This is a genomic window from Cloacibacillus evryensis DSM 19522 (genome assembly GCF_000585335.1).
Classification (GTDB): Bacteria; Synergistota; Synergistia; order Synergistales; family Synergistaceae; genus Cloacibacillus; species Cloacibacillus evryensis.
On the sequence record NZ_KK073872.1, the window covers coordinates 660,001 to 775,343 of the forward strand.

At 53.8% G+C, this 115,343-nt stretch carries 103 protein-coding genes, 1 tRNA gene, 2 rRNA genes, 1 pseudogene and 1 riboswitch (2 of these 108 only partly in view); of the genes and pseudogenes, 68 read left to right on the plus strand and 39 right to left on the minus strand.

Annotated elements, in window-relative coordinates; genetic code table 11:
* The 5 genes from CLOEV_RS02855 to CLOEV_RS02875 all read left to right on the plus strand — a co-directional run.
* Positions 1–2,709 (plus strand): 23S ribosomal RNA (locus CLOEV_RS02855) (it extends 263 nt beyond the left edge of the window).
* Positions 2,710–2,750: 41 nt separating this feature from the next.
* Positions 2,751–2,866: ribosomal RNA gene (gene rrf / locus CLOEV_RS02860) — 5S ribosomal RNA — on the plus strand.
* Positions 2,867–3,036: 170 nt separating this feature from the next.
* Positions 3,037–4,182 (plus strand): CdaR family transcriptional regulator, encoded by a 1,146-nt coding sequence (locus CLOEV_RS02865; RefSeq protein WP_034441821.1) that lies wholly within the window; start codon positions 3,037–3,039, stop codon positions 4,180–4,182.
* 132 nt (positions 4,183–4,314) lie between these two features.
* On the plus strand, positions 4,315–5,664 hold the full coding sequence (locus CLOEV_RS02870; RefSeq protein ID WP_034441823.1) for a GntP family permease: 1,350 nt from the start codon (positions 4,315–4,317) through the stop codon (positions 5,662–5,664).
* A 49-nt stretch (positions 5,665–5,713) separates the two neighbouring features.
* A complete protein-coding gene (locus tag CLOEV_RS02875) occupies positions 5,714–6,880 on the plus strand; it encodes a glycerate kinase family protein (protein ID WP_034441825.1) in 1,167 nt (388 codons plus the stop codon).
* Between the two features lie 104 nt (positions 6,881–6,984).
* Here the strand turns inward: CLOEV_RS02875 and CLOEV_RS02880 are convergent, their stop codons facing one another.
* Entirely contained in the window at positions 6,985–8,106 is a 1,122-nt protein-coding gene (locus CLOEV_RS02880) for an NAD(P)H-dependent flavin oxidoreductase (RefSeq protein ID WP_008710296.1), read from the minus strand.
* Between the two features lie 223 nt (positions 8,107–8,329).
* Here CLOEV_RS02880 and CLOEV_RS02885 point away from each other — a divergent pair, with 223 nt between their 5' ends.
* A complete protein-coding gene (locus CLOEV_RS02885) occupies positions 8,330–9,658 on the plus strand; it encodes a Y-family DNA polymerase (protein ID WP_051484843.1) in 1,329 nt (442 codons plus the stop codon).
* A gap of 101 nt (positions 9,659–9,759) precedes the next feature.
* Here the strand turns inward: CLOEV_RS02885 and CLOEV_RS02890 are convergent, their stop codons facing one another.
* From CLOEV_RS02890 to nudC, 3 genes are all read right to left on the minus strand, one after another.
* Complete coding sequence (locus CLOEV_RS02890) at positions 9,760–10,248, minus strand: rubrerythrin family protein (protein WP_008710299.1); 489 nt, start codon at positions 10,246–10,248, stop codon at positions 9,760–9,762.
* A gap of 131 nt (positions 10,249–10,379) precedes the next feature.
* Positions 10,380–10,907, minus strand: a complete 528-nt coding sequence (gene cobO, locus CLOEV_RS02895; RefSeq protein WP_008710300.1) for a cob(I)yrinic acid a,c-diamide adenosyltransferase — start codon at positions 10,905–10,907, stop codon at positions 10,380–10,382.
* 50 nt (positions 10,908–10,957) lie between these two features.
* Positions 10,958–11,890 (minus strand): NAD(+) diphosphatase, encoded by a 933-nt coding sequence (nudC, locus tag CLOEV_RS02900; RefSeq protein WP_051484844.1) that lies wholly within the window; start codon positions 11,888–11,890, stop codon positions 10,958–10,960.
* A gap of 237 nt (positions 11,891–12,127) precedes the next feature.
* On the opposite strand from nudC, the gene ppnP reads away from it, so the two are divergent.
* The gene (gene ppnP / locus CLOEV_RS02905; RefSeq protein WP_008710305.1) at positions 12,128–12,448 is read left to right on the plus strand and encodes a pyrimidine/purine nucleoside phosphorylase; all 321 of its coding nucleotides are present in this window, start codon (positions 12,128–12,130) and stop codon (positions 12,446–12,448) included.
* 126 nt (positions 12,449–12,574) lie between these two features.
* Here the strand turns inward: ppnP and CLOEV_RS02910 are convergent, their stop codons facing one another.
* From CLOEV_RS02910 to yfcC, 4 genes are all read right to left on the minus strand, one after another.
* Positions 12,575–13,213 carry a M48 family metallopeptidase gene (locus CLOEV_RS02910; RefSeq protein ID WP_034441827.1) on the minus strand — a complete coding sequence of 213 codons (639 nt, stop codon included), beginning with the start codon at positions 13,211–13,213 and terminating at the stop codon, positions 12,575–12,577.
* 119 nt (positions 13,214–13,332) lie between these two features.
* The gene (locus tag CLOEV_RS02915) at positions 13,333–13,932 is read right to left on the minus strand and encodes a nitroreductase family protein (protein ID WP_147564182.1); all 600 of its coding nucleotides are present in this window, start codon (positions 13,930–13,932) and stop codon (positions 13,333–13,335) included.
* Between the two features lie 205 nt (positions 13,933–14,137).
* Positions 14,138–15,610, minus strand: coding sequence for a carbon starvation CstA family protein (locus CLOEV_RS02920; RefSeq protein WP_034441829.1), 1,473 nt, complete (start codon positions 15,608–15,610; stop codon positions 14,138–14,140).
* Positions 15,611–15,855: 245 nt separating this feature from the next.
* Positions 15,856–17,361 carry a putative basic amino acid antiporter YfcC gene (gene yfcC / locus CLOEV_RS02925; protein ID WP_034441831.1) on the minus strand — a complete coding sequence of 502 codons (1,506 nt, stop codon included), beginning with the start codon at positions 17,359–17,361 and terminating at the stop codon, positions 15,856–15,858.
* Positions 17,362–17,465: 104 nt separating this feature from the next.
* On the opposite strand from yfcC, the gene iadA reads away from it, so the two are divergent.
* The 4 genes from iadA to CLOEV_RS02945 all read left to right on the plus strand — a co-directional run bounded on the left by iadA (position 17,466) and on the right by CLOEV_RS02945 (position 20,165).
* Entirely contained in the window at positions 17,466–18,638 is a 1,173-nt protein-coding gene (gene iadA / locus CLOEV_RS02930) for a beta-aspartyl-peptidase (protein ID WP_008710315.1), read from the plus strand.
* Positions 18,639–18,649: 11 nt separating this feature from the next.
* On the plus strand, positions 18,650–19,426 hold the full coding sequence (locus CLOEV_RS02935; protein ID WP_034441833.1) for an enoyl-CoA hydratase/isomerase family protein: 777 nt from the start codon (positions 18,650–18,652) through the stop codon (positions 19,424–19,426).
* 92 nt (positions 19,427–19,518) lie between these two features.
* A complete protein-coding gene (locus tag CLOEV_RS02940) occupies positions 19,519–19,758 on the plus strand; it encodes an AbrB/MazE/SpoVT family DNA-binding domain-containing protein (RefSeq protein ID WP_034441835.1) in 240 nt (79 codons plus the stop codon).
* Positions 19,758–20,165 carry a type II toxin-antitoxin system VapC family toxin gene (locus CLOEV_RS02945; RefSeq protein ID WP_051484845.1) on the plus strand — a complete coding sequence of 136 codons (408 nt, stop codon included), beginning with the start codon at positions 19,758–19,760 and terminating at the stop codon, positions 20,163–20,165. Before CLOEV_RS02940 ends, CLOEV_RS02945 begins: the two co-directional genes overlap by 1 nt.
* Before the next feature lie 78 nt (positions 20,166–20,243).
* Here the strand turns inward: CLOEV_RS02945 and CLOEV_RS02950 are convergent, their stop codons facing one another.
* From CLOEV_RS02950 to CLOEV_RS02960, 3 genes are read right to left on the minus strand one after another with little or no spacing between them, the layout of a single operon-like run.
* On the minus strand, positions 20,244–20,810 hold the full coding sequence (locus CLOEV_RS02950) for a hypothetical protein (RefSeq protein ID WP_034441837.1): 567 nt from the start codon (positions 20,808–20,810) through the stop codon (positions 20,244–20,246).
* Positions 20,804–21,634 (minus strand): AAA family ATPase, encoded by an 831-nt coding sequence (locus CLOEV_RS02955; protein ID WP_034441839.1) that lies wholly within the window; start codon positions 21,632–21,634, stop codon positions 20,804–20,806. The genes CLOEV_RS02950 and CLOEV_RS02955 overlap by 7 nt, the downstream gene beginning before the upstream one ends.
* Entirely contained in the window at positions 21,631–23,091 is a 1,461-nt protein-coding gene (locus tag CLOEV_RS02960; RefSeq protein ID WP_034441841.1) for a hypothetical protein, read from the minus strand. The genes CLOEV_RS02955 and CLOEV_RS02960 overlap by 4 nt, the downstream gene beginning before the upstream one ends.
* Positions 23,092–23,633: 542 nt before the next feature.
* On the opposite strand from CLOEV_RS02960, the gene CLOEV_RS02965 reads away from it, so the two are divergent.
* Positions 23,634–24,950 (plus strand): IS30 family transposase, encoded by a 1,317-nt coding sequence (locus CLOEV_RS02965; RefSeq protein WP_034445199.1) that lies wholly within the window; start codon positions 23,634–23,636, stop codon positions 24,948–24,950.
* A 311-nt stretch (positions 24,951–25,261) separates the two neighbouring features.
* Here CLOEV_RS02965 and CLOEV_RS02970 read toward each other — a convergent pair whose 3' ends face one another.
* The 4 genes from CLOEV_RS02970 to pepF form a co-directional block, all read right to left on the minus strand.
* Positions 25,262–26,503, minus strand: coding sequence for an IS256 family transposase (locus tag CLOEV_RS02970; RefSeq protein ID WP_034441843.1), 1,242 nt, complete (start codon positions 26,501–26,503; stop codon positions 25,262–25,264).
* A gap of 78 nt (positions 26,504–26,581) precedes the next feature.
* Complete coding sequence (locus CLOEV_RS02975; RefSeq protein WP_034441844.1) at positions 26,582–27,946, minus strand: ATP-binding protein; 1,365 nt, start codon at positions 27,944–27,946, stop codon at positions 26,582–26,584.
* A 197-nt stretch (positions 27,947–28,143) separates the two neighbouring features.
* Positions 28,144–29,070 carry an MBL fold metallo-hydrolase gene (locus CLOEV_RS02980; RefSeq protein ID WP_034441845.1) on the minus strand — a complete coding sequence of 309 codons (927 nt, stop codon included), beginning with the start codon at positions 29,068–29,070 and terminating at the stop codon, positions 28,144–28,146.
* On the minus strand, positions 29,071–30,900 hold the full coding sequence (gene pepF / locus CLOEV_RS02985) for an oligoendopeptidase F (RefSeq protein ID WP_051484847.1): 1,830 nt from the start codon (positions 30,898–30,900) through the stop codon (positions 29,071–29,073).
* 234 nt (positions 30,901–31,134) lie between these two features.
* Here pepF and CLOEV_RS02990 point away from each other — a divergent pair, with 234 nt between their 5' ends.
* From CLOEV_RS02990 to CLOEV_RS03040, 12 genes and pseudogenes are all read left to right on the plus strand, one after another.
* Complete coding sequence (locus CLOEV_RS02990) at positions 31,135–32,322, plus strand: MalY/PatB family protein (protein ID WP_034441847.1); 1,188 nt, start codon at positions 31,135–31,137, stop codon at positions 32,320–32,322.
* A 13-nt stretch (positions 32,323–32,335) separates the two neighbouring features.
* Positions 32,336–33,118, plus strand: coding sequence for a fumarylacetoacetate hydrolase family protein (locus CLOEV_RS02995; protein WP_156938351.1), 783 nt, complete (start codon positions 32,336–32,338; stop codon positions 33,116–33,118).
* 116 nt (positions 33,119–33,234) lie between these two features.
* Complete coding sequence (locus tag CLOEV_RS03000; protein ID WP_051484848.1) at positions 33,235–34,110, plus strand: MerR family transcriptional regulator; 876 nt, start codon at positions 33,235–33,237, stop codon at positions 34,108–34,110.
* Positions 34,111–34,400: 290 nt separating this feature from the next.
* The gene (locus tag CLOEV_RS03005; protein ID WP_034441849.1) at positions 34,401–35,168 is read left to right on the plus strand and encodes an SDR family NAD(P)-dependent oxidoreductase; all 768 of its coding nucleotides are present in this window, start codon (positions 34,401–34,403) and stop codon (positions 35,166–35,168) included.
* A gap of 67 nt (positions 35,169–35,235) precedes the next feature.
* Positions 35,236–36,492 carry a histidinol dehydrogenase gene (gene hisD, locus CLOEV_RS03010; protein WP_034441851.1) on the plus strand — a complete coding sequence of 419 codons (1,257 nt, stop codon included), beginning with the start codon at positions 35,236–35,238 and terminating at the stop codon, positions 36,490–36,492.
* 80 nt (positions 36,493–36,572) lie between these two features.
* Entirely contained in the window at positions 36,573–36,698 is a 126-nt protein-coding gene (locus CLOEV_RS17380) for a hypothetical protein (RefSeq protein WP_281172928.1), read from the plus strand.
* A 186-nt stretch (positions 36,699–36,884) separates the two neighbouring features.
* Positions 36,885–38,322: pseudogene (locus tag CLOEV_RS17270) on the plus strand (sodium/proline symporter).
* Between the two features lie 27 nt (positions 38,323–38,349).
* Positions 38,350–38,865 (plus strand): hypothetical protein, encoded by a 516-nt coding sequence (locus tag CLOEV_RS03020; RefSeq protein WP_034441854.1) that lies wholly within the window; start codon positions 38,350–38,352, stop codon positions 38,863–38,865.
* Between the two features lie 25 nt (positions 38,866–38,890).
* Positions 38,891–39,991: a glycerol dehydrogenase gene (locus CLOEV_RS03025; protein ID WP_245591149.1), complete on the plus strand. Its 1,101-nt coding sequence runs from the start codon at positions 38,891–38,893 to the stop codon at positions 39,989–39,991.
* A gap of 720 nt (positions 39,992–40,711) precedes the next feature.
* Entirely contained in the window at positions 40,712–42,433 is a 1,722-nt protein-coding gene (locus CLOEV_RS03030) for an IS1634 family transposase (protein WP_051484852.1), read from the plus strand.
* 203 nt (positions 42,434–42,636) lie between these two features.
* A complete protein-coding gene (locus CLOEV_RS03035; protein WP_034441857.1) occupies positions 42,637–43,311 on the plus strand; it encodes an IS1634 family transposase in 675 nt (224 codons plus the stop codon).
* Entirely contained in the window at positions 43,272–43,592 is a 321-nt protein-coding gene (locus tag CLOEV_RS03040) for a hypothetical protein (protein ID WP_156938352.1), read from the plus strand. The genes CLOEV_RS03035 and CLOEV_RS03040 overlap by 40 nt, the downstream gene beginning before the upstream one ends.
* Before the next feature lie 433 nt (positions 43,593–44,025).
* Here CLOEV_RS03040 and CLOEV_RS03045 read toward each other — a convergent pair whose 3' ends face one another.
* A complete protein-coding gene (locus CLOEV_RS03045; RefSeq protein WP_034441860.1) occupies positions 44,026–45,585 on the minus strand; it encodes a hypothetical protein in 1,560 nt (519 codons plus the stop codon).
* A gap of 394 nt (positions 45,586–45,979) precedes the next feature.
* Entirely contained in the window at positions 45,980–46,102 is a 123-nt protein-coding gene (locus CLOEV_RS17385) for a hypothetical protein (RefSeq protein WP_281172930.1), read from the minus strand.
* Between the two features lie 81 nt (positions 46,103–46,183).
* Between CLOEV_RS17385 and CLOEV_RS17045 the strand changes: the two genes are divergently transcribed.
* From CLOEV_RS17045 to CLOEV_RS03060, 3 genes are read left to right on the plus strand one after another with little or no spacing between them, the layout of a single operon-like run.
* Entirely contained in the window at positions 46,184–46,930 is a 747-nt protein-coding gene (locus tag CLOEV_RS17045; protein WP_169732185.1) for a GGDEF domain-containing protein, read from the plus strand.
* Entirely contained in the window at positions 46,888–48,423 is a 1,536-nt protein-coding gene (locus CLOEV_RS03055; protein WP_084482153.1) for a transporter substrate-binding domain-containing protein, read from the plus strand. Before CLOEV_RS17045 ends, CLOEV_RS03055 begins: the two co-directional genes overlap by 43 nt.
* A gap of 36 nt (positions 48,424–48,459) precedes the next feature.
* Positions 48,460–49,821, plus strand: coding sequence for a putative bifunctional diguanylate cyclase/phosphodiesterase (locus CLOEV_RS03060; RefSeq protein ID WP_034441863.1), 1,362 nt, complete (start codon positions 48,460–48,462; stop codon positions 49,819–49,821).
* A 50-nt stretch (positions 49,822–49,871) separates the two neighbouring features.
* Here the strand turns inward: CLOEV_RS03060 and CLOEV_RS03065 are convergent, their stop codons facing one another.
* Complete coding sequence (locus CLOEV_RS03065; protein ID WP_008710352.1) at positions 49,872–50,561, minus strand: GntR family transcriptional regulator; 690 nt, start codon at positions 50,559–50,561, stop codon at positions 49,872–49,874.
* Positions 50,562–50,756: 195 nt separating this feature from the next.
* Here CLOEV_RS03065 and CLOEV_RS03070 point away from each other — a divergent pair, with 195 nt between their 5' ends.
* From CLOEV_RS03070 to CLOEV_RS17455, 7 genes are all read left to right on the plus strand, one after another.
* On the plus strand, positions 50,757–51,740 hold the full coding sequence (locus tag CLOEV_RS03070) for a tripartite tricarboxylate transporter substrate binding protein (protein WP_008710354.1): 984 nt from the start codon (positions 50,757–50,759) through the stop codon (positions 51,738–51,740).
* 69 nt (positions 51,741–51,809) lie between these two features.
* Complete coding sequence (locus CLOEV_RS15735; protein WP_008710355.1) at positions 51,810–52,250, plus strand: tripartite tricarboxylate transporter TctB family protein; 441 nt, start codon at positions 51,810–51,812, stop codon at positions 52,248–52,250.
* A gap of 16 nt (positions 52,251–52,266) precedes the next feature.
* Positions 52,267–53,772, plus strand: coding sequence for a tripartite tricarboxylate transporter permease (locus CLOEV_RS03080; RefSeq protein WP_034441866.1), 1,506 nt, complete (start codon positions 52,267–52,269; stop codon positions 53,770–53,772).
* 63 nt (positions 53,773–53,835) lie between these two features.
* Entirely contained in the window at positions 53,836–54,108 is a 273-nt protein-coding gene (locus CLOEV_RS03085) for a citrate lyase ACP (RefSeq protein ID WP_008710359.1), read from the plus strand.
* A complete protein-coding gene (locus CLOEV_RS03090; RefSeq protein ID WP_008710361.1) occupies positions 54,105–54,989 on the plus strand; it encodes an HpcH/HpaI aldolase/citrate lyase family protein in 885 nt (294 codons plus the stop codon). Before CLOEV_RS03085 ends, CLOEV_RS03090 begins: the two co-directional genes overlap by 4 nt.
* Position 54,990: 1 nt before the next feature.
* On the plus strand, positions 54,991–55,701 hold the full coding sequence (locus tag CLOEV_RS17450; protein WP_342667571.1) for a citrate lyase subunit alpha: 711 nt from the start codon (positions 54,991–54,993) through the stop codon (positions 55,699–55,701).
* Complete coding sequence (locus CLOEV_RS17455; protein ID WP_342667587.1) at positions 55,674–56,555, plus strand: citrate lyase subunit alpha; 882 nt, start codon at positions 55,674–55,676, stop codon at positions 56,553–56,555. The genes CLOEV_RS17450 and CLOEV_RS17455 overlap by 28 nt, the downstream gene beginning before the upstream one ends.
* 88 nt (positions 56,556–56,643) lie before the next feature.
* Here CLOEV_RS17455 and CLOEV_RS03100 read toward each other — a convergent pair whose 3' ends face one another.
* From CLOEV_RS03100 to CLOEV_RS03120, 5 genes are all read right to left on the minus strand, one after another.
* The gene (locus CLOEV_RS03100; protein WP_034441868.1) at positions 56,644–57,348 is read right to left on the minus strand and encodes a GntR family transcriptional regulator; all 705 of its coding nucleotides are present in this window, start codon (positions 57,346–57,348) and stop codon (positions 56,644–56,646) included.
* Positions 57,345–58,628 carry a lactate racemase domain-containing protein gene (locus tag CLOEV_RS15740; RefSeq protein ID WP_051484854.1) on the minus strand — a complete coding sequence of 428 codons (1,284 nt, stop codon included), beginning with the start codon at positions 58,626–58,628 and terminating at the stop codon, positions 57,345–57,347. Before CLOEV_RS15740 ends, CLOEV_RS03100 begins: the two co-directional genes overlap by 4 nt.
* A gap of 7 nt (positions 58,629–58,635) precedes the next feature.
* A complete protein-coding gene (locus tag CLOEV_RS03110; protein ID WP_034441870.1) occupies positions 58,636–59,907 on the minus strand; it encodes a TRAP transporter large permease in 1,272 nt (423 codons plus the stop codon).
* Positions 59,907–60,398, minus strand: coding sequence for a TRAP transporter small permease (locus tag CLOEV_RS03115; protein WP_051484855.1), 492 nt, complete (start codon positions 60,396–60,398; stop codon positions 59,907–59,909). The genes CLOEV_RS03110 and CLOEV_RS03115 overlap by 1 nt, the downstream gene beginning before the upstream one ends.
* Before the next feature lie 63 nt (positions 60,399–60,461).
* On the minus strand, positions 60,462–61,451 hold the full coding sequence (locus tag CLOEV_RS03120; RefSeq protein ID WP_034441871.1) for a TRAP transporter substrate-binding protein: 990 nt from the start codon (positions 61,449–61,451) through the stop codon (positions 60,462–60,464).
* A gap of 409 nt (positions 61,452–61,860) precedes the next feature.
* Here CLOEV_RS03120 and CLOEV_RS03125 point away from each other — a divergent pair, with 409 nt between their 5' ends.
* The 10 genes from CLOEV_RS03125 (at position 61,861) to CLOEV_RS03170 (ending at position 77,848) form a co-directional block, all read left to right on the plus strand.
* Entirely contained in the window at positions 61,861–62,595 is a 735-nt protein-coding gene (locus tag CLOEV_RS03125) for an electron transfer flavoprotein subunit beta/FixA family protein (protein WP_245591099.1), read from the plus strand.
* Positions 62,596–62,607: 12 nt separating this feature from the next.
* On the plus strand, positions 62,608–63,615 hold the full coding sequence (locus CLOEV_RS03130) for an electron transfer flavoprotein subunit alpha/FixB family protein (RefSeq protein ID WP_034441873.1): 1,008 nt from the start codon (positions 62,608–62,610) through the stop codon (positions 63,613–63,615).
* Between the two features lie 2 nt (positions 63,616–63,617).
* Positions 63,618–65,054 (plus strand): FAD-binding oxidoreductase, encoded by a 1,437-nt coding sequence (locus CLOEV_RS03135; RefSeq protein WP_034441875.1) that lies wholly within the window; start codon positions 63,618–63,620, stop codon positions 65,052–65,054.
* A 327-nt stretch (positions 65,055–65,381) separates the two neighbouring features.
* A riboswitch (cobalamin riboswitch) is annotated at positions 65,382–65,539 on the plus strand.
* Positions 65,540–65,875: 336 nt separating this feature from the next.
* Entirely contained in the window at positions 65,876–68,221 is a 2,346-nt protein-coding gene (locus tag CLOEV_RS03140) for a hydratase (RefSeq protein ID WP_232196871.1), read from the plus strand.
* A gap of 35 nt (positions 68,222–68,256) precedes the next feature.
* Positions 68,257–69,462 (plus strand): NADP-dependent isocitrate dehydrogenase, encoded by a 1,206-nt coding sequence (locus CLOEV_RS03145; RefSeq protein WP_008710369.1) that lies wholly within the window; start codon positions 68,257–68,259, stop codon positions 69,460–69,462.
* A 61-nt stretch (positions 69,463–69,523) separates the two neighbouring features.
* Positions 69,524–69,892, plus strand: a complete 369-nt coding sequence (gene citD / locus CLOEV_RS03150; RefSeq protein ID WP_008710370.1) for a citrate lyase acyl carrier protein — start codon at positions 69,524–69,526, stop codon at positions 69,890–69,892.
* On the plus strand, positions 69,889–70,773 hold the full coding sequence (locus CLOEV_RS03155) for an HpcH/HpaI aldolase/citrate lyase family protein (RefSeq protein WP_008710371.1): 885 nt from the start codon (positions 69,889–69,891) through the stop codon (positions 70,771–70,773). The genes citD and CLOEV_RS03155 overlap by 4 nt, the downstream gene beginning before the upstream one ends.
* 1 nt (position 70,774) lies before the next feature.
* Positions 70,775–72,337 carry a citrate lyase subunit alpha gene (gene citF, locus CLOEV_RS03160; protein ID WP_034441877.1) on the plus strand — a complete coding sequence of 521 codons (1,563 nt, stop codon included), beginning with the start codon at positions 70,775–70,777 and terminating at the stop codon, positions 72,335–72,337.
* A gap of 398 nt (positions 72,338–72,735) precedes the next feature.
* The gene (nifJ, locus tag CLOEV_RS03165) at positions 72,736–76,269 is read left to right on the plus strand and encodes a pyruvate:ferredoxin (flavodoxin) oxidoreductase (RefSeq protein WP_034441879.1); all 3,534 of its coding nucleotides are present in this window, start codon (positions 72,736–72,738) and stop codon (positions 76,267–76,269) included.
* 7 nt (positions 76,270–76,276) lie between these two features.
* Positions 76,277–77,848: a pyruvate carboxylase subunit B gene (locus CLOEV_RS03170; RefSeq protein ID WP_008710374.1), complete on the plus strand. Its 1,572-nt coding sequence runs from the start codon at positions 76,277–76,279 to the stop codon at positions 77,846–77,848.
* A gap of 179 nt (positions 77,849–78,027) precedes the next feature.
* Here the strand turns inward: CLOEV_RS03170 and CLOEV_RS16745 are convergent, their stop codons facing one another.
* A complete protein-coding gene (locus CLOEV_RS16745; RefSeq protein ID WP_156796946.1) occupies positions 78,028–78,165 on the minus strand; it encodes a hypothetical protein in 138 nt (45 codons plus the stop codon).
* Between the two features lie 189 nt (positions 78,166–78,354).
* Between CLOEV_RS16745 and CLOEV_RS15745 the strand changes: the two genes are divergently transcribed.
* From CLOEV_RS15745 to CLOEV_RS03195, 5 genes are all read left to right on the plus strand, one after another.
* A complete protein-coding gene (locus CLOEV_RS15745; RefSeq protein WP_008710375.1) occupies positions 78,355–78,726 on the plus strand; it encodes a DUF1622 domain-containing protein in 372 nt (123 codons plus the stop codon).
* A gap of 60 nt (positions 78,727–78,786) precedes the next feature.
* Complete coding sequence (fsa, locus tag CLOEV_RS03180; protein ID WP_034441881.1) at positions 78,787–79,443, plus strand: fructose-6-phosphate aldolase; 657 nt, start codon at positions 78,787–78,789, stop codon at positions 79,441–79,443.
* Between the two features lie 236 nt (positions 79,444–79,679).
* On the plus strand, positions 79,680–80,126 hold the full coding sequence (locus CLOEV_RS03185) for a virulence RhuM family protein (protein WP_245591100.1): 447 nt from the start codon (positions 79,680–79,682) through the stop codon (positions 80,124–80,126).
* A gap of 482 nt (positions 80,127–80,608) precedes the next feature.
* Positions 80,609–83,182: a M14 family zinc carboxypeptidase gene (locus tag CLOEV_RS03190; protein ID WP_169732186.1), complete on the plus strand. Its 2,574-nt coding sequence runs from the start codon at positions 80,609–80,611 to the stop codon at positions 83,180–83,182.
* A gap of 271 nt (positions 83,183–83,453) precedes the next feature.
* Complete coding sequence (locus CLOEV_RS03195; RefSeq protein ID WP_034441885.1) at positions 83,454–84,101, plus strand: lactate utilization protein; 648 nt, start codon at positions 83,454–83,456, stop codon at positions 84,099–84,101.
* A 104-nt stretch (positions 84,102–84,205) separates the two neighbouring features.
* Here the strand turns inward: CLOEV_RS03195 and CLOEV_RS03200 are convergent, their stop codons facing one another.
* Together CLOEV_RS03200 and CLOEV_RS03205 are read right to left on the minus strand one after the other, a co-directional pair.
* A complete protein-coding gene (locus tag CLOEV_RS03200) occupies positions 84,206–84,406 on the minus strand; it encodes a heavy-metal-associated domain-containing protein (RefSeq protein WP_034441887.1) in 201 nt (66 codons plus the stop codon).
* Between the two features lie 3 nt (positions 84,407–84,409).
* Positions 84,410–86,611, minus strand: coding sequence for a heavy metal translocating P-type ATPase (locus tag CLOEV_RS03205; protein WP_034441889.1), 2,202 nt, complete (start codon positions 86,609–86,611; stop codon positions 84,410–84,412).
* Positions 86,612–86,692: 81 nt separating this feature from the next.
* On the opposite strand from CLOEV_RS03205, the gene CLOEV_RS03210 reads away from it, so the two are divergent.
* Positions 86,693–86,780, plus strand: a tRNA-Ser gene (locus CLOEV_RS03210).
* A 97-nt stretch (positions 86,781–86,877) separates the two neighbouring features.
* Positions 86,878–88,692: a site-specific integrase gene (locus CLOEV_RS03215; RefSeq protein WP_034441893.1), complete on the plus strand. Its 1,815-nt coding sequence runs from the start codon at positions 86,878–86,880 to the stop codon at positions 88,690–88,692.
* A 260-nt stretch (positions 88,693–88,952) separates the two neighbouring features.
* Here CLOEV_RS03215 and CLOEV_RS16750 read toward each other — a convergent pair whose 3' ends face one another.
* Positions 88,953–89,120: a hypothetical protein gene (locus tag CLOEV_RS16750; protein WP_156938353.1), complete on the minus strand. Its 168-nt coding sequence runs from the start codon at positions 89,118–89,120 to the stop codon at positions 88,953–88,955.
* Positions 89,121–89,280: 160 nt separating this feature from the next.
* Here CLOEV_RS16750 and CLOEV_RS16755 point away from each other — a divergent pair, with 160 nt between their 5' ends.
* The 5 genes from CLOEV_RS16755 (at position 89,281) to CLOEV_RS03230 (ending at position 93,743) form a co-directional block, all read left to right on the plus strand.
* Positions 89,281–89,451, plus strand: a complete 171-nt coding sequence (locus tag CLOEV_RS16755; RefSeq protein WP_156938354.1) for a hypothetical protein — start codon at positions 89,281–89,283, stop codon at positions 89,449–89,451.
* Between the two features lie 220 nt (positions 89,452–89,671).
* Positions 89,672–90,559 (plus strand): BRO-N domain-containing protein, encoded by an 888-nt coding sequence (locus CLOEV_RS15750; protein ID WP_051484856.1) that lies wholly within the window; start codon positions 89,672–89,674, stop codon positions 90,557–90,559.
* A gap of 107 nt (positions 90,560–90,666) precedes the next feature.
* A complete protein-coding gene (locus CLOEV_RS03225; protein ID WP_034441894.1) occupies positions 90,667–91,209 on the plus strand; it encodes a hypothetical protein in 543 nt (180 codons plus the stop codon).
* A 1,860-nt stretch (positions 91,210–93,069) separates the two neighbouring features.
* The gene (locus CLOEV_RS16760; RefSeq protein WP_156938355.1) at positions 93,070–93,255 is read left to right on the plus strand and encodes a hypothetical protein; all 186 of its coding nucleotides are present in this window, start codon (positions 93,070–93,072) and stop codon (positions 93,253–93,255) included.
* Positions 93,256–93,344: 89 nt separating this feature from the next.
* Positions 93,345–93,743, plus strand: a complete 399-nt coding sequence (locus tag CLOEV_RS03230) for a hypothetical protein (RefSeq protein WP_034441895.1) — start codon at positions 93,345–93,347, stop codon at positions 93,741–93,743.
* A gap of 322 nt (positions 93,744–94,065) precedes the next feature.
* Here CLOEV_RS03230 and CLOEV_RS03235 read toward each other — a convergent pair whose 3' ends face one another.
* Positions 94,066–94,638, minus strand: a complete 573-nt coding sequence (locus tag CLOEV_RS03235; protein ID WP_034441897.1) for a site-specific integrase — start codon at positions 94,636–94,638, stop codon at positions 94,066–94,068.
* A 933-nt stretch (positions 94,639–95,571) separates the two neighbouring features.
* Between CLOEV_RS03235 and CLOEV_RS03240 the strand changes: the two genes are divergently transcribed.
* Together CLOEV_RS03240 and CLOEV_RS03245 are read left to right on the plus strand one after the other, a co-directional pair.
* The gene (locus CLOEV_RS03240; RefSeq protein ID WP_034441900.1) at positions 95,572–95,937 is read left to right on the plus strand and encodes a type II toxin-antitoxin system RelE/ParE family toxin; all 366 of its coding nucleotides are present in this window, start codon (positions 95,572–95,574) and stop codon (positions 95,935–95,937) included.
* A complete protein-coding gene (locus CLOEV_RS03245; protein WP_034441902.1) occupies positions 95,930–96,226 on the plus strand; it encodes a helix-turn-helix domain-containing protein in 297 nt (98 codons plus the stop codon). Before CLOEV_RS03240 ends, CLOEV_RS03245 begins: the two co-directional genes overlap by 8 nt.
* A gap of 252 nt (positions 96,227–96,478) precedes the next feature.
* Here the strand turns inward: CLOEV_RS03245 and CLOEV_RS16765 are convergent, their stop codons facing one another.
* Positions 96,479–96,646 carry a hypothetical protein gene (locus CLOEV_RS16765; protein ID WP_008710412.1) on the minus strand — a complete coding sequence of 56 codons (168 nt, stop codon included), beginning with the start codon at positions 96,644–96,646 and terminating at the stop codon, positions 96,479–96,481.
* 141 nt (positions 96,647–96,787) lie between these two features.
* On the opposite strand from CLOEV_RS16765, the gene CLOEV_RS03250 reads away from it, so the two are divergent.
* On the plus strand, positions 96,788–96,994 hold the full coding sequence (locus CLOEV_RS03250; RefSeq protein ID WP_034441903.1) for a hypothetical protein: 207 nt from the start codon (positions 96,788–96,790) through the stop codon (positions 96,992–96,994).
* A gap of 127 nt (positions 96,995–97,121) precedes the next feature.
* Complete coding sequence (locus tag CLOEV_RS03255; protein WP_008710415.1) at positions 97,122–97,484, plus strand: hypothetical protein; 363 nt, start codon at positions 97,122–97,124, stop codon at positions 97,482–97,484.
* A gap of 99 nt (positions 97,485–97,583) precedes the next feature.
* On the opposite strand, the gene CLOEV_RS03260 is transcribed toward CLOEV_RS03255, so the two are convergent.
* Positions 97,584–98,891 (minus strand): ISNCY family transposase, encoded by a 1,308-nt coding sequence (locus CLOEV_RS03260; RefSeq protein ID WP_051484857.1) that lies wholly within the window; start codon positions 98,889–98,891, stop codon positions 97,584–97,586.
* A 205-nt stretch (positions 98,892–99,096) separates the two neighbouring features.
* Here CLOEV_RS03260 and kdsB point away from each other — a divergent pair, with 205 nt between their 5' ends.
* The 4 genes from kdsB to CLOEV_RS03280 all read left to right on the plus strand — a co-directional run bounded on the left by kdsB (position 99,097) and on the right by CLOEV_RS03280 (position 103,656).
* Positions 99,097–99,819 (plus strand): 3-deoxy-manno-octulosonate cytidylyltransferase, encoded by a 723-nt coding sequence (gene kdsB / locus CLOEV_RS03265; protein WP_034441904.1) that lies wholly within the window; start codon positions 99,097–99,099, stop codon positions 99,817–99,819.
* Positions 99,820–99,920: 101 nt separating this feature from the next.
* The gene (locus CLOEV_RS03270) at positions 99,921–101,039 is read left to right on the plus strand and encodes an iron-containing alcohol dehydrogenase (RefSeq protein ID WP_034441905.1); all 1,119 of its coding nucleotides are present in this window, start codon (positions 99,921–99,923) and stop codon (positions 101,037–101,039) included.
* Between the two features lie 6 nt (positions 101,040–101,045).
* Positions 101,046–102,224 (plus strand): DegT/DnrJ/EryC1/StrS family aminotransferase, encoded by a 1,179-nt coding sequence (locus CLOEV_RS03275; RefSeq protein WP_034441907.1) that lies wholly within the window; start codon positions 101,046–101,048, stop codon positions 102,222–102,224.
* A gap of 208 nt (positions 102,225–102,432) precedes the next feature.
* Positions 102,433–103,656, plus strand: coding sequence for a M20 family metallo-hydrolase (locus CLOEV_RS03280; protein WP_008710421.1), 1,224 nt, complete (start codon positions 102,433–102,435; stop codon positions 103,654–103,656).
* Positions 103,657–103,707: 51 nt separating this feature from the next.
* Here the strand turns inward: CLOEV_RS03280 and CLOEV_RS03285 are convergent, their stop codons facing one another.
* Positions 103,708–105,051: an SH3 domain-containing protein gene (locus CLOEV_RS03285; RefSeq protein WP_034441910.1), complete on the minus strand. Its 1,344-nt coding sequence runs from the start codon at positions 105,049–105,051 to the stop codon at positions 103,708–103,710.
* A gap of 175 nt (positions 105,052–105,226) precedes the next feature.
* Between CLOEV_RS03285 and CLOEV_RS03290 the strand changes: the two genes are divergently transcribed.
* From CLOEV_RS03290 to CLOEV_RS03305, 4 genes are read left to right on the plus strand one after another with little or no spacing between them, the layout of a single operon-like run.
* Positions 105,227–106,099 carry a 50S ribosomal protein L11 methyltransferase gene (locus CLOEV_RS03290; RefSeq protein WP_034441912.1) on the plus strand — a complete coding sequence of 291 codons (873 nt, stop codon included), beginning with the start codon at positions 105,227–105,229 and terminating at the stop codon, positions 106,097–106,099.
* On the plus strand, positions 106,074–106,796 hold the full coding sequence (locus CLOEV_RS03295) for an RsmE family RNA methyltransferase (RefSeq protein WP_051484858.1): 723 nt from the start codon (positions 106,074–106,076) through the stop codon (positions 106,794–106,796). Before CLOEV_RS03290 ends, CLOEV_RS03295 begins: the two co-directional genes overlap by 26 nt.
* A gap of 35 nt (positions 106,797–106,831) precedes the next feature.
* A complete protein-coding gene (locus CLOEV_RS03300; RefSeq protein WP_034441914.1) occupies positions 106,832–107,194 on the plus strand; it encodes a CidA/LrgA family protein in 363 nt (120 codons plus the stop codon).
* On the plus strand, positions 107,191–107,883 hold the full coding sequence (locus CLOEV_RS03305) for an LrgB family protein (RefSeq protein ID WP_008710430.1): 693 nt from the start codon (positions 107,191–107,193) through the stop codon (positions 107,881–107,883). Before CLOEV_RS03300 ends, CLOEV_RS03305 begins: the two co-directional genes overlap by 4 nt.
* A gap of 172 nt (positions 107,884–108,055) precedes the next feature.
* On the opposite strand, the gene CLOEV_RS03310 is transcribed toward CLOEV_RS03305, so the two are convergent.
* From CLOEV_RS03310 to CLOEV_RS03345, 8 genes are all read right to left on the minus strand, one after another.
* Positions 108,056–109,126: a branched-chain amino acid aminotransferase gene (locus CLOEV_RS03310; RefSeq protein ID WP_034441916.1), complete on the minus strand. Its 1,071-nt coding sequence runs from the start codon at positions 109,124–109,126 to the stop codon at positions 108,056–108,058.
* A 17-nt stretch (positions 109,127–109,143) separates the two neighbouring features.
* Positions 109,144–109,707 (minus strand): 2-oxoacid:ferredoxin oxidoreductase subunit gamma family protein, encoded by a 564-nt coding sequence (locus CLOEV_RS03315; protein WP_008710449.1) that lies wholly within the window; start codon positions 109,705–109,707, stop codon positions 109,144–109,146.
* 13 nt (positions 109,708–109,720) lie between these two features.
* Positions 109,721–110,467 (minus strand): thiamine pyrophosphate-dependent enzyme, encoded by a 747-nt coding sequence (locus CLOEV_RS03320; protein ID WP_034441918.1) that lies wholly within the window; start codon positions 110,465–110,467, stop codon positions 109,721–109,723.
* 15 nt (positions 110,468–110,482) lie between these two features.
* Positions 110,483–111,544: a 3-methyl-2-oxobutanoate dehydrogenase subunit VorB gene (vorB, locus tag CLOEV_RS03325; protein ID WP_034441920.1), complete on the minus strand. Its 1,062-nt coding sequence runs from the start codon at positions 111,542–111,544 to the stop codon at positions 110,483–110,485.
* Positions 111,541–111,774: a 4Fe-4S dicluster domain-containing protein gene (locus tag CLOEV_RS03330; protein ID WP_034441922.1), complete on the minus strand. Its 234-nt coding sequence runs from the start codon at positions 111,772–111,774 to the stop codon at positions 111,541–111,543. The genes vorB and CLOEV_RS03330 overlap by 4 nt, the downstream gene beginning before the upstream one ends.
* 47 nt (positions 111,775–111,821) lie before the next feature.
* Positions 111,822–112,559, minus strand: coding sequence for a P-loop NTPase family protein (locus tag CLOEV_RS03335; RefSeq protein ID WP_051484859.1), 738 nt, complete (start codon positions 112,557–112,559; stop codon positions 111,822–111,824).
* Positions 112,546–113,622: a butyrate kinase gene (gene buk / locus CLOEV_RS03340; RefSeq protein WP_034441924.1), complete on the minus strand. Its 1,077-nt coding sequence runs from the start codon at positions 113,620–113,622 to the stop codon at positions 112,546–112,548. Before buk ends, CLOEV_RS03335 begins: the two co-directional genes overlap by 14 nt.
* Positions 113,623–113,983: 361 nt before the next feature.
* Positions 113,984–115,343, minus strand: the 3' portion of a protein-coding gene (locus CLOEV_RS03345) for an FAD-binding oxidoreductase (RefSeq protein WP_034441926.1). It continues 68 nt past the right edge of the window; only the last 1,360 of its 1,428 coding nucleotides appear in the window; the start codon falls outside the window, past its right edge; its stop codon occupies positions 113,984–113,986.

Sequence of the window (115,343 nt, forward strand, 5' to 3'; positions counted from 1 at the left end):
TACATGCCAAGCCTGCAGGCGTTGTGTAAATGGGGTAGAGGGACCTGTCGCGGAGTCCTGCAGAACTCCGAAAGAGTTACAAAGCCGTTTTATAACCGAATCGAGTTGGAAAATCGAGCCATAGAGAGTGAAAGCCTCGTAAGTGAAATAAAAAGGCCTCTTAGACAGACACCCAAGTAATACGGAGCACGTGAAATTCCGTACGAATCCGGGCCGACCACGGTCCAAGGCTAAACACATTCAGCGACCGATAGAGAAACAGTACCGAGAGGGAAAGGTGAAAAGCACCCCTGGCGGGGAGTGAAACAGACCTGAAACCTCGTGCTAACAAGCAGAGGGAGCATCTTCGGATGTGACCTCGTGCCTCTTGGAAAATGAGCCGTCGAGTTATAGTACGTGGCAAAGTTAAAAACTACAAGGTTTGCAGCTGCAGCGAAAGCGAGTCTGAACAGGGCGCAAGTCGCGTGCTATAGACCCGAAGCCATACGATCTATCCATGTCCAGATTGAAGACCGGGTAACACCGGTCGGAGGATCGAACCACAGCCTGTTGAAAAAGGCCTGGACGAGGTGTGGATAGGAGTGAAAAGCTAATCGAGTATGGTGATAGCTGGTTCTCCCCGAAATGCATTGAGGTGCAGCCTCAATCGACAGACTGCAGGGGGTAAAGCACTGAATAGGTAAGGGGGCAGGCACTGCCTGCCGAGCTTAATCAAACTCAGAATACCTGCAGATCAAGATTGGGAGTGAGACTGCGAGTGCGAAGATCCGTAGTCGAAAGGGAAACAGCCCAGCCCGACAGCTAAGGTCCCAAAGCCCATGCTAAGTGTTACAAGGATGTGGGGATGCCCAGACAGCCAGGAGGTTGGCTCAGAAGCAGCCACCCTTGAAAGAGTGCGTAACAGCTCACTGGTCGAGCGTCCCTGCGCCAAAAATGTGGGGGGCTAAGCATGGCGCCGAAGCTTCGGATTCAATGGAGATATCTATTGACTGGTAGGGGAGCGTTCTTTATAGGACGAAGCAGTGCTGTAAGGCACTGTGGACAATAAAGAAGTGAGAATGACGGCATGAGTAGCGAAAAGTGTGCGAAAAACACACTCACCGAAAACCCAAGGATTCCTGGGGAAGGTTCATCCACCCAGGGTTAGGCGGGACCTAAGGCGAGGCCGAAAGGCGTAGTCGATGGACAGCGGGTAGACAATCCCGCCCTTCGGTAGCTCGTTTGACAGAAGTGGTGACGCAGAAAGCTATGCACGCCGGGTGATGGAAATCCCGGTACAAAGTCGTAGGCTGAAAAAAGAGGCAAATCCCTTTTTNAAAGGCCGAGAACTGACGTGGAAGAATCTAATTCGAGAAGGTGCAAATGCTCGGCTGCCGAGAAAAGCCACTATGGAGAACTATCGAACCCGTACTCAAAACCGACACAGGTGGGTTGGCTTAGAAGGCTAAGGTGAACGGGATAACCATTGTTAAGGAACTCTGCAAGTTGACTCCGTAACTTCGGGAGAAGGAGTGGCTGGAGATGTCAAAACTATACGTAATAAGCATCTTTGGTTCGCAGAAACCAGGCTCAGGCGACTGTTTAACTAAAACACAGGACTCTGCTCAAGGCGCAAGCCGAAGTATAGGGTCTGACACCTGCCCGGTGCTGGAAGGTTAAAGGGAGAAGTTAGACGCAAGTCGAAGCCTTGAACTGAAGCCCCAGTAAACGGCGGCCGTAACTATAACGGTCCTAAGGTAGCGAAATTCCTTGTCGGGTAAGTTCCGACCTGCACGAAAGGTGTAACGATCTGAGCGCTGTCTCGACAGTGGACCCGGTGAAATTGTGGTACTGGTAAAGACGCCAGTTACCCGCAGTAGGACGGAAAGACCCCGTGGAGCTTTACTGTAACTTGATATTGAATTTCGGTATAGTATGTATAGGATAGGTGGGAGTCAGTGAAATAAGGACGTCAGTCTTTATGGAGACGCCGTTGGAATACCACCCTTATTGTGCTGGGATTCTAACCGCAAGCATTGAAGCATGATGCGGGACATTGTCAGGCGGGCAGTTTGACTGGGGCGGTCGCCTCCCAAAGAGTAACGGAGGCGCGCGAAGGTCACCTCAGTGTGAATGGAAAACACACAAAGAGCGTAAGGGTATAAGGTGGCTTAACTGTGAGACTGACAGGTCGATCAGAAACGAAAGTTGGTCCTAGTGATCCGGTGGTCCTGAGTGGAAAGGCCATCGCTCATCGGATAAAAGCTACCCCGGGGATAACAGGCTGATGCCGCCCGAGAGTTCCTATCGACGGCGGCGTTTGGCACCTCGATGTCGGCTCATCGCATCCTGGGGCTGAAGCAGGTCCCAAGGGTTGGTCTGTTCGCCCATTAAAGCGGTACGTGAGCTGGGTTCAGAACGTCGTGAGACAGTTCGGTCCCTATCCACTGTGGGCGCAAGGTATTTGAGAGGAACTGTCCCTAGTACGAGAGGACCGGGATGGACGGACCGCTAGTGAACCAGTTATTCCGCCAGGAGTAAAAGCTGGGTAGCCATGTTCGGATCGGATAACCGCTGAAGGCATCTAAGCGGGAAGCCGGCCTCAAGATGAGATACCTCATTGCATAAGCAAGTAAGGTGTCCGGCAGACGACCGGTTAGATAGGTTGGGAGTGTAAGAGGGTAACGCCCTTTGAGCTGACCAATACTAATACACCGAGGCCTTAACCTCATAAATCCTTTATAGACCTGATAGAAGGTTTATATAAAGTTTCCGGTGATTATGGAGAGAGGGTCCCACCCAGTTCCATGCCGAACCTGGCAGTTAAGCCTCTCATCGCCGATGGTACTACGGAGGGTATCCGTGGGAGAGTAGGTCGTTGCCGGAATTAATTGAGAAAACAGACTCAGGAGATTATCCTGGGTTTGTTTTTTTATAGCCGATTGGCAACGGTTTTAGTTTGTGCCGGACCTGGCAGTTAAGCACTCCATCGCCGATGGTACTATTGTGTTCGCCCTTTGTATCAAGTTATAATCGTTGACGGCGGAGGTGGGGGTTATGCAGTTTCCAAAACGGAGCGCCATGAATATCGTGCAGGAGATCGGGGACGTTATCGGCGAGAAGATAAATATGATGGATTCGGAGGGAGTCATCATCGCCAGTACCGACCCGGCGCGGATGAAGACCTTCCATGCCGGCGCCAAGAAGCTGGTCGAGGAGCGGCTGGACGAGCTTGTCGTGCGTTATGATGGAGAATTTGACGGCGCCAGGCAGGGCATAAATCTGCCCATCACCTTCGAGGAGAAGATCGTGGGGGTGATCGGCGTCACGGGGCCTTATGAAAAGGTGCGCAAGTATGGGCAGATCATCAAGAAGATGACGGAGATACTCATTCTCGATATCGCGCTCTCAGAGCAGTTGGGCATCGAGAACCGCGCTCGCAGCCGTTTTCTCAACGACTGGGTCCACGCGTCGCCGGCCGAGGTCGCGACTCTCGCCGAAAGCGCCAGAAGCCTTCATATAGATATCACCATACCGCGCCGGGTGCTGCTCCTTTCGGTCGTGCCGCTCAGGAACGACGGCGCCACGGAGACGCAGGTCACGATCGAAGGGGCGGAGCGGCGTGTCTCCGAGTTCTGCGGGGCCGGCAAGGATATTATAGTTTTCAAGCTTGAAAGCCGTATCGCGCTGCTTGTCCCGGCTCAGTCCGACGAGGGGATGCTGACCTTTGCCTCCGGCCTTAAACGCGAGGTCGAAGGTTGCTGTCCTGTTTCGCTGGCGATCGGGATCGACGCCGAATACAGGGGCTACCAATATATGGCGGCAGCCTTTGAGCGCGCGGAGAGGGCGCTGCGTACATGTCTGCGTTCCCCGTCGAGGCAGCCGCGTCTTTACGACAGTCTCAACATGGAGATTTTTCTCGGCGAGATCCCGGACGCCGTTAAGGCCGAATATGTCAAAAGGATCTTCCGCAACTGCGCGCCGGAGGAGATCGCCGCCTGCATATCTATGCTTGAGCTTTATTACGAATGCGAGGGCTCCGTCTCCGAGGCGTCGAAGCGGCTTTTCATCCATAAGAACACGCTGCAGTACCGGCTGCGGCGGCTGGCCGATACCACGGGCTACGATCCGCGCTCGATAAAGTTCAGCTCGCTCTATTACAACGCGATCCATTTTTACCGCGACATTTCAAACATCATTTAAATCGCATGTTACACAGAACAATAATTTAATGTAATTATTGTTTCTTGTAATATTGTTCTGCCTTCTGCAACATGATATCTTAATACGACAAAGCGCTTTAATAAAGAAAAAATATATCGGAGGCGAAACTAAATGACAGGTATTCCTCTCATTGTTGTGTTTGTGCTGGCAATTGTGGTTATGATCGTCGCGATCTCAAAGTATAAGATCCATCCGTTTCTTTCGATCATGACGGTGTCGCTTGTCTTCGGAATAATCGCGGGGGTTCCCATCGCGGAGCTGCCGAAGACCATCGGCGAGGGTTTCTCGGGGACGTTTAAAAGCATCGGCATCGTCATTATTTTCGGCGCGCTTGTCGGCACTCTGCTTGAGAAGACGGGAGCCGCGCTCAAGATGGCGGACCTCGTCGTCAAGGTCGTCGGCAAAAAGCATCCCGAGCTTGCGATCCTGATCATGGGCTGGATAGTCTCGATCCCGGTATTCTGCGACAGCGGTTTCGTGATCCTCAACCCGATAAGAAAGGCCCTTACAAAGCGGACCGGCACCTCAAGCGTAGCGATGACGGTGGCTCTTTCGATGGGGCTTTACATTTCCCACTGCTTTATTCCGCCGACGCCGGGGCCGATAGCCGCCGCCGACTCCTTAGGCATTGGAGACCATTTGCTGCTCGTCATTCTGCTCGGCGCCGTACTTTCAATACCGCCGCTTGTGGCCGGCTATCTTTTCGCCCTCTATATCGGCGGGAAGGTCAAGGCGCGCGACGATGAAGAGGACGCTTCGCTTGTGAAGAGCTATGATCAGCTGATCGCCGAATATGGCAAGCTGCCGGGCGGCTGCGCGTCGTTCGCCCCCATCATCGTGCCTATCATTCTGATGGCGCTGGCCTCGGGGCTTGCGATGGCGAAGATCAACTGCCCCGTTATAGCCTTTCTCGGGACGCCCGTGATCGCGCTCGCCGTCGGCGTGATCCTCGGCGTCGTTCTGCTGGCCTCGGCGCGCAAGATGGATGAATTTTACGCGATAACCAACGATACGCTGATGATCGTTGGGCCGATACTTTTCATTACAGCGGCGGGCGGCGTGCTCGGCAAGGTTATCAGCGTTTCGGGAATGGTGCAGTATATCACGGCCAATTCCAACGTCCTTTCCACGATAGGCATTTTCTTCCCGTTCGTGCTCGCGGCGATACTCAAGACGGCGCAGGGCTCGTCAACGGTCGCGATAACAACCACGGCGGGAATGCTTGCTCCGGTGCTGCCGGCGCTCGGGCTTGATTCACCGGTTCTGGCGGCGCTCTGCGTCATCGCCATCGGCGCGGGCGCGATGACCGTCTCCCACGCGAACGACTCATACTTCTGGGTGGTCACCAATTTTGGTGAAATGGAGCCGCAGCAGGGATACAGGACGCAGACGCTCGGTACTCTCGTTATCGGCCTCGCTTCGATGCTCGGTGTCTATATCGCCTATATGGTGCTCGCATAAGGGCCGTGGACAGGTTTCGTTCTTTCGTTGCCGGAGGGTTGAGGATGTCATGAAAAGGTTTATTCTGATCCCCGATTCGTTCAAGGGTACCATGAGCTCGATGGAGATATGCGGGATCATGGCTGAGGCAATAAAGGCGCATATTCCCGACGCCGGCGTGCGCGGCATCCCCGTGGCGGACGGCGGAGAGGGCACGGTGGAGGCGTTTATTTCCGCCGTTGGCGGAGAGAAACGTGAAACCGCCGTCACCGGCCCCCGGTTTGAGAAGATAAGCTCGTTTTACGGAGCGCTGTACGACGGAAAGACCGCTGTCGTGGAGATGTCCGCCGCCGCGGGGCTGCCGCTGATGGGTAGCAGCCTCGACGTTCTTGGCAGCACGACCTTCGGCGTCGGCGAATTGATCCTCGAAGCGGTCAGAGGCGGTGCGGGACAGGTGATAATCGGCCTTGGCGGCAGCGCGACGAACGACGGCGGCTGCGGCGCGGCCGCGGCGCTCGGCGTCGTTTTTCGCGACGGAGAGGGACGTCCCTTCGTTCCTACGGGCGGCACGCTCTCTTCGATCGCCTCGGTGGAGACGGGCGGCATCGCGCCGGAGCTGAAAGATGTCAGGATCACGGCGATGTGCGACATAGACAATCCGCTTTACGGCGAGAGGGGCGCGGCTTACGTTTTCGCTCCGCAAAAAGGAGCCTCGCGTGAAGTGGTCCAGCTCCTCGACGCCGGCTTAAAACACCTCAATGAGACTGTCAAGCGCTGCCTCGGCGCGGACCGCGCCGAGGACAGAGGCGCCGGCGCGGCCGGCGGCATGGGCTACGGTTTCGCGGCGTTTCTCGGCGCGGAATTGAAAATGGGAATAGACGTCGTGCTTGACGCGGTCGACTTCGACGGTCTCCTTAAGGGAGCGGACTGCGTATTCACGGGCGAGGGCAGGATAGACTCGCAGAGCCTCGGCGGAAAGGTTGTCATCGGAGTCGCGCGCCGCGCGAAGAGACGCGGCGTGCCGGTGATCGCGGTCGTCGGAGATGTCGGCGACGGCATCGGCGGCGCTTACGAAGAAGGGGTATCCGCGATCTTCCCGATCAACCGCGTGGCGGTCCCCTACAGCGAGGCGCGGCTGCGCGCAAAAAGCGACCTGCGGCTGACGGTCGAGGACATCGTCCGGCTGATAAAGACAGCCGAGCTGCGGCAGAGCGATGTCCGCCGCCTGCCTTTGTAAAGGAATTCCGGGAATGCCGGCGTAAGGGACCGCTTCCCGCGAGTTTTCAGCAAGCAGGAAGGTAATAATAAGTAAGCCCGGCCTCCAAGGCCGGGCTTGTTCATTTAATGCGCCGTTTTTAGTTCCGGCAGCCTGAAGTCTTCAACGAGCTCTCTTATCAGGTCTTTTACCTTGCCGATCGATTTGACCTGTGATACGTTGCTGCCGCAGAAGAAGAGACCGTTTTCCCAGTCGCCCTTATAGGCGCTTACCAGAGCGTCGGCGATGCAGAAGGTCTCGTGCTGAAGGCGGCAGAGGCAATGTGAGAGGCACCCCGCGCGGCAGCCCACTTTTTCCAGCGCTCCGGAGAAGTAGCGTTCGATGAGCGGGCTCATGATCGCGCGCCCCGGCAGCCCGCAGGGGCTCTTTATGAGAACGACGTCCTTCTCTTCCGCATCGATGTATGCCTGCTTGAAGCGGTCGGAGGCGTCGCCCTCTTCGGTGGCGGCGAAGCGGGTGCCCATCTGGACGCCGCTCGCGCCCATTTCCAGGGCATCCTTGATGTCCTTACCGTCCCAGATGCCGCCAGCCGATATTACCGGTATATTATGGCCCAATTCTTTTAAATACTTTACAAGCGCGGGAACGACCTCTTTCAGCGAAAGATTTTCGTCCATAGCCTGTTCCTGATCGCGGGCCCCCAGATGGCCTCCGGCGGTATTCGGGGTCTCGACGACGAAGGCGTCGGGAAGCCTGCCGTAGTGTTTGAGCCAGCGGTTGAGGATGAGTCCCGCCGCCTTGACGCTGCTCACGATCGGCACAAGCGCGGTGTCGGGATATCCCTCTGCCAGCTGCGGCAGTTTGAGCGGCAGCCCCGCGCCCGAGATGATGATATCCGCCCCCGCCTCGCAGGAGGTGCGGACAAGCTGATCGTAGTCGCTCAGCGCGCACATGCAATTTACCGCGATGACGCCCCCGTTTGAAGTTTCCTTGGCCTCTTTTATGTATTGTGAAAGTATTTTGTGGTTTTGATTATCGATATTTTTACTGCCGGAACCCATATCAAAATCAGGCGACGAAGCGGCGAGCCCCACGGAGGCGATGGTGCCGATCCCTCCCGCGGCGGCTACGGCGCCGGCCAACCTGGGACCTGACACCATTATGCCCATTCCTCCCTGGATGATGGGATATTTAGGCTGATGTTTCCCAATGGTTAATAATGGTAATTCTATTTTTTTATCGATCATTTTAAGTTCCTTCCAGGTATTTGTTTAAAAATATTATATCCATTAATATAATAATGGAATCTTGTATATACTATTCCATAAAACCCGCTTTGGCAAGCCCTTTTTAGAATATTGCCGGGGGAAGATAAGATAGAATTGTATTGTTATAGTTTACTTATAGTTGACATTATGGTTGTTTTTAAATATAGTATATTAAAAGTTTTTATAAAGGAGAATATGTTACATGGAGGATATGGCTTCGCGTGCCATCGGGCTTTGCGACTGCAATAATTTCTTTGTCTCCTGCGAACGGCGTGAAAATCCGGCGCTTATTGACCGGCCGGTGGTCGTCCTGAGCGGCAACGACGGATGTATCGTTGCGCGTTCCAACGAAGTGAAGGCTATGGGCGTGCCGATGGGTGAGCCCTATTTCAAGGTCAGGGGGCTGTTGGAACGCGCCGGCGCGGCGGTGCTCAGCGGCCGCCTTTCTCTTTATAACAAGATCTCCGCCGAGGTAATGTCGCGTCTTGCGTGTTTCAGCGATGTCACGGAGGTCTATTCGATAGATGAGGCTTTTATAAATCTCGCGATACCATCAATAAAGGACCCCGCCGCCTATTGCATGGAGCTGCGGAAGGATATCTGGCGGCATTGTTCGATCCCCGTATCGGTGGGGATATCTTCCACGAAGACGCTGGCAAAGCTGGCGTCGCACTGCGCGAAGCATTCTGATAGCGGGGTCTTTTGGCTGAAGCGGGACTCTTATGCCGATCCGCGGTGGATGGCGCAGTTTGAGGTCGGCGATATATGGGGAGTCGGGAGGCGTATGGCAAAGCGCCTCAATCTCTATCACCGGATCTTGACCGCCGCGGATTTTGTATCGGCGGACGATCTGCTTCTTAAACGGGATTTTTCTGTAAACGCTCTTTATACGGCCTGGGAGCTGCGCGGCTATCCGGTCTATCCGCTCGCGGGAGGTCGGCGCGCGCCTAAGTCCATACAGGTCTCCCGTTCTTTTGGCGAGGCGGTATTCTCTTACGACGAACTGCAGGAGGCTGTATCATATTTTACGCTCTGTGCCGCGCGGCAGCTGCGGGCCGCGAAGCAACGCGCCTCGCGCATGGGGGTATACATAACGACGAGCCGTTTCCGCACGGATAATTTCTACGCGCGCGAAGACGCGCGCTCTTTTTCGTCTCCCCGTTCGCTTGACTGTGATTTTTTATCTGCGGCCAGGGATATGCTTGCCGGCATCTACAGAGAAGGCTGCGCCTATAAGAAGGCGGGGGTGGTCCTCGATGACTTTACCGATGTCAGCTGCGGCGTGCAGCAGCTTCTGTTTGATGAGGAGGGGCGGCCTGCGGCGCGGGAGGGGAAGTTCCTGCTGGCGGCCGCCGTCACCGACTCCCTGAACCGCGAATTCGGGCGCCTCGTCATCGGCTCCGCCGATAATTTCGGCGCGCCGGAGAGAAAGTCAAAATGGTATCCGCGGCGCGGGCATAGCGCCGCCGAGAACGATTACCGTGACCGCCCGGCGCTGCCGATCGGCCCTTCGAGAAGGGTCGGTTTTTAGGGGGGCCGCCGTAAAATAAAAAGGAAGAGAGGCCTTTGAACAACGATCGAAGGCCTCTCTTATATCTTTGCAAGGCGGCCGGATGCGCCGCTTTTTTGTTTTTAGAATTTCTGGAAGATCGAGGGTTTTGCTCCGCAAATGGGGCAGGGGCTGCTTGTTTCGCCCTTGTGGATGAATCCGCAGATGGGGCAGAGATAGTAATCGGAATCGGTATTGCTCATATCGGCAAGCGCCTCTTTGTAGAGCTTCGCATGTACCTTTTCTGCTTCGTTGGCATAGTGGAAGATACGGGCTGCTTCTTTGTTGCCCTCGGCCTTTGCCTGTTCGATCATCGGGGGATACATCTCGGAGAATTCATAGGTCTCTCCGTCAATACCGGCCTGAAGGTTGTCCGCCGTTGTGCCCACGCCGCCCTTTGCCTTGAATTCAGCGAAAGCGTGAATGGTCTCCGCCGCCGCGGTGGCGCGGAAGAGCTTCGCTATGCCGGCAAATCCGTCCTTTTCCGCCTGCTCGGCGAACATAAGGTACTTACGGTTGGCCTGTGATTCTCCCGCGAAAGCGGTTGCGAAATTTTCCTGTGTGGTTGACATGATCAGTTTTCCTCCTTGTGGTTTTTATGCCCTATTTCTTGGTTTAATTCCCAAAACCTATATAGTTATTTAAAACTATTTTAGTTTAACGCCATTCTCTAATTTTGTCAAGTTTAAAAACGGAATTTTTCTTAATATTCGACGCCTTTGCGCGCGCTGACGCCGCTGCGGTATGGATGCTTGATCTCTTTTATCTCGCTGACGAGATCTGCCATTTCGAGCAGTGATTTCGGCGCGTTTCTCCCTGTGAGAACGATCTCTGTTTTTTCAGGTTTACGGCCGATCAGCTCCGCTACGTCGTCGGCGTCGATGAGTCCGAAGTCTATCGCGACGTTGATCTCGTCGAGTATAACGAGGTCATATTCACCGGAGGCGATGAACTTTTCGGCCTCTTTCAGACCGCGCGACGCCTCTGTAAAGTCTTCTGCCGTTTCGTCGCCGCGGAAGATGCATTTGTCACGGCCGGTGTGGACGAGAGTCACATTTGGCAGATGCTTGACGGCGGCCAGCTCGCCATACTGTGCCCAGCCCTTCATGAACTGCACTATCGCGACGCGCGCGCCGTGGCCGCAGGCGCGCAGCGCCAGCCCGAGGGCGGCGGTAGTCTTGCCTTTTCCATCCCCGGTGTATATTTCAATGAGTCCTTTTGAGCCAAACATCTTATCACACACCTTCCCCTTTTATTTTCTCAATATTGCTTTACTATGCATCAGTATTTTGTATGTCTTTTTATAAAATCCTCTATGAGTTTTGCGGAGATGCTGATGCCGCGGTAGTATTCGGGGATTTCACCGGGGGCGAACCAGCGGACGTCGGTGACTTCCGTGGTGTCCGGGCAGATGTCCCCCGATTCCCATTCGGCGACAAAGCCGAGCATCAGCGAACGCGGGAATGGCCAAGGCTGGCTGTTGAAGTATCTTATGTTCTTGACTCGTATCCGCGATTCCTCGTAGACCTCGCGCGCGACGCACTCTTCAAGGCTCTCTCCCGGCTCGACGAAGCCCGCAAGCACGCTGTAGCGCCCCGCGGGGAAGTTGACGCCGTGTCCGAGAAGGATTTTCCCCTCTTTCTCGACGCAGACGATGATCGCCGGCGAGATGACGGGGTAAAATAGTTCCCCGCACGAGGGGCATCTCATAGCGCCCTCCGCCGGGTCGAAGAGGTTCGCCGCGCCGCATCTGCCGCAGTGTTTATGGAGTCTCTGCCAGTCCATGATGTGGAAGGCCTTGCCGATGCGGAAGAATTGTTCCTCGCCGACCGCCGTCCAGCAGCCGCGCCGTTCGCAGGCGGCGAAGCCCTCGGGCAGCGCCGCCTCCGTATCGAGCTCCGCCCAGCGGTCCCCGACGCGCGCCGCCCCCTGTCCGCGCCCAGCGCGGACATCATAGATTTCTTCAGGGGGCAAGCCTGCGGATGCGTCTGCCGCGCACGCCGCCCCCTGTCCGCGCCCAGCGCGGACATCATAGATTTCTTCAGGGGGCAAGCCTGCGGATGCGTCTGCCGCGCACGCCGCGTTGTCTTCTTTATCTACGCAGCCGCTGTTGAGGAAGTTCTTCCTGAACTTCCCCGCGTCTGTCGCTTCCGGTATCGCGCCGTTTTCTTTGAGGATTATTTTTCCGTTTTGAAATATATAATAAAAGGACATTCCGAAGCCTTCCCTCGTCTGCTTTGATATTGGCAGTTATGATTATTTATTTTACTGGACTTATGCCAAAAAGAACACTATTATTTATCGTAAGCCGTTGGTCAAATATGTCTTTTATGGCCGGTGCTGCCGTCCGCCGGTATCGCGGGGGACGGCGTATTTGGCCGGCCGGGCAAAGGCGATGAGCTGCCGGACATATTCTGTCGATCGGTAAAAAACCTTCAGGAGGGCTTTGTAATGATCGAAAAGTTGGAGAATGTAACAGCTATAGCCAAGGCTAACGTATATTTTGACGGGAAAGTGGTCAGCCACACTGTTTATCTGGCAAACGGCGACCGCAAGACGCTCGGGCTCTTTCTCCCCGGTGAGTACGAGTTCGGAACGGGCGACGCCGAGATCATGGATCTCACCGACGGCGTCTGCCAGGTGCTCCTTCCCGGTTCAAAGGAGTGGCAGGAGCTTAAGGCGGGCGAGTCCTTCAATATACCGGCGAACAGCAAGTTCGGCTTCCGCTGCTATGTCCCGGTGCAGTATGTCTGTTCCTACGTAAAAGCCTGATCCGATATGCCGGCCGCGCCTTTATACGCCGCGGCGATAAAGATAATAAAAAGCGCTCCCCGCCTGTGACGGGGAGCGCTGCGCTTGCTGTATCAGAATCAGGCGCGGTATCCAGCGGGCGGCCTTTTATTCCGGGAACCTGGCGCCGGGCTTCAGCTCGAGGATCTTGTTTTTGATATGGAGAAGGCGGCGGTCGTCAGGGGGGTGCGAGTTGAATCCGCTCGGTTGGGTGTTGTTCACCTTGGCGAGTTTGCTGATCGCGCTGTACATGCCGACGGGGTCCTCTCCGTTTTTAACGGCGAGTTCCACGGAGTAGTCGTCGGCCTCGATCTCCTGTTCGCGGCTCCAGCCGGAGTTTACGAGGTTTGCGCCGACGTTGACGGCGGTGCCGGCCAGGTCTCCGCCTAACAGCTGTCCGAGGATCGCCGCGGCGATCGAGAGTCCGGCGCCGCGCGAGGCGCTCTTATGCATATGGTTCAGCCTGACGTGTCCCGCCTCATGAGCGAATACGGCGTAAAGCTCCGCTTCGGTGTCCAGCATATTGAGCAGCCCGGTGGTCACCGTAACAGATTCGCCGTTCGTGACCCAGGCGTTGGGGGTCTCTTCATCTTTTATATAAAAAGGCAGCGCGGTCAAAGCCGTCGGCTCCGCCACTTTGTTCCAGATACGTTTCGCCTCCGCGCGGGAAATGAGCGCCTCCGCCGGCAGCGGGACGGAGATGATGAGCAGCGCTAACACGGTAAGGGCTGTTTTCATTATCTTCATTCATTCTCACCTTCCATCAACAGATCATGTTTTCTATATTATACTCAAGTGCGGCTCTAAATACAAAAAGGGACGCGCGTGGCCGCGTCCCTGATGTGTCCGTTCCGTCGTTTGGAGAGCTATTTTTCGCGCGGCTGCTGCCATTTGCCTTCAAAGACGAAGCTGTCCAGGGGAAGCCGCTCCCGCTTTTCAAGTTCGCGCTCTTTGAGTTCGCCCTCCAGCAGGGAGGGTTCTCCCACGTAGCCTACGGCGATGGCCACCAGCGGTTCGTAACCGTCGGGGACGCCGTAATACTCGCGCACGGCCTCCGTTGAGAAGCCTGCCATCGGGTGTCCCTGAAGCCCCTGCGCCGCGGCTTCCAGCAGAAGGTTCTCCAGCGCCAGGCCGCAGTCGTGCATCGCCCAGCGGTTCGGTTTATTATTGTAATCGAAGCTGTTTTTCACCACGAGGATCATCAGAAGCTGTGCCCGCTTTGCCCATACCTGATTGGAATCCGCAAGGCAGGAGAGCATCTTTTCAAACTCCGGCGGGTTGCCTTTAGAGGCCGTGATGAAGCGCCACGGCTGTTCGTTGAACGCGGAGGGCGCCCAGCGCGCCGCCTCGAAGAGGGAAAGTACCTTATCGCTCTCTATCGTTCTGTCGGAGAATGCGCGCGGACTCCAGCGTTCCGCGATGAGTCCCGTTATTTCATGGTCTGCTGACGCTCTTTTGTCGATCATGTTATTCACCCCTGTTGGCAGTATTATGATTTCCATTTAAGACTACCTGTTTAAGTGTGCGGGCGAAAGCGTAAAAACTACGGCTTGGTAAAAATTTAACGGGATTATCGGGCAAACGAACATGATTGCCTGTAAAAGATCCCGGCTCAAATAACGAGCCGGGATCTGGCGTTCTTCTTATTTTGCTTGGGTATGTCGTCGTCCGTTATTTTGCGGCGTTGGGGCGCACGCATTTGAACCAGAAGGCGGCAAAGCATAGCGTGGCGAAGGCGATCCCCGCCGGGTAGCCGACCGCGGAGGCCGCCTTGAGGGCCGCCGCTCCTGTGAGAGCTTCGCCGGAAACCATCCTGGAGATGGCTGGTCCGAAGCCCTCGGGGGCCACAAGGATATATGTGCTGGATACCGCCGACATGAAGGTCGCCGGTATCGCCAGCGGCCAGAAATTGTGGCGCGCCTTGCAGAGGAATACCGCCGCCGCCCAGAGGGCGATCATCGCGAGGGTCTGATTGGACCAGGAGAAATAGCGCCAGATGACCTGGAAGTTCATGTTAGAGAGCAGGGCGCCGCAGAGAAGGAGCGGCACGGAGAGAAGCAGGCGTTTCACGCGCGGCTTCTGATCTATGTCAAACCAGTCGGCAAGGGTGAGGCGCGCGGAACGGAAGGCGGTGTCGCCGGAGGTTATCGGGCAGACGATGACGCCGATCATTGCGAGCACACCGCCCACCGGGCCAAGCACCCTTATGCAGATATCATAGACGAGCGCCGACTGCCCGGCGAGGCTCGTCGTCGCGTCCCAGAGCCCCTGCGTGCCGTTATAGACGCTGACGCCGGCCGCGGCCCATATCATCGCGATCACGCCCTCGGCGACCATCGCTCCGTAGAATACTTTGCGTCCCTGATACTCGTTCGTGATGCAGCGTGCCATCATCGGCGACTGTGTCGCGTGAAAGCCGGAGATGGCGCCGCAGGCGACGGTGATGAACATCAGCGGCCATATAGGCAGCGCGCGCGGATGCAGGTTGGCAAAGCCGTCCCACATCTCAGGCAGATTATATCCCCGTACCACAAGGCCGCCGCCGACTCCCACGCACATGACGATCAGCGCCGCGCCGAAGAAGGGGTAAAAACGCCCGATGATCTTATCTATGGGCAGGAGCGTGGCGAGGAAATAATAGACGAGGATGATCGCGAGCCAGAAGGTTACGTTGAGGGAGGCGGGGGTGAGAAGCGCGAGAAGTCCGGCCGGTCCCGTCGAGAATGTGGTCCCGACCAGTATGAGCAGCACCACTGCGAAGACGCGCATCACCGTCTTCATCTGCGGTCCCAGGTAGATGCCGACGATCTCGGATATGCTCGCCCCGTTATGGCGTTCGGAGAGCATCCCCGAGAAATAATCGTGCACGCCTCCGGCAAAGATCGTTCCAAATACGATCCAGAAATATACGACCGGTCCCCACAGGGCGCCGGATAGGGCCCCGAAGATCGGTCCCAGCCCGGCGATGTTCAGCAGCTGGATGAGGAAGGACTTCCACAGCGGAAGCGGCAGGTAGTCGACTCCGTCAGGATGGGCGATGGCGGGAGTCTCTCTGTCGTCAGGCGGCAGGAGTTTTTCCACAAAAAACGAATATGTCATGAACCCGGCAACCAAGGTAAGCAGCGCAATAAAAAACGTCAGCATAAAAAATCACCTCTCTAAATAGTTAATAATAGATACCTTGCCTTATGGAAAATATAGCACCGGAGGTAACGACAGTCAAGAAAGCGGGCTATGCTTTTTTGAGCATATCTTATTGTAAATATAAGCATATTGTTATGATTTTATTCGTGTTTATTGCAAGATGCCTAGTTTTATTAAGAATTAAAGTCATTAAAAAGGAGCCTTTCGTAAAGAAAGGCTCCTTGACGAAGAGACAAAGTTTCGTATCAGTTGAATCCGATCATGACGGCGGCGATAACGAATATAGAACCGAAAAGGAAGAGCACTCCCTGGAACTTGATCTGCCACTTCGCCCAGGTGGCCCAGTCGATGCGGGCCGCGCCGATCGAGGCCATCATGACCGCGGAGGTCGGGACGATGAGGTTCGTGAATCCGTCGCCGAGCTGGAAGGCGAGCACAGCCACCTGGCGTGTCACGCCTGCGATGTCCGCTAGCGGGGCCATCAGCGGCATCGTCAGCGCCGCCTGCCCGGAGCCGGAGACGACGAAGAAGTTGAAGATTGACTGGAAGAGGTACATCAGCCAGGCGGATATGACCGGCGAGAGCCCCGATATCATGAGCCCGACGTTGTGAAGCACCGTGTTGAGCACAGTCGGCTCAGTAGGGGAGTCACCGCCGAGGACGAGGATGATTCCCTTCGCCATGCCGACGACGATCGCCGCGCCCAGAAGGTCTGAGGCCCCGGCCCTGAAGGATACGGCGATATCGTTGACCTTCATGCCGTTGAGCTTGAACACGACGCCGATAACGCCGGAGACGAGCCCCATAACGAAGAACTGCGAGGCTATCTCCGGTATATAATATCCCTTTTCAACGACGCCCCAGATGGTCCAGACCATGCCGAGCGCGATCGTTAGGATTACGAGGATGTCTCCCGTACCGAATTTTTCATCGGTATCGCCGGCCGCCGCTAGCTCGTCACGGAAATATTGGTCGGAGGCGCGGACGGGCGAAAGGTCGGGATTCTTCCTGATCTTTACGGCGTAGCGCCAGGTGTAAAGCGTGCCGAGCAGCGTGAAGAAGAACCACATAAAGAGACGGAAGCCGGAGCCGGAGAGCACCGGAATCTGCGCGATGCCCTGCGCGATCGCGACGCTGAACGGGTTCATCCACGAAGCGCCGAAACCTATCTGCGTGGCGCAGTAAGTGATCATTACCGCCACTATCGAGTCATAGCCGAGCGCGATCACCACAGGCACGACGATGAAGACAAAGGGGATCGCCTCCTCTCCCATCCCGAAGACCGCGCCTCCGAGCGAGAAAAGAAAGAAAAGCACGGGGATTATCAGCGTGTCCATCCCCTTTGTCTTCTTTATCATGCGCTTCATCCCCGATTCGACCGCGCCGGTACGAAGCACGATGCCGAAAGCTCCCCCGACGATGAGGATGAAGGCTACGACGCCTACCGCCGAGCCCCACTTGTCGCCGGATACGAGGCCCTCAAAGGCGTAATTGAGTATGCCCGTCTCGCCGTAAGGTTCAAAAAGTCTGACGCCTTTAACGATAGGCTTGCCCTCCTTGTCGAGCTCATACCGGAACGACTCCGGCACGAGCACGTTGCGGCTCTTTTCGGTGCTGCCCATAGTGTACTTGATCTCGTGTGTCTCAAACTTTCCCACCGGTACGGCCCATGTCAAAAGCGCGGCGAAAAGAACGACGAAAAAGATGATGATGTAGGTATCCGGTATCCACCGGGTTCTGTTTTGTGCCATGACGTAATCCCTCCATTGTGATGTGTGATATTTTTTAAATATCGTATGCGAACTGATAGTTTATATTATATAATAAAAACAAAAAAGCAAAAGAGGTATGAAAAATGTTTGTACTTATCAAAAACGCAGATGTTTTTGCACCCGAACCGCTTGGAATCTCATCCATTCTGATATCCCATGATAAAATCGCCTGGCTCGGTAAAGATTTCCCCGCCGAAAAGACGCTGCCGGACCTTGAAATAATCGATGCCGCCGGGAAAATCATGATCCCGGGCATCGTCGACGGCCATGTGCACGTCACAGGCGGCGGAGGCGAGGGAGGTTTTGCCACGCGCACTCCCGAGCTTGCGTTGTCGGACATGATAAAGGGCGGCGTGACTACGGTCATAGGCCTGCTCGGCACCGACGACGTGACGCGAAGCGCGGGGGCGCTGATCGCGAAGACGAACGCGATACGCGCGGAGGGCATGAGCGCCTGGGCGATGACCGGCTCCTATCAGCTTCCCGTCAAGAGCCTCTGCGGCGGCGTGCGCGACGACATAGCGCTGATCGAGCCCTTCATCGGCGTCGGCGAGGTGGCGCTCTCCGACCATCGCTCCTCACAGCCGACATTTGAGGAATTCATGCGGCTCGCGGCCGCCGCGCGCGTAGGGGGCATGCTCTCCGGCAAAGCCGGCGTCGTCAACGTCCATCTGGGGGACGCTCCTTCGGGGCTCGACTATCTTTTCCGGGCCGCCAAGACGGAGATACCGCCGTCGCAGTTCATTCCCACCCACATGAACCGCAACCCGGAACTCTTCAAGGAGGCCTGCCGTTACGGGGCGATGGGCGGCTACGTAGACCTCACGACCAGTACGACGCCGCAATTTCTCGATGAGGGAGAGGTAGAATGCGGCCGCGCCCTGTCGGAACTGCTTGCCGCGGGTGTGCCGGCGCGGCGTATCTCATTCTCCTCAGACGGCCAAGGCTCGATGCCGTTCTTTGACGAGGCGGGGGATTTCGCGGGGCTCACCATCGGACGCGTAACCTCGATATTTGAAACATTCCGCAGCACCGTTAAAAATTATGATATCCTCTTTGAAGACGCCGTGCGCGTCGTCTCGACGACCGCCGCCGATCATTGCAAACTGTCCGGCAAGGGGCATATAAAAGAGGGCTGTGACGCGGACCTGATCCTGATGGATGCCGGCAGCCTCGAGCTTGATACGCTCTTCGCCCGCGGCAGAAAGATGATGTCGGGAGGCAGGCCGCTTGTTAAAGGGACCTTTGAGCAATAGGAGTGAAAATTATGCAGGATAAGATCGTCGCCGTAAAAAAAGAGGGAGCGGTCGCCTGGGTGACGATGAACCGCCCCGGATCTCTCAATTCCCTGACCGCCGAACTGTGCGCCGCGCTGAAACAGGCGCTTGCTGAATGTGAGGCCGACGACGACGTCCGCGTCGTCGTGCTTGCCGGAGAGGGGAAGGCCTTTTGCGCGGGCGGCGACCTGCGCACGATACTCGAACTCTCTGACTATGAGGCGGCGCGCAAATACGTGCGTGCCGCGGGAGAGATCACGGCGGCGGTGATGCGCTCGCGGAGGCCCTTCATCGCAATGGTCGGCGGCGCGGCCGCCGGCGCGGGCTTCAACATCGCCCTTGCCTGTGATTTCATCTGCGCATCGAAGAGGGCCAAATTCACGCAGGCCTTCTCCTCGATCGGCCTCATATCCGACTGCGGCGGGAACCTCCTGCTGCCGCGCCTTGTCGGGCCGCACGCGGCAAAAAGGCTGATGATGCTGCCGGCGACGCTCTCCGCCGAAGAGGCGCAGGCGCTTGGCCTCGTGACCGAACTCGCCGAGGAGGCGGATCTGCGCGAAAAAACCGCCGCCCTCGCCGCGCGCCTCGCAAAACAGCCGCCGCTGGCGCTGGCGCAGACCAAAAAGCTGCTGAACGACTGCGAAGGCCTGGAAAAGACCCTCCGCAACGAAGAAGATATCCAGGCTGAGCTGATAATAGGCGAGGACTGCAAAGAGGGAGTAAGAGCCTTCTTTGAAAAACGGGAGCCGGGATTTAAGGGAAAATAATTTATACTTGACTTTAATCGACAGGTAAGGCATACTTTTGTATAAAGTAATGATTTTAAAAAAATCCTACAAATTAAAAAGAGGAGAAAAATATGGCTGAGCTGACTACCGTTTCTCATAAAGGGCAGATAACAATACCGAAAGCTTTTCGCGATGAGTTTGATATTCAGCCAGGCGACAGGGTCTTTTTTGTGAAGACGGAAAAGGGAATTATGATAACAAAACCGAAAAAGACCCTGCTTGAATATAAAGGATTTCTGGTCGGCGCGAAAGTGGAAAGCCCGGACGACGCGGCCAAGGAATTTGCTGAACACATAATGGGAGAAGCGTAATGGCGACGTTTGTCGACGCCAATGTTTTTATAAGATTCTTTGCAAATGACGATAAGGTTCAGTCTGAAGCCGCGGAAAAACTTTTCCAAAAAGCGCGTTCAGGGGCGGCGGAGCTGCTGACCGGACCTCCGGTATTTTTTGAGATCGCCTGGGTGCTTGGCTATCGATATAAGATAAAGAGCGAAGAGATTATGGACATCCTTGAATCCATAGTTGGCTGGCCAGGTATCTCCGTTTTGGATGAAACGCTTGTCCTGAAAGCGATCGCGTTGGCGCGCGAAACAAAATCGGAGTTCGCCGACGCCTATATCGCGGCCAGCGCTGGTAACGCCGGCGCAAACGATATCGCAACTTTCAATAAAAAGCATTTTATAAGGCTGAAGCAGGAACTCTGTCAGGAAATTTAGGCATCTTGGATTGCCAAAGGCAAACAGCTCTGGCGAGCAGCGCCCGCAGTTTTCCGCCCGCATTCCCGGGCTGTGTTCTTACGCTCTGGATATTTCCTCCAGCATCTCATAATCTTTTGAGCTGATGAGCGCGGCTTCGGCGGAGTTTTCGATCAGCAGGGATATCACTTCGTCGAGGCGGCGCGTCATCGCCTTTTTGTGGATTTTTTTCAGCAGCGCGGCGGGAGCGCGTTCGGCTATTTCGCAGCCGGCTTCGCCTGTCCTGGCGTGCCATTTTGAGTAGAGTCCCACGAGCCATTCCGCCTCGGGCGAGATGTCGCGGAAGGCGGCCATACCGGCCTTTTCGTGGGGCACGGTCTCTATTTCGACGCCCTGCTGCGCGCAGCGGACCATGAAGTCGCGGAAGACCTCGTCCATTTTCAGCGAGAGGAGGGTCTCGGGGCGGTCGAGGGAGAGGGAGAAGTCCAATTCCATAAATTTCTGCGCGAAGTCCCAGATGTCGAGGCGGCGGCGGACCGCGGCGGTGAACACCGCTTCGAGGTATTCCCTATGGATCTGTTCGAGTGTCTTTTTCGCGAGCTCCGCGCAGTGTCTTTTGGACTCCTGGTCGTATTTTCCGTATATTTCCAAGGTCGATTTCAGCATGGTTGTCCGTCTTTCTCCAAGTATCTGTCCATTTTGAGGGCGGCGGCGCCTCTGGCGTCATCCGCCGTGATCTCCTTCGCGTATTCTCCGGGCGGCAGGTTTATCTGCGCCGCCGATACCGTGTAGTGGAGCAGTTCGAGCGACCGCGCCGGCTCCGACCTTTCGGGGGCGCAGAGTGCCGCGAGCCTCGTCGTCTCCGAGATCGCCTCTTTGGTGATGTCGGTCTGCGGGTAACGTACGCGCGCCACGCGCTCCACTATTTCCAGCAGCCGCTGACGGCCCGGCTCTCTGAGTTCGACGGACTGGAAGCGGCGTTCCATCGCCCGGTCACGGGCGATGTACTGGCGGAATTCTTCGGATGTGGTCGAGATGAGCATGCTGATGCCGCCGCTCGTTATGTAGGGCTTCAGCGTGTTCAGAAGGTTTGAAGGGCCGGCGTTCTCGCTGAGCCTATGCGCCTCGTCTACATAGATGATAATGTTGTAATATTCGGCCTCGTCAAGGATATGCTTGAATCTCAGGTCTCTCTTTTTGCGGTCCTGGTTTATCAGGTCTATGTTCAGCTCGACGACGCGCCGCCCCGCGAGGCGCGCGTAGCGGCCCTCTTCGATGAGCGCCGCGAGTTTGCGTACCGTAGTCGTCTTGCCGCAGCCGGCGGGGCCGGTGAGCGCGACGTTGTTCTGCTCTTCCGAGGCGAGGGCGACGGCGATGCGGTCCAGCGCCGTATAATCTTCGAGTATCTGTTCGATGCCGCCGCTTTTGCCGTTGAGTTCCCTGCCGTATTTCGCGCAGAGCGGCGGCAGTTTGCCGGTCCTGAGGTTCATAGCGTCTCCCCCTCTTCAAGGAGCGATTCCAGCGTCAATTTTTCGTGCCGCGCCGCTCCCTCCGTTATCCAGAGTTTTGCCGCCTGGCGCGAGCGGCGCAGCCTCGCGCGCTTCCTGACCGGCGACGGCGGAGGGCTCTCCTCAAGTGAGGAGTAGCTTACGCGTCCCTCTTTTTCCACCGCGCGGATCTCTTCGTTGAGATCCTCCGGCCTGTAGATGACGTCCGCCGCCGATACGTAGGAGCCGAAGGCGCGGCCGATGCGCTCCTCTTCGCTTGCGTGCCATATCCTCTGCGTGCTCGCGGAATAGAGTGTTTCCAGCAGTTGGTCGTCCCCCGTCCGGCTTTCGAGCGACAGGCGTGAAAAGTTGTCGTAGCCAAAGGCAAAGCTGAGGCGGTCCCAGCTCTGACGGAATTTATCAAGGTAATTGAGCAGCCCCCAGCGGTCGAGTTCGGGGATGAGTATCACGGCGCGGCGCTTTGTGTTGCGCGCCGCGGCGCCGAGCGCGGCGATCAGCAGCGGCGCGAATCCCCGATCTGCCGAGGTGTTGCCGCTTGAGCAGACGAAGAGCGGACGTCCCTCCGGCGAGGCCAGGTAGTCGCCCAGTTTTAGCGTCTCAAGGCCGCGGAACAGTTCGCTGCCGCGCATCATCAGCGTTATCAGCGCGCGGAAGTCCGAGGTGCTGGCGTCGGCCTGCATTTTGATGCAGCGCTGGGTGTTGGTGTTGTCTCCGTTCGTGAAGAGCAGGTCTGCGAACGGCACCGGCGCGTCGCGGTCTCCGTTTTTCTGGAATCGCAGTTCGTGGTCGAGAATGTATTTCGCCAGCGCGAATTCCCTCGTGATAAAGCCGCTCTTCGACTCCGCCTCTTTGAGCCTGTATTTCACCGGAAGCGTGTCGGACTCGCCGCCGATGGTCTTAGTCATCAGCGTCTCGATAAATCTGTGCTGGCGGCAGAAGATCTTGAAGAGGTTCAGTCTGGCCAGGAGGCGGACGACGCCCTCCCCGCCCTCTTCGCTGGCGCAGGCGGCGATGTTGTGGACGACGTTTTTCGCCGTTTCCAGCATATAGATGAGCATTCTGTCAGTCGAGAGCTTGCCGAGATCGTCAAAGAACTTGTCGTTGGCGTCGCGGGATTTTATCTCCTGATAGACCGCCTGGCGCAGCGCGTAGGCGATGTTTTCGCTTCCAGCGCCGATGTCTTCGTTGGCGGCGAAGGGTTCGATGAGGTCCGGGATGACGGAGCCCTCGCTGGAAAGATCGGCAAGCAGCGCGTCGCCCGCAAAGCTCTCATATAGACGCCCCTTGTGGTCGAGCACGACAAGCGCATGGTCCGGACAGGCTTCGGGCCACATTTCGATTATCTTGCCGATGCTGGCGTTTTTCCTTTCGGTGTTCCCAAGCAGGAGAGTGTCCTCCCCGCATATGATCCCGGCGCTGAATTTTTCGATTTCCACCATGATGATTCTCCGTCCGCGGCTCCCGCCACTTACATTGAAAGCCGCCGCTAAAATAAAAGGTCAAGCTCCATACCATGAAAAAGAATAACATAGACCGGCGGATTTGAAAATGCGCCGGCCGCCGCAGTCTCCGGAGCTAAAACAGAGCGACGAAAAACGCCCTCTGTTCAGGCGGTTTGTGTACGTATGGCTATATCACCGGTGTACGGCCGTTTTTTGTCACACGCTTAAATCGGGCGTGTGAAAAAAACTCTGTAAATATGGACCTTCTGTGAGAAATCCAATACAACTAGGGCTAATAACGATCCCTGTATAACAAAATTATCAACCTATTAAGTGGCCAGTGTCAATACAAACACTGACCGCTTTTTATTAATTGTGTTAATTGCATACCTAAGATCGAGTCGGAAAAAATCAACCTCGGGCTTAGTTCAGCAATAAATCTCTTTAGTCCGTAATGCAGCAATCTTACGCTTAGTTCCGCAATAGGCGGTATTATACAGCCGTTTCGTTCGACCTGGCTCTGAATGGAGACGACTATGATGAAACAGTATAAACACATTAACGGAAACGACAGGGTAGCTATTCAATTGGGACTGGAAAGAGGCGACTTTTTTAAAACAATAGCTGAAGCAATCGGCAAACATCCTTCATCTGTGGCAAATGAAGTCAGAAAATATCGTGAGTTTAAGAAGTGCGGCGCACAGGGAAACGTCTTTAACGACTGCGCCCACAGGTTCGACTGCAGGAAAACAAATCTTTGCGACTCACCACAGTGCAGACGAAAGAATTGCCGGTTCTGCGCCAGATGCCGTGATCACTGCGGCGAGTATGAGCTGGAAAGGTGTGCCAAGCTTGCCAAGCCGCCGTATGTCTGTTATGGATGTCGGCAGAAACAGCATTGCACTCTTGAAAAAGCTTTTTATGACGCAGGGATTGCAAACCAGACCTCTTTGAACGTACTCTCCGAATCACGCATGGGCATCAATGCAGATGAGGAAGATATGGAATGCTGGACGAAGACAATCGTGCCTTTAATAAAGCGCGGTCAGTCACTGTATCATATCCTGCATACGACCTCTGACACTGCGAATTTACCGTCGCAGAGGACTTTGTATTCATACGTCGAAAAGGGGGGTCTATCCGGTGTATGCAGCCTGGATCTGCCCCGACAGGTAAAGTACAAGAAGAGGTATGTTAAGCGGACTAAAACCGATACCGCTTACCGCAAGGGGCGGAGTCACGAAGAGTTTCTTAAGTACATGGAAGAAAACCCGGACACTCCTCTTGTCGAAATAGACTCGGTTGTCGATGCAGGAGGAAAGCACGCGATACTTACAATGCACTTTGTGGAAATAAGCATGATGCTGGCATATTTAAGGAACGGCAAGGACTCGCAGAGCGTCGTCAATATATTCGACACGCTGACGGAGTCTTTGGGCCTTGAGAAATTTCGCGAATTGTTTCCCGTCATCCTCACCGATAATGGAAGCGAATTCTCAAATCCGGAGATGCTTGAAAAAACCTCTTCAGGCGAATCACGCACGAAAATTTTCTTTTGCGAGCCGTACTCCTCATATAAGAAAGGCGCTATAGAAAACAATCATGAACTTATTCGCAGGATACTGCCGAAGGGCATAAGCTTCGAAGGACTTGCCCAAAAAGACATCACGGATATGATGAACAACATCAATTCTTATGCAAGGAAAAAGCTGAACGGCCATACGCCTTACGACATGTTCAGCTTTCTCCATGGCGCTGAGAGCGCCGGGCTGTTGCGAGAGCTCGGCCTCAAAGCTGTTAAAGCAAAGAGTGTGCTGCTTACGCCAAGTCTCATAAGCCGTAAGCAACCTAAGTAAACTATAGTACAGGTCGGACGGAAAAACAATACCTATAACCGTAAAAACAGGTCGCGTTTACCAATGCAAATTTTGTTCAAATACGCCTTGTAAGATAGGTTTGTGTCAAATTAGGCGCGTTTTTTACTTCAGGAGCATGAGAAGCAAGCGATGCTTCTCATATCCTTACTCCCAGCACTTGTTCTCAACTCATATATTACTTCTTGTAAGATAACGTAATCGCGCTTAATCTTGCAAGACTCTGCTCATCGCGTTTACATTTGCAAACTTGGGCTTAGTTTTACAATCGACGGCTTTTTATTAATCTTAGCCTATTCAGGCATCCGTCCTTCATACATTACAGCTAGTTCACCAAGGATACTGCGCCAGTTCCTAACTGGCATACTCCATTTTTTGGTCGCCTCAAAAGTAGCCAGATATAAGGCTTTTAAAAGGGCGCCTGCGCTGGGGAATACGCTTCTTTGGCTGTTGAGCCTGCGATAGCTGGAATTAAGGCTTTCTATCGCGTTTGTCGTGTAAATGACCTTTCTTACCTGGCAAGAAAATTTAAATATCGGAGAGATCGTATCCCAGTTGCGCTCCCACCCCTTCACTGCATTTGCATATTTTGATCCCCATTTCTCAGCAACACGATCCCTGGCTTCCAGCGCATGGGACTCGTCGGGAGCTTGATAGATTGTTTTCAGGTCTGCGGCAAATTCTTTGCGGTCTTTTTCAACCACATATTTCATAGTGCTCCTGACCTGATGTATAAGGCAGCGCTGGTATTCGGTCTGCGGGAACGCACTTTCGACTGCTTCGCGCATTCCGCTAAGGCCGTCTGCACAGAGAATGAAGATATCCCTTACACCACGGTTCTTCAGGGAATTCAGGACTGTCAGCCAGTATTTGGCGCTTTCATTTTCCCCCACCTGCAGAGAAAGCACTTCTTTTATACCGTTGCTGTTGATTCCAAGTATTACATAGGCTGCGAGCTTCTTTACTGCGTTATCTTCCCTAACAGAATAATGAATCGCATCTATAAAAACAATGGGATAGACTTCGGAGAGTGGCCTGTTCTGCCATTCTTCGATCTGCGGCATTATCTTGTCAGTCACATCCGATATGAAGCCTTCTGAGACGTCGAACCCGTAAATATCCTGTATCGTTGCCGATATCTGACGGGTAGTCATTCCTTTAGCGTACATAGATATTATTTTCTGGTCTATCTCGGAAATATCTTTTTGTCGCTTTCTTACTATCTTAGGCTCGAAGCTGGATTCCCTGTCCTGAGGAACGTCTATGGAAAACTCTCCAAAACTTGAGTTTACATGCTTTTGTTTGTATCCGTTGCGGTAGTCGCTGCCTTCTGAACGCTGAGATTTCTTATAACCGAGATGTTCGTCCATCTCAGTCTCCATCATCTCTTTAATCGTACCACCCAGAAGATCTTTCAGCGCATCCTGGATATCCTTTGCAGATTTGATATCGTATTCCTGAAGTAGGTATCTGATGATATCTCTTTTCCCGTCTGTCATCTGAACTTTGTGAGTAATCTTCTTATCTTTTGCCATTTAAAAGGCCTCCTGTAAGTAATTTTAATTTATCACAGAAGGCCTTTTTTTGCGATTTCTATATTTACAGAGTTTATTTCATAGGCTCCTTAAATCAGAAATATCCACCTCATATGTCAGCCCTTTTGGTACTTGAGCGGGACGGAGGAACATTACCAGATACCACGGCAGGTATGTAATGCCGTTTTCTGTTTCAATGTTATCCGCGCACAGGACGTAGACGCCGCCAAAGCTCCACCCTTCTACGCCGAGGACGTTGTCCAGCGCCTTGTGCTTTTTGTAGTCGCCGCCGGATTTGACCTCTGCCAAATCGATGCGCATGCCATTCTGTATGACGAAATCGACCTCTCCGTGCCTTTTAGAATCGTAATAGCGAAGTATAAAGCCGTTTGCCTTAAGCTGCAGGGCGATGGCATCTTCCAGAATGCTGCCCATGTTGATCTCAAGCCGTCCGTTAAGAATTTCAAACTGAATGTTATCCATGCAGGCCGCGCAGAGCAGGCCGGTATCATTCATGAACAGTTTGAACAGGCTGTGCTTTTCATTGAGCGCCAGCGGAGGCTTCGGTTCCTTTACATTGTAGCACGGCAGTGCCACGCCGGCGTCGTCCAGCCATTTAAAGCTGTTGTCATAGCGGGTCAGGCGCGCGTTTTTGTCCAGATAGTTGACGTAGAAGCGACGGTTTTTTTCGTTGAGCTGAGTGGGGATGCTGTCAAAAATCGCCCTGATCTTTATCTTGTCGTTCCCTTCGGCATACTGCGCGATATCAAGGCGGTACTGTTCGAGGATATCCCGCTGATTTGTAATCACTCTGCCAATATCATGGGTATCTACATAGGTCTGTACCACCTCCGGCATTCCGCCGACGACGACGTAGCTGTAGAAGAGTTTTTTCATCGTGTTGTGGACTGACTGCGATACCGGCGTTTTATCATCAAAACATTTTTTCAGATATGCGATCGTAGATACCTGCACGCCGTTTGCCCACAAATATTCTTCGAAATCCATAGGATACATACGGTATATTTCCTCAAAACCCACCGGATAAGATTTGACCTCTTTATGCTTTACTCCGAGCATTGAACCGGATTCTATATAATCAAAGCGTCCGTCTTCCACGAGGAACTTAATGGCAGTACGTACATCGGGGCACTTTTGAACTTCGTCAAACAGCACCAACGTCTTCCCTGGTTCCATCGAGCGGCGGACGTAAGCGGTCAGGTTTGTGATGATTGTGTCAGCGTCCAGGCTGCCGGCGAAAATCTCGCAGGCGCCATCGTCAGTAACGAAGTTGATTTCCACGAAATTTTCGTAATTCTGTCGTCCAAACTCACGGATGAGCGTGGTTTTGCCGATCTGACGAGCGCCGATGATGCACAGCGCCTTTTTCTTTTTTGTCCCCTTCCACTCCATTAGCTTATCATATGCTTTTCGCCTCAGCATGAAACGCACCTCGTTTATCGTTGTTCGCGATGGTAGCGTAACATAATTTTATATTTTTAACAACGACATGTCACATTATTCTCAATAAATCGGGCGCTTATGTCACAATATTTTACGCACCGGACGGCAAACGCCGCCGGCGCTGATGGCCGGCGGCGCGCATTGCGTATATAGTGCGGTTCCCCGGCTGTATCCGGCTATTTATGTCTCTGCCGGTACCAGAACGACAGCCCCTGCGCGTTGAGTTCAAGATCGACCGGCAGGGATTCTTCGATCGTCGCGGCGGGGAGTTTTGTGTCGTTTTCCTTTGCCGCCTCGGCGTACAGCTTTGCCAGTCCGGCCTTTATTTTCGTCTTGTCGCCCGCCGCGGCCTCCGTTATCCCGACATATTCCCTTACCCCGTCAATGAGCAGCGCCGCGGTTTCCCTTATGTTTGTCAGTTCGCCGAAGTGGGTGATAAATATCCGCGACGGCGCGAGCGCCGTTATCATCTCTGTCGTCGCGATCATCGCCTCCGGGTCGAACTGCACGGGCGAGGCTGTGGGGAAGGCCCAGCGGCCCCTCTTACCCGTCATCCAAAGGTAGGAGATGCCGAAGGCGTCTCCCGCGAACAGTGAGCGGGTGCTCTTCTCGAAGAATATCATGTGGTGCTTAGCGTGCCCCGGAGCGTCGCGGCAGACGAGAGTCATCCTGCCGAATGTCAGCTCCCTGCCCTCTTCCGGCGCAATGACGCGATCTTCCGGCACGGGGATTATCGTGCCGTAGATGCGCTCCGTCTCCGCGTCGCCGTAGACGGCTTTGACGCCCTCGACGAGCTTTGCCGGATCTGTCATATGGCGCGCGCCGCGTGGGTGGACGACGAGCTTCGCCCGCGGGAATTCCCTCATATAACTGCCCGCGCCGCCGGCGTGGTCCAGGTGGACGTGGGTGACGCAGATGTAGTCGACGGTCTCGCGCTCCACGCCGAGCTCGGCGAGCGCCGCGAGCAGATATGGCAGAGAGGCGTTGTGCGCCGTCTCAATGATCGCGGCGCGCCCCTCCGAGAGAAGGACATAGACCGCCGCCATTCCCTCTATTTCATAATGGCCGTCGACGCCGTATATCCCGTTTCCGTAGTCGTACATTTAAAGAAGTTCCTCCATCTCGTCGAGGGTCTCCTCAAACTGTTTTACGACCGCCTTGACGGGCTCCGGCGTGCTCATGTCGACGCCGGCCCCCTTCAGCAGTTCGATCGGATAGTCGGAGCCGCCCTTCGTGAGGAAGTTCAGATATCTCTCCGTCGCGGGCGCGCCCTCTGCGAGGACGGCCTGCGCAAGCGCCGTCGCCGCCGAGAATCCCGTCGCGTACTGGTAGACGTAGAAGGGGCTGTAGAAGTGAGGGATCCGCGCCCACTCCATTTTCAGCGGTTCGTCGATGATGACCGTTTCTCCGTAATACTTCCTGTTGAGCTCATACCATAGCTCCTTGAGCCCGTCCGGCGTCGTGTCGCCGCCGTTTGCCGCGCGGAGGTGCGCCTCGCGTTCAAAGGAAGCGAACATCGTCTGGCGGTAGACCGTCGTGCGGATATTTTCAAGACGGCGGTTCAGCAGATAGAGGCGGCGTTTTTTCTTCTCCGTCTCGGAGAGCAGGCCGGAGAGGAAGAGCACCTCATTTGTCGTAGAGGCCACCTCGGCGGTGAAGATACAGTAGTCCGCCGTCGCGTAGGGCTGGCTCCTGCGTGAGTAAAAGCTGTGCATGGAGTGCCCCATCTCGTGGACGAGGGTCATGACGTCGTTGAGATTGTTCGTATAGTTCATGAATATATAGGGGTGAGTGCCGTAGGCGCCCCACGAATAGGCGCCGCTGCGTTTGCCGCGGTTCGGGAATATGTCGGCCCAGCCCTCGTCCAATCCCGCGCGGACATTGGCGAGATATTCCCCTCCGAGCGGAGCCAGATAGCGGTACATCATCTCTTTCGCATCGCTCCAGGCGATCTCTTTGAAGGAGTCCGCGACGAGCGGCACATAGAGATCGTACATATGGAGCTCCTTTACCTTCAAGATCCGTTTGCGCAGCTCCATGTAGCGGTACATCGGCGCAAGATTGTTCTCCAGCGTATCCACGAGGCTGTCATAGACCGAAAGCGGAATGTTGTTGGCGTCGAGCGCCTCCGCGAGGGGGGATTCGTACTTGCGGCATTCGGCGTAGAACTTTGAACTCTTGAGCATGCCGTCGAAGGTCGCGCCGAGAGTGTTCTTCATCTCGGCATAGGGCTTGTAGAGCGACTCGAAGGCCGCTTTGCGGACCTGGCGCTTCGGCGAGCGCAAATATGAGACGGCGCGCTCCTCGGACATCTCGACCTTATCGCCCTTCTCGTCGCGGATCGAGGGGAACTCCATGTCGGCGTTCGTCAGCATCGAAAAGACGTTGTCCGCCGTTCCCGCCATATCGCCGGTGCGGGCCAGTATCAGCTCTTCCGCCTCGGAGAGCACGTGCGCGCGCTGGCGCAGCAGCTCCCGCAGCGAGAAGGAGTAATCGGCCAGCTCGGGCGCCCTCGCGAACTCCTCCAGCCGTTCGTGCGGCATCTCAAGTATCTCCGGCGTGACGTAGCTTGCGCAGGCGGAAAACTCCACCGAAAGGACGGAGACCCTGTTGGCCGGCCCCTGATATTTCGAGTCGGCGGTGTCCTCGTGGCTCTTCATGTTCGCGTAGACGAAGAGCTTGCCGAGCGTTATCGAAAGTTCGTCGCGCAGAGCGAAGAGCTTCGCCAACTGCGCGGGCGATTCGGCGAGCGTTCCCTTGAAGGCCGAAATTTCAGGCAGGCGCGCCTTGAGCTCCGCGAAGTCCTCTTCCCACTTTTCCTGTGAGGGATAGATATCTTCCAGACGCCATTTATAGTCCTCCGGCATCTTTGAACGCTCAGGCAGCGATGCGCCGCGTCCCAGCTCCAGTTCTGTGTTTTTCTCTATAGCCATCATTCATTCCTCCAGTTTTAGTCGTTCTGTCCGGCGGTCTGCGCGCCGACCCCGTCCCCGGGCGTAAAAAATGCTTTGCCGCCGGCCAGAATAGCCGGTTTGTACAAATTGTGCGAATCGGCGGATGCGTCCGGCGGTTTTTATTCTACCTCAATTCGGGCTTGCATATACAGATAATAAAGCGGAAAATATAAACGAAAACACGGCATAAGGCCATAATAACGGGAGGCTGCGATGAAATACGATTTCAATAAATACATGGACAGAAGAGGTACCGACTGCGAAAAATGGGACGGACTCAAGGATGATTTCGGCCGCGGCGATTTGCTGGCGATGTGGGTCGCCGATATGGATTTCCCCGCGCCGCCCGAGGTGCTGGAGGCGATCCATAAGAAGGTCGACGAGGGCGCGCTTGGCTACCCGATGATCCCCGACTCGCTGCGCGACACGGTCCGCGCCTGGGAGAAGGAACACTACGGCTGGGAATTCGGCCGCGAGGCTGTGAGCTGGGCTCCGGGCGTTGTCGCCGGACTCTCCTTCGCGGTGATGGGACTCACTAAGCCCGGCGACCAGATAATAATCCAGACGCCCGTTTATATGCCTTTCTACCGGACGGTCCGCGAAGCTGGGCGCATCATCGCCAAAAACCCGCTTAAATATGAAAACGGACGATACACGATGGACTTCGAGGGGCTGGAAAAACTTATCACGCCTACCTGCCGCACGCTGATCCTCTGCAGCCCGCATAACCCCGTGGCGCGCGTCTGGAGCCGCGAGGAGCTTGAGCGGCTCGCCGACATCGCGATACGCAAAAACATGATCATCATATCCGACGAGATACACCAGGACCTCGTCTACAGCGACGCGAAGCATATCTGCATCGGTTCGCTGCCCGGCATGGCGGAGCGCACCGTCACCTTCATCGCCCCGAGCAAGACCTTCAACATCGCGGGGATGAAGGCCTCCGTCGCGATAATCCCCGACGAACTTCTGCGCGGGATATACGTATCCGTTCTCGAACGGTTCCATCTCAACTCGATAAACATCTTGGGCATCACCGCCATGGAGGCGGCCTACGGCAAATGCGGCGAATGGCACCGCGAACTGGTGCCCCACCTGGAGGGCAACCGCGACTACATGGAGGCCTTTGTGAAGGAGAGGATGCCGAAGGCGCATATGGACCATCCCGAAGGAACCTACATCTTCTGGATAGATTTCCGCGGCTACGGCTTCAACGACGAGACGCTGACAGATTTCCTCGTCAACGAGGCCAAGGTGGCGCTCGATCCCGGCACCTGGTTCGGCGTTGAGGGCGACGGCTTCGCGCGCCTCAACATCGGCACGACCCGCGCCATGCTCAAAGAAGGGCTGGAACGTATCGCCGGCGCGCTCGACATAAGAGAAAACAAAAAAATAGGATAAAGGGGAAATCATTTTGGCTAAGAAATCAGCTCCGGTTCGCTACTGCCGCTTCATGGTCGACGGCCGCTCGTACAGCGGCCAACTGCGCGGCGGCTCGGTAGATATAGTGGAGGGCGATCCCTTCTCGGGGATCATTTCGCAGATACGTCTGAGCTACCCCGTGGAGCGCGTCAAGTTCCTGCCGCCCTTCGCGCCGAAAAAACTATGGTGCATCGGCCGCAACTATGTCGGCCACGTAAAAGAGCTGGAGCACGACATCCCCGAAGAACCGATGGTCTTCCTCAAGGCGACCTCCGCCATCATCGGCGCGAACGACTTCATCCGCATCCCCGCCTGGGCCGGCGTCATCCACTACGAGGGCGAGCTGGCCGTCGTCATCGGCAAGGCCGGCAAGAACATCAGCGAAGAAGATGCCTATGACCACGTCCTCGGCTACACGATAATGAACGACGTCACGGCGCGCGCGCTGCAAAACAAAGACGGACAGTGGGCGCGCGCCAAGAGCTTCGACACCTTCGCGCCCCTCGGCCCGGCGCTGCTGCTGACGAAGGAACTGCCGAAAGAGACCCGCGTGGTGACGCGCCTCAACGGCAAAGTGGTACAAGACGGCGCGATCGAGCAGATGATCTTCCCCATCCCGCGCCTCATCTCCCATATCAGCCGCTTCGCGGCGCTTGAAGAGGGAGACATAATCTCCACCGGCACGCCGCAGGGCGTCGGCGAAATAAAGGCGGGAGACCTCATTGAGGTCGAGGTCGAACCGATCGGCATGCTGAAAAACATCTGCAGCGAATAAAAGACAATTATGCGTAAGCGGATCGTGCGAGACGGCCCTCGATCCGCTTTTGCGGTGATACTCTAAACTAAGACATAACATAATATGTATAAAATGTCAGGAGTGCCGGTATCTATATGACTAAAATATACAGTACCAACGAAATCTGTAAATTATGTGACATCAGCCGCAAGCAGCTGCGATATTATGAAGAACGCGGCATGCTGGCTGGAGTATTGCGTAATGAGAACAATAACTATCGATTCTATACCATCGAGCACATAAAACAGATCATCGCCGCAAAAGAGCTGAAAAACATAAGACTTTCGTTGGACGAAATAAGGGAATTGTTTTTTGAGCATTCCATCAGCGGAGTTCAGCTCACGATTGAGAAAAAAATACAGAGCGCGAAAGAGGATGTGGAACAGAGCCTGCTTCGCTATGAGCAAACGATGGTGGTCTACGCGCGTCTAATGGAAGCGGTTGCGATTTTTAAGAATCACCTGAGCAATAAAAATCACAGAGAGGAATTGTCTTATGAGGTAGTGGACTTCCCGGCGAGAGACATAATTTCGCTGAAATATTATGCGACGTTTGAAGACGAAGAGCGTCAGGCGATTGAACAAGCCGCAAAAATACAAGTTGCCGCGAAAGATGTCAATGTCGCCGCTTTGGGGTCTTTGATATATCTTACCTTCGATCATTTTGACAGTGAAAATTGTGTGTTTGATAATAAACGTCATTTAATGAAAGCCGCGATGCCCGTCGTCAGCACTGATAAACAATGCGCGTACTACGACAGGATCGAACGTTTTAAAGGAGTATCCACGCTTCATTTCGGGGATTTCCCCGTATCGCTGAAGGAAACCTATATAGGGCTTCTTAAGTGGGCTAAGGAGAAAGGTTATAAGCTTGCCAACAATTCCGTGGAGGAATGGCTTATAGGATCTACGATCACGAACAATCAAAACTATTGGCTGCTGCGCGTCATCATCCCTTTCGCAGAACAATAAACTGAACTTGGACTATGGGGACAGGTTTAAATTCCTATCAATCAGGATATTTTCGACTTTCAATATGAAGAAAACAAGATAAAATCTGTCAACTCTAATCAGAAAATTATATATATATTTCCCCCTTGACTTATTCATAATGGACACCTTTATACTTCATCATACTAAGATAAATATTTAAAAACATGTTTCCAAATTAAATATATATGTATCCATGGAGGTGAGTTATCGGCGTCTGCGGATGTCTCTGTGTTTAAATTCGGAAAGTAATTTTTATGGAGGTGTTGTTTATGGATTTGCTGCAAAAGTATTCTTTAGCGGGAAAGGTCGCGGTAGTTACAGGATCGGCTCAGGGACTTGGCAAAGGATACGCCGTCGGCCTGGCGGAAGCGGGGGCACTTGTCGTTTGCGCTGATCTTAACTTTGGAGGCGTGGAGAAAACCGCGGACGAGATAAGGGGCCGCGGCTGGTCCGCTGAAGCGGTGAGGCTCAACGTAACTAATCCAGCGGAGGTCAACGGAATTTTTCAGGAAATAGTTTCAAAACATGGACACTTGGACATTCTTGTCAATAATGCTGGTGTTGAGGATATAAGCCCTTTCATAAAAGTTACGGAGGCTCAGTATGACAAAATAATGGGTGTCAACTTAAGAGGGGCCTTCTTTACAGCCCAGGCGGCGGCTCGGATCATGAAAGGGCAGAAATCCGGCAAAATCCTCAATATAGGTTCTTTAGGCAGCGCGATCGGGCTTTCGGAATCGTCTGTCTATTGCGGCACCAAGGGGGGAATCCTCGGAATTACGAGGACGATGGCTATCGAGCTGGCAAGGGATAATGTGCAGGTGAACGCCATTGGTCCCGGATATTTCCGTACGCCGATGACGGAACCGTTTTTTCAGGACCCGCAGCATAAAAAATGGATCGAGGAAAGAATTCCAGCTGGCAGGGTCGGCGTTGTGGAAGACCTGCTCGGTACGGTCATCTTTCTTTGCAGCCGCGCTTCCGATTATCTTACGGGGCAAATCATCTATGTGGATGGCGGTTGGTTGGCAAGTTAAGCAAGATAAAAATTGTTTTTCACCACGCAGGAAATCCATTGATTGTCACCTAAAGGGGGTATTTTTTATGATCGTTATAAAAGACGCGGAGAGAAATTTAACTCAGGAAAAGAATTCCGTGGAAGAAGCCGTGCGCGATATTTTATCAAACGTTAAATGCCAAGGAGACAAAGCTATCCTGGACTATACGGAAAAATTCGACAAGCTGCGTTTAAACGGTATCGCCGTGGCTAAAGAAGAGATAAAAGCGGCTTATGGTAAGGTCTCGCCGGAGACGATAGAAAACCTAAACTTCTCCGCAAAGAGAATCCAGGATTTCGCCGAACACCAGAAATCGTGTCTTAAAGAGTTCAGCTATGAAATCAGCCCCGGCGTTACGCTGGGACACCGTATTATCCCCATAGAGTCCTGCGGTTGCTACGTGCCGGCCGGAAGATACCCGCTCCCATCGTCGGCGCTGATGTCGGTGATTCCCGCCAGAGTCGCTGGAGTTAAAAGAATAGCCGCCTGCTCGCCGGCAAATAAAGAGTTCGGCGGTATCCATCCAGCCGTGCTTGTCGCCATGGATATTGCCGGAGCGGACGAGGTCTACTGCATGGGCGGCGCCCAGGCTATCGGAGCCTATGCATATGGTACGGATACGCTGAAAGCCGTCGACATCATTGTCGGGCCGGGGAACAAATATGTTACCGAAGCCAAACGTCAGGTGAGCGGTAATGTGGGGATAGACATGCTGGCCGGTCCCAGCGAAGTCGTAATAATCGCCGACGAAACAGCGGACCCGAAGTGGGTTGCCGCTGATTCGCTTGCCAGGTGTGAACATGACCCGAACTCCTGGACTGTGATCGTAACGACCAGCAAAGCCATCGTCCATAAGATACTTAGCCATATTGAGGGAGAGGCGAAAGCACTTGCCACCGCAGAGGTAGCCATGTCCAGCTGGAAAAACAACAGCCGGATCATTCTGGCTGAAGATATGGAAGAAGCGGTGAAGATCACGAATGACATCGTTCCAGAGCATCTTCAGGTAATGACGAAGGACAGCCGTGAAGTCGCGAATAAACTACATAATTTTGGATCACTCTTTATTGGCCATTACGCGCCTGTTGCGTTTGGCGACTATGTCTCCGGCACGAACCACATCCTGCCTACTCTGCGATGCAGCCGTTTCTCAAACGGAGTATTTGTCGGCACGTTCCTAAAAATGAGTTCCGTGCAGGAAATAACCAAAGAGGGCGCGCAGATGCTGTCGCCGCACTGCGCTTATCTGGCCGGCATCGAAGGGCTGTTGGGGCATCAATATTCCGCCGAACTGAGAAAGTAGCGTGAAAGTATCCCGCGGCTGTTGATAGCTGCGGGATTATATTCCACAATATAAAGAAAGCATGTGAGGAGGCACGTATTATGGATGCGATGACGAATGTTCTTTTTTGTAATTATCCTGTGAGCACCGGATGTCTTATCATCGGTACTGTCGTGTTCGCTGCGATCGGTACGATTTCTTTTTATCTGGGAAAATGGACGCTGTAAAGGGCGGCCAATTGGAAGGGAGCGTTGAGAATGCATATAGAAAACCTTAGTTCCGCTATGGGAATAGAAGTCCCCTTTATAGTTCCGGCCATCCTGATAGTGTATATGACGCTTATGCTCGGTATTGGGCTGTACGCCGCATTAAGGATCAAAAGCTCCGAGGATTGGTTTGTCGGCAGCCGGCAGATGGGGCCGTGGGTAACGGCGCTGGCTCACGGGGCGAGCTCTCTGGGGGGAGGCATGTACGTAGCGGGGCCGCAGTTTGGCTGGGAAATGGGAGCCGCCGCATTGTGGGCGGCGCCTGGAGATGTATTCGGTCCTTTGCTCAACTTTGGTATAATTGCCCGACGCATGAGGCGCTTCAGCGAGAAAATAAAAGCCTTTACGATACCTGATTTCTTCGCATACAGGTATTATAGCGGCTCTGTCAGGTTTATAGCCGTTATTATCCTGCTTGTCTCAATGACCATCAGCATGGTCGTTGAATATCTTGCCTTGGGGGTCATCATCTCCGCTATTACAGGCTGGTCCTTTTTACTATCGCTGGTATCAGGTTGTATCATCATACTTCTGTACACGGGTGCGGGCGGATACCTGGCCGTTGCTTATACCGATTTTGTGCAGTCGCTGCTGATGATCCTTGGCATGTTCATTTTCATTCCCATCTGCCTGAGCCACGTAGGTGGATTATCTGGAATGAACCTTGGGCTATACAAGATAAATGCGGGGCTGCCCACGCTATGGGGGCCGAATTTCCAGTTATGGGGAGCGCCGCTGATGATTGCCGGTATCGCGCTGGTATATTTCCTCGGCTATATGGGGCAACCTCACCTGATAATCAAGACCGTCGCCGTTAAAGATACAAAATCTATCAGGCTGGTGCCGATGATCGGCGCGGCTTTTGGTTTCATGCTGGCCTTCGGCGTCTATACTTTGGGGTGTGGTTTTCCCGGAATTATCAATGCTGCCGGCGCAGAACGCAGAATATGTGATGCCGATGCTGACTTTGAAATTCCTGCATCCTGTGCTGGCCGGGCTGTTGCTGGCCGGCGCCACGGCCGCGATTATGTCCACGGCGAGCGCATTGCTCCTGGTCATCGGCTCCTGTGCCGGCAACGACCTCTATAAAAACATCCTCCGTAAAAACGCCTCCGACGAATCTGTGATGAGGGTAAGCAAATATTCCACATATGGTTTAGGGGTGCTGGGGATCGTCATGTGCTTCCTACCGATGATGCAGATTGGGATCTATCAAGTTACATGGATAGCGTGGAGCGTCCTCTCCCCCGCTTTCATCCCGCCCATCCTCGCCGGCCTGTATTGGCCGCGGGCGACCAAAGAAGGGGCTATGGCTTCGATGCTCAGCGGTTCCGTTATCGGTTTTGTCTGGTACTATACACTACAGGAAGCTACGGATATACATACCTTCTTTGCCGCGCTGGTTGTTTCTTCGATTGCCATGATCGCAGTCAGTCTGATGACGAAAGAGCCGCCGCAGGAAGTTGTCGATCTTGTCCGTTATGCTGCGGAATTCGAGGACCTTGATATAAAAGAAAACACTAAAGAAGCCGCGGTCAAGATCAGCGCGCTGAAATTCGCTCAATTGCTGGAAGAGAAAATGTAGCTTCAAATTCTGCAAGGGGGAATGAAGATGTTGTCTATCAATGTATTAAAAGGTGTTAAATATGTTCCTGAGACGTTGGTGAATAAAATCTCCTCGTCAAATAAGCATAGGTTAATAGATTGCCGGTACATTGACGTGCTTTATTCTCCCTGCTGGATATTCGCTTTTGGCGCGGTATTTAGATTTTCGCAGGCGAAACAAAAATTCGTAGGCTACCTCGGTGGAGTGGACGAACTGACTCTTTCTCCCGGGACCGTCACCGCGCTGCCGGAGACGGAAGAGATAAAGGTCATGGAGAAAAATGTCCTAAGCGATAAAATTACCGAGGCAAGGGCGGAAGAACTGGCATGGGAATACAGCAAAAGATGGGTAATACGTAAAAACCGGATACTTCACAAAGTGCCGGAAAAGACGCAGACGCACAGTTATAAAGTGTATAAACCTCTCTACCTATTTGAGTTTTACAAAAAAGAAGAAGAACGCACATTTTACAAGATAATGGATTCTCTGACCGGAGATTTGGAAAATATAGAGCTAGTATAAGGAGATGCAATCCGAAATGTTGAAGATGTTCATATCGCCGGGGCGTTACGTCCAAGGGGCCGGCGCCGTCAAGGAACTTGGCAGACACATATCCGTCCTGCGCTGTAAGAACGCTCTGCTGGTTGTAGACCCGATTGGCATAAAGGCTGTGGGTGAAGGCATATACAAAAGCCTGGAAAATATGGATATAACGTGTCACACGGAAGAATTCAGGAGGGAATGCTGTCAGGAAGAAATAGACCGCATCGCAGAGAGCGCGAAAAAATATGCGAGTGATATCGTTGTCGCCGTCGGCGGCGGCAAAACGATAGACATTGCTAAAGCGGTTTCTTATAAGATGGAAACTAAGTTGGCCGTTATACCGACGATCGCCGCGACCGACGCGCCGTGCAGCGCCTTATCTGTAATATATACCAAAGACGGCGTATTCGAGTCATTCCTAGTCCTGCCTAAAAATCCTGACTTGGTGCTAGTTGATACGGAAGTGATCACGAAGGCCCCCGTGCGGCTTTTTGTTTCAGGTATGGGAGACGCGCTTTCAACCTGGTTTGAAGCCGACACCAGTTTTAAGTCCTGTACATGCGGCATGCAGCAGACCCTGTCCACTCTTGCCGCGCAGTCATTGGCGCGCACGTGCTATGAGACCATTATCACCAACGGCTATGAGGCAAAATTGGCGGTCGAACGCGGAGTTGTTACCGAGGCGGTAGAAAGGGTGACTGAGGCAAACACGCTGCTCTCCGGGCTTGGCTTTGAGAGCGGAGGACTGGCGGCGGCACACTCCTTTCAGGATGGGGTCACGGTTCTTGAAGAGACCCATAAATATTTTCACGGAGAAAAAGTTTCTTTCGGAGTAATCTTCCAATTAGTATTGGAAAACCGGCCGGAAAAAGAGATCAACGAGGTCCTTGATTTTTGCCTGAAGGTGGGCCTCCCCGTTTCTCTTGAAGATATAGGCGTCGTGGATATTGATAAGCCGCGTCTTTGGAAGGTCGCGGTTGCTACGGCGGGGCCCGAAGAGACGATTCATTCTGAACCGTTTGAAGTCACTCCTGAAAAAGTCTTTGCAGCATTATTAGTTGCCAATGCTTTGGGCAAAGAAGCTAAAAATAAATTTAATAAATAGGGGAAAATATATTAACTCGTGGTTTGTAATATGCCAGCCTAATCCTGCCATATAACAGATAGCTGTTCCATAGAAAACAGATTTCCGCCATCGCTGCCAGGATGGCGGAAATCTGTATTTCGGATGCTTGCCGAAATTTGAGACAGGGCTGCTGCTCTTTATCCCGACTTCGGCACTTTTCTCAAAATACGATGATACGAACCATTAGTGAAATAGTGATTAACAAGTAGCACCAACAACTTCTAAATGTACCCCAAAAAGAGGCCATAAAAACCGAAAATGTAGTACCTAGTGAATACATCCCATTGCTTTTTCCGGTTTTTAGATATAATGTCTTTATGTATATAAGAGCGAATAAATCACCCAACAGCCCAAGGAAGGCAATACAGATCGTTGAATCGGTGCGGCACGGTAAGTCTGTCTCGACCCGGATCATCCAGCATATTGGCGTGGCTTATTCAGATGAAGAGGTGCAGCAGATGAGGGCTCTTGGAGCTAAGATCATCGAATCTCTGGAACAGGAGAGGGCAAAGAAGGCTTCAAGCCAGACTCTTCTTTTTCCTGACTTTTGCACTTATGAGCATCAACTGAGCCTCTAAACAGCTGCAATCACCATATTTGCAGCTGTTTTTGTTCTTAAAATTATTGTAGTTTATAGTAGTTTATATTTGTTATTTCATCTATATTGCTGTATAATGTCTGTGTATGGGAGGCGAGGCTTTGAGACTGAACACGAGACGTTCCAACGGCGTTGAATATGTTTATTTCCTGGAAAGTTACCGCGATCCTGTCACAAAGGAACCAAGGACGCGGACTGTCAAAAGTTTTGGACGTCGGGATGTGCTCGAAGCGCGCGACCCGGATATAATGTCCAAGCTGCAGGCTGAGTGCGATAGGATAAACGCCGAGACATCTACTTCCGTCGAAGAAAAGCTGGCGGAACTTTTTAAGAAAGCTCCCGCCGACCCTGTGTGCGAAGGGTTGTCTTTAAAGAATTACGGCATTTTCTGTTACCGCGCTCTTTGGAACGAACTGAGTATGGACGTTTGTTTCCGCGGCATACAGTCTCTTTCACGAAGCAAATGTGATCTTGCAAGAAGCGCCTTTTTCCTTTCTGCTCTGAGAAATATGCAGCCATGCTCAAAGGTCGCATCTTTCAGGCAGAAGGATTCTTATCTCTTTAATTTTGGTTCTCTGCGTTTGGATGATATGTACAGATCTTTGAATATGTTTGCCGACTATAAGAGCAAAATAGAGGCTCACCTTTACAAAAAGCTCTTCAACGGAGAAAAGAAGAATGTCAGCGTCGCGTTTTACGATGTGACGACTTACTATTTCGAGAGCGTCGAGGCCGACGGTTTCAGAAATTTTGGTTTTTCAAAGGACCACAGGGTTGGAGAGGTCCAGGTTTTAATGGGACTTTTAATAGACAAATGCGGTATTCCGCTTGGATACGAGCTTTTTCCCGGAAACACGTCCGAGTTTAAGACGCTGCTTTCATCTTTGAATAAACTGAAGAAGCAGTATAAGGTCGAGAAAGTGATCGTTGTCGCCGACAGGGGCCTTAATTCCAAAAGCAATCTTGCCAGGATCAAGGAGATGGGCTTCGAGTATGTTCTTGCGTTTAAGATCCGCGGAGCTTCCGACGACGTAAAGGCCGCTGTCCTTTCCAAAGACGGATTTACAGAGTGTCTCAAAGAAGGCGAAGAAGATTCCTGCAGGTTCAAGGTATTGGAGCACACGCAGGTCGTAGTCTGTCCTGACGAGGATGGGGGCAGAAATAAGATATACCTCACAGACAGCCTTATCATAAGCTATTCGTCCAAAAGGGCGGAGAAAGATGCGAAGGACAGAGGGCGTCTGATCAAAAAAGCTGAGAAGCTTGTCGCTAATCCGTCAATGTTCAAAGCGGAGCTCAAGAAGGGCGGAAAGAGCTTTGTCGCAGCTGATATAGACGGGAACTCGCTGAAACTCGACGCGGCCAAGATCGCCGAACAGAGCCTCTACGACGGATACTACGGAATACTGAGCAGCGACCCCGAGATAAGTCCGGAAGAGGCGGTGTCGATCCATCACGGCCTTTGGAAAATAGAAGAAAGCTTTCGGATAATGAAGAGCGGCCTGAGGTCGCGTCCCTGTTTTGTTTGGACGCCGGAACACATAAAAGGACACTTCGTGATCTGTTACTTAGCGCTTGTACTGCAGCGTCTTCTCGAGAAAAAACTTAAGGAGCGCGGCATTGCTGGAAGCTCTCAGGCGATACAGGATTCTTTGAACAAGGCTAACGTAATGGAGCTTCGCATCAAAGGACAGATATTCTACGCAAAAGAGAAAACCCCAAAGCTTTACGACGAGATAGCGGATACCTTGGGAATAGCGCCCTTAAGAACTTACTCTACTAAAACCGATCTTCAAAAACATTTCCGCCACAGAATTTCATAGAGAGCTCTGAACTACGTAAATTGTAAAAGGTAAAGAGCGCTGAGCTGTGATATACCAACGGCTCAGCGCTTGTTTAGCTGGGAGAAAGTGCTAAAGTCAGGAGCCAGACTCTTCTTTTTGAACCTTCCGTCGAGGAGGCGGAAGAAGGGATCTGCAGATATGAACGCCCGGTCGAAGATGGCGCGTATATAAAGATCTCGGATATGGTGAATGAAGCGACGATCATAGAGGGGCCGATGAACGCGGCAGAAAAGCTGTACGATCTTTTGGGGTTGGACCATATTTTCAAAAGCAGCGCGCGTGAGATGGGCAAGGTTTCTCTCTTGAAGCAGGCGCTTGCCAATACTATGGCTCACCCCTCCAGCAAGCGTGGCATGGTGCAGTGGCTTCGCGAAGCGTGCCGCAGCGAAGTCTCTGTGGAGCGTATGTATCGACTCATGGATACTCTGTGCGAACGGGAAGAAACGGTAAAGAGGATAATAAAGAGCCAGACAGAGGGTCTTTTCGCGTCAAAACCGACGCTTATCCTCTTTGACGCTACCACACTATATTACGAGAGCTTTAAAGAGGACGGTCTGCGGCAGTGTGGTTACAGCAAAGACGCAAAATTCAAAGAGACGCAGATAATAATGGCGCTGGCGGCGACGACGGAAGGGCTGCCGCTGTGGTATGAAATATTCCCAGGGAAAACGTGGGAAGGAGATTCAATAAAGTCGTTCGTCTCAGACTGGCGCAGAAACGTTTACGAGGAAAGCGGAGGCGTAGTGGCAGCCGACAGCGGCATGCTTACCAAGAAGAGAGCTTCCGCATATCGAAGAGCGACCTTAAGATCCGTCCGATGTATCATTGGACGGAATCCAGGATACGCGGCCATATAGCGCTCTGCTACATAGCCTTTGCGATGATGAGGCAGCTTCAGAAGAGACTGCTTCTTCAGCAGCAGGACCAGATGAGCGTGAAGCGAATCAGGGAGGCATTGCTCGACGAAACGTCAGTAATAATAAGAGACAAAAGCAACGGAAGACGTTTGCGTGTCCCGATGGAACAGACGTCGGAGATGAAAAAGATAAACAAAGTGCTTGGTATCAAACGCACCACCGTTCCGAGAGAAATAACGTCCATGGTCCAGTACAGGAACCGGTATAACTCCGTACAGTAAAGAAGAGCGTAAAAGAAGCGGAGTCCTCATAATTCATAATAATGAAAAACACAAGGTGCTGCATGCCCTACTAATAAATGTAGTACCTTGTGTTTTTAAAAAGGCTTGATATCACCGGATTTATGAGACAAAAGTGCCAAAGTCGGGAAAAACTGCGTTTTTCAGCGGCGACTAAATATATCATAAAAGACGCGTCCGGCTGGCCTGCGGGCACTCTATGGAGTCGGTCGCGATATCAGCCGTAAGTATGAGGCTGGGCTGGGTTACAGGATCGTGGTGTCCCTTCCATTTGCCGGCAGATGTTCTCGCGGCGGCGACTCTTGATGTGACCGCATGGCGCGTGCTGGATGTCCGCTGCAATGGCGAGTGTGATAATGTCGTGCCAAGATTATGCTTTGGCAAGGAAAAAGGTGGCAAATGGCCAGCGGCGGCTTCAGTAGCCTTGACCGGCGGGAAGGTTGTCGTCTATCTCCATGACAAGTCTTTCGATTCGCGCAATGACATCCTCTCTGGCGGCGGGGGATAACTTGGGTTCGATCTCGCGCAGCATGTATTCCCATAGCTCCGTAATGAGATTGCTTTCCGTGATCTCGATTATGGAGGCGGGGGCCGTGTCTTTGTATAAAAGAGCCAGGTTCCCCTCTCTTATGTATATTATGTCGGAGCGGATATGTTCGCCGCAGTTCTGTATGAGGTGGTAATTCGGGTGCTTTTTTAATAAAGCTGCAATATGCTGCAGATGCAGCTTGTACTCTATCATTGAGTAATAACAGGTGTCGCCGCATAATATCTGAGAGGCGGCGACCGGTACCTTTCCGGCGGCGATCTCTTCCAGCGGGGCAAGGGGGAATATGTCTATGATCCTATGCTCTTTTACGATATCTTCAAAATGCCATGCATCTTCCCTCAACCTGCGCAGCAGTTTCTGGGACGCGGGGATCTTTGTCTTTGAAATGATATTTTTCACAACAGATGGCGGCATTGTGATCGAGGATAAGGATCCGCTTTGTTGAATACAGCTTGAGAATGTGCTTTCATAACCCAGCGCGCGCAGCAAAAGCATATTGCACATCTGCGCGCCGCCGTGGGTTTTCGTCATCGGCTTGCAGACGGAAAGATAATCGGAGAACTCTTTGGCGTAGCAATTCACCGTAGCCTTTTCCAGTGTAAGAAAGGTGGCTCCGCTCTCCCGCTGGTGTCCGACAGAGGTTGAAACCAGAGCGCCTAAATCCGGCACGACGATTATCGTCCGTCGGTAGAGGCCGTCCCTCATTCGGGGATAATGAAAGGATTCCAGCGATCCTGAGGACATCAGCGGCAGCCAGCGCGCTATTGAATCGAAAGAATAATTTATGTCGCTCGCTGACGCCGCTATGCGCTGGCAACGGCATCCCTTTTCGCGGAGCGCCGTGATCATACGTGACAATTTGGCCGCAAAGTCATCGTTTTCCACTATCCATTCGGAGCTTTCGTCAGATGACACCTGGATGGTGCAATTAGTGCCGTACCTCAATATTTTCTGCAGAAAATCGCAGACCGCCCTTCTCTTTCCCTCGTTGCCGTAATAGACAAATAGTTTGCTGTTGTTCCATTTGACGTCACCGGCCGCGGTGTTGTCCGCGCCGTTTTTATCGTGGTATAGAGGCAGCCGGTCGAAAGTTTTTAGCAGTGGCCTTGCTTTGTTATCCTCGTCGTATCTCGCGGACAACAACCATTCAGATAATATCATACGGAGCAGATGCGGCTGGACGGGGTGGCAAAGTTCCTCGCATCCGAGCATTTCGCTGAGGGCGGAAAGCTGGTATCTTTTTGTAAGTTGTTTTGAAAAGTAATCAGCCATCGCTTCTATGTAAGAGTTGTCATGGGGGATGCCCCGCCTGCCTTTGCGCAGACGGCTGATCATCGACGGATCGACGTTGATTATACGCGCAAGCTGGGCATTTGACGTGGAAGTCATATCCAGCAGAAATTCCAGCTTATCTGAAAATAACATATCAGTCACCCTCCCTGAATTAAAGATAACATAAAAATGTCTTGTCAACATACTTGCAGTTATATTGGCAATGCCAATTTTCCCGGTATTTATATATGACGATAATTAAATTGCTAAAATTTATTGTAAAGCTAGGAATAACGTTTTTGGAAAGAGGCTGGCAGAATTGAGGAAAATGACGAATCCCGCCGAATTGGCGGAGAATCGGCCACGTCAACCAGACAAGCTGAAAAAGAGGGTTTTTTCGGATAACGGCCATGAAATATCGAAAATAAATCAAAGAATGCTGCGAAGCCTCTCTTTCGTACTTTCGGTTCTGATGCCAAGCCTCTTTTTCTTGAGCTTGCGCCTGCCGGCACTTAATGAGCTCGACAGGCCGTATGCCTTTTTTTTCTTAATGTCCGTGCTCGTCTATTTTGCCAGCGGAGAACTGAGAGAGGGGGCTGTCCTGCCGCTGATTTACCTTTATTTTCTCTCCCTTGTCGTATTTTCCGTCTACGGGGGTATTTTTTTGCATGTCAGCCATCCGCCTATTTTTATATTTGTGACGCTGCTGATCTTTCCGATGATCGTAATTGACCGTCGGTGGCGGATCAACATGGCTATTGTTTTTGTCTGTTCCGTCTACTGTAGCCTCTCTTTTTTATACAAACCCTTTTCATATTCTGTAGCTGCGCTGATAAACGTGACCATATCCTCTGTGCTGGGAATCGCTATCGGGCGTCATCTGACGGCGATCAAGCTGGAGAATATAGAGACGAGGCGTCAGCTCGCCCTGCAGCGCGATACGGACATTCTTACCTCCCTGCCTAACCGGAGGAAGCTCTTCGAGGTGCTGGGGGAGATGGAGCTGGAGGATTCATTGACGCCGCTGACGGGGGTAATTATGATAGACATCGATAATTTTAAGAACTATAATGATTTCTACGGGCATGTTAAGGGAGACGAATGTCTTTCCGTCGTTGGGAGTTGTCTGCGTCTTTATTCGGAAAAATACGCGGTCGCCTTTTTCAGATACGGCGGAGAGGAGTTTATCGGCTTGAGTACTGAATATTCTTATAAAGAGATAGGAGCGATCGCCGAGAGCCTCCGCGAGACGATCCGCGGTCTTGACGTCCGTCATAGAGGTTCTTCCCTCGGTGTGGTAACCTGCAGCGTCGGATATGCGGAGAAGGCTGTCTGCGCTTCCTTGGGACACGAAGAGCTGATCGTAATGGCCGACCGCGCCCTCTATGCCGCCAAATCAATGGGCGGCGACAGGGCAGCCGGTTTTCTGGAAGCGACAGAGAACGAAGGTGGAGAATGTTTGACGCTGCGCCGGAAGACCAGGGGGCAGATGCTATAAATATGCCGCCGACGAAAAAAAACTTCCAAAAAGCATATAAATATTTGCCAGTCAGCGCCTGTCTCTTCCGGAGCCTGTCCGTTATCCTCGCCGTATTGCTCGCGGCCTTCTTCTGCGCCTTCCCTTCCGATGCTTCGCAGGGAGTGCGGAAGGTCCGTGTCGGCTGGTTCGAACGGAACGGATATATGGAAAAGGCCGAGGACGGCTCCTATTACGGATATAATTATGACTATCTGCGGAATATTTCCCGATATACCGGCTGGCGCTATGAATTTGTCGAGGGCAGCTTCTCCAGTTTATACGAAGCCCTGAAAAGGGGCGAGATCGACATCCTCGGCTGCGTCTTTTATACAAAGGAGCGTGTGGCGGAGGTCGGTTTTCCGGGGACCGACGCCGGTGTGGATTACCTTTCTCTTTTTACGGCGGCAAAAAGCCGTCTGGCGGAAAATGATTTTTCCGAATTTGACGGCATGCGGGTCGGCGTTGACAGCGACGAAAACCGCAGACGGCTGCTGGAATTCGCAAAAAACAATAAGTTTACGGTACGGCCGGTCAATTATCGTTCTCTGAGCGAGATACAGCGGGGGATACTGCGCGGCGATATCGACGCCGGCCTGACGGTCGGCCTGGGCAACAACGAAAAGTTCCGCATCCTGAGCCGTTTTGCGCCGCAGCCGTTTTATTTTGCGGCGGCGCCCGGCAGAAACGACCTTCGCGCCGGTTTGGAGACGGCGCTCACGCAGATCAAGATACAGAATCCCCTTTATGAAAAGGAGCTCTCGGAAAAGCACATTTTCAGGTCCAGCCGCTATATAACCTTCACCAGGGAGGAACAGGAGTATATAAAGCGTGCCGGAAAGATCAAGGTCGCGTATGATCCTAATTGGCTTCCCTATGAATTCACGGACAAGGATGGAAAATACAGGGGAATCACTTCCGATGTATTTGAGCGTATCTCCGCGGTCACCGGACTTGACTTTGTCTATTGCCCTGCCGATTCGCCGCAGGCCGCCGACGCCGACCTGATCTCCTGCTTTGACCATGATTATGACGAGGCTGAAAAGCATGGGCTTCTGATGACCGATATTTATATGCGTGTCCCGCTGATGCTGGTGAGGCGCAGCGATAAAGTATTTGATTCCACGAAGGATACTGTGACCGTGGCTCCCGAGAGTCTGCGCGCCTCCGGCAAAAAGCTTGAAAAAGAGGGATATCTGCTGCGTTATTGCAGGACTTCCGGGCAATGCCTGGAAGAGGTCGTGAAGGACAATGACGTCGATCAGACGCTGTTGAGCTCGTTTTCAGCGGAGATACTGCTTGACGAGTCACGCTATCGTGGACTATTCGGCGTCGTACTGCAGGGATACTGGTTCAACGCCTGCATCGCGCTGACGGACGACGGCAATGCCATGCTTCATGACATTATCAACAAGGCGGTGCTGTATATTTCCGACCAGGAGGTAGACAACATCGTCATCAGACATGTCCTTTAAAACAAAGAGATCAACCTAGGGACTATCATCAAAAAGATGCCTGCCGACGTGCTCATGCTGGCGCTGATCCTGCTTGCCGTAATGGTCATCGCGCTCACCTTCGCCTCTATCACGAAGAGCCGTTCGATGAAGCGGATCAAGGACCTTCTCTACAATGACCAGCTTACGGGAGCCCTCAGCCAGGCCGGCTTCGAGCGCGGCCTGCGAAAAAGGGCCGCCTCCGACGCAGATAGTTTGTACATCATTGATTTTGACGTCTATAAGTTCCAGATATACAACGAGACCTTCGGCCGGGAAGAGGGCGACCTTTTGCTGTTGGAGATCGCCGCGGTCTATCGGCGTTATTTTGCGGACGGCGGGCTGCTCGCGCGTATCTACGCCGACCACTTTGCGGCGCTGGCCCTATGCGGCGGCATCGACGAACTGCGGGAGAGGATCGTCAGTATGACGGACGAACTCAAGCGAAGCCTCAAAGAGAGGTCGATAATAGTCAATTACGGGATATATCCGATCGACGACCGTAAGATGCCGGCAGATATGATGATGGACTACGCCGCGGCCGCCAAACTGACGGTCAAGGGAAATTCGGAGAAGTATATAGGAGTTTTTGACGGACGCATATATAAGAAGCTGCGCGAGAATTCCGAGCTGATCTCCGGCTTTGACGCCGCCGCCGCGCACGGCGAATTCATTCCATATATCCAGGCGAAATATGACGGCGAAAGCGGGAGGATATCCGGCGGCGAGGCGCTGGTGCGGTGGAAATGCCCGGACGGCAGGATCATACCTCCGGCGCGTTTTATCAGCCTCTTTGAGAAGAGCGGGCAGATCACCAGGCTTGACTTCATCATTCTGGAACAGGTCTGTCTGCTGCTGCGCTCCGTGATCGACGCGGGGCTGACCGCGCTACCCATCTCCGTGAATTTTTCGCGCCTCCACCTGCACGACGCCGATTTTGTGGCGAAGATAAGGGAGGCGGCCGCGAAATATGACATTCCCAGCCGCCTGATAGAGATCGAATGTACGGAGAGCGTCGTCGCCGAGGATCTGAACACAATACGGCAGGTATTCTCCGAACTTAAAAAAGAGGGATTCAGCATCGCTCTGGACGACTTCGGCAGCGGTTACTCATCGCTCAACACTCTGATAAGCATCCCGATGGACGTCATCAAGCTGGACCGCGGTTTTCTGCTGCAGCGCGAGACCGACCGGGCGAGCTCGGAGGAGGTCGTCGAGACGATCATCTCGCTGGCGCACAAGCTCTCATTCAAGGTCGTCGCCGAAGGGGTCGAGTCCAGGGATCAGCTTGATTTCCTGCGGCGAGCCGGCTGCGACACCATTCAGGGGTATTATTACGCGCGGCCGGTGCCGCCCGAGGAGTTCGTCAAAATGCTCTAGGAACTTCTTCCGCGCGGCTGTGAGACAGGCGGTCCGCGGAAACGTCCCGGCTACATTTTTCCTTTTCTCTGCCTCCAGAGCCTGATGTAGGCCTGCATCGCGTCGCGCAGGTGTACGGAGGTGGCGAGCGCGGCTCCCTCGTAATCTTTTTTCTCCACAAGCCGGATTATCTCGGCGTGCTCTTTTAGCGCCTGCTCGGTACGGGTGGCCTCTTTAAATGAGGTGAAGCGGAAGGTCCGCAGATACTTCTGCGTCGTTTTTATCTGTTCTTTGAGGCGGGGCATCTCGCAGCTGTCGTAAATGCGGTCGTTGAATTTCGCCGTCCAGCGGCATACCGCCTCTATATCGTCGTGGGCGTGGGCCTCTTCGGCCTTTCGGCAATACATTTTGAGTTCCTCGAGCTCGTCCTTTGAAATTTTATCTATCACTATCTTTATGGCGCAGACCTCGAGCGCTTCGCGGATGGTGTAGTATTCGCGGATGTCGTTTTCCGTATATTCCGCGACGATCAGCCCCTTGCGCGGGACCTGGTTTATGAGCCCCTCGCTTTCGAGCATCCTTAACGCCTCGCGCACCGGCATGCGGCTCACGCCGAGCTGTGAGGCGATCTCCGTCTCTATGAGGCGCTCGCCGCAGGGAATGTCCCCGTCCAATATCTGCTTGCGCAGAAGGTTCGCGACCTCCGTCCTCAGCGTGCTGCTCGGCTCCATGCCCAGTTCCGTATCTAATTTTATCGCCACAGCCTCGTCACCCCTCGGTCTCTTCTATAATGTGACTGGTCAAATACTAACATAAAAAATTGGATATTCGCCCCCTTTGATTTATGAAATTTTTATGTTTTTCGATATTGACTTTCTGCTTTATAGAGATATTATATAGCTACCGAGGATACATGGATACATGGATACACAAAAATTTATAGGAGGAATTATCACATGAAGCGCTCAGCAGCAATATCAGTTTTCGCAGCATTATTTATCGCCGCTTTTGCCTTTACGGCGGCGGCAGCGGATTATCCGTCAAGGCCCTTCGAGTTCCTTGCTCCGGCGGGCGCCGGCGGCGGCTGGGACACGACGATAAGGATGGTCGGCAAGACGCTCGCCGATCAGAAGATCATCACACAGCCGATGCCCGTGACCAACAAGCCGGGCGGCGGCGGCGCGGTCAACCTTGCCTATATGCAGAAGAAGAAGGGCAACCCCTATACGATCACCGTCTATTCGCCGCCGATCCTTCTCATCAATCTCACGGGGCAGACCAAGCTCGGATATAAGGACCTGACACCGATCTCGATGCTGATCAACGATTTCGGAGCCTACGCTGTGCCGAAGGATTCAAAGTTCAACAACATGAAGGACGTCATGGACGCGATCAAGAAAGATCCCAAGAGCGTAAAGGTCGGCGGCACCAGCTCGGCGGGCAGCATGGACCACATCCAGTTCCTGCAGGCGGCGCGCGCGGCCGGCGTGAAGAACCTCAAAGAGATCCCCTACATCTCGCTCCAGGAGGGCAGCATGGCCTCGCTGATGGGCGGCCACATCGACCTTCTCTCCACCGGCATGGCGGAGACGGTCGGAGCTCTTGAGGCCGGAGATATCAAGGTCCTCGCGGTAAGCTCGCCTAACCGCATCAAGAGCGGCCCGCTCAGCAAAGTGCCGACTCTTAAGGAAAACGGCATCGACACGGTGTTCATCAACTGGCGCGGCATTTTCGGCACGCCGGGGATGGGCAAGGCCGAACGCGACTATATGGCGAACGCCCTGAAAAAGATGGCCGGCACGAAAGAATGGAAGGACGTCTGCATGAAGAACGGCTGGGAGCCTGTCTACATGGATGCCGGCCAGTTCACGAAGTTCCTTGACAAGACGAACGACGAATACAAGGTCATCCTCGGCGAGATCGGTTTCTTAAAGCAGTAATCTGGCAGATATTGACGCGGCGGCAGGGGGGACCCCGCCGCCTCTTTTTCACGTAAGGGGTGGATTTTTATGAACGGAGATATCATTGTCGGTATTTTTTCCGCAGTTTTCAGCGCAGCGTATGTCGTGGCCGCGTGGCTGCTGCCGGACGCGGCGATCGGCAACCCGATGGCGCCGAAATATTTTCCCTTGATGGTAGGGCTTCTTGCGCTTGCTTTTTCCCTCGCGCTGATCGTGCGCGGAGCTAAAAAGGGCTGCGCCGCGAAGAAGGGCAGAGCGCCCGATCCCGGCCACTGGGTATTGATCGGCGGGCTCATCGCCTGCTGTCTCGCCTACGCGGCGATCCTTGACAACCTCGGCTTTCTTATCAGCACGCCTCTCTTTCTCGGCGCGATGCTCTTCCTTGTGAACGGCGTCAAGGGGTGGAAGGCCAATGTCGCAACGGCGCTCTGCTTCTCTTTCGGCGTCTGGTACATCTTTGAAAAAATATTTCAGATAACTCTGCCCTAAGGAAGGGGTATTGAATATGGAAACCATACAGCTTCTATTATCGGGATTTTCCAACGCCATGACGCCGATAAACCTCATCTGGCTCGTGGCGGGCTCGGCGCTGGGGACGGTGCTCGGCATGCTTCCCGGCCTCGGCCCCACGACCGGCATCGCGCTTCTTATGCCGCTGACATTCACGATGGCCCCCGACACGGCGTTGGTGACGATGTGCGCCATCTATTACGGGGCGATGTTCGGCGGCAGCCGCAGCTCGATCCTGCTCAATGTCCCCGGCGACGGCGCCGCGGTCGCCTCCTGCTTCGACGGCTACCCGATGTCGCCCTCGGGGCAGGCGGAGGCGGCGCTCGCCATTTCGGCCATCGCCTCGTTCATCGGCGGCCTCATCGCGACGATAGCGTTCGTCGCCGTCGCCGTACCCGTAGCGCGCTTCGCGCTTAAATTCGGGCCGCCGGAATATTTCATGCTCATGTGCTTCGCGCTCGCGGCGACCGCCGCCATCTCGAAAGAGGCGATGCTGAAGGGGCTGCTTTCGATGTGCCTCGGACTGATGATCGCCACCGTCGGCATCGACCCGCAGTCGGGCGCGATCCGCTTTACCTTCGGCGTGACGGCGCTGCAGACCGGCATTGATTTCGTCGTCGTCATCATCGGAGTCTACGGGCTCGGCGAGGTCTTCCATAATATGGATCACATCCGCTCGGACGTCGCGGTCAAGGTGCAGTCCAAATTCGGGCGTATCTGGGTCACGATGGCGCAGTTCAAGCGCTGCTGGTGGCCGATGATCCGCCAGACGCCGGTAGGCTTCTTCGTCGGCGTGCTTCCCGGCGCCGGCGCTACGATCGCCGCGCTGATGGCCTACAACAATGAAAAACAGCTCTCCAAGAATCCCGAAAACTTCGGCAAGGGCGAGATCGTCGGCCTCGCCGCGCCGGAGGCGGCTAACAACGCCTGCTCCGTCGGCGCGCTGATCCCGATGATGACGCTCGGCGTCCCCGGTTCGGGCACGACTGCGGTCATGCTCGGCGCGCTGATGATACTCGGCCTCCAGCCCGGGCCGCTGCTCTTCCAGCAGCACGCCGACATCGCCTGGACGGTGATCGCGAGCATGTTCCTCGGCAACGTGGCCTGCGCCTTCATCAACATCCCGCTCGCCAGCCTCCTCGTGCGCGTCCTTGCCGTGCCGACGAAGATCCTCTACCCGTTGATCGTGGCGATGGCGCTCATCGGCGTCTATACGATCAATTTCAGCGTCGTCGATTTTGTCCTGCTCGTGATATTCGGACTTGTGGGATATTTCATGAAAAAGTACAAGGTCCCGACTTCGCCGCTGATCCTCGCGGTAGTCGTCGGCGTCTCGATGGAGCAGTCCTATCGCCAGTCGATGATGCTCTCCGACGGGAACTTCGCCATCCTCTTCCGTTCGCCGATCTGCTGGGTGCTCTTCTTCCTGACGATATTTTCGATCGTCTGGCCCTTCTTCAGCGACTGGAAAAAGAAAAGGAAGAGCGCCGCGCAGGCGTAATATATTGACACAATGGGCGGCCTCTGCCGCCCGTTTTATTATATGAAAGGTGATGAGTGTAAATTGCAGCTGTTTCACACGGCCCATGCGGGCACACTGGAGTCCTCGGACTGCCTGGTGACTGTCGCCCCGGGCGAAGGGTTCGCCCTCGACTACCGCGGCGCCAACAGCGTCATATTTGCGAAGAGGACGGAGCTCCTCGTGCGCGGGATGCTGGAAAAACATTCACTTAAAGAGGCGCGCGTAACGATCCAGGATCAGGGCGCGATCGAGATAACGATCATGGCGCGCCTTGAAACGGCGCTGCTGCGCGCCGCGAAGGAGGAGACAAGATGAGGGCCTTCCGCTCGATGCTCTATATACCGGCCGACGCTCCCGGAATGCTCCAGCACGCGCCGATATTCGGCTGCGACAGCATCCTCATGGACCTTGAAGACGCGGTCGCGTACACGGAGAAAGACTCCGCGCGCCTGATGGCCGCGTGGTTCCTGAGGGAGTTCGACTTCAAAGACCTCTTTGTCACGGTGCGCGTAAACGGCGCGGACACAACGTTTTTTGACGATGATGTCAGCGCGGTCGTCCCCTGCCGCCCGGCCGCCGTACGGCTTCCGAAATGCAATTCCGAGGCTGACATACTCTACGCGGATAAAAAAATCGCCGAGGTAGAACGGCAAAACGACATGCCCCTTGGCACGGTCAAGCTCCACGCGATGGTGGAGACGGCTCTGGGACTGGAAAACGCCTTCCGTATCGCCACCGCCTCGCCGCGTGTCACGGCGCTGACCCTCGGCGGGCAGGATTTCACCGCCGATATGGGCATCCAGAAGACCAGAGGCGGGCGCGAGCTCTTCTACGCGCGCAGCCGCATAGTCGCCGCGGCGCACGCCGCGCGTATAGATTCTTTTGACACCGTATGGACCGACCTTAACGACCAGGAGGGGCTTTTCCTGGAGGCCAAAGAGATCGTGGAGCTCGGCTTCACGGGCAAAGCCTGTATCCACCCGAGCCAGATCAGCGTGATACACAAGGCCTTCATGCCCAATGAGAAAGATCTTCGCAAAGCCCTGCGCGTCGTCGAAGCGGCGGAGAAGGCCGAACGCGAAGGCAAGGGCGTCATCTCCGTCGACGGTAAAATGGTGGACGCGCCGATAGTGGCCCGTTCCGCCCATCTGCTGGAACTGGCCGAACTCTACGGCTTTGACAGGGAGGCGCTTTAAGATGAAAACAGCAGTAAACTCACTCGGAAGAACAGTCCCGCTCGAAGTCCCCGGCGTGGGGGCTTTCGCGCCGTACGTGTCGCCGTTTGACAGAATATCTTCGCTCGCCGGCCTTTATACAAAACCGCGCACGATCCGCGCGGCGATGCCCTGCCGCGACAAACGCGCCGCCTCTCTGCGCGCCGCGATCGAAAAATCGGGCCTCACCGACGGCATGACCATCTCCTTCCACCACCACCTCCGCAACGGAGACGCCGTCATACCCATGGTCCTAGCAGAACTCGAGGCGATGGGCTTCAAAAACCTCACCTTCGCCCCCAGCTCCATACCCGACTCCCACGACTGCGTCGCCGACTACATAAAAAGCGGACTCATCGGCAGACTCTACACCTCCGGCGTTCGCGGCAAACTGGGCAAACTCCTCTCCAGCGGCGAAGTAGACATCCCCGTCATCATCAGAAGCCACGGCGGCCGCGCCCGCGCCGTCGAAGAGGGCTCCATCAAAATAGACGTCGCCTTCCTCGCCGCCCCCGCCTGCGACTGCCTCGGCAACATCAACGGCACAGAAGGCCCCTCCGCCTGCGGCTCCCTCGGCTACGCGATAACCGACGCGAAAAACGCCGCCCACGTCATAGCCGTAACCGACAACCTACGTCCCAATACCCCCTCTCGCCGAGAATCTCCATCCCGCAATACCTCGTCGACCAGGTAGTAGTAGTCGGCAGCATCGGAGACCCGGCGAAAATAGCCACCGGGGCGGCGCGCATCACGCGCAGCCCCGTAGACCTCCGCATCGCGCAGGACTCCTTCCGGCTCATGAAAGCCGCCGGCATCGTCGAACCCGGCTTCTCCTTCCAGATGGGAGTCGGCGGAGCGAGCCTAGCCGCCGCCGTCTACCTTGAAGAATACATGTCGGACAAACAAATAACGGGCAGCTTCGGCCTCGGTGGAGTGGGGGGCTACATGGCGTCCATGCACGACAAAGGCATGTTCAGGACAGTATTCGACGTCCAGTCCTTCGACGCGGCGGTGACAAAATCCATGATATCCAACCCGAGCCACATAGAAATAGACGCCTCCTGGTACGCGAACCCCTTCAACGCGGGAGCGCTCGTCAACAACCTCGACTGCGTAATCCTCGCGGCGCTCGAAGTCGACACAGACTTCAACGTCAACGTCCTAACCGGCAACGACGGAGTGCTGCGCGGAGCCTCCGGAGGGCACCAGGACACGGCTGCGGGAGCGAAACTCTCGATAATAGTCTGCCCCTCCTTCCGCGGCGGAGTTCCGTCCGTCAAAGACCGGGTGACGACGATAACCACGCCTGGCGAGACAGTGGACGCGATCGTGACAGAGCGAGGGATCTGCGTCAACCCGCGCCGCGCGGAACTTCTGGAAGCGGCCCTCAAAGCGAAACTGCCGGTGACGGAAATAACGGAACTCAAAAAAGAGGTTGAAAAACTGACGGGAGTGCCGGAGCCGATAGAATTCGACTACGGCAAACTGCTTGCCGCCGTGGAATACCGCGACGGAACATTGATCGACGGAGTATACGCGGCAAGTTGAACAATATTTTGAAAATATAAACCGCCCGGCCACGATAGGCTGGGCGGTCAACTGTTTATACTGGCGATACTTTTCCGTTACGCGATTCCTATTTTCTTTTTAGAGGGAATATTGTTTCTTCCGTTTGTCCGTGCGTATTTGGTGTTTTTTCTATCGATTCGAGCATTCGCCTTTCGACGTTGTCTAAGTGCATATTCATTGCCGCAGATGCCTTGGAGGCAATTTTCAATTTTATCGCGTTAACTATAATTTTGTGTTCCTCAAGTGCGGTAACGATGTCTTCTCCCAGTGTGTTGCTGAGAGCCAGATACAATGAGATCTTGTATCCCAGAATGCCTACGAACTCTGAATATATTTTATTACCTGAGGCCTGAGCAATACAATTGTGAAACATCATGTCAATGGACGATATCATCAGATTGTCGTGCATTCTCAATGCCTCTTTTTCGTCCCAGATCAAATGTTCCAGGCGTGTGATGTCTTTTTCCGTTGCCCGATTACAAGCCTCAGCCACAGCCGCTGTTTCAATAAGCCTGCGAGCCTTCAGCGTGTCTTTCAGTTCACTTGTCGATATATATGGAATGCGCAGCGTGCGGTCTTTACCCTTTACGAGAAATCCTTCGGCTAGGAGCTGCGTCAAAGCCTTGCGCAAAGGCGTCCGGCTTACTCCCAGCGACTCTGAAAGCTGTTCCTCCCGCAGTGGGAATCCTGATTTAAGTTCGCCCCGCAATATTTTATTCTTCAGAGCGAAATACGCTGCGTCTGCCAGGTTTGCTGTTGTCTGCGTTATCATCGGACGGTTTCCTCCCTTACGGGCAGCATCAAAGGAGCCTGATACAAAACCGCGACAGTCTTTTTTAATGAAAAGACCTTATCAACGGCCTCCTGCAATGTTTTATATGTGCGGATACCCGTTACTTCTGTTATGTTAGCAGAATAGGGCGAATTCGTAACTATCGAGATTTTTGCCTTTTTTCTGACCTGCGCGGTTACAAAAGCTGCCGCCGCCGCGATCGATGAATTTTCATCGCCGTTCCGATATGAAATTATCTCGGAGACGCTCTTGTTCATCAGCTCGGCGTAGAGGCGATGCGGCCCGAATCCCTCTGTCAGGGCGGCGATTATTATGATGTCACCTCCGTCAGACACAATATTCTCCGCCGCGTACAGCGCCTTGCCGGCCTGCCAAAGGTCCGCCTCTTCAGGCCATGCTTCGGCGATGACAATATCCGATTGCGGCATCGTCACCTTCATATGCCGCGAAGCGATCTCTATTGCTCTTCTATGGGCAGGGGCAGGCCTCCCCGTGACGATGTCCATTACCTTTCCGTCTCCCGAGCATATCACTTGGATGAGGAATGAAAGTCCGGCGATATCGGAGGCGGAGGCGATTTCCCTCATGGCGAGGTTATCGTTGCTCCCAAGCGTTATCGAAGGATCCTCATATGGCATCCAGTGTGTAGCGGCGACGGCCGTTGCACCGCTGACGCCGGGGAGTATTATCTTTCCTCCGCCGGACCATCCGCAGTAACGGTGGGGAAAGACGCTTCCAACGCCTATGACGCACGCATATTCTTTCACGACAGGGTTTATGTCCACAGGAATCCCTCCCGCGGTAACGCCGATTCGCAGCAATGCCGCATTGTAGCTGTGGTTCGACCAACTGATCCGTCCGTAGGAGGCTCCCAGTTTTTTCTCCGCTTCTTTGGCGTTCATTGCCCTGTGAGTACCGGTAGCGAATAATACATGTTGTTTTTCTACCGGTACTCCATTGGCCGCCAAGAAATCTGAGAGCGCCGGAATTATTTTCCCGGTCGGGGTCGGGCGCGTGATATCGTCGCAGATGATAAGGGCGCCGCCGCTTTCCCGAGCCGCAGATGAGAGAAAAAGTATTTCCGGAGCGTCCAGCCTTTCGCGCACCAGAGCTTCTATATCGATGACAGGCGCGAACGGTTTCGGCTTCGCCGCCGCTGTTATTGCGGAGCTTGAAATCTTCGCTTCATAAATTATCCCCTCTGAACGGGGAAAGATTATCTTCTTTCTCACTCCGCCCGCTTTGCCGTCGCCAGGCATCTTTAAGCTATCTCAGCGCCCGTACCAAGCACATGCTTATGGACGGAAAGTATGTGAAGAGAAGGAGGCATAATACCATCACCGCGATCATAGGAATTATCGCCTTTGAAAGCCGTACCATGCTTACTCCGGATACCGCGGACGCGACAAAGAGGTTGGCTCCATATGGCGGTGTGACAAAACCGGTTGCGAGCGCCACCGTCATTACCAGTCCGAAATGCACCGGGTCAACGCCTATTTTAGTTACTATCGGCAGGAGGATCGGCGTCAGGATTATCATCGAAGAGATGTTGTCCACGAAACAGCCGACAATAAGGAGAAGTATATTTATTATGAGCAATATCATGGCGGGACTTGAAGACAGAGAGAGCATCCATGCGCCTATTTTTGCAGGCACCTGCTCCATGGCCAGAAATGCCGCAAATGACATGGAAAGCCCTATCATAAATGTGGTGGCCCCGTTTACCAGCACCGCGTCCTTGAATGCGTCGTAAGTCGTTCTAAAATCTAGTTCTTTGTATATAAATTTACCGATTATCAGCGCGTATACCGAGGCTACGACTGCGGCCTCCGTCGGCGTGAAGATGCCCCCATATATTCCGCCAAGAATGATAAGCGGTACGAGCAGGGCCCAAACAGCCTCCCTGAAAGCCTTGCCGATGGGAACTCTGTTCTGCGAAACAGGATAGTTCCTTTTCTTGGCGGTTCGGTATGAGACGGCCATCAGTGAAAATCCTATTATGATGCCAGGCAGTATTCCCGCCATAAAAAGCTCTCCTACGGAGGCTCCGGAAACTACTCCATATATGACAAAGGGTATCGACGGCGGGATTATTACGCCGATAGAGCCCGCCGCTGCGGTAAGTGCCGCCGCGAAGTCGTCATCGTACATTTTTGCCTTCATGGCGGGGATCATGAATGATCCTATCGCCGAGACGGTTGCCGGCCCTGAGCCGGATATCGCGGCAAAGAACATGCAGGCGGTTACAGTGACCATCGCAAGCCCGCCGATGACGGCGCCGACCATAGCCTCAGCTAGTGAGACAAGCCTCTTTGATATTCCCCCATAGCTCATGAGCGCCCCGGCAAGCATAAAAAAGGGGATGGCCAGAAGCGGGAATGAATCCAGCGCGGCGAAGGCATTTTGCGCTATCATAATAAGCGGTACGGATTTTGTGTAAACCAGAGTGATTGCCGTGGCCATGCCGAGCGATATGCCTATGGGCAGAGAGAGGGCAAGCAAAATAGTCATACTGCCGAAAAGGACAACGATCTCCATTATACGTTACCTCCGTTTTCACAGGTTATGCAACGAATGCTTTTTACTATCTCCACGCAGAGACGAACAGACATAAGCGCGCAGCCGACGGGGACGGACGCATAGGCGTAAGCCATAGGGATGCGCATGGCGGGGGATACCTGGCCGCGCATAAAGAGGATCTTAGTCAGCGTGCTTCCTTCGTAGACCATGAACAGACTGAATCCGAGCCATAACACCATCACAAAGAGCTCGAAGCATATTTTCCCCTTTCTGGTTTTTATCAAGTCCTGGATGATTTCAATACGCAGATGCCGGTGTTCCTTTACCGCATAACTGGCTCCCAGCCATATCTGCCATAGAAAAAGGTAGCGCGCCAGTTCCTCGCTCCAGGAAAGAGAATTGCTGAAAACATAACGCATTATCACTTGTACGAAGACCAGGGCGACAGAAAACATCATACTATAGACGAGAATATACTCTTCCAAATTATCCCAAAGTTTTTTCAGCATTGCGACACCTCCAGAGTTGAACCTACGGAGAGCCATAAGGCCTCTCCGTAGATTCTGCTGTTATTACTTGCTTTTTTTTGCCAGATCAAGTAATTCCTGCCCGCCTTTGACGGATTTTGCGAATTCTTTGTACACGCCCGCCGTGGCCGCGGAAAAAGCTTTCTTTTGTTCCGGAGTGATATCGTTCACCTTCATGCCGTTTTTCTTCAGGGCTTCAATCATTTCCTTATCCTGCTGTTCGGATATCTTTCGCTGTTCCGTTCTGTATATTATAGCCGCGTCTGACAGGACTTTCTGGTGCTCTTTGGAAAGGCCGTTAAACCACGCGTCATTCACGAGAAGAGCTGTAGCCGCATAGACGTGTCCGGAGAGTGAGCAGTACTTTTGTACCTCGTAAAACTTAGATGTGTAAATAAGAGGTATCGGGTTTTCCTCGGCGTCTACCGTTTTCTGCTGAAGGGCTGTGTAAAGTTCGCCAAAACTCATCGGCGTCGGGTTTGCGCCCAGCGCTTTGAAAGTGGCCATGTGGATGGGGTTCTCCATAGTGCGGATCTTCAGCCCTTTGAGATCTGCCGGTTTTGTCACTGGCCCCCTGTTGTTCGTTATCATGCGGAAGCCGTTTTCCGCGTACGCCAGGTTTTTAATGCCCAGAGGCGGCAGTAAATCGTTGAGTTTGCTTCCCAGTTCTCCGTCAAGGGCACGGTAAACTTCTTGCCTGCTGTTGAAAAGAAATGGCAGGTCAAATACCTGAAAACGCGGATCAAAACCGGAAAGTACTGCCACAGCCGGTATCGTCATGTGTATCGTTCCCAATCCGACCGCCTCGATAACCTGACGGTCTCCTCCCAACTGCCCGTTGGGGTATAGTTCGACTATTATTGCGCCATTAGTATGTTTCTCAACGTAGGGCTTGAAGAATTTGACTGCCGCTACATGGGTCGATTGCGCCTCCGGCACGACGTAGGCCAGTTTCATCTTTGTCACAGCGAATGCCTGTGGGGAGAATGACGTGATTGCCGCCGCGATGACAGCCAGGACTAAAAATTTCTTCATTGGTAAAGTTCCTCCTTTAGTAATGTTTTTGTACAGTACGACTCTATGTAAAAACAAAGAGCTTTTTATTTTTTGTATCCAAACACTAGATCAAGAAGCATTATTTTATCTTAGAACTTTAACGTAAATAAATAATATCATATCTTATCCTAAACGCAAGTATTTTGGATACTAAAAATAAAAAAATATTTAATCGATTTCATAATAATATATTGGCAAAAACAGGATTTTAAGATATTATTTGTTTTGGATACAAAGTCCTGTTATTTTCTGATAATATTTTTATATATTTTATTAATAAATATAAATATATTTATAAGGTATACAATGAAAATATATCTATATAGGGGTGATGTCAGTGAGAACGGCAGTTCTTATCAAACAAGTACCGGATTCAGACGAAATCAAAATGGACCCTGAAAAGGGAACGATGATTCGCGAAGGAGCGGGAAATATTGTAAACCCGCTTGATCTCAACGCCCTCGAAACGGCTCTGTCCCTGCGCGGCGAACTGGGGGGCAGCGTGACGGTCGTCTCGATGGGACCGCCTCAGGCGGACATTGCGCTCCGTGAAACGCTGGCGCTCGGGGCTGATAAGGCCTGCCTTCTTTCGGATCGCTTTTTTGCCGGGGCCGACAGCTGGGCTACTTCGCTTACGCTTGCCAAAGCGCTTGAAAAATTGGGCCCGTTCGACCTTATCATTGCAGGAGAAAAGGCGACGGATGGGGAGACAGGGCAGGTCGGTCCTGAGGTCGCGGCGATAATGGACCTGCCATGTTCCACCTATGTCAGTTCCGTTGTATGCGATGGGAAATGTGCCGTCGTTAGACGCACGGTCGAAGGTGGGATTGAGACGCAGCGAATAAAACTTCCATGCCTCTTAACCGTGCTCAATGATATAAACGAACCGTCTATGCCGACGTTGAGAGGCAAAAAGAGCGCCAGGCGCGCCTCGGTAGATACGCTTAATGCGGCTGATCTAAGGTTATCAAAGGAGGAAGCGGGGCTTGTCGGCTCTCCGACGAGGGTGGTCAAGATAAGCCATCCTAAAATATCACGTAAGACTGAATTTTACAGCGGCAGGGAGCTTGAGCGTGGTTTTGAGCGTGTGCTTGAAATATTGCGCGAGCTTGCAGTACTTTAGGGGGGATTGAGGATGCGTAGGGATGCGGTAAATGTCAGCGGTATAATGGTATGCGGGGAGGTCCGCCGCGGTACGATACATTCCGTTACTATGGAACTGACGGGCAAGGCAAGGGAGCTCGCCGATAAAAAAAATGCGAAGGTTTCATGCCTCCTTTTCTCCCGGGATCTCAATGATGATCCGGCTCTGCTCTTCCGTTTCGGAGCCGACCGTGTGATCGTGGTTCGTCACGATTTGCTGAAATATTTCAACCAAGAGATCGTGGCCAAGCTGTTGGCATATATTATCAAGATATATCTTCCGGAAATAGTGTTGGCGCCTGCTACCACGGCCGGCCGTACCTATCTTCCGGCAGTCGCTGCCATGGTCCATACGGGGTTGACGGCTGACTGCACCGGACTGGATATTGACGAAGAAAACGGCCTTTTGCTGCAGACCAGGCCGGCGATCGGCGGCAACGTAATGGCCACGATAAAAACCCCTGACCATGTGCCGCAGATGTCGACAGTTCGTCCCAAAACTTTTCGTATCCCTGCACAGGAAGAACGGTGCGGCGAGGTCGTATATCCCGACATCCCTGCAGAAATTTTTAAAAGCCGGATCGAAGTGCTCTCGGCGGAATACAGCGGCGGCGAAGAGGCGGACATACAGGACAAAGAAGTCGTTATTTCAGGCGGCAGGGGGCTGAAACGTCCTGAAAATTTCGCTCTTATTCGTGCGCTTGCGGAGTTGCTTGACGGTGGGGTCGGCGCTTCTCGCCCCACGGTGGAGGCTAAATGGATATCTTATCCTCATCAGGTCGGCCTCTCCGGCAAGGTCGTCGCGCCAAAATTTTATCTGGCGGCTGGCATCTCAGGCGCGGTCCAGCACCTTGCCGGCATGCAGACGGCACAGAAGATCGTCGCCGTCAACAAAGACCCGGACGCGCCGATTTTTAGGGTCGCGGATATCGCCCTCTGCGGCGATCTTACGGATATTTTGCCGAGGCTTGCAGGGCGTATAAGGGAGGAGGCTAGATAATTATGGAGGCGAATTTTTCTTATTCTCCGGTCACGGATAATACGGTCGCTGATTTGATCGCAATTTTCGGCAGGTCGGGAGTGTCGGTAGATCGGGAAAAAATAGAGGCATATTCAAAAGACGAAGTAGCGCCGCATCTGTGGGAGAAGAAATACGAAGCGGAAGTCGTCTGCTTTGCCGAGACTGCGGAGCAGATATCACGGCTTATGGAATACGCAAACGAATATCGGATTCCCGTGACACCGCGCGGCGCGGGGACAGGCCTCTCCGGCGGAGCGGTCCCCGCATATAAAGGAATAGAATTGTCGTTGGAGCGTATGAACAGGATACTTGAATTCGACGCGGAGAATCTTACGATGACGGTAGAGCCAGGCGTTATTACCTCTGATATAAACAAAGCGGCGCTGGACAACCACCTGATGTACGCCGGTGACCCGTGCAGCGGCGACGCCTCCTTTATCGGCGGCAACGTAGCGGAAAATGCCGGGGGCAATAAGGTCGTTAAGTACGGCCCTACGGGCAGTCATGTATTAGGCATGGAAGTGGTGCTGCCGGATGGGGCCGTCTCCTGGTTCGGCGGCAAGCGGCGAAAGGATGTAACGGGCTATGACTTTGTTCATTTGATGGTTGGCTCTGAGGGCACACTTGGAATCGTGACGAAGATAATACTCAAACTTTTGCCCTGCCCCTCATTTATTGTGGACTTACTGGTACCTTTTGCCGATGTTGGAAGCGCGATAAAAGCGGTGCCGGCCGTCATGACGGAGGGGAAGTGCGTGCCTAGTTCCATTGAATTCATTGATAAACAATCGATGGTGCTCACAGAAGAATATCTTCAGACGAAATTTCCGTTTTCGCGTGAGGCCGGCGCTCATTTGATATTGCAATATGAGGGAAATGACAGGGAGCACCTTGCCGATGAGATTGAGAAGGTAGGTGATATATGTTTGAAACAGGGGGCGCTGGAAGTATTTGTCGCGGATAACAGAACCACAAAAGATAAATTGTGGAAGGGGCGTAAAAGCGTTGCGGAAGCGGTATGGGCGCACGCTCCAATTCAGATAGCCAATGAGGACGTCGTCATTCCTACCAGCCGCGCGGCCGATTTTATGAAGGAGCTGGAGAATCTATGCCGTGGCGCGGGAATCAAGTATGCCGCTTATGGTCATCTTGGAGACGGCAATATGCATGTGACCTTATATCTGGAGAGGGAAGAGAGGGAATGGCGCGAAATTATTGAAGCCGCCAGGCGGAGGCTTTACGCTGTTGTCATAAAATTTGGCGGCACGCTCACCGGGGAACATGGCGTCGGGCTGAAGCGTGTGGAATACGTCCCTCTTTTTATCGATAGGGCGCAGATAGAATTGATTCGCAGGGTAAAACTTGCTTTTGACCCAAATAACATACTAAATCCCGGTAAGATGGTACCCTGGGAATAACGCTCGGAACCAGGATATTTTCCGCGGAGCTTCACCTTTTTAAACGCGGCAGAGAATTGTTGATTCATGTCGGTGTCTGACGTGACGACGATTTTCTGCCTCTTTTTTGTCTTTTTGCGATGGCAGTTTTCGCAGCTTGTCGCCCAACAGAGAAGTCCGCCATGATTAGGCGCATCGTTGATAGATATCAGACATAAATAGTCGTTAATTTTTAAAAAACAACAAAAATTTACAAAATCTTCCAATTAACGCAAATAATTTGAAAATTTATCAGCGTGATGAAATATACCTTGACATTTATGTTATGAGGGAATATAGTGAGATTGTAAAATTGAACGGTACGAAAGTAAGGGAATTTGGTTAAAATCCAAAGCGGCCCCGCCACTGTTACCATGACGAAATCGCGAGATCACTGGGCTTATGCCTGGGAAGATGCGAGAGTAGGATGACTGGAAGCCAGGAGACCTGTTCGTACCGCAGGGGAATGAATCTGCGCGGGCGGATGCTGTTTCGTGAGCCATTGCTTTTGATGTGATGGACATGTGATGTTGTCTGCGTGGGGTCGTTTTTGCGGGCGGCATTTTTTTTGTCTTCCCGGTGTTGGGACATGTGTATTGAAACTTGACAAATAAATAATTTTACATATAAAAGTAATGATATGTAGTTTACCGGAGTATATTTAAGGCTAATTAGGAGAATATAACGCAAAAGTTGCCGTCAGGGCGATTTAGTCTCCCGGATGTCCTGAAAATAAGACTATGTGCTGATTTTAAAGAATTTAACTGTTAGTTTCGAAAATATATACAAAATGGCATGAAAGGATGAGTATTTTGATCAAACTGATCGAAAAGGGCGCGTATCTGCTGAATGGAACGGTGCTGGTGGAGGATATCGAAAAGAAGGGGCTTCCCGCCGTCAATGAGGAGGTCCGCGCCGCGGGGTTCAAGCCGCTAGGGTGGCTGCCGGAGGATAAGGTAAAGGACTCGCGCGGTACGATAGCGGCCGGCATCATCGCGGCGCATAACGCCGCCGGCACGGAGGATAATTATAAGATCCGCTTCGACAGCCTGGCCTCGCATGACATCACTTACGTAGGGATCATCCAGACCGCCATCGCGAGCGGTATGAAAGAGTTCCCCGTTCCCTATGTGATGACGAACTGCCATAATTCCCTCTGCGCCGTCGGCGGCACGATCAACGAGGACGACCATCTCTTTGGCCTCTCCGCCGCGAAAAAGTTTGGCGGCGAGTTCGTTCCTCCCCATCTTGCCGTCATACATTCGTATGTCCGCGAGATGATGTCGGGCTGCGGCCGGATGATCCTCGGCTCGGACAGCCACACGCGCTACGGCGCGCTGGGAACGATGGGCGTCGGCGAGGGCGGCCCCGAGCTTGTGAAGCAGTTAGTCGGGCGTACCTATGATTTCCCGCGCGCGGATGTCGTCGCCGTCTATCTCACCGGAGCGCCGCGCCCCGGGGTCGGACCGCAGGACGTCGCGCTGGCGATCATCGGCGCGGTATTCAAGAACGGTTTTGTGAAGAATAAGGTGATGGAATTCGTCGGCCCCGGTATCGCGAATCTCCCCGTGGAGTTCCGCAGCGGCATCGACGTGATGACGACCGAGACCGCCTGCTGGACCTCCGTCTGGGCGACCGACGACAAGGTCAAAGCCTATTACGAGAACCACAAGCGGCCGGAGGCCTTTAAAAAACTTGCGCCGTCCGATGTTGCCTGGTACGATGCCGCGATCATAGTCGAGCTTGACAAGATCAAACCCATGATCGCGCTTCCCTTCCACCCAAGCAATATCTTTACAATAGATGAATTGAACGAGAATCCACGCGATATTTTCCGGCAGGTCGAGAAAGACGCGCTGAGCAAGATCGAGACGCCTGGGCTCAGCCTTAACCTTGTCGAGAAGGTGTCGGACGATGGTTGCGTCCACGTTGATCAAGGCATCATCGCGGGCTGCTCGGGCGGTGTTTTTGACAATATTATCGCCGCGGCGCAGATACTGAAGGGCAAAGATGTCGGCTGCGGCGAGTTTTCACTGAGCGTCTACCCGGGAAGCCAGCCCGCCATGCTCGCGCTCGTCAAAAACGGCGCGATCAGCGACCTGATGGAGGCCGGCGCGGTGGTCAAGACCGCTTTCTGCGGGCCATGCTTCGGCGCGGGCGATACCCCGGCGAACCACGGTTTCAGTATCCGGCATACGACGAGAAACTTCCCGAACCGCGAGGGCTCAAAGCCCGGCGACGGACAGCTTGCCTCTGTCGCGCTGATGGACGCGCGTTCGATAGCGGCGACGGCGGCGAACGGCGGCGTCCTTACGTCGGCGGAAAAGTACGGCGACCTCCTGCACGAGACGGAATACAGCTTTGACAGCGGGGTATATGAAAAGAAGGTCTACCACGGCTTCGGCAAGGCCGACGCGAGCGCGGAGCTGATATATGGCCCGAACATCCGCCCGTGGCCGAAGGTCTATCCGCTCGCGGAGAATCTGATGCTCAAGATCGCCTCCGTCATCACCGATCCCGTGACGACGACGGACGAGCTCATCCCCTCGGGCGAGACCTCGTCGCTGCGCTCCAACCCGATCAAGCTCGCGCAGTTCGCGCTTTCGCGCAAGGACCCGAAGTATGTTGGCCGGGCTCACGAGGCGCAGGCGCTGGAGGACGAGCGCAGGGAGGCCGCGGAGAACAAGGCGGAGCTTTCCGCGGCGGCAAAGTCGGTGCTTGCGCACGCGAGCGAATCCGACATCAGTAAGATCGCGCTGGGCAGCTGCATCTTCGCCGTGAAGCCGGGAGACGGCTCGGCGCGCGAGCAGGCGGCCTCGTCGCAGAAGGTGCTAGGAGGGCAGGCCAATTTCGCGGAAGAATACGCGACGAAGCGCTACCGCAGCAACCTCATCAACTGGGGGATGATCCCCTTCATCGTCGACCCTGCCGACAGGGATAAGTTCAAGCCCGGCGAGTGGCTCTGCCTCCCCGGAATACGCCGGGCCGTCAGGGACGGCAAAGAAGAGACGGCGGCTTGGATAATCTCGGAGGACGGGCATGAAAAATCGATAACGGTGAAGATGCCGGGACTTGCGCCCGAAGACAGGGAGATCCTGCTGGCCGGCTGCCTGATGAATTATTACGCGGAACAGAACGCAAAAGGCTAAAGAACTAATATAAAGTCAAAAAGGAGAAATATGCAATGGCAAAGATCCAAATGAAGACCCCCCTTGTCGAGATGGACGGGGACGAAATGACGCGCATTCTCTGGAAGCAGATCAAGGATACTCTGATCCTGCCCTTCGTCGACCTCAAGACGGAGTATTATGACCTCGGACTGAAGCACCGCGACGAGACCGACGATAAAATAACGGTCGAATCCGCCGAGGCGACCAAGAAATACGGCGTTGCCGTAAAGTGCGCCACGATCACCCCCAACGCCCAGAGGGTCGAGGAATACAGCCTCAAGAAGCAGTGGAAGAGCCCCAACGGGACGATCAGGGCCATCCTTGACGGCACCGTCTTCCGCGCGCCGATCATGGTCAAAGGCGTCAGCCCGACGGTGCGGACGTGGAAGAAGCCACTTACGATCGCGCGTCACGCCTACGGCGACATTTATAAAGATGTGGAGATGAACATCCCCTGCGCGGGAACGCTGAAAATGACCTTCGAGCCCTCCGACGGGGACGCCGCGAAGCGTCAGGAAGAGGTCGTCTTTGAATACAAAGGCCCCGGCGTCGCGATGGCGATGCACAATCTGGAAAAGTCCATCTCCAGCTTTGCGCGCGCCTGCTTCAAATACGCGCTCGACACGAAACAGGACCTCTGGTTCTCGACGAAGGACACGATCTCCAAGAAGTACGACCAGACTTTCAAGCTCATCTTTGAGGATGTCTTTGAGAAGGAGTTCAAAGCCGGTTTCGAGAAGGAGGGGATCACTTACTTCTACACGCTGATCGACGACGCCGTGGCGCGCGTCATCCGCTCCGAGGGCGGTTTCATCTGGGCCTGCAAAAACTATGACGGAGACGTGATGTCCGATATGGTGGCGACGGCCTTCGGAAGCCTCGCGATGATGACCTCCGTGCTCGTCTCTCCCGACGGCGTTTACGAGTATGAGGCGGCTCACGGCACCGTCACGCGCCACTACTATCAGCACCTTGAAGGGAAAGCGACCTCGACGAACCCGATGGCGACGATCTTCGCCTGGAGCGGCGCGCTGCGCAAGCGCGGCGAGCTGGACGGGATAGACGAACTCGTGAAGTTCGCGGACAAGCTTGAAAAGGCTTCGATCGAAACGATAGAATCGGGGCAGATGACGAAGGACCTTTACGCGATAGCGGAAATTCCGAACAAAAAATCGCTGACGTCGGCGGAATTTCTTGACGCGATAGCGAAAAAACTTTAAAACGGAACGGGCGTGCGAATACGTTTTCGCACGCCGTCTTTATTGGAAAGGTGGAAGGATAATGACACTTCTTCATACGGCGGCCGCCGGGACGCTGGAGTCGTCGGACTGCTATGTCACAGTCTCCCCGGACGAAACATTTAAGCTGAAATACAGCGGCGCTAACAGCGAGATTTTCGCCAAGCGCACGGAAAGGCTTGTAAAAAGCGTTCTTGATGAAAATAACATTGCCTGCGCGAATGTGACGATAGAGGACCGCGGCGCGATCGAGATAACGATCAAGGCGCGCCTGGAAACGGCGCTGGAGCGTGCTTCGACGCCGGAACATCCCGATCCGTCCGCGCAGGGAGCGGACGCTGATGCCGAGTGCGGCAGCGCCGTTCTCGCATCATGGTGGAAATCAGTCACACGCGAGGAGGGAAAGAGATGAAGGCCAGCCGTTCGATGTTATACATCCCGGGAGACGCTCCCGGAATGATCCAGCACGCGCCGATCTTCGGCGCCGACAGCGTGCTGCTGGACCTCGAAGACGCGGTCGCCCTTACGGAAAAGGACGGCGCGCGCAGGATGGTCGCCCGTTTCCTTAAAGATTTTGATTTCAAAGATCTTTTTGTAACGGTGCGTATCAACGCCGCGGACACCGAGTTTTTTGAGGACGACCTTAAAGAGATAATCCCCTGTGCCCCGGAGGCCGTGAGGCTTCCCAAATGCAACGGCCCCGAGGATGTCGTCTCCGCCGATAAAAGGATAAGCGCGATCGAGGAGCGCTGCGGCATGAGGCACGGCGCGGTCAAAATACACGCGATGATAGAGACGGCGCTGGGGCTGGAGAAGGCTTTCGACACAGCCTCCGCCTCGCCGCGCGTCACGGCGTTGACCATCGGCGGACAGGACTTTACCGCCGACATGGGAGTGCGTAAGACGAAAGAGGGGCGCGAGCTCTTCTACGCGAGATGCAGGGTGGCGGCCGCGGCGCACGCCGCCGGCGTCGACTCATACGATACGGTCTGGGCCGACCTTCAGGACAACGAGGGGCTCCTGCGCGAGACGAAGGAGATCGTCGGCCTGGGCTTCACGGGCAAAGCCTGCATCCATCCGAGCCAGGTCAGCGTGATACACAAGGCATTCATGCCCGAGGAAAAAGAACTGCGTAAGGCGATGCGCGTCGTCGAAGCGGCGGAAAAGGCGAAGCGCGAGGGCAAGGGCGTCATCGCGGTCGACGGCAAGATGGTAGACGCTCCCGTTATCGCCCGCTCCGCCCATCTGCTGGAACTGGCCGAACTCTACGGCTTTGACAGGGAGGCGCTTTAAGATGAAAACAGCAGTAAACTCACTCGGAAGAACAGTCCCGCTCGAAGTCCCCGGCGTGGGGGCTTTCGCGCCATATTCGACGCCCTTCGGCAGAATATCTTCGCTCGCCGGCCTTTATACAAAACCGCGCACGATCCGCGCGGCGATGCCCTGCCGCGACAAACGCGCCGCCTCTCTGCGCGCCGCGATCGAAAAATCGGGCCTCACCGACGGCATGACCATCTCCTTCCACCACCACCTCCGCAACGGAGACGCCGTCATACCCATGGTCCTAGCAGAACTCGAGGCGATGGGCTTCAAAAACCTCACCTTCGCCCCCAGCTCCATACCCGACTCCCACGACTGCGTCGCCGACTACATAAAAAGCGGACTCATCGGCAGACTCTACACCTCCGGCGTTCGCGGCAAACTGGGCAAACTCCTCTCCAGCGGCGAAGTAGACATCCCCGTCATCATCAGAAGCCACGGCGGCCGCGCCCGCGCCGTCGAAGAGGGCTCCATCAAAATAGACGTCGCCTTCCTCGCCGCCCCCGCCTGCGACTGCCTCGGCAACATCAACGGCACAGAAGGCCCCTCCGCCTGCGGCTCCCTCGGCTACGCGATAACCGACGCGAAAAACGCCGCCCACGTCATAGCCGTAACCGACAACCTCGTCCAATACCCCCTCTCGCCGAAAATCTCCATCCCGCAATACCTCGTCGACCAGGTAGTAGTAGTCGGCAGCATCGGAGACCCGGCGAAAATAGCCACCGGGGCGGCGCGCATCACGCGCAGCCCCGTAGACCTCCGCATCGCGCAGGACTCCTTCCGGCTCATGAAAGCCGCCGGCATCGTCGAACCCGGCTTCTCCTTCCAGATGGGAGTCGGCGGAGCGAGCCTAGCCGCCGCCGTCTACCTTGAAGAATACATGGCGGACAAACAAATAACGGGCAGCTTCGGCCTCGGTGGAGTGGGGGGCTACATGGCGTCCATGCACGACAAAGGCATGTTCAGGACAGTATTCGACGTTCAGTCCTTCGACGCGGCGGTGACAAAATCCATGATATCCAACCCGAGCCACATAGAAATAGACGCCTCCTGGTACGCGAACCCCTTCAACGCGGGAGCGCTCGTCAACAACCTCGACTGCGTAATCCTCGCGGCGCTCGAAGTCGACACAGACTTCAACGTCAACGTCCTAACCGGCAACGACGGAGTGTTGCGCGGAGCCTCCGGAGGGCACCAGGACACGGCGGCGGGAGCGAAACTCTCGATAATAGTCTGCCCCTCCTTCCGCGGCGGAGTTCCGTCCGTCAAAGACCGGGTGACGACGATAACCACGCCTGGCGAGACAGTGGACGCGATCGTGACAGAGCGAGGGATCTGCGTCAACCCGCGCCGCGCGGAACTTCTGGAAGCGGCCCTCAAAGCGAAACTGCCGGTAACGGAAATAACGGAACTCAAAAAAGAGGTTGAAAAACTGACGGGAGTGCCGGAGCCGATAGAATTCGACTACGGCAAACTGCTTGCCGCCGTGGAATACCGCGACGGAACTCTGATCGACGGAGTATACGCGGCGAAGTAGAGCTGATCGCGGAGAATAAACGCCTGCTGTCTAGAACCCGCGCCGGCGTCTATTCTCCGCTTTTGTTATAGTTTTGTACTGTCATTGTTTTTCTGCCCCTCTGTATTAGCGGCGCCTTTCTTAAAATTTGAATTTTGTAAAAGCATTTTTATCGAACATCGCAATAAGTAGTTTGTGCGATTTTATATGAAAAGTATCTCTAACTTGTTTATATTTTTCCAGTTATGAGATATTATGTAGAACGCTATACGGCGGTGGTTCGAGTATTTGTTTCAGCTAAGATATATTGAAGCGACACCGTTGGGGGATAGTATTTCCAAAACATGTGCTATGGTAAAACAATTGACAATTAAGAAAAATATCCCTAAATGTTGGGAATAATATGGGAGGAACGAATCATGTCAGAGAAAAAGATGGTAACGCTGGATGGCAACGAAGCTGCGGCGCACGTAGCGCACGCGGTAAACGAAGTGATATCGATCTACCCGATCACGCCGTCGTCGCCGATGGGCGAATGGTCGGATCAGTGGTCGGCGGAATCGCGTCCCAACATCTGGGGCACAGTGCCGCTGGTGGAAGAAATGCAGAGCGAGGCGGGGGCCTCGGGAGCCTACCACGGAGCGCTGCAGGCGGGAGCATTGGGCACCACCTTCACCGCCTCCCAGGGACTCCTGCTCATGATCCCCAACATGTACAAAATAGCGGGCGAACTCACCAGCACAGTCATGCACGTAACAGCCAGAAGCGTGGCCGCCCACGCGCTCTCCATCTTCGGAGACCACTCCGACGTCATGGCCGTGCGCAACACCGGCTGGGCCATGCTCTCCTCGGCGACAGTGCAGGAATCCATGGACAACGCGCTCATCGCGCAAATGGCGACCCTCGAAGGCAAAGTTCCCGTCCTCCACTTCTTCGACGGCTTCCGCACCAGCCACGAAGAAATGAAAATAGAAGAAATCCCCTACGACGCCATGCGCGCCTGCATAGACGACGACCTCGTGCGCGAACACAGATACAACCGCCTCACGCCCGACGCGCCCTTCATCCGCGGCACCGCGCAAAACCCCGACGTCTTCTTCCAGTCGATGGAAGGACGCAACCGCTACTACGCCGACATGCCCGACACCGTCCAGCAAGCGATGGACAAATTCGCGAAAACCATAGGCAGACAATACCACCTCTTCGACTACTACGGCAGCCCCGAAGCCGAGCGAGTCATAATCATCATGGGCTCCGGCGCTGCGGTAGCGCGCGAAGCCGTAGACCGCCTGAACCAAGAGGGAGAAAAAGTTGGCCTAATAATCGTGCGCCTCTTCCGCCCCTTCGACATCACAAGATTCACAAACGCCCTCCCCGGGACAGTCAAAAAAATAGCCGTCCTCGACCGCAGCAAAGACCCTGCGGCCAACAGCGAGCCCCTCTGCGCCGACGTCAAAGAAGCCCTCAACGGCTCCGGCATCACCATAGTGGGAGGCCGCTACGGCCTCTCCTCCAAAGACTTCACCCCGGCCATGGTCAAAGGAGTCTACGACGAACTCCGCAAACTCGCCCCCAAAGACGGCTTCACCATAGGCATAGAAGACGACGTCACCTACACCAGCCTCCCCTACGACCCGTCATTCGACACAGAAAACCCCAAAACAGTCAGATGCCTCTTCTACGGCCTCGGCTCAGACGGCACAGTGGGAGCCAACAAAAACTCCATCAAAATCATCGGCCAGGAGACGGACCTCTACGCCCAGGGCTACTACAGCTACGACTCCAAAAAATCCGGAGGAATAACCGTAAGCCACCTGCGCTTCGGTCCCGACCCCATATACGCCAGCTACCTCATAAACAAAGCCAACTTCCTGGCCTGCCACGTCTACAGCTTCCTCGAAAAACTCGACATCCTGAAAAACGCGGCAGACGGCGGAACATTCCTCCTCAACGCCCCCTTCGGCCCCGAACAAATCTGGGACAAACTGCCGAAAACATACCAGCAAAAAATAATAGACAAACACCTCAAACTCTACGTCATAGACGCCGTTAAAATAGCCAAACAAACAGGCATGGGCTCCCGCACCAACACCATCATGCAGACCTGCTTCTTCGCCATCAGCGGCATCCTGCCCCAGGACAAAGCCATAAAAGCCATCAAAGACTCAATAATCAAAAGCTACACCAAAAAAGGACAGGCCATAGTAGACAAAAACATCAAAGCCGTAGACGAGACACTAGCCAACCTCTACCAAGTCAAAGTGCCGGCCGAAGCGACATCCGCCTTCGACATCCTGCCGCCCGTAGCCGAAGACGCCCCCGAATTCGTCAAACAAATACTCGGCCCCATGATGATAATGGAAGGAGACAGCCTCCCCGTCTCCGCCCTGCCCGAAGACGGCACCTACCCCAGCGCCACCACCCAATACGAAAAAAGAAACATAGCCATAGACATCCCCGTCTGGGACCCGTCCCTCTGCATCCAATGCGGCAAATGCGTCCTCGTCTGCCCCCACGCAGCCATAAGAGCCAAAGTCTACGCCCCCGAAAAACTCGAACAGGCGCCGGCAGCATTCAGACACGCCCAAGCCAAATTCCCCAACTTCAAAGACTATGACTTCACCATCCAGACCGCGCCCGAAGACTGCACCGGCTGCGGCCTCTGCGCGGCCAACTGCCCCATAAACAAAACCAAAGCCGAAGACCCGCACCGTCCGCTCATCATGCGCACCCAAATGCCCATAAGAGAGACAGAAAAAGCAAACTGGAACTACTTCCTCAGCCTGCCCGAAACATACAAAGCCAAACTCAACACAGCGACAGTCAAAGACGTCCAACTCCTGAGACCCCTCTTCGAATTCTCGGGAGCCTGCGCGGGCTGCGGAGAAACCCCCTACCTCAAACTCCTCTCCCAACTCTTCGGAGACAGAGCCATAATCGCCAACGCCACCGGCTGCTCCTCGATATACGGAGGCAACCTCCCCACCACCCCGTGGGCGGTAAACGACCAGGGCAGAGGGCCGGCATGGAGCAACTCCCTCTTTGAAGACGCGGCAGAATTCGGCCTCGGCTTCCGCCTCACCATAGACAAACACAGAGAATACGCGGCTGAACTGCTCACCAAAATGACCCCCGAACTGGGAGAACAGACAGTCAGAGAAATACTTGACGCGCCGCAGACCACCGGCGAACAAATCAAAGCCGTAACAGACAAAATAGACCGCCTCAAAGAACAACTCTGCTGCATAGAGACACAACAGGCAGAAGAACTCGAATCAGTCATAGACAACCTCGCCAAAAAATCAGTCTGGTGCGTGGGAGGAGACGGCTGGGCCTACGACATCGGCTACGGGGGACTCGACCACGTAATAGCCAGCGGCAAAAACGTCAACATCCTTGTACTTGACACCGAAGTCTACTCCAACACCGGAGGGCAGGCCTCCAAATCCACGCCGAGAGGAGCCGTGGCCAAATTCGCTGCGGCCGGCAAACGCATGGGCAAAAAAGACCTTGCCATGATGGCCATGAGCTACGGCAGCGTCTACGTGGGGAAAGTGGCATTGGGAGCCAACGACGCGCACACAGTCAAAGTCTTCCAGGAAGCCGAAGCCTACGAGGGACCGTCCATAATAATCGCCTACTGCCACTGCATAGCGCACGGCATAGACATGGTCAAAGGACTTGACCAGCAGAAAAAAGCGGTAGACTCGGGCCACTGGATGCTCATGAGATACAACCCCGACCTGGCGAAAGAGGGCAAAAACCCGCTCGTCATAGACTCCAAAGAGCCGAGCCTGCCCCTTGAAGACTACATCTACAACGAAGTGAGATACAAAAGCCTCAAAGCGACGGCCCCCGAAGAGGCTGCGCAGCTGCTCGAAGAAGAGAAAAAAGCCATTGCCGACAGATGGAGATTCTACAGGCATATGGCTGAGATGAAGATGGAGGGGTAAGATAGTTATGTCCGAAGTTGAAATAAAAAAAGAGATCAAAGACAGCAACGGAAAAGTGATCGCCACCAAAGTAACGACGGGGGCCGCGGGTGCGGCTCCCACCGTAGAGCCTGCGGCGGAGGCTGTAAAGCCCGAACAGGTGGTCGTGACGGAAAACAAAAAACCGGAAACTTCCGCGGCAAAGACAAAGCCGCGTGTCGGCATTATGGAGACAGCGTTCCGTGACGCGCACCAGTCGATCATGGCGACGCGCCTGCGTACCGACGACATGCTCCCGATATGCGAGGCGATGGACGAAGTCGGCTACCATTCGATAGAGATGTGGGGCGGCGCGACCTTTGACTCGGCGATGCGCTTCCTCAACGAAGACCCGTGGGAGAGGCTGCGCCAGATAAAGAAACGCCTCAAGAAGACCAAAACTCAGATGCTCCTGCGCGGACAGAATATCGTCGGCTACCGCCATTACTCGGATGAAGTGGTGCGCGAATTCGTCAAACGCGCCATCGGCAACGGAATAGACATCATCCGCGTGTTTGACGCGCTGAACGACCTGCGCAACATGTCGATCGCCGCCGAGGCCGTCAAAAAAGAGGGCGGAGAGCTGCAGATGACGATCTCCTACACGATATCGCCAGTCCATACGCTCGACCTCTTCGCGAAGCAGGCGCGCGACATGGCCGACATGGGCGCGGATTCCATCTGCATCAAGGACATGGCGGGGCTCCTCTCGCCGGTTGCCGCTTCAGCGCTCGTGAAGGCGATCAAGAAAAAGGTCAGCCTGCCGGTGCAGATCCACAGCCACTACACCAGCGGCATGGCGGCGATGAGCTACATGGCGGCCCTCGAAGCCGGCGCCGATGTCGTCGACTGCGCGATATCGCCCTTCGCGATGGGCACGAGCCAGCCCGCGACGGAGACGATCGTCGCGGCGCTCGCCGGCGGCCCGCTGGACACGGGACTTTCGCTTGAAAAGCTGCTGCCTGTGGCCCAATACTACCAGATGCTCCATGACAAATATAACGATATCATCATGGGAGTCAGCGGAGTCAATATAAACATCCTCCTCTATCAGATACCGGGCGGTATGTACTCCAACCTCCAGAGCCAGCTCAAAGAGGGCGGCTGCCTTGAAAAGTTCAAGGAGGTCATGGAAGAGGTGCCGCGCGTCCGTAAAGAGATGGGATACCCGCCTCTCGTGACGCCGACGAGCCAGATCGTCGGCACGCAGGCGGCGATGAACGTCATCTCCGGCAAACGCTGGAAGATGGTGCCGAACGAGGTGCGTCAGTATTTCCGCGGCTACTACGGCAAGACGCCGGCCCCCGTCGACCCCGAGATACAGAAGCTGGTCCTCGGCGACGAAGAGCCGATCACCTGCCGCCCCGGCGAGAAGATCGCCCCCGAGATCGAGCAGGCCAAGAAGGAGATCGGCATGTGGTGCACACAGCCGGAGGATATCCTTTCGTACATCCTCTTCCCGCAGGTGGCGAAGGACTTCCTGCCCAATAAGTTCGCGCGGGAAAACCTCGTGGACATCGGCCAGGAACCGCAGGAAGACCCCGAAGCCTACGCGGTGTAGGGAAAGTAAATATATTTACCGGTAAAGTGACCGGCGGCGGCCTCAAAGGCCGCCGCCGGTTTTGACCTATGCCGGATGGCTGTGAGCGGTTGTCGGTATACCGTAATAAAGAAAGTAAGGCAGAAAACAGCGGCCGCGAGGGAGCGTCCCTTCCAAGTCTTTTAATCCGCCGCCGCTTGTCAGTTGCCTTTTTGCAGCTTTACAAATTCTGTGATGCCATCGTGGATCTTATCGCTAAGCGTTCCTTTCGGGATCGGACGCCATTTGTCCGAGGCGTATTCCATCGTTTCGCGCCCGACATGGTCGTTGCCCAGCACGACGTCGGCCTCAAGCAGCTGGGCCTCGCACGCCTCTTTGATAAGAGCCGGTATGGGCCTATGAAAACGCGGAGAAAAAAACCGTAAATTCTTCTCAAAAAAATGACGCCTGTTTGAGTAAAAAATCGTGCAAAAAAGTCCGCTTCACTATAAAATTAATTGTGAATCCAATATTTAGGAGGGCTCCGTATGCTCCACGATTTTGCCGCGATTTCAAGGACCATCATTGAATTTATCAGCATACTTATCATCATGTGCGGCGTGGTCGTCGCCATCTTCAGGGGATGCCGGCTTTTTTTTGCCATGCGCTCGGGCAGCAGCCTGCCGCGCGACGCCTGGATCCAGTTGCGGCTCTCTTTCGAAGATACGCTGATGCTTGGTTTGCAGTTCCTGATGGCCGCTGACATCATCGGCACGATAAGCGATCCGGACCTGCAGGGCGTGATCGTCCTGTCTGTCATCGTTCTGCTGAGGGTCATTCTGAGCTTTACGCTGAGCCGCGAGGTCGCGGAGATGGACCGTCAGAAACGCGAAAGCGCCGCCGCGCCGCACGTCGAATAAAACTTTACCGTTCTGCTATAATGAGCCAATAATCTAATCAGCTGAAAGGAAGTCCTTGCCATGAAATTTTTTCTCGATACCGCAAATCTTGAAGAGGTAAAGGCGGCCTGCTCATGGGGCGTCATCGCCGGGGTCACGACAAACCCCACCCTTGTCTCCAAAGAGGGGAATATAGATTTTCACACACGAGTGCGTGAGATCGCGGAGACAGTGAACGGTCCCGTCAGCGCGGAGGCCGTCTCTCTGGAGAAAGACAAACTGATCGAAGAGGCAAAGGTGATCGCCAAGATCCATCCGCAGGTCGTCGTCAAGGTGCCGCTCTGTCCCGACGGGCTGGGCGCGGTGAAGGAGCTCTCGGCGTTGGGTATAAAAACCAATGTTACGCTCGTATTCAGCGCCAACCAGGCGGTGCTGGCCGCTGCCGCCGGCGCCGCGTATGTGAGCCCCTTTGTCGGGCGGCTCGACGATATCGGCGAAGACGGCATCAAGCTGATTTACGACGTGGTGGAAATATTCGACCTCTACGGCATCGAAACAAAGGTCATCGCCGCCAGCCTGCGCCACCCGGCCCACGTCCTCGAATGCGCGAAGGCCGGCGCCGACTACGCCACGGTGCCCTTCAAGGTGCTTAAGATGCTCTTCGACCACCCGCTGACAACAAAGGGAATCGACCAGTTCAATGCCGACTGGGCGAAGTATCTCTCAGGCAGGAAATAACGCTTTTCTGATATTTCGTGCATAGACGGCCGGTCCCTCTTTGCGGGGCCGGCCATTTTCTTGGGGCGCGGCGGCTTTCGGGCAGCCGCGCCCTTTCATGAAAGCGGGGCTTCATCAATACTGCCGAAGGTTCGCATTGCCGTAACAGGGAGACGCGGAAAAATGATTTACTCGTCCGCTGCGATAATAGTTTACAATATAAACTATCAAAAACTCCAGAGCGGCGGTGAAAAAAGATGACGGGCGGCGGGGAAATAATTTTATATCAGGCGCATGACGGCAGCGTAAAACTTGAGGTACAGACGGACGGAGAGACGGTGTGGCTGACAAAGGAACAGATGGGGACTCTCTTTGACAGAGACAGGAGTGTAATCAGCAGGCATATAGGGAACATATACAAAGAAGAAGAGCTTGAGGAAGAATCAACCTGTGCAAAATTTGCACAAGTTCAGACCGAGGGCGGCAGGTCGGTGCAAAGAGAGATCGAACGTTATAATCTTGACGTCATCATCTCAGTCGGCTACCGTGTCAAATCAAGGCGCGGCGTAGATTTTCGCCGCTGGGCCGGCAAAGTTTTGAAGGACTATGTCATGAAGGGATACGCCGTCAACGACAGGCGTGCAGAGCGATTTGTACTGTTTTTTAAACCATCCTCGCTTGCGGGCGTCCGGCCTGCTACATAATGCCTGCTGCCGCCTTCCTTGGACGTGGACAATGCGGTTTGGCTTACGTTTCACAGCCTTATTGCTCTTTATGCCTGCTGCTTTGAGCACGCGTGCCTCCGAAGAACAGCTCACAGATATACACTCCAATTCGTCACCGTGCCCGAAGACTGTTTTCCGATCACTCTAAAACGATCCGTTTTTTTATCTGTCATGTTCACTAGTGTCTGTCTCATAGTGACATTATCCCAGGCAAATTATGGGGTGGCTTTATCACATAACAACAATATGGGCTCCACGAACATTGATTGACATAAATAAACCACAGGCATACGGATACATAACTTGGAGATTAGGGTTTCTGCTGTAACTTGGACACTATCTAAGTAAAATGTTATACTTTTAAATAGTTTTCAAAGGTATTATTAAAATTTAAAATGCAAAAGGGGGACCGAGTAAAACATTGTCGGTCGCAAAAAACGATATTCGAAGGAGGGTTTGTTATGCAAAGTAAAAGGTTCCTGAAAAATGTACAGACAGCAATAATAGTTGCTTTTGTAATCTGCTCACTTAGCTTCATCGCTATAGCTTCGAATTCAAAGGGTAAGCCCGCATCTGAAAGTGAAGTTGGGGGATCGTGGAGTGTGGATATGAGCAAACTGGAAAATCTGTGGTTTGCGGATCAGAATTGGGATGGAAAATCTTTAAAAGAATACTCCTCAAAGGTAAAAGCCCATTTTGCCGATCCTGACGCCTCCGAATTCGGCGACCATCCAGACTTTACGGCCGAAATGCGCGCTAACGAAAACGATCCGGAAGGCACTGTAAAAATTCTTACCAACGCACAGATGAACAGCTATCTCGAATCTCTGCCTAAAGATAATATGACAATTCGCTACATCGGTGACTATCCGAGCGGAATGAGAATGCCGCTGCTTGTCTTCAGCAGCCCGAAACTTGATGACCCAAGCGGGGAAAAATTACGCGCGCTCAATAAACCTATATTCTACCTTCGTGCGCAAGTCCACGGTAATGAAGTGGCTTCAACAGCCGGAGCGATTATGCTCGCGCAGCGGCTCTGCCAGAAACATTCTGACGTAGCGGGACTTCTCGATAAAATATCCATCGTAATACTGCCGCGCATGAACGCGGATGGTACCAAGATCCACCAGCGAGGTACCAGCATTATATCCGGAGACACCTGGGAGACTGGACTTCCTGATTTCTTCGAGTCTTCAGGCCCTGGCGGCGGAATGAGCCAGTACGGCGGCGGCCTCATGGGCGGTTATGACCAGAACAGGGACAGCGTGTGGCTCGGCGCTCCCGCCGCCCGCGCACATGCGCGGGTACTTGCCGAATATGCCCCTGAATTTTGTCTTGACGCACATGAATATGAATGCAATGGTTACTACGGCCTTCCGTCAAAAATAACCTCCGGTGACAGCTTTGTGTATGAAACAGATCCTGACAATGGCGGCAGGCTTGTGCTAAAAGACGACGGCGGGACGCTCTGCTACTATAAGGAACAGATCACGACGCAGTGGGGCAACCACCTGCTGATACCTGAAGCACTTAGAACTTCTTCCGAAGTCATTCAGCAGAAGATTGCGAATGGGCTGCAGAAGCCGAGCAACCCCAGCGGTTCTTTCTTCTGGGCGCCATATGTGGATACGCGCGGATATGGGCTTGCCATCGGAGAAGACGGTAAATCAACAGGCGGCCTGGTTTCCCTTAACTCCATACCGGCTGGAGAACAGCGTGATGCCGTAAAGAAATGGTCCGATGCCAACGGTAACGTGCCGGAACTTGGCGCCTATCAAGAATCCATAGAGGGTGGGTTTGATCCCTCCATTGCGCGTAACAGCATGGGGCTGACGGGAGCGATTAGTTTCCTCGTCGAATCCAGAAGCGCGGGAGGCCGCTGGGAATTCGCAAGGCGCACCATGGGGCAGTACCTTACCGTCCTCTATTATCTGAAAGCAATAACTGATGACCTCGATAATTATAGCGCTGAGGTTAAAGAGGCCAGAGCTGAGATCCTTGCCGGCGGTAAGGCCGAAAATATTGGCAAAGAAAAATATATGATGACGATCCGTCAGGACTACGACACGGTAGACTATTCTGATGTAGTCACACAGGGCGTATACTATCACGACGGAAGCTCAGAGGACATCTTTGGCCTTCGCAAAAACTCGCGTTTTGGAATGAAGCCGACATTTGAATGCCTGCGACCCTACGCCTACATCATAGACGGTAGCTATTCAATGGCAGACACCATAGCGTTCAGGATGAGCAACCTCGGCGTAAAGTTTGAACGACTTACCGCTCCTGTCAGTCTTGACGTAGAAGCCTATACTATAACGAATATGGGCAAGCTCAGCAGTTTTGGTGCGAGCTGCAAGATCGAGGGCGTGAATAAGGCGGAAAAAGTCGTTTCGTTCCCCACCGGAAGTTACGTAGTCTATATGGAACAGCCGATGGCAAACTATGCGGCGGTCCTCCTTGAGCCGATGTCAATGCGTTCATGGTCAGGCAAGGATGTCAAAAATAATGAGACGCGGCTTGGCAAAGAAGCACCATTCTACCGCTACATGAAAACGGAGAAGATTGCCGATACCGAATCCGTCGAGGTTGTGACGCTTGACTTTACGGACTTTTTTGTTTACGACATCATTCCTTTCTCCGTGGCGGAGACGGAAAATGTCCGCGCAAAAACGATGGATTCCGTATTTGGGGAAACTGTCAGCGTATACGGCCTTGCTCCCAAGTCTGACATCAAGGCGTACCTGCCCTCGGATGGAGACACCAGAAACTGGTTTGTGTACGATGCAACTACAAAATCTTACGGGCAAAAAAATATCACATTTGACGAAGAAATGAACAGGAACTATATAACGATCCCCGCAAAAGATTTTATTGACGCGGGAGACGGATATTACACTGTAAACGTAGCGGTAACCCCCGCAGGGACGCAGCCTGTCAGTAGCTCGTCGTCAGGCTGCAACGCAGGAGCTGCTCATATCATGATCTTGATTGGAGTGTCGGTCGTGCTGTTTGTAGGAAAGAAAAAGGGATAATCCAACTAAAAGCGCCGAAATGTGGCCTTGATAAGCTTCATTCCGGCGCTTTTTATGCATAAGGCGTGCGGTCTCAAAACGAAGCTGATTTCCTGCGTCGGGACTGCGGAATGTCGAACGGCTGCGATCGTTATATCACAAAAACTGGTTTTGATTGAACTGGTATTGATTTTTCAAGGTTTTAGCTGTTTTATTGATGTGCGAAGTTTCAGTTGTATAATAAATCGTGGCAGGATAATTACGGCAAATAATTTTTGGAGGGTGGTCCGCCATGAATACATCTGAGGCAAAAAAGACGAGCAACAGAAAACTTGGAGAAAGTATCTGCAAGGCTCTGGAGGCGCGCGGATTCTCCGCGCAGTACGCCGAAAACGCGGAGGCCGCCTGCGAGCGCGCGCTGGAATTGATTGAAGACGGCGCCAGCGTGGGCATTCCCGGAACGGTTACAGTGCGTGAGATCGGGCTGCCGGAGAGGCTTGAGGAAAAGGGCTGCAAAATAGCCGAACACTGGCTCCCTAATATGACGCGTGAGGAGCGTAAAGCGGCGCTTATCGGCGAGCTTGAAGCGGATTGGTTTGTGACAAGCGCTAACGCGCTGGCGATGGACGGCACCATCGTCAACATCGACGGCACGGGAAACCGTGTCGGCGTGATGGCATGGGCTCCGGGAAAGATACTGTACATCATCGGCGTCAATAAGATCGAGTCCGACGTCGATTCGGCGCTCAAACGCGCGCGCAGTATCGCCTCCCCGCCGAACGCGGTGCGCATCGGCATGAAAACGCCCTGCACCGCCGTCGGGCGCTGTATGGACTGCAACAGCCCGGACAGGATATGCCGCGTGGTGACGATGATGGAGAGAGCTCCCATCGGGCGTGAATGCCATGTGATAATTGTCGGGGAAGAGCTGGGATACTAGCGTTCATCCTTTTAAGCCGGCCGCAGCGAAGATGATTGCCATACGTTAAAATGAAAACCCTGGATGTCTTTTGATATCCAGGGTTTTTTGCGGGTATTTCTCCGTCAGATCAGTCCGGCGTCATGACCGGCTTCGTCGATTATGCTCAGAAGCTTGTCGGCCTCAGCCTCGATATCGACGACGACCTCTTTGCTCTTGAGGTCAAGGGACTTTACCCTGCCGCCCGCGTTTGACACCGCCTCGCGGATTCTCTTTTCGCAGTGTTCGCAGCTCATGTCGGGTACCTTCAGTTTGAATTCAGCCATCTTTTAGAAAACCTCCTTTTTATTTTCGGCGGAGCCGGCGATCCTCAGCGAGTTGAGGATCACAGTTATGGAACTTGCCGCCATCGCGAATTCGGCGGCTATCGGGTGCAGCAGTCCCGCCATTGCCATTGGGATCGCGATTATGTTGTACACGAAGGCGCCGAAGAGGTTCTCCCTTATCACACGCCAGGTCTTAGACGAAATCTTTATCGCGGCGACGATGCGGGAGAGGCCGCCCCTCATTATCACAATGTCCGCGCTGTCGACGGCCAGATCCATGCCGCCTCCCATCGCGATCCCGACCTCCGCGCCCTTGAGCGCCGCCGCGTCGTTGATGCCGTCTCCGCCCATCAGTACCCGGCGCCCCTCGCTCTGTGCTTCGTGTACTAGAGAGAGCTTGTCCTCCGGCCGGACCTCCCAGCGAACATCCTCGATCCCGGCCTCTTTCGCGATCGACAGTGCCGTCTCCTTCGCGTCGCCGGTAGCCATCATGGGGGTCACTCCCATCTTTTTCAGTTCGGAGATCGCGGAGGGGGAGTCCTCGCGGATGGGGTCGGTGATTGCGAAATAGCCTACCGGCTCTCCATTCCTGCGGACTTCAACAAGCGTCACCGCGAGCGATGAGGCGTCGCTCCAGCGGGAACGGTCGAGAGGCCTGCCGACAAACCATTCCGTATCGCCCCATTTGCCGGTCACGCCCTCGCCGGGAGTTTCTGTCAGCGAATCGGCCCTGTCTGCCGGGTGAATGCCGGCCGCCTCCGTCACCGCGCGCGCCAGAGGGTGTCCTGAGTTTGATTCAAGCGCGTAGATATAGCGCAGAGCCGCTTCGGGAGCCTGCCATTTTGTGACCTTCGGCTCTCCCTTTGTGATGGTGCCCGTCTTGTCGAGGATCGCGAAATTCACGTCCTTCAATGTCTGTATCGCCTCCGCGTTGCGGATGAGCAGTCCGGCTCGCGATGCCTCGCCGGTGCTTACCACGAGAGCGAGCGGCGTGGCGAGGCCGAGCGCACAGGGACAGGCGATGACGAGCGTCGCGATAAAGGCGTAGGCCGCGGCTCCGGCAGGCGTCGACAGGTTCGTCGGCCAAGGCATCATCGCGGCGAGCGGCGCGATCAGCGCGTGCAGCTGCGGGAAGAAAAAATACCACGCCGCGGCGCTGAGGCCGGCGAGACCGATGACCGCGGGGACGAATTTCAGCGTGAGGCGGTCGGCGAGGGCCTGTAACGGCACCTTGCCGCCCTGCGCCTCGCGGACGAGTTCGAGCATCTTGGAGAGGAATGTGTCTTCCCCGACCTTTGTCGTACGGATCGTGAGGATGCCGTAAGTGTTGAGCGCTCCGCCAGTAACCTCGGAGCCCTCGCTCTTGGCGACCGGCAGCGATTCGCCCGTGAGCAGCGATTCGTCAACGCCTGATTTTCCCTCTATCACCACGCCGTCGAGCGGGATACGCTCGCCCGGGTTGACCTGCATTATCGTCTCCGGCTTCACCGCTTCGATCGGTACCATGATCGTTTCTCCGTCATCGCCCATGACCCTCGCCTCGCGCGGCTGCAGCGTAAGCAGGGTCTTTACCTGCTTGGCGGCGCGGTCGCGCAGGTGGGATTCAATGTAGCGCCCCGTGAGGTGCAGCATCATTATCATCACTCCGACCGTGCCGAAAGAGGGGATGGCGAAGCCCATGATGTTGAATATCGCCGTCAGCCACGAAGCGGCGGCTGAGAGCGCGATGAGCGAATCCATGTTGGTGTGCCCGTGCCGCAGCGCTATCCAGGCGCCGCCTATCGTCTTGCGCCCGCACCAGAAGATCGCCGCGGCGCCGAAAACTATCTCCAGCGGGCCGTACCACGGAAAGTGATAACCGAAAAACATGTGGAGCAGCATCAGAAAGGAGAGCGGAATACCTATGACCAGTATTTCGATCAGGTTCCGCCTCGCCTCTCGGTAACGCATCTCATCCAGGTCGGCCGGCACGTCTTTCACGATCTCATAGCCGCTTTTTTTAACGGCCGCTTCCAGCGCGTCTTCCCTCACCCCAGGCTCCGCCAGCACGAAGGCGCTCTCGGTGGCGAGGTTCACGGAGGCGAATATGACGCCGGGCACTTTCTTGAGCGCGCGTTCAACGATGCGCGAACAGGTGGTGCAGGTCATCCCGAGTACCCTGAAATTCCATTTTATTTCTTGTTCTGTCTTTTTTATCTCTTCCATTATCAACACCTCTTGGGTGCATTCTAACAAAGGCAAGCTTGCATTAATAGAAAAAATCCCTTATAATTCCTTACCGTAATTGGAGAGTTGTCCGAGTGGTCTATGGTGATTGACTTGAAATCAATTGGGTGTCACAGCCCCGGGGGTTCGAATCCTCCACTCTCCGCCAAGCCTTTATTGAGCCTTGCAAATACTATGTTTGTGAGGCTTTTTAATAGGAATTATAGCCGTTTCAAAGAGCATGTACAAGTGAGGAATTGACTTGTATGCAGAACATTACAAAACGTTCACAGAATGACTACATCTTTCAGAACAATACAAGGCTGTATTTCCGCCAATCAATACCGCCTGACTTACGTCCAATATTCAAAAAGACTGAAATAAGAATATCGTTAAGGACGCCTGACAAAAGGCTTGCTAAACGTAAAGCCGCCGTGCTATCGTCTCATATCTGGGACATCATGACGGCGCTTAGAAAAGGGGATAAGAGAATGACCGAACTGTCGACAGAACAAATTTACCAACTTGTTAAGACGTGGGTAGACAAAGAGCTTGCAGACGATGAAGCGGGGCGGGCGCTTAGTGTTGTAAACGGGAAGACAACTATAAGTAATGAAGAAATGATTGGCTACGCTAATGAAATGCACTCGACAATACAAAGTGACTGCCGTGAAGCGTTGGCAACAGAGAATTATTCCTATGGCTCACCGGGGGCGGAATCTATTATTGAAGATAACGACTTGTCTATATCTCCTGATTCACAAGAATATAAAGCGCTATGCCGTGAGGTCATCAAGGCTCAATATGAGTTGTGTAACGTCATGAAACAGCGTAACAGCGGTAAATATCCAGAGACCTATACCAGCACGGCGGTAAATCCAGTCTTGTACAATCAAAATGTAAAACAATCGAACGTACAGAAGAAGCAACAGAACAAGTTCAGTACTGCATTTCAAGAGTATGTCGCAGAGAAGAAACTAAAGGGTAATTGGACGCCTAAAACGGTATTAGACGCGACGGCAAAGGTCAATATCTTCATTGAGATAATAGGCGATATAAAGCTTTGCGACATTACGCAAGAGAAAATGAAAGAAGCTGAACGGCTTATATTGAAGTATCCAAGCAGTAGGACTAAGAAGAAACAATATAAGGACATACCATATTCACAGTTAAAGAAGATGGATATACCAGAAACAGACAGGTTCAGCCATAAGAGTATTGAGAATTACATGATACAGGTAAACGGGTTCTTGAAATGGCTCAAGCCTATGTATGAAATGCCGGAATGGTTGCCTGTAATTATGTCTGCACCTAAAGCCGACGTAACACAAGATACAACGGCGTCTAAGGACATCTGGACAACAGAGGAATTGAGGAAGATATTCAATGACCCGGCCTATATTCAAGGCGAGAAAACAACTTCAACTAGTAATACGCGCAAGAAATACACCGGCGCGATATTCTGGCTGCCTTTAATGGCGCTGTACAGCGGCGCAAGGCCGGAGGAATTATGCGGCCTGTATTTGTCGGACTTTAAAGTCATTGATGAAGTTAAATGTTATCAGTTGACGCCTTGCATTGAAGATGAGGAGGGTAATCTTGTTAAAGCAAAGCGTATCAAGAATACAGCGTCGCGGCGTATCGTTCCTATTCACGACGAACTGTTGAAGTTAGGGCTATGGGAATATGTGCAGGAGTTGAAAGAACAAGGTCATGCAAGACTCTTTGATGAACTAGCCGCAAGCGGTGCAGACCAGCGCTATAGTACTGGATATACGAAATGGTTTAACAGATATGTCAGTCAGACATTATTAATCAAGGGAAGCAAACAAAAGGGCGCAAAGGTATTTTATTCGTTCCGACATACGTTTATAAATTATTGTGTACAAAATTCGTTGAGGGATATTTACTTTGAACGAGTTGTCGGTCATGCGGTTCAAGGGAACGAGTCAACCTTGAAGCATTACGCTAAACCTATTTCACCACGGATATTAAAGGCGGAAGTAATCGACAGGGTGAATTTCGATGTAGACCTGTCATCGCTAAAGAATAATCCGTTTTCGCGGTCTATGAAAGGGTAAATGGCATATCTGCTGAAATATTGACACGCCACAATGGACATAGAGGGGCGTAACTTATGCTAAGAGGTATGTTTATGCCTCTGTAATTGGCGTGTATAAATAGACACAGCGCTGCATGATGTTGTTTGTATAAGGCGTCGTTGATAACGAAGCGTGACAGGATTTTTCAGCATCGGCGTATAAAGTGAGGGGGCGCTAAATTGGCGTCCCCTTTGACGTAATCCAGCAACGGATTGTTTTTCAAAAGCCGGTCGGGGAATTTAAAGCTGACCGGAAGATTCAAGGGACTTTGTTTCCTCAATGTATCGTTCAATATATTTGATTAAGACAGGCGTCATTTTATCACCGCGCAATGCTATAGCAGACTTAAACTGACGCGCTAAGGATTCGTCAAGTCTAAAGGCTATTTGTTCCTTCTTTTCAATCACAATTTATCCCCTTCTTTTGCATACATATAGACTATCTTGACCAATTGGCAAAAGCTAATTATCATAAATGCTAGCTTTTATGAATGCTAGCTAACTTACTAGCTCAAAGACTAGCAAGTTATCAGATTATACCACGGAGCCCCGAAGGGAGACGACAGTCATGACGAAGAAGGAAAGAGCACAGCTAGAAACACTCAAAGCTCAACTAGTTACATCTTTTCAGGTAGCCAAAGCGCTTAACGACTTGAAAGAAGACGATGCTCAATACTGGGACGGCAAAATGAGCGGCCTTGCGACGGCAATAAACAGGCTAAGAGCAATACTAGACTAGGAGAAGGGGGACAATCATCATGATTCGGAACATTATCAATTTCATCTGCGACGGCGACAAAGCGCGTACAAACAAAATGTGCCGCATACTACGCAAGATAGTTACGGCACGGGCGTTGAATCGGTTGTACAACTTAGCTAACTAGTCAAAGTTAGCGATCAGGCGGTAGTTAGCAGCTATCGCCTGATTAATAGAGATTATATCACAAGAGGGAGCGAAAATGACAAACACACTACAGATATTTGAAAACCATAACTTTGGCTCAATCCGCACCGTCCTTGACGAGAGCGGCAAAGCGCTATTCTGCGGCAAAGACATAGCGGAAGCGTTGGGATACAGCAATACGAAGGACGCCCTAATTAGACATTGCAAGGGGGTCGTGAAACGCGACCTAGGGGTAGTAACAGGGAAAAAGGCAGACGGCACAGACGCAATACAAAATGTTGCAGTCTCATTCATCCCAGAAGGCGACGTCTACCGTCTCATAGTCCGTTCTAACCTTCCATCCGCAGAAAAGTTTGAACACTGGGTATTTGACGAAGTGCTTCCGGCAATCCGCAAGACAGGCGGTTATATCACCTCCACACCGGACGACAGCGACGCTGACATCATTGCCCGGGGATATCGGGCGGCTATAGCGGCCATAGAACGCAAAGACCAGACCATAGCAGCCTTGGAAGCTCAGAGAGAAGAGGCCGCGCCGTATACAGACCTCGGCAGGGCAGTTTCAGAGAAGGCCGGATACATGCTTATCTCCAAAGCGGCGGTCATAATGGCTCAGGCCGGTTGCATGTTCACCGTGCAGGAGACGGGGGAACGCCGGATTATCGGTGTGCAGTACCTCCGAATCTACCTTGAACAGAAAGAATTTATCGTGAAGCGCGGTCGTTCCGACGCCGGGAGGCCGACAATCAAAGGACAGAAATACCAGCGCGTACAGATGAAAGCGTCGCCGCTTGAATGCGGGGCCGTGGCATATTCCCCGGTGTTGTCGTCGGACTTTGTGAAGATGCTGATAAAAATGTTCCACAAGAAAGAAATGGTCTTGCCGAAAATCGTCAAGAACGACCGCAAGGCAAAGCAGAATGACGAAGAGGATACAACATAGCTGTAAAACAAGTTAGGGGCTTCACGTGGCCGTTAATGGCCCCTACGGGGAAATGGCGAACAACAGGTAGGCTTTATTAGCAAACAACATACTCAGGAGGAATGAACATGGCAACAGCAACAGCGAAAACGGCAGCACCGACACAAGTAATGACGGTAGTACAGGTAAAGCGGTTTAACAGATGGTGGAGTGAAACGACGACAGAGACAAGACACCAGATGCCCACTGAGCTAAAGGAATATATGAGGCAAGCAGGCGGATATACCCCCTCAGCGGAACGCATGATATATTCAATGTTCAGCCTGCTTGACCGGACATGCTATTGTGCGTCGGAGAACTTAGACGACCACCCGAAACTACAACAGCGCGTCGGAGCTAGACAGTATGAGTTCAGAGCGTTAAAAGGCGAAGAGTACGACAAAATGACAGTATGTTTCAACAGCCATATCAAGTTCATGGAATACGCGAAGAAGGTCTGCTGCGATGCGGAGGACTTCATAAGCGGCCTTGACTGCATAGAGGGCAAAGGATACGAACATTACGCCGACACATTCAGGGAGTTCAGCGGTAAGTTTGAAGAATTGATTGCAAGCGCGTATCTGGCGGCGTCTGTTTGCTTGAATATCGCCCCGGAAACGGAAGAAGAATAGCCGGGTACAATTTTGCACCGGCGTTACAGTAACGACACTCGAAGGGAGGGCGGCAATGCAGACCACGACGGAAAGGGGCGGTAGGATGGAAAAAGCGGTTAGGTACGGAGAATTAGCGTACACCGTGTAGAATGTAACTTTTTGTTACTCATTGATGTGAACCGGGGGCCCTGTTATGGGGCCCCTTTTAGTTTTTATAGGCTACGACAGGGAAAAAGTTTACATTCGACCTAAGAAAGGATAAGGCAGTCTACGACCGGGAAAAAGTTTGGTGCCCACCTAAGAAAGGATAAAGCGCCACACGGCACGGCTGGCCCTTTGGTATTACTGGCTTAAAAAATACCCTGACCTAAGAAAGGAAAAGGCAGTCTGTCACCGGCTAAAGTTTACCCTGCATCTAAGAAAGGATAAAGCAACCAGCACGGCGTAGATAGAACCTTGCTATGACCGGGAAAAAGTTTACGTTGTACCTAAGAAAGGATAAAGCAAACGAAAAACTCACGGTGGAGAGCCAAAAAACTGTTGCTACCACCGGGAAAAAGTTTGCCCACCACCTATGAAAGGATAAAGCAACCGGGATAATTACAACGGAAAGTCGCAAAACTGTTGCTACCACCGGGAAAAAGTTTACGGTGCACCTATGAAAGGATAAAGCAGCAACACGACGACACAGCGCCGCAAGGCGTCACACAGCGCAACGACAGCTTTCATTACGACACGCAACATCAACGACCTACACGTCATAATGATATGGTAAATCCTATTATCAATCACAAGTTTTGGGGGGTTCTTGTGGATTCAGACCTTGATAATGGGGGGTAGGGGGGTTTTGAAAAACCTTAAAATAATAATTAGTTTAATATAGGTTAATAATATGAACCTTACTGGATTATTATATAAAAGACAATAGGTTAATAAGAGAATTATAGAATCTTCTTTAATAAAGAAAGTTCTTATAATGTTCTATTATTATTTTATTGTTAATCTATATAATGCTATTCTGGTGTAAGTTGTTATTATGATCCTATAATTACGGTTTTGACTTTAAGGTTTTAAACTATAAGAACTTATATAAATATCTCAAAGAATAGTAAACTGAATTATAGAGTTTGAGAAAAGATATATAGAGCTATAAATTCCTTCTCAAACCTATAAAAGCGATTACGACACATTGAGTAACAGATATAAAGAATCCATCGGGAAGACAGATCAAGGTCAAGAACAAGGGATGGGTTCTTGATAACATTATCTCTTAATAGCTCTTTATGGCGTCGTATCTCGCCCTGCTGTCGCGGTGCTCGTAAAAGATAAAACATAGCGTCTTGGCTCGCCCTGCTGTCGCAGGACTCGTATTAGCTTCACAGCGCCATATATCAACGTGTCGTAAACACTTTAGAGCTCTCATAAAATTCTTTAAAAGCTCTTTTAACGCTCTGGGTTTCTTTCAGAGGGATTACTGCCCACAATTTTATCATGCAATTTCAAAAAGTCAATACATATAGTATGCTTATACAACAAAAATAGGTCTATTAGACCATATTATAATTTACTGCTAGACAACTATTCGTATACCGTGCTATCTTTTAGGCGTTACAGCTACAAGCAGTCAGCATATCCACCAGCACAATGACAACAATACAGCGCGATCTCGGGCACGCTCTCCCCGCAATACTGTCACTATTACTGACGGTAATCACGGAGAAGCCGCGACCCGGTTTAAATAGATGTCCTTCCCGCTTCCTTTTCATTTTGCCGTCGCGTCATGGCGATGGCCTCCTAGAGGTAGTCCCCCATTACGGGGGCTACCTTTTCACAGAAGGAAGACAAGGAACGGCAGAAGCATAGGAGGAAAGAAACGACATGACAACACCACAGCACCGCATGGCGCAGCCATTATCCACACTGGAAGCCTGCAAAGGCTGTATTCACGACTGTAAGATATCCAGCCTCAACGGCGCGGCGCTCGTATGCTGTCCGAAATACAGGGCGGTAAAGAGGCGGCGGACGTCTCAGGCAGCAGACAAAGCACCGCATGGCGCGGCCTGAGACGTCGCAGGCGCGACTTATAAGCATCGGAGTTATCGGGAAAACATTCCCGTTGACCATATAAAAACCAAACTAGGAGGTCATACAACATGACGACAGAAATTGAAGAAAGAACCAACGGAATGACGGAAGCAGAGACAGAAGCAACGGAAACAGAGACATGGGACATATCGGACGAAGAAGCCGAAGCCCGCGCGAAGCACAGCAATGAAGGTCTGGCAGACGACTATATTTACAACATACGCTCTGGAATTGGACAGCTGACACGTGATTGTGAAGACCCGAAAATAAGGGTTGTTCTGCTTAACCTCTTGCGTTTTGCTGAGGAAACATACGACCAGACACTGACGCCGACAGTCAAAGAGTTCAGCGCTGAATATCCTGACGGCGTCGAACTTCCTAACTTTGCGCGGCACTTTGATATATTGTCCTCGTTGGAATCCTGCACGACTGACGTATATTTTCCAGAAGACAGCCGCTTTTGTTAGACTAACACAGCGCGCCTATGCGGAGGTCTTTCCGGCCTTTGCATAGGCTTTTCTTTACCCTAACACACACACAAAGGAAACCATACCATGACACATGGCAATCACGACACTATTTATTATTCGGTAAGGCGCGGTAAAAATTACATAAAAATCTGAGGGGGTATCTCCTAGCTCTGCGGCGGCGCTGTCCCCCCGGGCGGGCGCGCGGCTGGACGTGAAGGAATGCAGACAATGGCTGGACGTGCTGGCAACCGCGCCAGGCGACGACCACGGCGATGCTTAAGCTGCGGCCCGGGCGATGCTGGAGGTCACGACCTCAACGCTATAGGTTCAGATTGAGATAGACGTTATCCAGATCGTCCCTTGTGATTCCAATATACGACAGTGTGATTGCCGGGCTGGAATGATTCAACAGCTTTTGAATGACCGATAAATCCATTCCCATTTTATAGGCGTGGTAGCCAAAGGTCTTTCGCATGGTGTGAGTTCCTATAGCGTCTTTGTCCAGCCCCGAATGAGCGGCGGCATCGTTGAGTATCCTCCACGCCTGAACCCTCGTTATGGCCGCCGTGCCCTTACGGGACGGGAACAGATAAGCCAACGGCTCTTTTGTATTGAGCGATGACAGGTGTTCTCTGATCGCCTTGCCTGCCGTATCGCTGATGGGAAAGTCTTTAGCCTTACCGGTCTTCTGTTCAGTGAGATGAATCCTGTCTTTGAGCTTGCCGCTGTCGTCTTCAACATCTTTGACCTGTAGATTAAGAAGGTCGGATATCCGTAAACCTGAGTTAATGCCCAGGACGAAGAGGCAATAGTCGCGGGTGCTTTTCTCTTTGAGATACTTTTTCATTCTGTCGATCTTCTTTGTGTCGCGTATAGGCTCTACAAGTTCCATGATAAAATCCTTCCTTTGCTTCACTGAGTTGTGTTTTGTAAAAATTTTCTTGAATGTTATTCAATAGCTAGATTATACATATTATGTTACATTTAAGCAAGAGGGAATTTTTATCTGATTTTAGAAAAGTGGCATAAGCGATGTCTACCACTGGATAAATTGGCATTCTGCGAATGTAACACAATAGCATTGTGTTTCACCGCTCGAATTAAGGAATGTCGTTTGGCATGTATGAATAAAATTATATCAATATTATAATATCGATTTAAACTTCTGTCTTTGCTTATTTGTTTTTTCGCTTGCCTTTTTCGTGCTTTTCGGTATCATAGCAAATATGAGTAACCGCGATAGAAACGGAAGCTCAAATTTTAAGTACAGGCTCTAAGCAACGAATATAAGCGCACGGAAAAGTGAGTCAGGGACGGGGTTTATCTGAATTGTATTAGGTAACAGGTTGTTCCTCCACTCTCCGCCAATATGCTTTCTCTAGCTTGCTGCAAGCTATTGCTCAACCTTTGAAACCCCTGCTATAATCAGTCTGGCAGGGGGTTTTCTTATTTACGGGGGTGCTCCAGGCCGCTCTTGATTTTTCCATCCTGCATTTGTGAAAGTGTTACGTAAATTACTGTTTTGGGTAACGCAAAAATGTTTTGAGTTACGCAAAGGAGGATGCGGATTGCTGACAGCTGGGTTTACCTTGAAGCCCTGCCGATATAACCGCCTTTGATATTCTGCCTGTTGTAAAAGGGCTGGACAATGCGGTGTATCAGACTCAGTACGGAGTATCTTGGGGGATCTGTGGTTGGATTCTCCGCTAAGGGATGCCTCCTGTGGTGTGGATACTGTGAGTTGCGGGCAATATCCGGTATAATAACTTAAAAGTTATTGCACGTTAATTACTTTTAAGTTATTATAATGCTGTGAGGTGTTGTTATGGCGTTTGAGATTATTTTTTACCGGGACAGGCAGGGGCGCGAACCGGTTCTTGAGTATATTCAAGCGCTGGACGGCAAAAAGGATAAGGACAGCCGCATAAATGTCAACAAGATATATGATTATCTTGATTTTTTAAGTCAGGTTGGGACGTCGGCGGGCGAGCCTTATGTAAAACATCTTGACGGCGAGATACTGGAGCTTCGGCCTTTAAGAAACAGGCTGCTTTTCGCGGCATGGAACGGCAGCGGCTTTATTATTCTTCATCACTTCATAAAGAAAACTCAGAAGACGCCTCGGCGCGATATTGAACAGGCAAAGAGGAATTTGGCCGATTACAGAGAAAGGAGCGATCTCAATGAGTGAAAAAGCTATCAGCCCAAAGGGGCGCAGCTGGAGCGAGGTGCGCGAGCAGATTTTGACGCCAGAGGAGAGGGGCGTGTCCAATCTGCGAGTCGCGATGATGGTTGAATTGGCCGCCGCGAGGGCGGAGAAGGGCATTTCACAGAAAAAACTCGAGGCTTTGAGCGGCGTAAAACAGCCTGTTATCGCGCGTATGGAGAAGGGATATACCAGCCCGCAGCTGGATACTGTCCTTAAGGTTTTGGCCCCTTTGGGCAAGACTCTTTATATAGGGGATCTGCCGAGGGCGTAGGTACTTTCGGCAATAACTTATAGATAGCGTAAAGATTCTGTGTTCTTCGACGGGGATTTTTCGTTTTCTTAGCCTCCACTCTCCGCCATAGCATATCAAGCCTTACAAACACGGAGTTTGTGAGGCTTTTTATTTTTTCTGTTGAATACTCCTTGAAAATCGAAAGGAAATAAAGATAACTTTAGTGTTTATGCAGCGCCAGTCAACATGGCGGCCGCCATGGGGTATGAATAAAGTTAATATTCCCCCTTTCTATTTAGCCGGAGATTCGACGGTTTTGCTTTCTTCAATGTATTTATCTATGGCTTTTTCTAAAATGAATTGAGCAGATTGTCCGTGCGATTTCAGAGCGGATTTGAAGGCGGAGGCCTTATGTTCATCTACTCTGACCATAAAATAAGGTTTTTTGTTCTCCGTCATAGGCAATATCGACCTTTCTAAGTTAACTGATATTTTATCTTGAAATCATACAAATATATGCTTTATCATGCATATATATGCAATAAATATGTATTAGGTCATATATATATTTAGTAATTATATCATGAGAGGGTGATGACATTGTCTGACCGTCGTGTATTACAGATTATCGAAACAGAACTTGCCAAAGCTGTGACCTTTATCGATCTCGAAGATGAAAGAATAATGAGCGAAGAGCTCTCTGACCGCGAACTGATCGACGCCGTCGTTTCAAGAAATTGTTGGAGCCGTGCTTTGGGCACGCTCAAAAAAGTGAAAGGTGCGATAGAAAGGTTAGATCAGCCGTGAGCGCATCCGCGCTATTCGGCGATCTGCCCTCCGCGCCGTTGTTATCGTCTGCAAAGCCGGGTACTGGCGGCGGTGTCGTTTGCTGTTATAATATCAAAATGAAATTTTAAGCATGGAGGAAGAGCTGATGAAAAAATTTACAGCCGCGCTGATCATAATACTCTGCTTTGCCACCGCCTCTTTCGCCGCCTTCGGCAAGAAGGGCTTCGTTCCCGACGGCGATCCTATCGCCTATAAGGGGCTCAAGGTGACGGAAAACGGCGTGAACATCATCTTGATGAACAAGGGCGATAAAACGGTGGTTTTTAACGCCGCGCTCGCGTTTCTCAATAACCGGCGTCAGGAGATCGGCGACGTCTATATAGAAAAGACGACGATCGAGCCCGGGGGCGAGGCGGCGTTCAAGGACCTTTTTCTCAAGGGGGACTACAAGGCCTGCCGAAAGGCCGAGTCGCTGCGCTGGACTATATACGAACTGGAAGTCAAGTAGTTTTCCCGCCCCGCGCGGACGCTTCCGCGCGGGGTTTTTGTATTCTTACGGTGTCTCGGAATTTTTTTCTTAAAATTCTGTCAATAGCCAGAGAAAAAGTCACCCCAAATGGTCAAAGAAAATGTCACTATTCCTTTGAATTATGGTATCATCCTTGGTAGCCACATTTGTAGATCTGCCCCGCCAGGGGTGGTCTGAAGCAGGTTTGTGTGGTGACACAACACCTGCTTTTTTCTTTGAATCACTATGGGTCGCTTTTTTCGGCATCTCCACCTGTTTCATCAATATAGCCCTGTCGTTACGCATGATGTATATCTCTCCTTTAACGGTCTGTCTAACTTCAACGGTGCTTCCTGGAGTCATGTATATACTGCCGTCAACCGGAATATATATCCGACTGTTGTAAGATATAGTGTTTCCGCCGCCTATCTTTCTTTCACAGCGCAGAACAAAGACCAGATCCAGATCAATTCTCTTGTCGAATTTGAGATACACAGAGTTTTCTACTTTTGGTTCAACGGAAAATCTGGCGTTGTAATCATCCAGAAAGAGTGGGAGGAAGCTATTAGCCTCTTCAATATTCCTGATTCCATTGAGCCTGAGTTCCGCCGCAAGCCTGTCCTGAAAAGTATTCCACAGCCGTTCTATACGTCCTTTAGCCTGGGGCGTATTGGCAAATATCTGCTTTATGCCTAAATCATTCAGTGCATGGCCAAAATTCGACAGGTGAATTGATACGCCTTTCAATTCGTCTTCGAGGGTCAGCTCCTTAGGAGACTTGAATATCGTGTGCCTGTCGCTGTAAATATAAAGGGGCAGTCCATAATCCCTTATACCCATCTTTATAGCCTCCGCATATCCGACAAAACATTCACTCTCTATGAAGAATGCACCGGTAACAATACCTGCGGCATCGTCCATAAAAGCATGCAGGGTTGCACTATCTCCATCTTTGCCAAACCACTTATGGCTGCTCGCGTCTGTCTGCCATAACATGCCGGATGATTCCTTCCTTTGCCTCGGACGATGTGCTTTGGGCTTTTTATTTACCGACCTCTTACTCCTTATTCCCTCCAACTTCAGAATACGAGACACCGACGACCGGCTGATACTGATACATTCCCTTTCATTAAGATGTTCGGTAAAATGAGAGATATTAAAGTCATAATACCTTTCCTTAAAAAGACTCACTACCTCCCCTCTGACCTCATCGGTAATCGCATGGACGGGATTCCTACCACGATTACCGTGAACCAACCCTTGTGCTCCTTCCTGTAAAAACTTCTTCTTGATTCTGATAAACTGCCTGACGCAAACACCGAGCAGCTCCGACGCATCTTTGTTAGTCAATCCTCCTGATAATGCGATACTCAACACCTCAACGCGCCTTACTTCCTTCTTCGTCATTGTCACTAGCTCCTGGCTCATAGTGACATTTTCTCAGATCTGTTATGGAGTGACTTTATCTCTGAGCAATAACATTTTTTCTTAAAATTCTTGACAAATAAAATGTTTGGGTGTAGTCTTTGCCTCTAACCAAAATTTGGCAGCCGAGAAAGCCGTTAAAGACGGCCATACACTGCATAGGCTGCCTGCGAAGGAGGTTAGAGGGATGAAGACCCTTGCAGTGATTCCAGCCAGATATTCCAGTACCAGGCTTCCCGGCAAGCCGATGATTGAGATTGCCGGCGTTCCTCTTGTTATCCGCGTACTTGATAATGTTTCTGCCTGCGCCTCTGTGGACAGAGTCATCGTAGCCACCGACGACGAACGCATCGCCGAGCTTGTTTCGCGCCATGGCGGAGAGGCGGTAATGACGCCGCCGGAGCTCCCGAGCGGCGGAGACCGCGTCGCCTATGTCTCGCGCATTGTTCCCTCGGATTATGTACTCAACGTTCAGGTGGACGACCCGCTCGTGGGCGCGGATATGATAGATCCGCTTGTCGCCGCGCTTGACGGCGATTCTTCCGTGATGCTCGCGCTGCTGACGAAGCGGATCGACGATATGGATGAAGTTCGCGCCAACAACATTGTGAAGGCCGTCTTTGACGGCGATGGGCGCGCGCTTTACTTCAGCCGTTCGCCGATACCCTATCCGCGCAGCGAGGGCGGCGTTTGGTATAAGCACATCGGGCCATACGGATGGCGGCGCGATTTTCTTCTTGAATTCGCGGCTTCGGAGCAGACTCCGCTTGAAAAGACGGAGAGTCTTGAGATGCTCCGCGTTATTGAGCTCGGTCATACGATAAAGTGTGTGACGGCAGCCCGCGACACGATCGAAATAGACACCCCGGAAGACCTGCTGAAGATAGAAAAATATTTTTCCGGCCTGTGATCCGTGCTATGACGCGGCGGATGTGCGGGGAAGTAAGGGGTAAGTGCCCTTTTTCGGATAATGGCCTATTGGTTTTGTAATATAAAGGGAGAAATATCAAGATGACGAACATACCGACAGATATAAAGAGCTTTACGGAATTAAAACCCTGGTGGCGCACGCCGGTGCCGACGGAGATCGTGCTCTCCGGCCGCGGCGTGGACGAATTATTGTCAAAATTGAAAGAGCGGGGCAGAAAGCCCTTCTTCGTCGTGGACGGCGCGCTGAAGGAACAGCCGCGCTTTGCCGCGATATTTGCGCAGAGAGACCTTTTCGTATTTGACGCGACATCTTCCGAGCCGCGCACCGGCGATGTCGATTCGCTGCGGGCGAGGATAAAGGCGATGGATCGTGAACCGGATACTCTGGTCGGCGTCGGCGGCGGCGCGACGATGGACCTTTCAAAGGCGGTCGCCATCTGTCTCGCGAACGACGAGCCGGCGCAGCATTATCAGGGTTACGGCCTTGCGATGAACAAGGGGGCCGATATATGGGTGCTTCCCGCGCTCAACGGCACAGGGGCGGAGATCACGCCGATCGCGGTGCTGCGCGGGCCGGAGAAGAAGCTCGGCATCAACAACCCCTACACGGAATCGGCGGTCGCGGTGATAGATCCGCAGCTCTCGGCGGACGCGCCGCATTTTAATCGCTTTTTCACGATGATGGACTGTTATTTCCATCATTATGAGATAATGATGAGCAAGACGAGCGCGCCGGAGGCTATCGAGGACGCGAAGGACGGCCTCGCGCTTTCGCGTGAGGTGCTCTCGCACGACCTCTCTGGGTACAGCCTTGATCTCGCGATAAAGTCGGCGATGGCTTCGGTGCTTGGCGGCAGCAGTACTATCGGCGGGCGCGTCGGCGCGGCGCACGCGATATCATACGGGCTCAGCAACAGCGCGCCGCATCTGCCGCACAGCGTGGCCGTGGCGATATCGATGAGCGTCCTTGAGGATGTCTACCCCGAGGGATACGGCGATACCCGCCGTTTTCTGGAGATAAACGGCCTCGCGATGCCGAAGGCCGCGGATTACGGCATCGGCGAAAAGGACGCTGCTAAGATGACGAAAACGGCGCTCGGCATGGAAAAGCTGTGGCACAGCTGTTTTGGAGATGGCTGGAAGGGTATCGCGACAGAGGAATATATAGAAAAAATCTACGCAAGGATAATAGGGGAGTGACGAAAAATGGCAGGCGCGGAAATTTTTAACAGCGACGAGATACGGGCGGTCGCGGATGTCATCGAGCGTAAAATGATACACCGTTACGGTTCGCACGATTCGCGCGGTGGTATTTACAGGGCGGAAGACTTTGAGGAAAAGGCAAAACGGCTGACCGGATCGAAGTACGCGCTTGCGCTCTCCAGCGGAACGGCGGCGCTGATCACGGCGCTCAAAGGTATTTGTATAAAGCCGGGAGACGAGGTCATAACTTCGCCCTTTACCTTCATCGCGACGGTAGAGGCGATCGTCGCCTGCGACGCCGTGCCGGTCTTCGGCGAGCTTGACGAGACGCTGAGCCTGGACGCGGCCTCGGCGGAAAAGCTCGTCACGCCGCGCACGAAGGCGATAATGCCGGTGCATATGTTCGGCGTCGCCGCCGATATGGACAAATTCGCCGCGCTTGGCGAAAAATACGGGATCCCCATCGTAGAGGATGCCTGCGAGGTCGTCGGCGGCACCTACAGGGGGCGCGCGCTCGGCAGCCTCGGCACCTGCGGCACCTGGAGCTTTGACCCGAATAAGACGCTGACCGTGGGCGAGGGCGGCATGGTCTTCACCGACGATCACGATATCTGGTACCGAATGGACTGTTATCACGACCACGGCCATATCCACAGCAAGGAACACGACCGCGGCGCGGAGGGAAAATTCGGCCTTGGCGTTAACTATCGTATAAGCGAGGTGCAGGGGGCGCTCGGCGTGGTCGCTCTGGAGAAGATGCCGCAGGCGCTCGCGGCCCTGCGCGCGGCCAAGAAAAAGATCATTGACGCCGGGATCGCCGCGGGGCTGACTCCGCGGCCGATGCACGACGCGGAGGGCGACACCGCTACGCATGTGATTTTCATGCTGCCCACGGCGGAAGCGGCGAAGAGATTCCAGGCCGCCGCGAAAGAGGCCGGCGCTGGCTGCGCGATAATCGCCGACAATACATGGCATTACGCGAAGCACTGGAAGGCTCTCGAGGAGATGGGCGGCAGGGAATATTTCGGCAGCCGGACCCCATCATACGCGCCTGAGACGATGGCACAGCCGGAGTCGCTTCTCTCGCGCGCCGTTATGTTCGGCCTCAACATCAGGATGAGCGACGAAGCGGTGGAACGGATCGAGCGGGCTGTAAGGGCGGCCGCGAAAGCCGCGCTTTAAGAGGCGGATAAGCGGGCGCGAGATAAAAATCCCCCTCATTTTATAATTAACAGGCTGCCTGTTTTGTTTGACGCCGGACGATCGTCCGGCGTTTTTACGTGTAGTTGGCTTTTCTATTATCGTCGGCGCTGTAAAAAAACATCCCAGTGGTATAAAATGAGGGCGTATACAAATTTTGTCTTTGAAAAAACAGAAAAGAGGTGTCGTGGTGAATAAAGAGCTTCTGGCAAAGATCGAATCACTTGAGACGCGGATGGTGGAGACTCTCGGAGAGATGGTCTCATATCCGGCGATCAGCCCGCTGGACGGCGGAGAGGGAGAGTTTCACAAGGCGCAGTACCTTCTGAAAAAGATAAAAGAGCTTGGCTTTGAGGATGTGAAGGTCTATGCCTCGACCGATCCGGAGGCTGCCGGCGGCGAGCGTCCGAATATCGTCATCCGCTTTCCCGGTAAGACCAAACGCCGCCTCTGGATAGTGGCGCACACCGACGTCGTCCCCGAGGGAGAGCGCTCCCTGTGGGAGACGGACCCCTTCACGGCTGTAGTCAAGGACGGGCGTATCTATGGACGCGGCGTAAACGACAACGGCCAGGAGGTCGTCGCCTCGCTCTATGCCCTTTACGCGGTCAAGGAGCTTGATCTTACGCCGGAATATGAGGTCTGCCTCGCCTTCGTCGCCGACGAAGAGGTGGGCAGCACGCACGGGATAAAGTATCTTATCAAGAAGGGGCTTTTTGATAAAGACGACCTGGTCGTCGTCCCCGACATGGGAACGGAAGAGGCCGACTTTGTGGAGATCGCCGAGAAGAGCATCTGCTGGATGGAATTCACGGTGGAGGGAAAACAGGTGCACGCGAGCCTGCCGAACCTGGGGATCAACGCCTGCCGCGCGGCGAACGGATTCTCCGTCTCGCTGGACGAGGCGCTGCACGCGGCTTTCCCGGAGACCGACGAACTTTTTGACCCCGCGGGATCGACCTTTGAGCCGACAAGACGCCGCGCGAATGTGGCGAATATCAACACCGTGCCAGGAGTGGAGTCCCTCTGCTTCGACTGCCGCGTGCTGCCGACTGCGCCGCTTGAAGATGTCAGGAAGGTCGTTGAGGCGGAGATCAAAAAAGCGCAGGAGAAGTACGGCGTCAAGATAACTTACCGCTTCCCGCAGTATGAAGAGGCACCGGAGCCGACGAGGGCTGACGCTCCCGTCGTTACGGAACTGCTCGCCGCGGTGAAGGAGGTATTCCCGAAGGTCACGCCAAAGGTAGGCGGCGTCGGAGGCGGCACCTGCGGCGCCTACTTTAGAAGGGAGGGCATACCCGCCGTCGTCTGGGGGCAGGAGTCGGACTGCGCCCACATGCCAAACGAATACACGAAGATCGAACATCTGCTTAACGAAGCCAAGGTATTCGCGCTGATGATGCTCGGCCGGTAACGCGGCTTTAAGATAGAGGAGGGGCCGCCTCGGCAGGCGGCCCCTCTGTTTTTATCTTATGATGTTGATGTTGGCGATATTATCGATGATCGTCGTGCCGTTTCTCCGCGTCATCTCCATGTCGGTGACGGCGACGCAGTTCAGCGTTTTCACGCCTTCGACCCCTTTTTTGCCCGACGGGCCAAGCGCGTAGGCGGAATGGATTATATAGGGCCGGCCCCTTATGGTGCCGAGATAGAGCATTATATGCCCGGGCATCTGCACCAGCGTCCCCGCCGGCGCGCCGGCAAGGAGCTTTGCCTTTTCCGCCGCCGTCAGCTTTGAGACGTCGATGTTTCCCGCGGGGGCCTTCGCCTGCGGCAGCGAGTTGCGCGGCAGTTCGATGCCGAAGGTCAGGTAAATGTCGCGGGTGAAGGCGCTGCAGTCGCGCGAGCCGTACATGCCGCCCCAGCCGTAACGTTCGCCGAGCATCTTGAAGGCCTGCTTCAGCACATTTGCCTGCGTATAGGGCAGGCAGCCGCGCGAAAGGTCGGCGCCGCGCGGCAGGAGGTCCGTTACGACGCGCAGCGAGCCGTCGGCGCCGCGTTCCGGCACCAGCACTCCGTGTCCGAATATTGCGGAGACGCCGCCGATAGATTCTTCTTCATCGGCGGCCGGGAGCCTGGTCCCCATGAAAAACTCGCGGCGTCCGGCATCCGGCGCGGAGGTCCTTACGTCCGACGTCACCCTGCTCCCCGTGACCATGTAGAAATCGTGCGCGGCCAGCTCTTTCAGCGTTTTCCTGTCGGTCAGCGCGACGTTCTCTTTCTTTATCCAACCCGCGCAGTACGGGCTCTCGACAAAATAGTATTTGTCGTCCGCCGATTCGTGCAGCACCGCCAGCGGCTCCCATATCTTGACCGCGCTTTCGACGTTCATGTCGAATAATACGTCGTCGGCCTCGCTGTAGAGCGGCTCTTCGCAGGGCAGTGTCTTTACGAGGCAATTATTTACGACGGCGCCGAAGCGGACGAGCGTCGTTTCATCTGCCGCGCCCGGATTTGCGTTGGATTCGACGCGCCGCCAAAACTCGCCGTCCGCCTCCGCCGCTCCGACGTATCTCTTGTTGTCCGGGCGCGCGGCGTAACTCTTTATCTTGCGCGCGAATTCTTCGCGGGAGAGAAAGTCCGGATAATCCAGGATGTCGGTGCAGAACGTGCCGGGAGCCTCCCTTATTTTAGAGGTGAGGGCCTGAACCTCCGCCGGCGCAAGTATCGTTTCGTGCGCCGTCTTAGTCCCATTTACCCAAAATTCCGCGTTCATCATCTCTTTCGTCGTGCCGCAAATGTTTTCCGACGCGAATGAGGCTCCGGTTAAGCAGAGCAGGATCGTGGCTGCCATGATAAATCTTCTCATCTTAAAAACTCATCCTCCTTTATTTAAGTATAACACGGAGGGAAAAGGGCGGGGCCGTATGTAAATCGATGGCAAAGGCAGTATAATAGAATGGGTAAGCGGTCAGAAACGGCGGCGTGAAAAAATAGTTTTTACGGCGTCCCGTTCCGCCGCGGCGGCGAAAGGAGCTGGAGCCATGCAGAATAACGATAATTACTGGTGGTACATAACGATAAAATCCGAAGCCAGTCAGGAGGACAACCTCTTCTCTCTCGCGGATATCTCAGAGAGCATCGGCACGGAGCTGCAGGAGCTTCCTGACGGAAATTCGCGGCTGCGTATGTATTACAGGAGCAACGAGGAGATCTCCGTCTGGAGGACGAAGCTCATAGAGGCGATGATGGAATTTCCCGGCGTGGAGATCGAGGACTGGGGAAAGATCGAGAATCAGCCGTGGAACGTCGCGGCGGAGGAGGCATTCCCGCCGCTTCCAGTGGGGCGAGGCCTCGTCGTGCTCGCGCCGTGGCACAAGGGAACGGAGCCCGAGGACCGTCTGGCTCTCTATATCAATCCAGGCAGCGCCTTTGGCACCGGATACCACGAGAGCACGCAGATAGTCCTTGAACTGCTGGAAAAATATATCCGTCCGGGAATCACCACCGCCGACATCGGCACCGGTTCCGGCATTCTGACGATAGGCGCGCTCAAGATGGGCGCCGGGCGCGCATACGCGCGCGACATCGACCCTACGGTCATCGAAGAGGTACGGAAAAACTTTGAACTCAACGACCTTGATCTTGAAAATATAGACCTGGCGACGGGGGATCTGCTGAAGGATTTCGACCATACCGCCGACATCCTTACGGCAAACATCCTGCTCGACCCGCTTACGACAATGGTGGCGGACGTTCCGGCCGTTATCGGCAAAGAGGGAGTCGCGATATTTTCGGGAATGCTCGAAAAAGAGAAGCCGGTCTTCCTCGAGGCGCTTGCCGCGGCGAAGATGAGAGTGATCGAAGAGCTGGTACGGGGAGAATGGTGGGGTGTCGCTGCCAAGACTGAGGCTTGAGCGCTGCACCTTTGATAACGGCCTGTGGCATATAGACGCGGAGGAGGCGCACCATCTCGTCCGCGTCCGCCGTTGCTATACGGGGTCGCTTGTAGAGGGACTGCTCGACGGTGAAAAGATAGAGCTGAAGCTTGAATGTGCCGGGGATTCCGTCTTTGCGCGCGAAATTTCACGCGTCAAAGAAGACGCGGGACTCCCGAAGGTGGAATTGCTGCTCGGCCTGCTGAAGAACGACCAACTGGACGACGCGCTGCGTTTCTGCGCCGAAACTGGCGTTTACGCGGTCCGCCTCCTGATCTGTGAAAGAAGCGTCCCCCGTTACGAGGGAGCCAAGCTGGCCGACAAGATGGCGCGCTGGCGCAAAATACTTGACGAAGCGACAAAACAGGCGAGCGCCGCGACGCCTCCGCTCCTGCGTGAGCCGGTCCCCTTCGCTTCGGCGGACTTTGGCGGCCTTCCCCCGCAGCGCCTCGCCGCGCTGCTCTCGCCGGAGACAAAGCCGCTGCGTGAGATAAAGATAGCGCCGCACACCGCGGTCGCCATCGGCCCCGAGGGAGACTGGGCCCCGCATGAAAGCGCCAGGCTGCTTGCGGAGGGCTTTATCCCCGTATCTCTGGGCCGCCGCATAATGCGCGCGAGCACCGCCGTCGCCGCCGCCTGCGCCGCCGCCGCTATCCTCTACGAAAAGGCCAGATAAAAACTTTTATACTCTTTTAGAAATAAGGTAATAGAATGAAATACGCAAAACAGATATTCATCATTTTTCTCGCCACGATGCTTGGCGAGCTGTTCAATTTTTTGCTGCCCCTGCCGGTCCCGGCCGGAGTATACGGGCTCTTTATCCTGTTGGCCGCTCTCTGTACCGGCCTTGTGAAGCTCCACGACGTTGAGGATTTCGGCAGCTTCCTGCTGGAGGCGATGCCGATGATGTTCATCCCCGCCGCCGTCGGGCTGATCGAGCAGTTCAACGAAATACGCGGAATCCTCATACCTCTTGCCGTTATCGTTACCGTATCTACCGTTGTGGTGATGGCGGCGACGGGAAAAACGGCGGAACTCGCGATGCGGACGAAAGAGGGGCGCGAAACAAAATGAGAGATTTCATCTCGTCCTCGGCCTACTTTGGCCTTGCGCTCAGCGTCGGAGCTTACATTCTCGGTTCCATCCTGCGCAGGCGCTTTAACTATGCCGTCTTCAATCCGCTGCTGCTCGCCGTCGTCCTCATAATCTCGCTGCTCTCGCTCTGCGGCATCCCCTACAAAAGCTACGACCACGGCGCGAAATACCTGAGTTATTTTCTCACGCCGGCTACCGTCTGCCTCGCGCTGCCGCTATACCGTCAGCGCGGCCTGCTGAAAGAGTACGCGGCGGCCATTCTTTGCGGCATCGCGGCGGGAGTGGCGGCCAGCGCCGCGAGTATCTTCGTCATAGCCAGGTGTTGGGGGCTGAGCCGCACCGTCTACGTGACCCTGCTGCCGAAATCGATAACCACGGCGATAGGCATGGGCGTCAGCGCCGAGGCGGGCGGCATCGTCACCATCACAGTGGTTTCGATAATAGCCACGGGGATACTGGGAAACATCGTAGCCGAACCGGTGATGAAGATCTTTCGCATAACCGACCCGGTGGCGAAGGGGCTCGCGATCGGAGCCAGCGCCCATGCGATCGGCACCGTGAAGGCGCTGGAGATGGGAGAAGTCGAAGGCGCGATGAGCAGCCTCGCCGTAGCCGTAGCCGGACTCGCCACGGTACTGGCGGTCCCTCTCGCCGCCGGACTGTACTAAACGCCTCCGGGTCGCATTCCGCAGTCGGGAAAATAATCACGGCGCGCGCCTTTGGGCGCGGCGCTGAAACGGTAAGAGGCCGGAGGCAGGGGAGCTCATGCTCCTCTGCCTCCGGCCTTTTCGCGCGGCGTGAGCCGCTTGTGTTTTTCAGCGTTGATCCCGCGTTATGCTCTTACCGCGCCACTCTCACCGTCCAGCCGAACTTATCTTCGCTGCGGCCGAACTGGAGGTCTGTCAGGGAGTGATAGAGCCTGAGCGCGAGCGGGCCGCTCTTGAATTCGCCGATAGGATATGTCTCGTCCTCCGTCGCGAATTCGCCGATGGGAGAGATGACGGCGGCGGTGCCGGTGCACCAGGCCTCTTCCACGTCGCCGTTTTTGATGCCCTCAAGTATCTCCTCCAGCGTCACGAGGCGTTCTTCGACCTCGACGCCCCATGATTTCAGCATCTCGATGACGGACTTTCTCGTGATGCCGGGGAGCACCGTCCCCAGCAGCGCCGGCGTCACCACCTTGCCCTTTATCTTGAACATGATGTTCATGCCGCCGCCCTCTTCGACGTACTTCTTTTCGACGCCGTCAAGCCAGAGCACCTGCGCGAAGCCTTTGGCCTCGGCGCGCTCTCCCGCGCGCAGCGAGCCGGCGTAGTTGCCGCCGCACTTCGCAAATCCGGTGCCGCCGCGCACGGCGCGCACATCTTCTTTCTCGATGAATATCTTCACCGGGTTGACCCCCTCGGGGAAGTAGGGGCCGACGGGGGAAAGGATGATCGCGAAGGTGCATTTTGAAGGCGCGTGCACGCCCAGCTTTTCATCCGTCGCGAAGAGGAAGGGCCTGATGTAGAGCGTCGTATCCGCTCCCGAAGGCACCCAGTCCTGATCTGTTTTGACGAGCGTCAGCAGCCCCTCCATGAATAGTTCTGGGTCTATCTGAGGCAGGCACATGCGCTCCGCCGATCTGTTCATGCGGTCGATGTTCTCCTGCGGACGGAAGAGCTGTACCGTGCCGTCGGGGGTCCTGTAGGCCTTCAGCCCCTCGAATATCTCCGGCGCGTAGTGGAGTACCATCGCCGCGGGCGATATCTCGAATGGGGCGAAGGGTACGACGCGCGGGTCGAACCATCCCTTGCCTTTTTCATAGTTCATCACGAACATGTGGTCCGTGAAGTATTTTCCGAAGGACAGCTTGTCGCTGTCGGGCTTTTCCTTCGGATGCGTTGTTTTTTCGATCCTGATCTCAGCCATTTAAATTCCCTCTTTCTTTATTGTTTCGCGGTCAGGGATTTGGCAAGCTCCTTGCCCGCTTCGTAAGCTTTGAGGTTGCTTTCGAGGAATTGCGGCTTTTTGGCGCCGAGTTTTTCCCTGATCACATTACGCGCGGTCTCATCGGCGATAAAGTCCGAAACCGCGGTCAAAACGCCGAGGAGCACTACGTTCAGCGCCCTCTCGTTTCCGACGCTCTCGGCGATCCGCGCGGCGTGGACCGGTATCACTCTGATGTCGTCCCTGGCGGCGTGATAGGAGGCCATATCCTCGTTGTAGATAAGTATACCGCCTTTTTTTACCGTTGGCTCATATTTGTCGAGAGACGGCTGGTTCAGTACGACGACGACGTCGGCCCGCGTCACGAAGGGGGAGCTGATCTCACCGTCGCTGATCGTCACGCCGCAGTTGGCGGTGCCGCCGCGCATCTCCGGGCCGTACGACGGGAGCCAGGTGACGTGCCGCCCCTCTTCGATCGCCCCGTAGGCGACGAGCTGTCCGAGCACCATGACGCCCTGCCCGCCGAATCCCGCGCAGAATAGGGTGCGTGTAAAAGTTGTCATGACGGAGCCCTCCTCACTCGAAATCCCTTTTCACGCCGAGCGGATAATAGGGGATCATATTTTCCACGAGCCAGTCACAGGCCTCCTTCGGGCGCAGCCCCCAGTTGGTGGGGCAGGTGGAGAGCACCTCGACGAAGGAGAAGCCCTTATTGTCAAGCTGGTTCTGAAAGGACTTTCTGATCGCCCTTTTCAGCGCCGGCAGGTAAGCGTGCCGCGCCGCGCAGACTCGCTCGACGTACATCGGGGAGGCGAGAGTGGAGAGCATTTCGCTGATCCGCATCGGATATCCGGCCTTTTGCGGGTCGCGCCCGTCCTGCGTGGTCGTCGTCCTCTGCCCGATCAGCGTCGTCGGCGCCATCTGCCCGCCCGTCATTCCGTAAATCGCGTTATTTATAAAGATGACGGTGATGTTCTCCGAACGGTTCGCCGCGTGTACGATCTCCGCCGCGCCGATGGAGGCGAGGTCCCCGTCTCCCTGGTAGGTGAAGATGACCCTGTCGGGACGTATGCGCTTGAAGCCGGTGGCGATCGCCGGCGCGCGGCCGTGCGGCGCCTCGATGAAATCGGTGTCGATGTAGCCGTACATCAGCGCCGCGCAGCCGACGGGGGCCACGCCGACCGTCTCCTGCTGGATGTCGAGCTCGTCCAGCACCTCGCAGATCATTCTGTGGACTATGCCGTGCGTGCATCCGGGGCAGTAGTGCGTATGGACTCCTTTGACCCAGCTTTTCGGCCTCTTGTATATTATCTTTTCAGTCATCGTCCTTCACCTCCGTTATCCGAGGGCGGCGAAAATCTTGCGGCATTCGTCCTCTATCTCCGCGACGCCGGGGCACATGCCGCCCGAACGTCCGTAGAAGCTGACGGGTATCCGCGACTCTGTCGCCAGTTTGACGTCTTTCAGCATCTGTCCCCAGTTCATCTCGACATCGAGTATATGCCTGCAGGCGGGAAGCCCCGCGAAATCCATGCGGGGAAAGGGGCTGACCGCGAGCGGGCGGATCAGCCCCACGCGGAAGCCCTCCGCGCGCATGGCCTCCACCACCGAGCGGGCGATCCTGCCGACCGTGCCGAAGGCGGCGATGACCACCTCGGCGTCGTCGGTGAGGTATTTTTCACAGGCGGTCTCGTTTTGTTCTATGACGTGCCACTTCGCTTCGAGTTTTTGATTATGCTTTTCCAGCACCTCGGGTGTGAGAAAAAGGCTCTGTAGAATATTGCGCCGCCCGCGCTCTCTCATGTATCCGGCGGCCCACTCCGCCGGATTTGAGAGATTCCTCGGCTCCTGCGCCGGTATCTCCACGGCCTCCATTATCTGTCCGATGATGCCGTCGCAGAGGATCATGACCGGATTCCGATATTTCTGCGCCGTGTCGAAGGCCCTCTGCACCATATCCACCGCCTCCTGCAGCGAGCTCGGCGCGTAGACGATGATGTTGAAATCTCCGTGTCCCATGCCGCAGGTCGCCTGATTATAATCGCCCTGCGAGGGGAGTATGCCGCCGAGCCCGGGGCCGCCGCGCATGACGTTGACCACGACGACGGGCAGCTCCTGCCCCGCGATGTAGCTCATCGCCTCCGACATCAGCGAGACGCCGGGGCTCGAAGAGCTGGTCATCACGCGCTCCCCGGTCGCCGCGCCGCCGAGGATCATATTGGAGGCGGCGACTTCGCTCTCCGCCTGTAAATAGACGCCGCCCACCTCAAAGAGGCGCTTCGACATATATTCCGGTATCTCGTTCTGCGGAGTGATGGGATAGCCGTAGAAATATTTGCAGCCGGCCTGTACCGCCGCCTCCGCGATCGCCTCGGTGCCCTTCATCAGTACCTTCGTCATGCCGCTCCGCCCCCCTCTTCCTCTCTGAATACGCTTATCACCGCGTCGGGGCAGGTCATGGCGCAGAGGCCGCAGCCGACGCAGTCATCCGCCTTGGCCGCCTCCACCGGCCGGTAACCCTTGGCGTTTATCCTGCCGGATATGGCGAGGACTTTCCTTGGGCAGGCATAAACGCACAGCGAACAGCCCTTGCAGTATTTCTCCGAGATCTCGACTCTGCCTTTGGGCATGTAAAACACCATCCTTTCTATGATATGGCAGAAGATACATACCTAATTTAATCCGAGGTTTGACGCTCCCAGGGCAGCAGTATGCGCCGCTTCAGCTCCCAGACGGGGACGCGCCCCTCCAGCAGACGGCGCGCCTCCGCCGCGAGCTTCTCGTGCGCAATGCCGAAGAGCAGCGGCAGCCCCAGCTTTTCCGCGAAGCCGCTTACCGTGAGGATGCCCCGTGCGCAGTCGGAGGGCTCCGTATCATTCATGAAATGCGGATTCGCCACCACGGCGCTTATCCTGAGACCGCCGATCTTTTCCAGCTCGTCCCTCATCGCCGCGACCTCTTTGTATGTCCGCGTGTGCGTCCTGTAAGGATTTATCACAAAAAGGAGCTCATAGCCGCCGTCCTCTATTTCGCTCTCAAACTGTTTGAGCGCGAAGGCTCCCTGCGCGTCGCCGCCGATGTCGAGAACGAGCCGCGACCCCTTATCGGATAGCTTTGCCCGCACGTCGGGATTGACGCAGCGAAAATCACCCCAGGTAAGTTCCTTGCGCGGCATCACCAGCGAGATGTTCTCATCCTCCATCTCCTTAGTCATCGTGCGCAGGCAGAAATAGGGGTTGATGATATCCATGTCAGCGAGATGGATATGCTCCCCCGCGGCGGCAAAGGCCTTGGCGAGGCTCATCGCAAACTCCGTCTTGCCGGAACCCAGCGCGCCGGTGACAGCCACCGTATGTTCCCAGCGGTGTGAGCGCAGCAGTTCCGTATTGGCGGTCTCCGCGCTACTCCCGCTCATAGACGAGCGCCTCCTCCTCGCCGCGAAGGACCCGCAGCGCGCCCTCCGCGAGCGCCTGCATCTCTCCCTCGCCGGGGATGCGCATCAGCGGCGCGATCCAGCCCACGCGCTCCTCTATCATCGCGCAGAGGTCTTCGTCGAAGGCGAGGCCGCCTGTGAGGATTATCATCTCAACTCTGCCGCAAAGCGCCGCGGCGCGGGCGGCGATCTCGCCGGATATCTGGAGCGCGAGCGCCCTCACCAGAAGCGCCGCCCTCTCGTCGCCGGATTTCACGAGCGCCATGATCTCTCTGAAATCGTTCGTTCCCAGATAGGCGCGGAGGCCGCCTCCGCCGACGATCTTTTTCTTAATTTCGTCAAAGGTGTATCTGCCTGAGAAGCACATGCGGACGAGATCAAGCATATGCAGGGTCCCAGCGCGGTCCGGCGTCATCGGTCCGTATCCTCCCAGCGCGTTGTTGACGTCGATGACCCTGCCGCTGCGGTGCGCTCCCACCGTTATGCCGCCGCCGATATGCGCGACGATGAAGCTGCATTCCTCAACCCTTTTGCCTAGCTGCGCGGCGGCCCGGCGCGCGACGGCTTTCTGGTTGAGCGCGTGGAAGATGGAATATCGCGGTATCTCCGGCATGCCGCTGATGCGCGCCTCGGGGATCATCTCGTCGACCACCACCGGGTCCACGGTAAACGCGGGTTTTCCTCCGGCGTCATCGGCGAGGCGCGAGGCCATTATCGCACCCAGGTTGCTGGCGTGAGAGCCATACCTGTTGGAACGCAGGTCCGCAAGCATCGCCTCGTTGACCGTCCATGTGCCGCCGCTGATTGGATGGAGCAGGCCGCCGCGGCCGACGAAAGCCGCGATATCCTGAATACAGGCAGACTTTGAAGCCAGAAAAGCCAGTATCGCGCCGCGGATCATCTCCTCGGCTTCGCGGTCGAGCGAGGCGTAACCCATAGCGCAGCCGGGAGGGTAGTCTATGTTTTCCGTCCATAACGCCCGCGCCTCTTCGAACATTGCCGCCTTTATTCCGGTAGTCCCCGGATTGAGAGCGAATATCCTCATCTTGTCACCTTCTCCGCTTTAATTTTTTTATGTGTTAAACAGAATTTAAATAAAATATTATTTATAAGTTTTTATCTAATCTATTTGTTTTTATTTTATTAAGATATTTAAGATTTTCACAAATATAAAATGCTATATTTTATGATATATCATGAGTATTTTAAATATATAATTCAGAAATCCAAGTGTTTCATTTGTAATTGTATAATTCTTAAAATTCATGCTATGCTAAAAATCAACAAAAGTCAAGTGCCTATTTTGCCGCGTTAAGGAATGTCAAGCGGGTGGTTGTGCGATATGGGAAAAGACGGCGGAGCCTTTCTGCCGTGAGAGGCTCCGCCGTCTTTGAGTTTTTTGCCGCTTACGCGAGCGGTGAAAACATTTTGCCTGGGTTCATTATATTGTAAGGATCGAAAGCCCGCTTTATTCCCTGCATTACCTCAAGTTCTGCGGGTGATTTGTTCTCCATCAGCACCTTTTGCTTAACGTGGCCGACGCCGTGTTCGCCGCTGCCGACTCCTCCGAGCGCGATCGCCTCGCGGATGAGAACGGCGAAGAAATCTTCGGCGTGCTGCGCCCAGCGTTCCGGCGGCATCTCCGCCGGTTTGAGCGGTATCGGGTGGATGTTGCCGTCGCCGATGTGCGAGATGATCCCGATCTCGATCCTCCACTCGGCGCTTATCTCTCTTATCCTGCGTATCATCTTCGGCACAGCGGAGAGCGGCACCATGAGGTCTCCCGAGGCGCAGGCGTGCGGATCGCGTGCGCGCATTCCCTCGAGTCCGTTCTGGCGCACGTTCCACATCGCCGCCGAGTCGGTGCGGCTTTCGGCGACGAAGACCTCAAGGGCGCCGCAGCCGAGGCATATTTTCCCGACCGTCTCATAGCCATCCTCGAGCTGCGCCTCCGTGTCGCCCTCGACCTGTATCAGCAGGTATCCCTCGCTGCGCTTCTGTTCGGGCAGCGTGCAGCCGAGGTATTCCGTCGTGTATTTAACGAGGTTTTTGTCCATGAATTCGCAGGAGATGATGCGTTTGCCGGAGCCGATCACCTTCGCTACGCTCTCGACTAACTCTTCGACCGTCGGGTAGCAGGCGAGCAGGTTGACGGTCCTGCCCGGTTTCGGTTCAAGGTTGACGATCAGCCTGGTCACGACCGCGAGGGTCCCCTCGCTGCCGGCCAGGAGGTTGAGCAGGCTGTAGCCCCAGGTGTCCTTGCGGAAGCGTCCGCCGAGGTTGATGATCTCGCCCGAGGGCAGCACGATCTCCGCGCCGAGGATGTGGCGCCGCGTGTTGCCGTAGCGGATGACCTTGCCGCCTCCGGCGTTCGTCGCGAAGTTGCCGCCGATGAAGCTCGTTTCGGTGCTCATCGGGTATCCCGCGTAGAGGAAGCCCTCTTCGGCGGCGGCGCGGCAGAGGTCGTTGGTGACGACTCCCGGTTCGACGACGGCGACGCGGTTTACCTTGTCGATCTCCAATATTCTGTTCATGCGTTCCAGCGAGAGGACGACGCCGCCCGCCAGCGGCACCGCGCCCCCGTTGAGGCCGCTGCCCGCGCCGCGCGGCGTTACCGGGATATGTTCGCGGCTCGCGATCTTCATCACCGCCGATACCTGCGCGGTATCCGCCGGTTTGACGACCGCCTCCGGCATGTGTCCCCAGATGCGGCCCGCCTGGTCCCAGGCATAATTGTCAAGGACCTCGGCGTCGTTCATTATCACG

Bases quoted from the DNA above. Each gene is read 5' to 3' on its own strand.
- nudC (WP_051484844.1), bottom strand. From the start codon at position 11,890: ATGTCCTTTTATTATATATTTCAAAACGGAAAAATAATCCTCAAAGAA.
- CLOEV_RS03225 (WP_034441894.1), top strand. From the start codon at position 90,667: ATGGCAACAGCAACAGCGAAAACGGCAGCACCGACACAAGTAATGACG.
- CLOEV_RS02880 (WP_008710296.1), bottom strand. From the start codon at position 8,106: ATGATCGATAAAAAAATAGAATTACCATTATTAACCATTGGGAAACAT.
- cobO (WP_008710300.1), bottom strand. From the start codon at position 10,907: ATGTTTGGCTCAAAAGGACTCATTGAAATATACACCGGGGATGGAAAA.
- CLOEV_RS03120 (WP_034441871.1), bottom strand. From the start codon at position 61,451: ATGAAGAAATTTTTAGTCCTGGCTGTCATCGCGGCGGCAATCACGTCA.
- CLOEV_RS16760 (WP_156938355.1), top strand. From the start codon at position 93,070: ATGACAACACCACAGCACCGCATGGCGCAGCCATTATCCACACTGGAA.
- CLOEV_RS03205 (WP_034441889.1), bottom strand. From the start codon at position 86,611: ATGGAAGAGATAAAAAAGACAGAACAAGAAATAAAATGGAATTTCAGG.
- CLOEV_RS03230 (WP_034441895.1), top strand. From the start codon at position 93,345: ATGACGACAGAAATTGAAGAAAGAACCAACGGAATGACGGAAGCAGAG.
- CLOEV_RS02915 (WP_147564182.1), bottom strand. From the start codon at position 13,932: ATGATCGACAAAAGAGCGTCAGCAGACCATGAAATAACGGGACTCATC.
- CLOEV_RS03135 (WP_034441875.1), top strand. From the start codon at position 63,618: ATGGAGGCGAATTTTTCTTATTCTCCGGTCACGGATAATACGGTCGCT.
- CLOEV_RS03045 (WP_034441860.1), bottom strand. From the start codon at position 45,585: ATGTTATTTTCAGATAAGCTGGAATTTCTGCTGGATATGACTTCCACG.
- CLOEV_RS03320 (WP_034441918.1), bottom strand. From the start codon at position 110,467: ATGACTGAAAAGATAATATACAAGAGGCCGAAAAGCTGGGTCAAAGGA.
- CLOEV_RS03315 (WP_008710449.1), bottom strand. From the start codon at position 109,707: ATGACAACTTTTACACGCACCCTATTCTGCGCGGGATTCGGCGGGCAG.
- CLOEV_RS16765 (WP_008710412.1), bottom strand. From the start codon at position 96,646: ATGACGGAGAACAAAAAACCTTATTTTATGGTCAGAGTAGATGAACAT.
- hisD (WP_034441851.1), top strand. From the start codon at position 35,236: ATGATCGTTATAAAAGACGCGGAGAGAAATTTAACTCAGGAAAAGAAT.
- CLOEV_RS15740 (WP_051484854.1), bottom strand. From the start codon at position 58,628: ATGCCTGGCGACGGCAAAGCGGGCGGAGTGAGAAAGAAGATAATCTTT.
- CLOEV_RS02870 (WP_034441823.1), top strand. From the start codon at position 4,315: ATGACAGGTATTCCTCTCATTGTTGTGTTTGTGCTGGCAATTGTGGTT.
- pepF (WP_051484847.1), bottom strand. From the start codon at position 30,900: ATGGCTATAGAGAAAAACACAGAACTGGAGCTGGGACGCGGCGCATCG.
- CLOEV_RS03335 (WP_051484859.1), bottom strand. From the start codon at position 112,559: ATGAGCGGGAGTAGCGCGGAGACCGCCAATACGGAACTGCTGCGCTCA.
- CLOEV_RS03110 (WP_034441870.1), bottom strand. From the start codon at position 59,907: ATGGAGATCGTTGTCCTTTTCGGCAGTATGACTATTTTGCTTGCCCTC.
- CLOEV_RS02980 (WP_034441845.1), bottom strand. From the start codon at position 29,070: ATGTACGACTACGGAAACGGGATATACGGCGTCGACGGCCATTATGAA.
- CLOEV_RS02965 (WP_034445199.1), top strand. From the start codon at position 23,634: ATGAAACAGTATAAACACATTAACGGAAACGACAGGGTAGCTATTCAA.
- CLOEV_RS17450 (WP_342667571.1), top strand. From the start codon at position 54,991: ATGAAAACAGCAGTAAACTCACTCGGAAGAACAGTCCCGCTCGAAGTC.
- CLOEV_RS03185 (WP_245591100.1), top strand. From the start codon at position 79,680: ATGACGGGCGGCGGGGAAATAATTTTATATCAGGCGCATGACGGCAGC.
- CLOEV_RS17045 (WP_169732185.1), top strand. From the start codon at position 46,184: ATGGCTATTGTTTTTGTCTGTTCCGTCTACTGTAGCCTCTCTTTTTTA.
- CLOEV_RS15735 (WP_008710355.1), top strand. From the start codon at position 51,810: ATGAACGGAGATATCATTGTCGGTATTTTTTCCGCAGTTTTCAGCGCA.
- CLOEV_RS02945 (WP_051484845.1), top strand. From the start codon at position 19,758: ATGGCGACGTTTGTCGACGCCAATGTTTTTATAAGATTCTTTGCAAAT.
- CLOEV_RS03235 (WP_034441897.1), bottom strand. From the start codon at position 94,638: ATGGAACTTGTAGAGCCTATACGCGACACAAAGAAGATCGACAGAATG.
- CLOEV_RS03275 (WP_034441907.1), top strand. From the start codon at position 101,046: ATGGCAGGCGCGGAAATTTTTAACAGCGACGAGATACGGGCGGTCGCG.
- CLOEV_RS03170 (WP_008710374.1), top strand. From the start codon at position 76,277: ATGTCCGAAGTTGAAATAAAAAAAGAGATCAAAGACAGCAACGGAAAA.
- fsa (WP_034441881.1), top strand. From the start codon at position 78,787: ATGAAATTTTTTCTCGATACCGCAAATCTTGAAGAGGTAAAGGCGGCC.
- citD (WP_008710370.1), top strand. From the start codon at position 69,524: ATGACACTTCTTCATACGGCGGCCGCCGGGACGCTGGAGTCGTCGGAC.
- citF (WP_034441877.1), top strand. From the start codon at position 70,775: ATGAAAACAGCAGTAAACTCACTCGGAAGAACAGTCCCGCTCGAAGTC.
- CLOEV_RS02970 (WP_034441843.1), bottom strand. From the start codon at position 26,503: ATGGCAAAAGATAAGAAGATTACTCACAAAGTTCAGATGACAGACGGG.
- CLOEV_RS03035 (WP_034441857.1), top strand. From the start codon at position 42,637: ATGGTGAATGAAGCGACGATCATAGAGGGGCCGATGAACGCGGCAGAA.
- CLOEV_RS15745 (WP_008710375.1), top strand. From the start codon at position 78,355: ATGCTCCACGATTTTGCCGCGATTTCAAGGACCATCATTGAATTTATC.
- CLOEV_RS03255 (WP_008710415.1), top strand. From the start codon at position 97,122: ATGAAAAAATTTACAGCCGCGCTGATCATAATACTCTGCTTTGCCACC.
- CLOEV_RS03040 (WP_156938352.1), top strand. From the start codon at position 43,272: ATGTATCATTGGACGGAATCCAGGATACGCGGCCATATAGCGCTCTGC.
- CLOEV_RS03090 (WP_008710361.1), top strand. From the start codon at position 54,105: ATGAGGGCCTTCCGCTCGATGCTCTATATACCGGCCGACGCTCCCGGA.
- ppnP (WP_008710305.1), top strand. From the start codon at position 12,128: ATGATCGAAAAGTTGGAGAATGTAACAGCTATAGCCAAGGCTAACGTA.
- CLOEV_RS03200 (WP_034441887.1), bottom strand. From the start codon at position 84,406: ATGGCTGAATTCAAACTGAAGGTACCCGACATGAGCTGCGAACACTGC.
- CLOEV_RS03145 (WP_008710369.1), top strand. From the start codon at position 68,257: ATGGCAAAGATCCAAATGAAGACCCCCCTTGTCGAGATGGACGGGGAC.
- CLOEV_RS02935 (WP_034441833.1), top strand. From the start codon at position 18,650: ATGCAGGATAAGATCGTCGCCGTAAAAAAAGAGGGAGCGGTCGCCTGG.
- CLOEV_RS02960 (WP_034441841.1), bottom strand. From the start codon at position 23,091: ATGGTGGAAATCGAAAAATTCAGCGCCGGGATCATATGCGGGGAGGAC.
- buk (WP_034441924.1), bottom strand. From the start codon at position 113,622: ATGAGGATATTCGCTCTCAATCCGGGGACTACCGGAATAAAGGCGGCA.
- CLOEV_RS03100 (WP_034441868.1), bottom strand. From the start codon at position 57,348: ATGATAACGCAGACAACAGCAAACCTGGCAGACGCAGCGTATTTCGCT.
- CLOEV_RS03285 (WP_034441910.1), bottom strand. From the start codon at position 105,051: ATGAGAAGATTTATCATGGCAGCCACGATCCTGCTCTGCTTAACCGGA.
- CLOEV_RS17380 (WP_281172928.1), top strand. From the start codon at position 36,573: ATGGATGCGATGACGAATGTTCTTTTTTGTAATTATCCTGTGAGCACC.
- CLOEV_RS03055 (WP_084482153.1), top strand. From the start codon at position 46,888: ATGTTTGACGCTGCGCCGGAAGACCAGGGGGCAGATGCTATAAATATG.
- CLOEV_RS02955 (WP_034441839.1), bottom strand. From the start codon at position 21,634: ATGAACCTCAGGACCGGCAAACTGCCGCCGCTCTGCGCGAAATACGGC.
- CLOEV_RS02890 (WP_008710299.1), bottom strand. From the start codon at position 10,248: ATGTCAACCACACAGGAAAATTTCGCAACCGCTTTCGCGGGAGAATCA.
- CLOEV_RS02940 (WP_034441835.1), top strand. From the start codon at position 19,519: ATGGCTGAGCTGACTACCGTTTCTCATAAAGGGCAGATAACAATACCG.
- CLOEV_RS03260 (WP_051484857.1), bottom strand. From the start codon at position 98,891: ATGACGAAGAAGGAAGTAAGGCGCGTTGAGGTGTTGAGTATCGCATTA.
- CLOEV_RS03080 (WP_034441866.1), top strand. From the start codon at position 52,267: ATGGAAACCATACAGCTTCTATTATCGGGATTTTCCAACGCCATGACG.
- CLOEV_RS03195 (WP_034441885.1), top strand. From the start codon at position 83,454: ATGAATACATCTGAGGCAAAAAAGACGAGCAACAGAAAACTTGGAGAA.
- CLOEV_RS03215 (WP_034441893.1), top strand. From the start codon at position 86,878: ATGCAGAACATTACAAAACGTTCACAGAATGACTACATCTTTCAGAAC.
- CLOEV_RS03000 (WP_051484848.1), top strand. From the start codon at position 33,235: ATGACTAAAATATACAGTACCAACGAAATCTGTAAATTATGTGACATC.
- CLOEV_RS02975 (WP_034441844.1), bottom strand. From the start codon at position 27,946: ATGCTGAGGCGAAAAGCATATGATAAGCTAATGGAGTGGAAGGGGACA.
- nifJ (WP_034441879.1), top strand. From the start codon at position 72,736: ATGTCAGAGAAAAAGATGGTAACGCTGGATGGCAACGAAGCTGCGGCG.
- CLOEV_RS03025 (WP_245591149.1), top strand. From the start codon at position 38,891: ATGTTCATATCGCCGGGGCGTTACGTCCAAGGGGCCGGCGCCGTCAAG.
- CLOEV_RS03070 (WP_008710354.1), top strand. From the start codon at position 50,757: ATGAAGCGCTCAGCAGCAATATCAGTTTTCGCAGCATTATTTATCGCC.
- CLOEV_RS03060 (WP_034441863.1), top strand. From the start codon at position 48,460: ATGCCTGCCGACGTGCTCATGCTGGCGCTGATCCTGCTTGCCGTAATG.
- CLOEV_RS03245 (WP_034441902.1), top strand. From the start codon at position 95,930: ATGAGTGAAAAAGCTATCAGCCCAAAGGGGCGCAGCTGGAGCGAGGTG.
- CLOEV_RS03005 (WP_034441849.1), top strand. From the start codon at position 34,401: ATGGATTTGCTGCAAAAGTATTCTTTAGCGGGAAAGGTCGCGGTAGTT.
- CLOEV_RS03330 (WP_034441922.1), bottom strand. From the start codon at position 111,774: ATGCCCAAAGGCAGAGTCGAGATCTCGGAGAAATACTGCAAGGGCTGT.
- CLOEV_RS03115 (WP_051484855.1), bottom strand. From the start codon at position 60,398: ATGCTGAAAAAACTTTGGGATAATTTGGAAGAGTATATTCTCGTCTAT.
- CLOEV_RS03270 (WP_034441905.1), top strand. From the start codon at position 99,921: ATGACGAACATACCGACAGATATAAAGAGCTTTACGGAATTAAAACCC.
- vorB (WP_034441920.1), bottom strand. From the start codon at position 111,544: ATGACGAAGGTACTGATGAAGGGCACCGAGGCGATCGCGGAGGCGGCG.
- CLOEV_RS03125 (WP_245591099.1), top strand. From the start codon at position 61,861: ATGGACCCTGAAAAGGGAACGATGATTCGCGAAGGAGCGGGAAATATT.
- CLOEV_RS03305 (WP_008710430.1), top strand. From the start codon at position 107,191: ATGAGAGATTTCATCTCGTCCTCGGCCTACTTTGGCCTTGCGCTCAGC.
- CLOEV_RS15750 (WP_051484856.1), top strand. From the start codon at position 89,672: ATGACAAACACACTACAGATATTTGAAAACCATAACTTTGGCTCAATC.
- yfcC (WP_034441831.1), bottom strand. From the start codon at position 17,361: ATGGCACAAAACAGAACCCGGTGGATACCGGATACCTACATCATCATC.
- CLOEV_RS17385 (WP_281172930.1), bottom strand. From the start codon at position 46,102: ATGCAAAAAAATACCCCCGTAGACGGAAAATACGACAAGGGAGAGAAA.
- CLOEV_RS03130 (WP_034441873.1), top strand. From the start codon at position 62,608: ATGCGTAGGGATGCGGTAAATGTCAGCGGTATAATGGTATGCGGGGAG.
- CLOEV_RS03240 (WP_034441900.1), top strand. From the start codon at position 95,572: ATGGCGTTTGAGATTATTTTTTACCGGGACAGGCAGGGGCGCGAACCG.
- CLOEV_RS02875 (WP_034441825.1), top strand. From the start codon at position 5,714: ATGAAAAGGTTTATTCTGATCCCCGATTCGTTCAAGGGTACCATGAGC.
- CLOEV_RS03190 (WP_169732186.1), top strand. From the start codon at position 80,609: ATGCAAAGTAAAAGGTTCCTGAAAAATGTACAGACAGCAATAATAGTT.
- CLOEV_RS02950 (WP_034441837.1), bottom strand. From the start codon at position 20,810: ATGCTGAAATCGACCTTGGAAATATACGGAAAATACGACCAGGAGTCC.
- iadA (WP_008710315.1), top strand. From the start codon at position 17,466: ATGTTTGTACTTATCAAAAACGCAGATGTTTTTGCACCCGAACCGCTT.
- CLOEV_RS02910 (WP_034441827.1), bottom strand. From the start codon at position 13,213: ATGAAGATAATGAAAACAGCCCTTACCGTGTTAGCGCTGCTCATCATC.
- CLOEV_RS02990 (WP_034441847.1), top strand. From the start codon at position 31,135: ATGAAATACGATTTCAATAAATACATGGACAGAAGAGGTACCGACTGC.
- CLOEV_RS16755 (WP_156938354.1), top strand. From the start codon at position 89,281: ATGACGAAGAAGGAAAGAGCACAGCTAGAAACACTCAAAGCTCAACTA.
- CLOEV_RS02885 (WP_051484843.1), top strand. From the start codon at position 8,330: ATGGAGGATATGGCTTCGCGTGCCATCGGGCTTTGCGACTGCAATAAT.
- CLOEV_RS03155 (WP_008710371.1), top strand. From the start codon at position 69,889: ATGAAGGCCAGCCGTTCGATGTTATACATCCCGGGAGACGCTCCCGGA.
- CLOEV_RS03290 (WP_034441912.1), top strand. From the start codon at position 105,227: ATGCAGAATAACGATAATTACTGGTGGTACATAACGATAAAATCCGAA.
- CLOEV_RS03310 (WP_034441916.1), bottom strand. From the start codon at position 109,126: ATGGCTGAGATCAGGATCGAAAAAACAACGCATCCGAAGGAAAAGCCC.
- CLOEV_RS02865 (WP_034441821.1), top strand. From the start codon at position 3,037: ATGCAGTTTCCAAAACGGAGCGCCATGAATATCGTGCAGGAGATCGGG.
- kdsB (WP_034441904.1), top strand. From the start codon at position 99,097: ATGAAGACCCTTGCAGTGATTCCAGCCAGATATTCCAGTACCAGGCTT.
- CLOEV_RS03140 (WP_232196871.1), top strand. From the start codon at position 65,876: ATGAGTATTTTGATCAAACTGATCGAAAAGGGCGCGTATCTGCTGAAT.
- CLOEV_RS03020 (WP_034441854.1), top strand. From the start codon at position 38,350: ATGTTGTCTATCAATGTATTAAAAGGTGTTAAATATGTTCCTGAGACG.
- CLOEV_RS03300 (WP_034441914.1), top strand. From the start codon at position 106,832: ATGAAATACGCAAAACAGATATTCATCATTTTTCTCGCCACGATGCTT.
- CLOEV_RS02920 (WP_034441829.1), bottom strand. From the start codon at position 15,610: ATGCTGACGTTTTTTATTGCGCTGCTTACCTTGGTTGCCGGGTTCATG.